This is a genomic window from Streptomyces sp. NPDC054765 (assembly GCF_053612065.1).
Map to the genome: position 1 here is coordinate 1 of NZ_JBSHBP010000031.1, position 95,484 is coordinate 95,484.

Here is a 95,484-nt window from a genome sequence, read left to right on the forward strand (position 1 = left end):
GGTCACGGCGGACCCGCCGGGACCCGCACGACACGCGCCCGGTGCCTCGCTACGGCGTGGACTGCGGCTCGGCGGGAAGGACGTGCTTGGCGGCGATGGCCTTCGCGGTCTCCGAGTCGGGGCCGGGCTGCGGCACGAAGACCGCCTCGCGGTAGTAGCGCAGTTCCGCGATGGATTCGCGGATGTCGGCCAGCGCCCGGTGGTTGCCGTTCTTGTCCGGACTGTTGAAGTAGGCCCGCGGGTACCAGCGCCGGGCCAGCTCCTTCACGGACGAGACATCGACGATCCGGTAGTGGAGAAAGTTCTCCAGCGTCGGCATGTCCCGCAGCAGGAAGCCGCGGTCGGTGCCGACGGAATTGCCGCACAGTGGTGCCTTCCGCGGCTCCGGCACATGCTGCTTGATGTAGGCAAGCACCTGTGCCTCGGCCGCCTCCAGCGTCGTCCCGCCGTCCAGCTCCTCCAGCAGTCCGGAGGTGGTGTGCATCCGGCGCACCACCTCCGGCATGGTGCCGAGCGCCTCGGCCGGGGGACGGATCACCACATCCACCCCGTCGCCCAGTACATTCAGCTCCGAGTCGGTGACCAGAGCGGCCACCTCGATGAGCGCGTCATTCGCCAGCGAGAGTCCGGTCATCTCGCAGTCGATCCACACCATGCGATCGTTCATACATCTCACCCTACGGGTCGCTCGCGCTGTCCGGGCAGCACGGGGCGGGCCGCTCCCCTCCCCACCGGGGTTTCGGGCAGCCGGGAGGCGTAGGCGTCCGACTGCGGTTTGCCCGCTTCGCCCACTTCGGCGGAGGCCAGGCCATGGCCGGCCAGCGCGGCGGCGGAGAACCGCTCCGCGCCCGCCCCCAGTGCCGCCCGCTCCCGCTCCGGCCGCTCGGCACGCTCGGCCCGCTCCGGTCTGAGGCCGGGTTCGGGCGCCCCGTTCTGCGGACGGCGTGCGCGGTAGGCCGCGCGGTAGGCGGCCGGTGAGGCGCCCAGCTGCCTGCGGAAGTGGCCGCGCAGGGCGACCGGCGAGCGGAATCCGCAGCGCCCGGCGACCTCGTCCACCGAATAGTCGGAGGTCTCCAGCAGCCGCTGGGCCTGCAGTACCCGCTGGGTGATCAGCCACTGCAGCGGAGCGCTTCCCGTCAGGGAGCGGAAACGCCGGTCGAAGGTGCGCCGGCTCATGTAGGCGCGTGCGGCCAGCGTCTCCACGTCGAACTGCTCGTGGAGGTGCTCCAGCGCCCAGGCGACGACCTCGGCGAGCGGGTCGGCGCCGATCTCTTCAGGTAATGATCTGTCGAGGTAGCGCTGGTGTCCCATGTCGGAGGCGGTGCGCCGGGGCGGCACGACGAGCCGGCGGGCCAGCGCGTTCGCGGCGTCCGCGCCGTGGTCGGTGCGCACGATGTGCAGACACAGGTCGATGCCGGCCGCCGTCCCCGCGGACGTGAGCACATCGCCGTCGTCGACGAAGAGCTCGCGGGGATCCACATGGACGGACGGATAACGCTTGGCGAGCGTCGGTGCGTACATCCAATGGGTCGTGGCCGGACGGCCGTCGAGCAGTCCGGCCGCGGCGAGGACGAACGCCCCCGTACACAACCCGACGATTCTGGCCCCTTCTTCATGCGCGCGGCGCAGCGCATCGAGCGCCGCGGGCGGCGGGGCCTGGGTGATGGAACGCCAGGCCGGTACGACGACCGTCCCGGCACGGGAGATCGCCTCCAGCCCGTAGGGGGCGGATAGTTCGAGCCCCCCGGTCGTGCGCAAAGGCGCATCTTCGCCCGCGCACACAAGCAGCCGGTACCGCGGAACGCCTGCGTCCTGTCGGTCGATGCCGAAGACCGAGAGCGGAATGGAGCTCTCGAAAATGGGGCCGCCGCTGAAGAGGAGCACCGCGACTATTTCGCGGCGTCGTCGGGCGGCGAGCTTGCGTGCGGCATCTGGTACGGCAGCGGAGTCCTGGCTCATGGCACTTAAGCCCCCCTCGGTCGTCTCGCCCTCTCGGTCCTGCACAGTTCCCCCGCCGTTACTACCAAGATCGAATCTACTGTGTTCCGTGAGGATGGAGTGCCAAGTTCACCACCCGCTGGTATGTCGATATGGCAACTTGGCGCGAAGCATTCGATCACGAAGCGTTCCACTCGTCGGGCCTACATGGGAAGTACGCGTCTCGGCTCTGCCCGTTCGCAGTAGGGCACAACCATGCCCAGCGGTCCTTTCCTCCCTGCTCACACCAGGGTTGAGGGGGGCTCAGGGGAAGGTATGGACCTCGGCCGGAAGTTGGCTGAAAACGGTCGCGCGCAGACTTGCAAGCGCCTCAGTCGACCGGCGTACGCCCTTCGGAGTGCCGGCCACCCCCGTGCGCCGTCGACCCCATATATGCGCTTATGTCCCGGTGCCTTCCGGTCTCCCGCACACGGATCCGCGCCGCGGTCCGTTCGGATTGCCGCAGCAGTGCGCGGCAGACACAGGTCACCGCGGCCAGACCGGCGGCGGTGGCGGCCGCACCGGCCCAGGAGGCGCCGCTGATGATCAGCACGAACGGCACCAGGGCGCAGCTGAAGAGGCCCCAGCGCATGACATCGCTCACTGGGTCGGGTGATCTGTCGGACGGCAACGGCACCGTGTGCTCCCCTCGGACGGGCTGCTACTACAACGCCGCCGACGATCATGGGTCACCGCGAGGGGGTACGTACGGGGGCAGGCCGGGGCATTGCCATCCGCGCCATGCTCCGGCATGCTCCGGGGAACGTTCGAGGCCCCACCCGCCTCGCACGGGCGCTTCGCGTCCGTAGCGGGCTCTGGGCAGCGGGGGAGTGGCGCCGTACTCTTGGGGTATCGGATTGGGAAGATGATTCCCAGTCTTATTGTTCCTCATTGAACTATGGCTCCCGCACCTCGATCGAGCCAGCTCAGTCAACTCCCGGATCAAGTCAATCGCCGTTCCCCGTTCGCCCCTCCGCAAGAGGATGTCCTCGCCGAGACACCATGGCCGGTCACGAAATCCCCGAACCCGCGGACCGCAAGCAGGTCGCCGATCCGATGGCGGACCTCGAAGCGGCGGAAAAGACACGCCACTCGTGCGACCCCGTGTTCCGGCACGGCGTCGTGGTCGGCTTCGACGGCTCCATGTCGAGCGAGCGAGCGTTGGCGTATGCAATCGGTATGGCCCGGCGCCTCGGCTCCGGGTTGATCATCGTCCATGTGGCCAACCGGCTGCCGACGACCGTCTGGGCAGGCTGTGAGCCCCCGGTCTTCGTGGACGTACCGGATCACCGCACCGAAGTGCTCGGCCTGGAGCTGGCCTGCGCCGACCATCTCACCGAGGTCCCCTGGATCCTCGTCGAGCGCGGCGGCGACATCTGCCACGAGCTGGAGGAGGTCGGCCGGGAGTACGAGGCCGACGCCATCGTGGTCGGCTCCACACACGGCATCGTCGGCCGGATCTTCGGCTCGGTGGCCGGCCGGCTGGCCCGCCGGGCGCAGCGCCCGGTGATCGTGATTCCCTGACGCCTCCTGGGGCCGGACCGGCCTCAACTCCCCGCGCCGAACGCCCCCTTCGGTTCCCGTGCGGGCCCCTGTCCGTGGACTGCGCACTGGTGAGGGTGCGTCATGAGGAGGGTGGGCAGCCGCATTCTCCCGGCCCGCAGAGGTGGATTGTGTGCCGGTGAAGGGTAGAAAACGGTCATGTGGGCGCGGCGCTCCACGGGCCCGGCGGCCGCGCGCACGGCAACTGCGTGCTGCCGGCCGGGAGGTGACGGTTCCCGGGCCGGCGGCATCCTGCCGGCGTATGGGCGACGCCGGCAAAAAGGGGAGGCGGCGGCTTCGCGCGATGGTGGCACGCGCGGAGCCGCCGCCCCCCTTTGCGCCTGAGCCGGCGCCGCTTTCGCGGAGGTGGCTGAGCGCCGTGGGGGTTGCTCAATTGTCGCTTCGGTGGGGGGTGTGGTGTGGGTGGGATTGCTCCACCGTGACCCACGGGGCTGCCGCGTGCCCCGGGGGTGCCACCCCACCGCAACCCCTGGGCGGGCTACTCCACCGTGACGGACTTGGCGAGGTTGCGGGGCTTGTCGATGTCCCGGCCGAGGGCCAATGCCGTGTGGTAGGCGAGCAGTTGCAGCGGGATGCCCATGAGGATCGGGTCCAGCTCGGGCTCGTTCTTCGGGACGACGATGGTGTGGTCGGCCTTCTCCTGCTCCTGGTGCGCGACGGCCAGGATGCGGCCGCTGCGGGCCTTGATCTCCTCCAGCGCGGCGCGGTTCTTTTCCAGCAGGTCGTCGTCGGGGACGATCGCGACGGTCGGCATCGCGGGCTCGATCAGGGCCAGCGGGCCGTGCTTGAGCTCGGAGGCCGGGTAGGCCTCGGCGTGGATGTAGGAGACCTCCTTGAGCTTCAGGGAGGCCTCGCGCGCCACCGGGTAGCCGCGCACCCGGCCGATGAACATCATCGACTTGGCGTCCGCGTACAGCTCGGCCATCTTCTTGATGTCCGCCTCGGTTTCGAGGATCTCGTCGATCTGCGCGGGCAGCTTGCGCAGGCCCTCGATGATCCGCTTGCCGTCCGCGACCGAGAGGTCACGGATCCGGCCCAGGTGCAGGGCGAGCAGCGCGAAGGAGACCACCATGTTGGTGAAGCACTTGGTGGAGACGACGCAGACCTCGGGACCGGCGTGCACATAGATGCCGCCGTCGGTCTCCCGGGCGATCGCCGAGCCGACCACGTTCACCAGGCCCAGCACCCGTGCGCCCTTGCGCTTGAGCTCCTGGACGGCCGCCAGCACGTCGTAGGTCTCACCGGACTGGGAGACCGCCACGTACAGCGTGTCGGGGTCCACGACCGGGTTGCGGTAGCGGAACTCGGACGCCGGCTCGGCGTCCGAGGGGATCCGGGCCAGCTCCTCGATCATCTGCGCGCCGATCTGGCCCGCGTGGTACGAGGTGCCGCAGCCCAGGATCTTCACCCGGCGCACCCCGCGCGCCTCGCGGGCGTCGAGGTTCAGGCCGCCGAGGTGCACGGTGGAGAAGCGGTCGTCGATCCGCCCGCGCAGCGCGCGGTCCACCGCCTCCGCCTGCTCGGAGATCTCCTTGTGCATGTAGGTGTCGTGGCCGCCCAGGTCGTACGACTCGGCTGCGTACTCGACGGTCTCCGGAGCGGACGTGGTCCGCGAGCCCTCGGTGGTGTACGTACGGTAGTCGTCGGCCTTGAGGGTGGCCATCTCGCCGTCGTCGAGGGTGACGACCTGGCGGGTGTGCGAGACCAGCGCGGCGACGTCCGAGGAGACGAACATCTCGTGCTCGCCGATGCCGAGCACGACCGGGGAGCCGTTGCGGGCGACCACGATCCGGTCGGGGAAGTCGGCGTGCAGCACGGCGATGCCGTACGTGCCCTCGATGTGCCGCAGCGCCTCGCGGACCCGCTCCTCCAGCTTCTCGGCCGTCGAGCGGCCGATCAGGTGGGCCAGCACCTCGGTGTCGGTCTCGGAGACGAAGGTGATGCCGTCGGCGGTCAGCCGGGTGCGCAGGTCGGCGGCGTTGTCGATGATGCCGTTGTGGACGACCGCGACCTTGCCCTCGGTGTCGAGGTGCGGGTGGGCGTTCTCGTCGGTGGGCGCGCCATGGGTGGCCCAGCGGGTGTGCGCGATGCCCGTGGAGCCCGCGAAGCGCTTCGGCAGCCGGGACTCCAGCTCGCGGACCCGGCCCTTGGCCTTGGCCGTCTTCAGGCCGCCCGCGGCCTTGCCGGTGGCCTTGGCGTGGATGGCGATGCCCGCCGAGTCGTAGCCGCGGTACTCCAGGCGCTGCAGGCCCTCCAGGAGCAGCGGAGCGACATCACGCTTGCCGATGTAGCCGACGATCCCGCACATACAGTGACCCTCCGAGAAAAGTTGTGGCAACAGTGGTGCCCGGCGCCCGTGGCGGGGGCGTCAGCCGTAGACGAGGCGGCGCAGCTGGCGGGCCGAGAGATCCGGCGGGGCCACGGCGCGGTGCGGCATCTCGTGGCGGATCCGTTCGAAGATCTCCTCGTTGCGCAGTCCCTGGGACTGCAGCTCCCGATGGCGGCGGCGGACGAACTCCTCCGTCGTCTCGTCGAAGTACGCCAGCACATCGAGCACCACCCGGGCGGCCTCACCGCGCTGCAGCGGTGTGCTGCGCACCAGGTGGTCCACCAGGTCATCGTGCGGCGCGTCAGCGCTGCGGTTACGGCGTTCGAGCACCCGTCGATACTGAGGGGCGGCGCGGAGATACGCAAGAAATCTGCCCGGTATCGGGCACGTCCCCGATTTGGCGGCCGGAAAGTGGTCGGAACCTTGACCGGAATCGAGGCTCGCGGTACGCATGGTCACCGTTCGGTCGCTCCATGCCATGCACGACGTCATGCACGAGGTTCGCCGAAGGGACCGTCGATGAGACGACGCAGACTGCTGTTCTCGCTGCTGCTGGTCGCGGCGGCGGGGCTGGGAACCGCCGCCCTACCGCCGCCGGGCGCCGCCGGCGCGGCCGCCCCGCCCGCCACTCCGCTGGACGGCGTGATCCCCGCGCCGGCGTCCGTGCACAGCGGCAAGGACGCGTACACCCTCGGCGAGGGAACCCGGATCCGCGTGCCGGGCGGGTCCGGGGAGGCCAAGAGGATCGCCGGCTATCTGGCGGGGCTGCTGCGGCCCGCCACCGGCTTCGGCCTCCCGGTGACCACCAGGGACGGCCGGGACGGCATCGTCCTCCGGCTCGGCGGCAGCGGCACCGGGGGGCTGGGCGACGAGGGCTACCGGCTCACCTCCGGCGGCCGTGGGGTCACCCTCAGCGCCGCGCGCCCGGCCGGCCTCTTCCACGGCGTCCAGACCCTGCGCCAGCTGCTGCCCGTCGACGGACAGCAGGGCACCCGGCGCGGGCCCCGGCGGATCGCCGGCGGCACCATCGTCGATTCCCCGCGCTACGCCTACCGCGGCGCGATGCTCGACGTCTCCCGGCACTTCTTCACCGTCGCGCAGGTCAAGCGGTACATCGACCAGCTCGCCATGTACAAGATCAACAAGCTGCATCTGCACCTCTCGGACGACCAGGGCTGGCGGATCGCCCTCACGTCGTGGCCGCGGCTGGCGACCTACGGCGGCTCCACCCAGGTCGGCGGCGGCCGCGGCGGCTACTACACCAAGGACGACTACCGCGAGATCGTCCGCTATGCCGCCGCCCGCTATCTGACCGTCGTGCCCGAGATCGACCTGCCGGGCCACACCAACGCCGCGCTCGCCTCCTACGCCGAGCTCAACTGCAACGGCCAGGCCCCGCCGCTCTACACCGGCACCAACGTCGGCTTCAGCTCGCTGTGCGTGCCGAAGAAGGTGACGTACGACTTCGTGGACGACGTGATCCGGGAGCTGGCGGCCCTGACCCCCGGCCGCTACCTCCACATCGGCGGCGACGAGGCGCACTCCACCAGCCATGCGGACTACGTGACCTTCATGGACAAGGTGCAGCCGGTGGTTGCCAAGTACGGCAAGACCGCGATCGGCTGGCACCAGCTGACCGGCGCGCACCCGGCCAAGGGCGCCCTCGCCCAGTACTGGGGCTACGACAAGACGGGCGCGGCCGAGCGCCGACAGGTCGCCGACGCGGCCAGGAACGGCACCCGGCTGATCCTCTCGCCCGCCGACCGCACCTACCTCGACATGAAGTACGACAAGAACACGCCGCTGGGCCTGTCCTGGGCCGGCTATGTGGACGTCGAGCGGTCCTACGACTGGGACCCGGGCAGCTATCTCGACGGGGCGCCCGCGGGCTCCGTCCTCGGGGTCGAGGCGCCCCTGTGGTCCGAGACCCTCGCCACCTCCGCGCACATCGAGTACATGGCCTTCCCTCGGCTGCCCGGCATCGCCGAGCTGGGCTGGTCGCCGGCGGACACCCACGACTGGGACGGCTACAAGGTGCGGCTGGCCGCCCAGGGGCCGCGCTGGGACGCCCTGGGCATCAACTACTACCGCTCACCGGAAGTGCCCTGGCCCGCGAGGTGAACCGGCCGGCCGGGCGGTGAGATCCGCCCGGCCGGCGCCGGCGGTCAGAACCCCAGCTCCCGGGCGATCAGCATCCGCTGGACCTCACTGGTGCCCTCACCGATCTCCAGGATCTTGGCGTCCCGCCACATCCGGGCGACCGGGTACTCGTTCATGAAGCCGTAGCCGCCGTGGATCTGGGTGGCCTCCCGGGCGTTGTCCACCGCGCTCTGCGAGGAGTAGAGCTTGGCGAGCGCGGCCTCCTTCTTGAAGGGCTCGCCGTGCACCAGCCGGGAGGCGGCATGGCGCCAGGCCAGCCGGGAGGTGTGGGCGCGCATCTCCATGTCGGCCAGCTTGAACTGGATCGCCTGGTTGCTGCCGATCGTCTTGCCGAAGGCCCGCCGCTCCTTGGCGTAGCGCACCGACTCGTCCACACAGCCCTGTGCGAGCCCGGTGGCCAGCGCCGCGATGGCGATCCGGCCCTCGTCGAGGATGCGCAGGAACTGGGCGTAGCCCCGGCCCTCCTGGCCCAGCAGGTTGGCGGCCGGGACCCGGACGTCCGAGAACGACAGCTCACGGGTGTCCGAGGCGCTCCAGCCGACCTTGGAGTACGGGGCGCCGACCGTGAAGCCCGGGGTGCCGGACGGGACGATGATCGAGGAGATCAGCGCGGAGCCGCCAGAAGAGTCGGATGCAGCCTTGCGGCCGGTGACGGCGGTGACCGTGACCAGACCGGTGATGTCCGTACCGGAGTTGGTGATGAAGCACTTGCTGCCGTTGATCACCCAGTCCCCGCCGTCGCGCACCGCGGTCGTCCGCGTCGCCCCGGCGTCCGAGCCGCCGTCCGGCTCGGTGAGGCCGAACGCGCCCAGCACCTCACCGCTGCACAGCTTGGGCAGCCACTCGCGCTTCTGCTCCTCCGTGCCGAATTGGTAGACCGGCATGGCGCCCAGGGAGACGCCGGCCTCCAGGGTGATGGCCACCGAGGAGTCGACCCGGGCCAGCTCCTCCAGGGCGATGCCCAGCGCGAGGTAGTCGCCGCCCATGCCGCCGTACTCCTCCGGGAACGGCAGGCCGAACAGGCCCATCCGGCCCATCTCCCGCACGATCTCGTACGGGAACGCATGCTGCTCGTAGTACTCGCCGATCTTCGGGGCGACGACGTCGTGCGCGAAGGCCTCGACCGTACGCCGGAGTTCTTCCAGTTCGGCGGGGAGACGGTGGTCCAGGGACATGAGGGTCACTCCTTGTGGGAGAGAGCGCGAAGGGTGCGGGAGGGGCTCGGCCGGCCCAGGACGTCCGCCATCCACACGCTGGTGGCGGCCAGCCGGTCCAGGTCGACCCCGGTCTCGATGCCGAGGCCGTGCAGCATCCACACAAGGTCTTCGGTGGCGAGGTTGCCGGTGGCGCTCTTGGCGTACGGGCAGCCGCCGAGGCCGCCCGCCGAGGCGTCGATGGTGGTGATGCCGTGCTGCAGCGCGGCGAAGGTGTTGGCGAGGGCCTGCCCGTAGGTGTCGTGGAAGTGCACCCCGATACGGGAGGTGGGCACGCCGGCTTCGTTGAGGGAGGCGAGCAGGGTCTGCACATGGCCGGGGGTGGCCACGCCGATGGTGTCGCCCAGGCTCAGTTCGTCGCAGCCCAGGTCGAGCAGCGCCCGGCAGACCCGGACGGTCTGCGCGATCGGCACCGGGCCCTCCCACGGGTCGCCGAAGCACATCGACAGATAGCCGCGGACCTGCACCTTGGTGTCCTTGGCCCGCTCGACGACCGGCGCGAACATCGCCAGCGCCTCGTCGACCGTGCGGTTGAGATTGGCCCTGGCGAACGACTCGGTGGCGCTGGCGAACACCGCGATCCGGCGGGCGCCCAGGGCGAGCGCACGGTCCAGACCGCGTTCATTGGGCACGAGGACGGGGAGCCGGTGCGGATCGATGCCGTCCAGCAGCGGGAACAGCTGCTCCGCGTCGGCGAGCTGGGGCACCCACGTGGGGTGGACGAAGCTGGTGGCCTCGACGGTCGGCAGGCCCGCATCGGCGAGCCGGCGGATGAACTCGGCCTTGATCTCGGTGGGTACGACCGTCTGCTCGTTCTGCAGGCCGTCGCGCGCGCCGACCTCATGGATCCGTACGCGGGTGGGCAGCCCCTCGGCGGAGACCTCCATCGGCAGTCCGGCTGCGGTCATGATGCGCTCCCCTGCTCGTCGTCGGGTGCCGTCGCGGACGAGGCGGCCTCGTCGGGGTTCTCGTGCGGGGCGATCACGGCCAGGATCTGGTCCATGGCGACGGTGGTGCCCGCGGTGACGTCGAGTTCGGTGACGGTCCCGGCGTGCGGTGCGGAGATGACGTGTTCCATCTTCATCGCCTCGACCACCAACAGGCCCTGGCCCGCGGCCACCTCGTCGCCGACGGCCACCTTGACGACCGTGACGGTGCCCGGCATCGGGGCGGCCAGGGTGTCCGCGCCGTGCGCCCCGGCGGCCCCGCGCAGCGCCGCGGCCACCGGGTCGTGCGTGGTCACCTGCCAGGAGTCGCCGTCCCGGCCGAGCCAGTCGCCGCTGTGGTGGAAGGTGTGCAGCACCCCGTCGACGGTGACCCGTACGCGGCCGGGTTCGAGCTGCGCGGCCAGCTCCCCGGGGCGGACGTCATGAGCGACCGGGTCATGGCCCGGGACGCGCAGCCAGTGGCGGACGGGGGCGGGCTCGCCGCCGAGGCGGAAGCCGCTGGGCGCGGCGAACGGGTCACGCCAGCCGCCGCCGGCCACCGGCGGCTCCAGGGCGGCCTGCCGTACCGCGGCTGCCGCCGCATACACCTCGTCCGGCACCCCGCCGTCGACCAGTCCGGCCGCCTCGCGCTCCACCAGTCCGGTGTCCAGCTCGCCGGAGACCACGTCCGGGTGGGCCAGCAGCCGCCGCAGGAAACCGGCGTTGGTGGTCACCCCGAGGGTGACCGTCTCCGCCAGCGCGGCCCGCAGCCGGCGCAGCGCACTCGCCCGGTCCGGGCCATGGGCGATGACCTTGGACAGCATCGGGTCGTAGCGGCTGCCGACCTCCACGCCCTGGGACAGGCCGGAGTCCGTGCGCAGCCCGTCGCCCTGCACCTCGTGCAGCGCCAGCACCGTGCCGCCGGTCGGCAGGAAGTCGCGGGCCGGGTCCTCGGCGCAGATCCGGGCCTCGACGGCGTGCCCGGTGAAGGTGATGTCCTCCTGGGCGTGGTGCAGACGCTCGCCGGCCGCGACCCGCAGCTGCCACTCCACCAGGTCGAGGCCGGTGACCAGCTCGGTGACCGGGTGCTCGACCTGGAGGCGGGTGTTCATCTCCATGAAGTAGTAGGAGGACGGGTCCTTGCCCGGGACGATGAACTCGACGGTGCCGGCGCCGCGGTAGCCGCAGGAGCGGGCCGCCTGCACGGCCGCCTCACCCATCGCGGCGCGGGTGGCCTCGTCCAGCAGCACCGAGGGGGCCTCCTCGATGACCTTCTGGTGGCGGCGCTGGAGGGAGCACTCGCGCTCGCCGAGATGGATGACATTGCCGTGGCCGTCGGCCAGGACCTGGATCTCGATGTGCCGGGGCCGGTCGATCCAGCGCTCGACGAGCAGGGTGTCGTCGCCGAAGGAGGAGCGGGCCTCGCGGCGGGCGGCGGCGATCTCGTCGGCCAGCAGCGCCTCGTCGCGGACCAGCCGCATGCCCTTGCCGCCGCCGCCCGCGGACGGCTTGAGCAGCACCGGCATGCCGATCTCCCGTGCCGCGGCGGCCAGTTGGGAGTCATCGAGACCGCTGCCCGAGGAGCCGGGGACGACCGGGACACCGGCCTCGCGCACCGTCTCCTTGGCCCGGATCTTGTCGCCCATCAGCTCGATGGCCTCGGCGGACGGGCCGATGAAGACCAGCCCGGCGTCCGCGCAGGCGCGGGCGAAGGCGGCGTTCTCGGCGAGGAAGCCATAGCCGGGGTGGACCGCCTGAGCACCGGTCCGGGCGGCGGCGTCCAGCAGCCGCTCCACGGACAGATAGCTCTCGGCGGCCGGGGCCGGACCGATCCGTACGGCCGTGTCGGCCTCACGGACATGCCGGGCATCGGCGTCCGCGTCGCTGTGGACGGCGACCGAGCGGATCCCGAGGGCGCGCAGCGTACGGATGACACGGACCGCGATCTCGCCGCGATTGGCGATGAGTACGGTGTCGAAATTGGTGGCCATTGCCGGGGACATCCCTCTCACATCCGGAAGACGCCGTAGCCGGGCGCTGTGCTGTCCTTCTGGGGAAGCGGCGCATTGGCACAGGCGGTCAGCGCCAGCCCCAGCACCTGCCGGGTCTCCAGCGGGTCGATGACGCCGTCGTCCCACAGCCGCGCGGTGGCGTAGTAGGCGTTGCCCTGGGTCTCGTACTGCTCCCGGACCGGCGCCTTGAAGGCGTTCTCCTCCTCGGCGCTCCACTCCTCGCCGCGTGCCTCCAGCTGGTCGCGTTTGACGGTGGCGAGGACGGAGGCGGCCTGTTCGCCGCCCATCACCGAGATCTTGGCGTTCGGCCACATCCACAGGAAGCGGGGGGAGTAGGCCCGCCCGCACATGGAGTAGTTGCCCGCCCCGTAGGAGCCGCCGATGACGACCGTCAGCTTGGGCACGCGGGTGCAGGCCACCGCCGTGACCATCTTCGCGCCGTGCTTGGCGATGCCGCCGGCCTCGTAGGAGCGGCCGACCATGAAGCCGGAGATGTTCTGGAGGAACAGCAGCGGGATGCCGCGCTGGTCGCACAGCTCGATGAAGTGGGCGCCCTTCTGGGCGGATTCGGAAAACAGGATGCCGTTGTTGGCGACGATGCCGACGGGGTGGCCGTGGAGGTGGGCGAAGCCGGTGACCAGGGTCGTGCCGTACTCCGCCTTGAACTCCGCGAAGCGCGAGCCGTCCACGAGGCGTGCGATCACCTCGCGGACGTCATAGGGCGTACGGGAGTCCGCGGGCACCACGCCGTACAGCCCGGCCGGGTCGGCCTTGGGCTCCTCCACGGGCCGTACGGTCCACGGGAGCGGCTCGCGCTCGCCGAGGGTGGAGACGATGGTGCGCACCAGGCGCAGCGCATGGGCGTCGTCCTCGGCGAGATGGTCGGTGACACCGGAGGTCCTGGAATGCACCTCGCCGCCGCCCAGCTCCTCGGCGGTGACCACCTCACCGGTGGCGGCCTTCACCAGCGGCGGTCCGCCCAGGAAGATCGTGCCCTGGTTGCGGACGATCACGGCCTCGTCGCTCATGGCGGGTACGTAGGCACCGCCCGCCGTGCAGGAACCGAGGACGGCGGCGATCTGCGGGATACCGGCGCCGGACATCCGGGCCTGGTTGTAGAAGATCCGCCCGAAGTGCTCCCGGTCGGGGAAGACCTCGTCCTGCATCGGCAGGAAGGCGCCGCCGGAGTCCACCAGATACAGACAGGGGAGACGGTTCTCCAGGGCGATCTCCTGCGCCCGCAGATGCTTCTTGACCGTCATCGGGTAGTAGGTGCCGCCCTTGACCGTGGCGTCATTGGCGACGATCACCGTCTCGCGGCCGGAGACCCGGCCGATACCGGCGATCACCCCGGCGGCCGGCGCGGCCCCGCCGTACATCCCCTCCGCGGCCAGCGGCGCCAGCTCCAGGAACGGCGAGCCGGGGTCCAGCAGGGCGTCCACCCGGTCGCGGGGCAGTAGTTTGCCGCGGGCGGTGTGCCGCGCCCTGGCCTTCTCGCCGCCCCCCAGCCGCGCCGACGCGAGCTTCTCGCGCAGCTCGGCGGCCAGCTCGCGGTGCGCGGCCTCATTGGCCCGCCAGGAGTCGGACGCCGGCTCGGCGGTGCTCCCCAGCACCGGTGCCTGCTCCATTCTTACGAGCCCCCTTGCTCGGTCTGCCGTCCCGGTGCCGCGGTCCGCGGCCGCCGGGCCATCCGTGTTAATGGGCGTTAACCACATCTCCTTCAGGTTAACGAGCACTAACCCGGCTGTCTACAATCGACGGCATGAGTAATGCGCAGCCCTCCGCCCCGACCAGCCGCCGCGAGCAGATCCTCAAGGAGGCGGCCCGGCTCTTCGCGGAGCGCGGCTTCCACGGCGTCGGCGTGGACGAGATAGGGGCGGCCGTGGGCATCTCCGGCCCCGGCCTCTACCGGCACTTCGCCGGCAAGGACGCGATGCTTGCCGAGCTGCTGGTCGGGATCAGTGAGCGGCTGCTCGACGGCGGCCGGATGCGGATCGCGGAGGGTGGCGAGAGCCCCGAGGCGGTGCTGCGCGCACTGATCGACGGCCATATCGACTTCGCGCTGGACGACCGGCCGCTGATCACCCTGCACGACCGTGAGCTGGACCGGCTGCGGGAGGCCGACCGCAAGCGGGTCCGCCGGCTCCAGCGGCAGTATGTGGAGCTGTGGGTGGAGGTCGTCCGCCGGGTGCACCCGCTCCCCTCCGAGTCCCAGGCCCGTGCCGCGGTGCACGCCGTCTTCGGCCTGCTCAACTCCACCCCGCACCTCGGCCGTCCGGGCGCCCTCCCGGGCCGTACGGAGATGGCGGAACTGCTGCACCGCCTGGCGCTGGGCGCGTTCGGCGCGGTGGCCGGGGACCCGGCGGCGGAGGGGTCGGTCGCGGCGGGTGCGCCGGGCGCTTAGTCCGTACCGGGCTGCGTACCGGGCTGCACGCCGGGTTGCGCGGCGGGCTGCACGCCGGGTTGCGCGCCGGGCCGGGCACCCGCCTTTGTATCGGGTTTTGTTCACCTCTGGACAGCTTTGGTGACTGGCCGGTAGCTTTCGCTCCGGAGAGAAGCTGAGCAAGCGCTTAGCCAGACGCGGCGGTCTAAGGAGGCCATGGCATGCGCCGTACGGTGTTCAACGAGGATCACGAGGCGTTCCGGGAGACCCTGCGGGCCTTCATCGAGGCCGAGGTCGTACCGGTGTACGACGAATGGTTCGCCGCGGGCCAGACGCCGCGTGACTTCTACTACAAGCTCGCCGAGCTGGGCATATTCGGCATCCGCGTCGACGAGGAGTACGGCGGCGCGGGCATCGACTCGTACAAGTTCGAGGCCGTGATGTACGAGGAGACCGCGCGTGCGGGTGTCTCCTTCGGCGGCTCCGGCGTGCATGTGCTGCTCGGTCTGCCGTACCTCAAGATGCTCGCCACCGACGAGCAGAAGAAGCGCTTCCTGCCGAAGTTCGTCTCCGGTGAGGAGATGTGGGCCCTCGCGATGACCGAGCCGGGCACCGGCTCCGACCTCGCGGGCATGAAGACCACCGCGAAGCTCTCCGAGGACGGCACGCATTACGTGCTCAACGGCGCCAAGACCTTCATCACCGGCGGCGTGCACGCCGACCGCGTGATCGTCTGCGCCCGTACCGCCGCGCCGAAGGAGGACGACCGCCGCTTCGGCATCTCCCTGTTCGCCGTCGACACCACGTCCGGGGGCTACTCCGTCGGCCGCAAGCTGGACAAGCTCGGCCTGAAGGTCTCCGACACCGCCGAGCTGGCGTTCGTCGACGTGCAGGTGCCGGCCGAGGACCTGCTCGGCGAGGAGAACAAGGGCTTCTCCTACCTGGGCGGGAACCTGCCCTCCGAGCGCTGGGGCATCGCCTTCGGCGCGTACGCGCAGGCCGCGGCGGCCGTCCGCTTCGCCAAGGAGTACGTGCAGGAGCGCACCGTCTTCGGCAAGCCGGTCGCCTCCTTCCAGAACACCAAGTTCGAGCTGGCCGCCTGCCAGGCCGAGGTGGACGCCGCGCAGGCCGTCGCCGACCGGACCCTGGAGGCCCTCGACGCGGGCGAGCTGTCCCCGGCCGAGGCCGCGAGCGCCAAGCTGTTCTGCACCGAGGTCGCGCACCGCGTCATCGACAAGTGCCTCCAGCTGCACGGCGGCTACGGCTACATGAACGAGTACCCGATCGCCCGCCTCTACGCCGACAACCGCGTCAACCGCATCTACGGTGGCACCAGCGAGGTCATGAAGTCGATCATCGCCAAGTCCATGGGCCTCTGAGCCCGTAAGGGCCGCACGCACGTGAACGACGCACTGCAGTCGCTGCTCGGTCTGCTCGCGCTGGAGCGGATCGAGCAGGACATCTTCCGCGGCGAGAGCCGCCCCTCGGCCGCGCCCCGGGTCTTCGGCGGCCAGGTCGCCGCCCAGGCGCTGGTCGCGGCCGGCCGTACGGTCCCCGCCAACCGTGCCGACCGTTCCCCAAGCTCTCGGCTCGGCTCGGGCAGGGGAGACCCCATTCCGCACTCCCTGCACGCGTACTTCCTGCGCCCCGGCGACCCCGGCGCCTCCATCGTCTACACCGTCGACCGGATCCGCGACGGCCGGTCCTTCACCACCCGCCGGGTCGTCGCCGTCCAGCACGGCCGGCCGATCTTCCACCTCTCGGCCTCCTTCCAGGTCCACGAGGAGGGGCTGGAGCACCAGGAGCCGATGCCGCCGGCGCCGGATCCGCTGGAACTGCCCACCGCCGCCGAGATGCTGCCCCGGCACGCCGGACGGTTCCTCCCGCCGGGCGTCGCCGAACGGCTGCTGGAGGCGCGGGCCGCGATCGACCTGCGGTACGTCGACGAGCCGCCCTACGTCACCGTCGGCGAGGTGCGCGAACCCCGGTCCCAGGTCTGGTTCCGCACCCAGGGCAAGCTCGACGACGACGGCGAGATCCCCCGCCCGCTGCTGGACATCTGCCTGGTCACCTACGTCTCCGACATGACCCTGCTGGATTCGGTCCTGCTCGCGCACGGCCGGGGCGGCTGGGCGGTCGGCGACGTGGTCGGCGCCAGCCTGGACCACGCGATGTGGTTCCACCGGCCACCGCGCGCCGACGAGTGGCTCCTCTACGACCAGGAGTCCCCCACCGCCGTGGGCGGCCGGGGCCTGGGCAAGGGCCGGATCTTCACGGCGGACGGACAGCTGGCGGTGTCGGTGATCCAGGAGGGGGTCATCCGGGTGCCGCGGGGGTAGCAGCGGCGGCAAGAACGCGGTCACCGTCACCAGCCGCAAACGGCGGACTTCACGTACGGCGTCGTGCGGCGGGGGCGCGTTCGGCTCGCGTACGGCGTCGCGCGGCGGGGGCGCGTTCGGCGGCGTGTCGGGCGACGGCGCCGCCGCCGGCTCGGCCGGCGCATCCGGCAGTGCCGGGTCTCGATCGCGGCGCCCGTACATACGGCAGGAGAGCTGTTAATGGCACAGCCGCCTGGATTTCACTTGCGCAATGAGGAGGCGTTGCCTCGCTGCGGTGATCTCTACGGCATGCCCGATGAATCCGATGACGACATCCTGCGGCACCTGGACACCAACGTGGCGGAGCTGAACGCGAAGGCGCAGCGGGCCGCCGAGGCTGTGGCTGGATGCTCCGTCACACAGGCGGCCCCCGACCGGTCGGTGACGGTGACCGTGGGCCCGAGCGGCAACCTTCTCGACATCGCGTTCGGCAGGAACGTCGGGACCATCCCCCCTCAGCGGCTGGCCACGCTGGTGATGAAACTCGTCAACGAGGCAAGCCTGCGCGCGAGTGGTGACGTTCGTGCCGCCTTCGCCGACCTGGTCGACGGGAACCCGGCGGCGATGGACGTGCTGGCGCCGTTCATGGGAACCACCGACGACGCGCCGTCCACCGGGTTGAAGCCGAGAACGGCGGCATCTGGTGGTCCGCACGGGCGTCCCCGTCGTCCGTGACACCGGGCACACCAAGAGGCGAGGGCAGAGGGGCGCACAACGACATGACCGGCATCATCAGCGTCGACACCGATGGCTTGAAACGGTTCGCCGACTACCTCAAGAACGACACCGTCAGCGAGATCAGCAGGGCGTCCGACGGAGTTCACTCCCTCAACGGCGGGGACGTCGACGCCTTCGGTGTGCTCCTGGCACAGGCCCTCGGCGTGCCCGCCCGCATCGCGATGGCAGTGGCTGCCGATCACCTCGACGACCTGGCACACACCATGGCCGACGTGGCCAAATCGGTACAGGACACCGCGTCCGTCTACGAAGACATCGAACAGGCCAGCGTGCAGCGCATCCGTAACGAGCTCCAGTGGTGATCCTGTGTCGCAATTAGATCTCACCTCGGCCAACTGGTCCTCGGGCGCCGGCATCGTCGACAGCTTCCACGGGTTGATCCAGGGTGTGCGCAGCGCTCACGACGGCGATGTGGCGGCCGCGGCGGCGGAAATCGGTATCGGCGTGGTGTCCTCGGTACTCGACGTGGTGGCGGTCGGTCTCGATCCGCTGAGCAAATTGACCGCGGTGGGGCTGGGCTGGCTCATCGAGCACGTGGCCTTCCTGCGCAAGCCGCTCGACCTGCTCGCGGGCTACCCGCAGGCCGTAGCAGGAATGGCGGAGTCCCTGCACACGTACGCGCAGGACCTCCGCAACGCCGCTGAGGGGATGCTCTCGTCAGCGCGTACGCACACCGCCGACTGGCAGGGCCTGGACGCCGACGGCTTCCGTGACAGCATCACCGATCACGCGCAGCGGATGCACGCCGTCGGCCAGGCCGTGGACACCACCGGATACGTGGTCGAGACCACGATGGGGGTGATCACTGCGGTTCGCGCCCTGATCCGTGACATGATCACCTCCGTTCTCGGCGACATCGTCGCGACCATGCTCGTTGCGCTGGCCGCCGCTGCCTGGACCTTCGGCGCCTCGCTCATCGTCGGTGTGAGCCGCTGCGTCGCCCTCGCGATCACCCAGGTGACGCGCATGATGACGAAGATCAGCCAACTGGCCGGCCTGTCGGCTCGCTCCGGCCAGCGCCTTGACTCCCTGGTCGACACCCTCGGCAGACTGGCGGCCGACGCCCGAGCCGGCGGTGGAGTTCGCCGCGCTGCCGCGCCGCGGCCCAACGGGAGCACCGCCGGATATGAACTGGACGTTGTCCGCGCGCCGGCGCCCGGACATCACTCCGTCACTTCAGGTAGCGCCTGGCATGACGACGGGCAAGGCTTCGACGTTTTCCGGGACTGGCTCCACTTCGACCGGCAGCTGAACCCGCCCCCCGCACGGGAAACCGCCTCCGCGGGGCGGCCCGGCGCCGCACGTGAACCTGCGGAGAACCCCGTCCGCGAACCCACCGGAGGCCCCGTCCGCGAACTGCCCGTGTCCTCGGCGCGTGAGAGCGCCGATAGCGGGCTGCCGACTGCTTCCCCGGCTCCGGCGGTCCGGGCAGCCAAGGATTCACTTCTGAAGAAGTTCGACGTCGCCGCGCTGAAGAAGCACGAGAAGTGGCTGAGGAGTCCAAGGTTCAACGGCGCCTTCAACCGGGTGAAATTTGTTGACAACTGGATGAAGTCTCACTTCCCCGCCGCCTATCCCTACATCAAAACGCTCAGCGATGCGAAGAGTTCGAAGAACTACGTGGGTCTGGCCGACAAGTTCGCCCTGACGCTGGGAAAGTCCCTCACCGACATCCAGCAGCAAGCCGAGCGGGCATGGGCCGAGTCCGACCGGCAAAGCCAACAGCCCCAGGCCAGGCCGTGACCCGGAATCCACCGGCGCCGGCGGAACACGCGATCCACTGGGCGAGCGGCGGAGCGTCCGCCTCCACCGCGCCCCGGAGCCGGCGGCAATGCATGAAAAGCCGGCCGGCTCTCCCCTGTGCCAGCAGGTCGCTCACTCCGGCGTGAACTCGTATTGGAGTTCATGGAGATGGCCCGCCTTGGCCATGATGGTGACCTCGATGGGCCGTTCGTCGTCCGTGTAGACCACTCGCAGGGTCGGGAGGACGGGCAGGCTGCTGGGAAGGCGGAGGGCCTCGTACTGCTCCTGAGTGGGTACGCGGGCGGAGACCCGGTCGACGCTGCGGCGGGGCGGGTGACCCAGCTCGGCCAGGAGAGTGGGCGTACCGCCCTTGATCCTGCGGCGTTCCGTCATCGCGGTACCGCGGGCGATGTCCAACGGGTAGTAGGACGTGACCAGTTCGGCCGGTTCGTCGTCGACCAGGAGAATCTGGCGTCGGAGCAGTGCCGTTCCGCCGTCCGGGAGACCCAGGGCCTCCGCGGCATCGCTGCGCGCTCGGCCTCCGCGCTTCGCCGCCTCGGTGAGCCAGCGGTACTGCTCGCCGGGGCCGACAGGTGTCATGAAGGAAGCGGGCTGCATGGTCTGCTGCCGGTGTTCGCGCACCGTCACCGCCGCTCCGGCGCGACCCACGACGAGGCGTTCGTCCTTGAGCAGTTGGAGCGCCTTCTGCACGGTCGCGCCGGAAGCATCGAACCGTGCCTTGAGGTGCGTCGTGGACGGCAGTTTCGCGCCCGGTTCCAGGTCACCGCTCATGATCTCGTCGCGTAGGTCGGCGGCGATCCGTTCGTGCAGGGAACGGCGGTCGTACGCGTCGTCTTCGGTTCTCGGCACAGTCATCCGATCTTGATCTCGTAGCGCAGCCGCTGAAGGCGTCCGGGCATCGCCATCCTGTCGACCTGGATCGGCTGGTCGTGCGCGTCGAGCGTGACCCGTGTCAGCTGGAGCACCGGTTCGTCGTCACCGGTCCGCAGCGCCTCGCGTTCCTCGCGACTGGGCATCCGGGCGACGACGTCCTCCTGGACCCGGACGCCGACGTACCCGAGGCCGGCGAGGAGCGAGATCGCGCCGCCGGGAATCCTGGCGGTCCCGGCCAGCCGGGTCCCTTGTGCGATGTGGACGGGGTAGTAGGTGTCGGTCAGTTCGCAGGGCGCGTCGTCGACATACATCACGCGACGGCGTACGACGACGTTCTCACCCTCCGCGATTCCCAGAAGTTCCGCGATCTCGGGCAGTGCCGCGATCTCCCCTGCGTGCACGATGCGTTGGCTGCCGCGGCGGCCACGGGCGGCGGTCTCCGCGCCCCAGGCATCGGACTGCCCTTTCTCGCGGGGCGTCAGATACGGCATCGAGGTGCTGACCCACTCGCTGGTACCCACGCGTCCTCCTGGCGACAGGTGATCTCAACCCTTTGCCTACACGGTAAGCGACTCCCGCGGGCGGCCAGCTGGGGCACTTGCTGCTTTTCGCTTGTTGGTGCATCCAAGGAGCAAGGCGGTGGTTCCCCGTGTCCGTATGCCTTTCGCGGCAACGTCGATGTCCTCGTGTTCGCGTCCTGGGGGTGGAGGTGGCGGCGCGATGAGCGAGTCACAGACCACGCGCCTGCTGCCGTGGGTGAGTCCCGACGGAAAGACCTGCTTCCTCGTGAGCGACGGCGGAGGAGACGGCGGGGACGGATACCCTGGCCGGCCCTGGACGCCGCCTCCGCCGTCGTCCCCGGACGGTGGCATGCCGCCCGGCGACGGGACGCACCACGCGTGAGGCTCAACTCTGCGCAGGGGTACCGCGCCAGTGACTGGCCGGCGCGGTACCTCTTCGAAGCGGGAACACTGACGCCCGATTGGGCGGAGACGTTCAGAGCTGTTCCACGATCGTTGTTCCTGCCGGATCTCGTCTGGGCGCACGACGTGGCGACCGGCCGGAACGTGCCCGACTCCCGGAGCGACGACCCCGAACGTGGTCGCCGACGCCACCCCCGAGCGCCCGCCCTACTCCGGGCAGGGCCGCCCATGGGTGGAGGTGAGGTGGGCGAGTGAGGTGATGATGCGTTCGGCGATGTCCGCGGGCCACGGGAAGGAGGGGCTGACGGCGCGCTGGTGGGCGAGTCCGTGCAGGCCCACCCAGAGCGCCGTCGCGTCAGCGGGCAGGTCTGTGCTGGTGGCGATGCCCGCGGCGGCGCAGGCGCCGAGGGCATCGACGAGTATCCGCATGGAGGACGCGCCGAGCGTGGCGAGGTCCTCCTCGGTCAGGGAACTGTCGCCCAGCGTCGGCGTCCACAGGCCGCCGAACATGGTGCGGTAGCGCTCGGGATGGCTCTGGGCGGAGTGGAGATAGGTGTCGCAGACGGCGAACAGCCGACGGCGGGGGTCGTCGCCGGCCTGTTCCACCGCGGCGCTCAGGCAGCGCTCCAGCTCGGCGAACTCCCGCTGTACGACCGCCAGCATGATGGCCGGCGGGTCCGGAAAGTGCGAGTAGATCGAGGGGGCGGCGATCCCGACCCGCCGGGCGACCGACCGCAGAGTGACGGCGTGCTGGTCGCCGGTCTCGTCGAGCAACTCCGCCGCCGCAGTGATGATCTCCTCGCGCAGACGCCCACCCTCACCCCTTCGGTTACGTGCGCGGACCCGCTTCGGGGTGGTCGGCTCCTCTGCTGATCCAGTGTCCTTCACCCCGTCACCTTACAGCGAGAAGTTTATTGGCGGATCCGCTTGCCAGTACTGGCCTAACGTTTGTAGCCTTACATCCGTAAGCAAACGAGTGAACCTCGGTGACGGGGCGTAGCGGTGGGAGAGGGTTGCTGAAGGATCCGGCTGCCGCCGGCCAGGCCTGAGCGGGCTACGTTTCTCATCCGCCGATTTTGCGAAGATGTCGGGTCCGTTGGGCCTTGTTGGTTGTTTTTCGCGGCGATGAATAGTTCCCAACCGGTGCAAAGCGAAGAGTGTCGAGTTTTCCAGGAATTCTCGGAAATCTTGACAGTTCTGGATGTGCTGCAAGTCGCAAAGTAAGAGGCTGGGGGTTTGGGCGGGCGTGTGCGAGGGCGCCCACCCGGGTGTTCATTGGAGAAAGGCTCGCCGGAGTAACGCCGAACATGGTCGGCTCGCCTCGCAATGCCTGATCAATCGCGGCGTTTTACTGCTGCCGTTGACTGAAACCCGTCCAGCTATAGCCCCTTTCAAGCATTTCAGCTATTGGAGTTGCATATGTCCAGTTCAGTTGCGTCACGGAATGCCCGCCGTCGCTGGTGGTGGTCTCAGTGGAGTCTTCTGACCGTGTTGGCGCTCGGCATCACGGCTTACTTTGTGCCGCCATATCTGATGGGGAGTTCGACGATACCCATCGACCGGCATATCGTAGGATATTACGCAAGTCTGGTGGTGCACGCACTGCCCGCCGGGCTGGCGTTGAGCATCGGGCCGTGGCAGTTCGTGCCTCGGTTGCGTACCCGGTTTCCTCGATTGCATCGCATAGCGGGCCGGGTGTATCTCATTTCCGTTGTTCTTGCTGCGCTGGCGGCCGCGTATGCTGCTGCAGTCACCCCGAGTGGATTTCCACTACAGGTCGCGTTCTATATGCTCATCGCGGCGTGGTTGTTCACGGCGGCTCAGGCTTACCGGACCATCCGGCGAGGTGAGGTGCAGCTGCATCGGATCTGGATGATCCGCAACTATGCGTTCACGTTCGCCGCCGTGACGCTGCGGCTTTACCAGTTGGCCGGTCTGCTGCTGATGCCCTCGGTGGAGTACCGGGACATTTATACCGCGAGCGCTTGGGCGGCCTTGCTGGGAAATGTCCTCGTCGCGGAGTACTTCATCATTCAGCGCAAGCGTGCACCGCAAGTCCGCGGGTAGTGCCCTGGCGCGACGGCGATCGCCACGCCAGATCGGCCCTCAGAGCAGCGCTGTCAGGTGTCGCCCACCGGCCGGGAGGCTGTCAGCCCAGCCCCGCCGCGTCCAGCAGATAGGCCGTCAGCGGGTCGTAGTGGCGCGGGCTCAGGACGTGGTCGTCGAGCGGGATGGTCACCTGGACCGTGCCCTCGGCCTCGGCCAGGAAGAGGGCCGGGTCGTTGGAGTCGGCGAAGCCCACCGCGTCGATGCCGCGCTGGCCCGCGCAGCCCGCCCAGCCGTGGTCGGCCATCACCAGGTCCGGCAGCGGCCGGCCGTCGCGCTCCAGCCCGTCCAGGATCGCGGTCATCGGCTCGGGGGAGTGGGTGTGCCACAGCGTCGCGCCGCGCTCCAGCATCGCCACGTCGCCGAACTGGAAGACCATGCCGTCGTCCGCCCGCAGCCCGTCCGGGATGACGACGATTTCGCAGCCCGCCGCCCGCAGTGCCTCGGCCGTCGCGCGGTGCACATCGAGCAGCCCGCCCGGGTGGCCGGTCGCGAACAGCACCCGCTGCCCGTCGGCGGCCGCCTTGCGCAGCACCGCGGCCGTCCGGTCCAGCGCATCCACCGTCAGCTCGGGGTCGATGGTGTCCTGCCCCTGCCGGTGGTGCGGATCGTCGACGACCCCGCAGCGCTCCGCCATCACGGCCAGCACATCCTGCTCGTCCGTCCAGCGGTCGCCGAACTCCAGGCCGAACCAGTAGTGGCGCTCGCCGTTGGCGAGTCTGCGGTAGTGGGAGAGGTTGTTCTCGCGGGGGGTGGCGACGTCACCGGCGATCCGGGTCCGTACGAGATGATCGACGAGGGCGGCGCGCGAGGGGGCGGGGGCTGCGGAGGCTATCGGCATAGCGCCCATTGTGCCCGTACACCTGTTCCGGGGCCGGAGAGTTCCGCAGCCCGGACACCGGGGTGCGGATGCCGGAGCGGCGGCACCGCGGTGCGGATGCCGGAGCGGCGGCACCGCGGTGCGGATGCCGGGGCCCCTGGCCACGGCCGGTTCTGAGGAAAGCCCTGGCTACGGCCCGTCCGGCGGGAGCCCCTGGCCACCGCCCGTTCCGGGGCGCCCTGGCCAAAACGTCCAATGCCTCCGGCCCCGTCTCCGCAAATGTCCATGGGCCGGGCGCCCGGCCCTCCCTACTCTCACCCTCATGACCACCGCAGCCAGCCCATCCAACGGGCCCGTGGGCCCCGTCGACTCCTCCCGCGTCCCGCGTTACGCCGGGCCCGCCACCTTCGCCCGACTGCCCCGGCTCGACGAGGTCGGCGGCCGGGCCGATGTGGCCGTCGTCGGTGTCCCCTTCGACACCGGCGTCTCCTACCGCCCCGGAGCCCGCTTCGGCGGCAACGCCATCCGCGAGGCGTCCCGTCTCCTGCGCCCCTACAACCCGGCCCAGGACGCGTCCCCGTTCGCGCTGGCGCAGGTCGCCGACGCCGGTGACATCGCGGCCAACCCCTTCAATATCAACGAGGCCGTGGAGACGGTCGAGGCCGCGGCCGACGACCTGCTCGCCTCCGGCGCCCGCATGATGACCCTCGGCGGCGACCACACCATCGCCCTCCCGCTGCTCCGTTCGGTCGCCAAGAAGCACGGCCCGGTCGCGCTGCTGCACTTCGACGCCCATCTGGACACCTGGGACACCTACTTCGGGGCCGAGTACACCCACGGCACCCCGTTCCGCCGGGCCGTCGAGGAAGGCATCCTCGACACCTCCGCGCTCTCCCACGTCGGCACCCGCGGCCCGCTCTACGGCAAGAAGGACCTCGACGACGACGAGAAGATGGGCTTCGGCATCGTCACCTCCGCGGACGTCATGCGCCGCGGGGTGGACGAGGTCGCCGACCAGCTGCGCCAGCGCATCGGTGACCGTCCGCTGTACATCTCCATCGACATCGACGTCCTGGACCCGGCGCACGCGCCCGGCACCGGCACCCCCGAGGCCGGCGGTCTCACCTCCCGCGAACTGCTGGAGATCGTGCGCGGGCTGTCGTCGTGCAACCTGGTCTCGGCGGACGTCGTGGAGGTGGCCCCGGCGTACGACCATGCGGAGATCACCTGCGTGGCCGCCTCCCACACGGCGTACGAGCTGACGACGATCATGTCGCGGCAGATCGCGGCGGCACGGCACGGCGGCGCGTAGGCGCCGGCCTCAGGGGGGCGGTCGCGGCGCCGGCCTCAGGGGGCCGGTCACGGCGCCCGGTCTCACGGTGCCCGGTCTCACGGCACCGGCCGATGACGCCCGGCCCGCCACGGTTTTCGTGGCGGGCCGGGCGTCGTTCTTTTCCCGGGTGGGGTGCGTTCTCTCCCCGGGGCCGGAGGCGTTCTCTCCCCGGGGCGGGATGCGCCGCGGTCGGCGTCAGGCGGGCGGGGTGCCCCGGTCGAGTGAACGGAGGGCGAACCACAGCTCCATGCGGACGTCGGGGTCGTCCAGATCGGTGTCGAGGAGGCCGGCGATACGGGTGATGCGCTGGCGGACGGTGTTGCGGTGGATGCTGAGGGCATTCGCGGTGCGGTCCCAACTGCCGTGCAAGGAGAGCCAGTTGTGGAGGGTGGCGAGGAGGGGTGGGGAGCCGGCCAGCGGGGCGAGCAGGGCGTGGGCGTGCTGCTGGGCGTCCGTGGGGGCGACGAGCGAGGTGATGCTGTGGGGGCCGGGGGTGCGGTGGCGTACCAAAGGGGCGCGGCCGGCGAGGGCGCGGCGCAGGGCGGACGCGGCATGCCGGTCGGCGGCCGGCAGCTCCGCCACCGGGACGGGTGCGCTGACGCCGAGGGTCCAGCCCGGCTGCGCGGTGATCTCACGGTCGGCGGGGACCAGGGCGCGCAGGGTGGGGGCGGCGCCGGGGGCGGCTGCCGCCTCGGTGCCGGTGCCGGGGTGCGTCTCAGGGGCCGTGGCCGGCCCGGTTCCGGTGTCCGGGGCGACGAGCGAGGTGCCGAGAGCGGTGGCCAGCGAGGCCGCCGACTCCGTTGTGTCACGGCGGCGTTCGGCGTGGACAACGGTCCAGTGGGACGGCCCGAGGAGCGGGGCGACCTCGGCCGGGCGGGCGCCGAGGAGCAGCCGGACCAGGGCAGCGCCGTGCCCGGCAGCGGCCGGGCCGTGGTCGGTGGCCGGGCTGGTGATCAGCGAGAGGAGCACCGCGGCGACGCCCGCGATGGTGTGCGCAGGCGGATCGTGCGGATCCGCGGCGACCACCAGGGCGAGTGCCCGGTCGCCACGCGCGCGTCCCGTCAGGGCGTAGGCGGACAGTGAGCTGCCGGGGAGGGTGTCGGTGGCCGAGGACGGGCCGCCCGCGCCGACGACCTGGGCGAGACGGCCGGCCGCGGCCCGGACGGAGGGGGCCGGGCGGGGGCCGGCGGAGCCGTGTTCCGCGCCGTCCGGGGCGAGCAGCGCGGTCCAGCCGTGCACATGGCGGGCCAGTGCGCGCAGCACGGCGGCTGCCGGGCCGGGGCGGGCGGCGGCCGCGGCCAGCGCGCGCTGTGCCTCGCTGAGCCGGGTCAGCTCGTGGTGCCGGGCCTTGGTCACCGCCTGCCATACGGCGCTCTCGACGGCCGTGAACGGGGTGCCCGCCGGGACCTCGACCAGCGGCAGGCCGTGCCGGTCGCAGGCCGCCACCAGGGCGCGGGGGACGGTGTCGTGCACCGGCGCGATCCCGAAGCCGAGGGCGGCGGCGCCGGCCGCGACGGTACGGGCGGCATAGCCGTCTAGGTACTCATCGAGGGCGGCGCCGTCGCCCCTCATCACCTCCGCCAGATGCACCCCCGCCGTCAGCAGCAGCTCGCCGCCCAGGAGGTACGGCACCGGGTCGGCCATCTCGGAGGTGTGCACCCAGTGGATCGCGACGCCCTCGCGGGGGCCGGCGATCTGGCGCAGACCCAGATCCGTACGGGCGAGGAGGGCTGCCAGCGGGACCGGCGGGGTGGACGGCGGGGGCAGGGGCTGCGGCATGTGCGAACCCTCCACATCAAGGGGTGGTGAATGGAGGAAACGTACGCTTCAGCGTTGCCTTTCGGCCTCCTAGGGTCAACCCCCGAGACGAGGCGCGCGGCGGGACCCCCGCCCGCCGCGCGCCCGTCGTCCCCCACCTCACGCCACACCCCTCACACCCCCTCTCCCCTCGGCGCAGTTGGAAGGGATGGCCCATGGCTGTCGACTATGCGGTGATCGTGCTCTACATGGCCGGAATGCTCGCCATGGGCTGGTGGGGAATGCGGCGCGCCACATCCAAGAGCGACTTCCTGGTTGCCGGCCGCCGCCTCGGCCCCGCGATGTACTCGGGAACCATGGCGGCGATCGTGCTCGGCGGCGCCTCCACCATCGGCGGCGTGGGCCTCGGCTACCGGTACGGCCTGTCCGGCGCCTGGATGGTGGTCACCATCGGCCTCGGGCTGCTCGCGCTGAGCGTCTTCTTCTCGGCCCGGATCGCCCGGCTGAAGGTCTACACGGTCTCCGAGATGCTCGATCTGCGCTACGGAGGCTCCGCCGGGATCATCTCCGGTGTCGTCATGTGGGCGTACACGCTCATGCTGGCGGTGACCTCGACCCTCGCCTACGCGACCATCTTCGATGTGCTCTTCGGCATGGACCGCACGCTCTCGATCGTCCTCGGCGGGGCGATCGTCGTCGCGTACTCGACGCTCGGCGGCATGTGGTCGATCACCCTCACCGACATGGTCCAGTTCGTCGTCAAGACGATCGGTGTGCTGCTGCTCCTGCTGCCCATCGCCGTCATCAAGGCGGGCGGCTTCGCCGCGATGAAGGCACAGCTGCCGGACGACTACTTCGCACCGCTCGGCATCGGCGGCCAGACCGTCTTCACCTACGTACTGATCTATTCCTTCGGCATGCTGATCGGGCAGGACATCTGGCAGCGGGTGTTCACCGCGCGCAGCGACAAGGTGGCGCGCCTCGGCGGCACCGCGGCCGGCACGTACTGTCTCGCCTACGCGCTGGCCGGTGCGGTCATCGGCACCGCCGCCAAGGTGCTCTACCCGCATCTGGGCAGCCCGGACGACGCATTCGCGACGATCGTCAAGGCGGCACTGCCGGTGGGTGTGCGGGGACTGGTGCTGGCGGCGGCGCTGTCCGCGGTGATGTCGACGTCGTCGGGTGCGCTGATCGCCTGTGCCACGGTCGCCAACCACGACATCTGGTCCCGGGCGAAGGGCCGCGCCGCAATACGGCGGCGCCCGGCCGCGGAAGGGGCAGGCGGCCAGGCGTCCGGGGCGCAGCAGGCCGGGGATGGGGTTGGGGACGGGGAGGGGAGGGAGGGCGACGGGGCGCACGACGAGGTGCGCGGCAACCGGGTGTTCATCCTTCTCATGGGCCTCGTGGTCATCGTCATCGCGATCGCGCTGAACAATGTCGTCGAGGCGCTCACCCTCGCCTACAACGTCCTCGTCGGTGGTCTGCTGGTGCCCATCCTCGGCGGGCTGCTGTGGAAGCGGGGCAACGCCGCCGGCGCGCTCGCCTCGGTCGCGGTCGGCGGGCTGACCGTCATCGGCCTGATGGTCTCGCTCGGCGTCCTCGCCAACGAGCCGGTCTACTACGGGCTGATCGCCTCGCTCGTGGCGTATGTGGCGGTCAGCCTGGCCACCAGGCCCACGGACGCGGCGGTGCTGGCGGCCTGGCGGGCGCGGCTGGCCGGCCGGACGGGCGGCGACGGCTTGGACGGCGGTTCGGGCGGCGACCCGGAGGGCGATACGGCCGGGGCGGTGGCACTGGCGCTGAAGCCCCCGGCCGCTCCCGGACGGGCCTGACCGGGCCTGACCTGACCGGACATCAGCCCCTGGCCCCCTGGCGCAGCCTCAAGGCCGGGGCACAGGCACCCCTGTCCGCCCTACGTCCGCTCCACCGCCCCCCACACGTCCGTCCCCCCCCACACGTCCGCTTCACCACACGTCCGCCCCGCACGGAAGGCAGTTCGCACCCATGAGCACCACCACCCCCACGCCCCCGCAGCACCGGCGCAACGGCGGTGACCTGGTCGTCGAGTCGCTGGCCGCGCTCGGCGCCGACACCGTTTTCGGGCTGCCGGGGCAGCATGCGCTCGGGATGTTCGACGCGCTGCGCCGCTCCGCGCTGCGCTACGTGGGGCTGCGGGTGGAGAACAACGCGGGCTTCGCCGCCGATGCGTACGCCAGGACCACGCACGGGGTCGCGCCGCTGCTGGTCTCCACCGGCCCCGGCGCGCTGATGACGCTGGCCGCCCTGCAGGAGGCGGCGGCCGGTTCGGCCGCCGTACTGGCCATCGGCAGCCAGGTGCCGCTGGCCGGGATCGGCGGCGGGCGCCACGGCTACCTCCATGAACTCACCGACCAGAGCGCCTCGTTCCGGGGCGTGGTCAAGTCCGTCCACACGGCGCGTACCGCCTCGCAGATCCCCTCGGCGGTGGCCGCCGCCTGGGAGTCGGCGCTGAGCGCCCCGCACGGACCGGTGTGGCTGGAGATCCCGCAGGATGTGCTGCTGGCGGCGGCCGACGTTCCTCCGGTGGTCGAACTGGACGCCAGGCCACGGGAGTTGCTGCCGCGGCCCGAGCTGATCACGGCGGCGGCGGACCGGCTGACCCGGGCCCGGCGGCCGGTGATCCTGGCCGGCGGCGGAGTCGTACGGGCCGGGGCCGAGGCGGAGCTGCTGGCACTGGCCGAGCAGCTGCGGGCTCCGGTGGCCACCACCTTCGGCGGCAAGGGCGCCTTCCCGTGGGAGCATCCGCTCTCGCTGCAGTCCTGGCTGGAGGACCGCTACACCACGACCTTCCTGGAGGACGCGGACACCCTCCTGGTCGTCGGCTCGGGGCTGGGTGAACTCTCCTCGAACTACCACACGTTCCGGCCGCTGGGGCACGTCGTACAGATCGAGGCGGACCTCGGCAAGCTGGAGTCCAACCATGCCGCGCTGGGCATCCACGCGGATGCGCGGGCGGCGCTGGCCGCGCTGGTCAAGGAGGTGGGGGAACGCGAGCCCCGGGACGCCGGCCCCACCGAGGCCGCCGGGGCACCCAACCCCGAGGCCGGCGGGCCGTCCGCCCCCGAGGGCGCCGGGCCGTCCGCCCCCGAGGGCGCCGGGCCGCCCAACCCCGAGGCCGCCGTCGCCGACCTCCTGGCGCGGGTCCGCGACCGGATCGCCGGACAGCATCTCGGCCTGGAGCAGCAGATCCTGGCCTCGGTGCGGGACGCGCTGCCCGACGGCGCGGTCAGCTGCTGGGACATGACGATCCTCGCCTACTGGGCCTGGTCCGCCTTCGACCCGCGGCGCACCAACGCGCTGCATTCGGCGCAGGGCGCGGGGGGACTGGGGTACGGCTTCCCGGCGGCCCTGGGCGTGGCCGTCGCCGATCCGGCGCGGCCGGTGCTCGCGGTCTCCGGCGACGGCGGCGCGATGTACTCGATCGCCGAACTCGCCACCGCCCGGCAGTACGACCTGCCGGTGACCTGGCTCATCGTGGACGACGGCGGCTACGGCATCCTGCGCGAGTACATGACCGACGCCTTCGGTGCGGCCACCGCCACCGAACTGGCCCGGCCGGACTTCGTGGCGCTGGCCGAGTCGTTCGGCGTCCCCGCCGTCCGGACGACCCCGGAACAGCTCCGCACGGACCTGGCGGCGGCGCTGTCGGCCCCCGGCCCCTCGGTCGTCGTACTCCCGGCCCGGCTGCGGATGTTCGCGCCCACACATCCGGGTTCTGGATGACGCCGTGACCCGAACGCCCGCGGCGCCGTGCGGCCGCACCGGCCCGGAGGCCGTTTGCGGTTCCTGGGACGCCCGAGGTGCCGGGGGCACCCGAAGCGCCGGGTCCTGCCTCAACCGGTCGGCAAGCAACGGCGGTTGGGCCCCGCCGGGCTCACCCGCCCCCGCTCACCCGCCCCTGCACCAGCCGCGACAGGGCCGCGTGCACCTCCTCGACCGAGCGGTCCGGCTGGAAGGACTGCCAGTCGAGGGCGGCGACCAGGACCATGCCGAGGAGCGCGGAGGCGGTGAGGGGGATGTCGAGTTCGCCGGAGAGTTCGCCGGTGTGCACGGCGTCCCGCAGGACGGACTCGACGACGGCCTGGGCGCGGCCGCGTACGGAGGTGAGGGTGGCGCGCCAGGTGCGGTTGGTGCGCCACAGTTCGGCGACGTAGAGCTGGATGAGGGCGGGGGAGCAGGCGATGAAGTCCAGTCCCGCGCGGATCATGGCGTCCAGGGCGTCGATCCGGGTGCCGCCGCGGGCCGCCGTGGCGTCGGCGGCCCGCTGGAGTGAGCCGGCGAGCAGGTCGATGCCGTCCCGCAGCAGCTCCTCGTAGAGGACGTTCTTGCTGGCGAAGTTGTAGTAGACGGTGCCCTTGGCGACACCGGCGCGGTCGGCGATCTCCTCGACGGTGGTGGCGGAGAAGCCCTGTTCCGCGATGAGGGTCACGGCCGCGTCGAACAGCCGGCGGCGCGTCGAGGCGCGGCGGGTGACGGGGGAGGCCCCCGGGGCGGTGACGGGCGAGGCCTCAGGGGCGGTGACGGGGGAGGCCCCCCGGGAGGTGCACGCAACCGCACAGCCCCCGGTCCCCCGGGGAACCCGCACAGGGGAACTTGCCGGGGCCTGTCAGTCCTACGCACCCCCTGCCCGGAGCGCGCCGTCAGGGCGGTCAGGGCCAGGGCGCCGACGGCGAAGGCCACCAGGACGCCACAGCCCTGCCAGACGATGGCGAGGTCACCGCCGGTGATCAGCCGGCGCAGGCCGTCGACCACGTAACTCATCGGCAGGAACGGGTGGATGGCACCGAAGAAACCGGGGCTGGTCTGCACCGGGTAGGTGCCGCCCGCCGAGGTCAGCTGGAGCATCAGGACGACCAGGGTCAGCACCCGGCCGGCCGGTCCGAAGAATGCGCCCAGCAGCTGGATGATCGCGGTGAACGTGGCCGTGGCCAGCAGCAGGAAGCCGATGGTGGCGGCCGGGCGGGCCATCTCCAGTCCCAGCCCCCAGTGCAGGACGGCCATCAGGGCCAGCACCTGTACGGCACCGACGGCGTAGGCGGGAAGCCAGGAGCCGAGGGTGATCCGCCAGCCCGGTGCGCCCGCGGCCAGGGCCCGCTTGCCCAGCGCCGGGAGCAGCATGAACGCGACCATCGCGCCGACCCAGAGGGAGAGCGGGATGAAGTACGGCGCCAGGCCGGTGCCGTAGTTGGGCGCCTTGTGCATCGACTTGGCGGCCAGCGCGACCGGGTCGGCCATCACCTCGGTGCGGGCGTCGCGGTCCTTCTTGTTGTAGTCCGGGATCTTGTCGACACCGCTGTGCAGGCCGTCGGCCAGCTGGTTGGTGCCGTCCTTGAGCTTGAAGAGCCCCCCGGTGAGCTTGACGGCGCCGTCCTTGGCGTCGCCGACGCCGCTGTGGACCTTGCCGGCGCCGTCGGCGAGCTTGCCCGCGCCGTCGGCGAGCGAACCGATGCCGTCGGCGAACAGGCCCGCGCCCTGGGAGACCTTGTGGGCACCGGCGTTGAGCTCGTTGATCTGACGGATCGCGGTGTCCGCGCGCTGCCCGATGCCCGGTGCCTGCTCGGCGACCATCACCGCGCCCTGGTGCACCTCGTGCAGCTTGCTGCGCAGCGGCCCGAAGTCCGCCCCGGCGACGGCGTCGTTGACCTTCTCCGCCGCGTCCGCGGCGACCTTGCTGCCGTCCGCGAGCGCCTTCAGCTTGGTGCAGTCGGGGTCGGTGTCCAGCAGCCCGCCGCAGCGGTCCTGGTAGATCTCCGCGGCGTTGTCGGCGTTCTTGCGGGCCTGGGTGGCGGCCTTGGCGGAGTCGCCCGGCAGGGTGTCGAGGACGTCGTCGATGGTCTCGGTGGCGTGGGCGACGAACTGCGCGCCCTGACCGATCTCCTTGCCGTGCTCCCGCAGGAAGGGCAGGTCCTTCTTGGCGAGGCCGTGGACCTTCTCGGCGAGCTGCTGGGTGCCGTCGGCGACCCGGCCAGCGCCCTGGCTGAGCTGATGGGCCTTGGCGACGGCGGTCGAGGCGCCCTTGCTCAGGTCGCCGGCGCCCTGACTGACCTTGCCGGCGCCCTCGTTGAGCTTGCCGAGGCCGTCCGCGAGGTCACCGGAGCCCTTCTTGGCGCTGCCGACCCCCTTGTCGACCTTCCCGGCCCCGTCCGCCGCCTTGGCGGTCTGGTCGTGCAGGTCGGAGAACGAGACGAATATCTTGTCGAGCATGGCGCGCGATGAGCTCGCCGAGGTCTTGGCCCGGATCTCGGAGAAGACCGACTTGGAGATCGAGCCGACGACGTAGTTGTTGGCGTCGTTGGTACGGACCTTGAGCGCGCCGGTCTGCGGGTTGTCACCGGAGCTGGAGGCGATCCGCTTGCTGAAGTCCTGCGGGACGGTCAGCGAGAGGTAGTACGTGCCGTTCTCGACGCCCTTGGCGGCGTCCGCGGCGCTGACCTGCTCCCAGTGGAAGGTCTTGCTGTCCTTGACCTTGTCGGCCAGGTCGTCGCCCGCGGTGATCTTCTTGCCGTCGGCGGTGGCGCCACGGTCGTCGTTGACGAGGGCGACCGGGATCTTGTCCAGGCGGCTGTAGGGGTCCCAGAAGGAGCACAGGTACAGCGCTCCGTACAGCAGGGGAATCAGCGTCAGGGCCACCAGGCCCAGCCGGGGCAGCTTCCCCCTGCCGAAACGCCTGAGCTCAAGCGCGGCCAGTTTCGGCGAACGCATCCGCTGCTTCCTCCTCGTCGGTGTGGGGGCGGGTGTCCGCCGCGGTGGATCCGGCGGCGGGCGGTGCGGCGTCCGAGGTGGCCGGTGCGTCAGGCATGGCCGACGCGTCAGGCGTGGTCGACGTGTCAGGTGTGTCAGACGTGTCAGACGTGTCAGACGTGGCCGAGGCGGCCGGTGCGGGCGTGGTGCGCACGATCAGGGCGTCCGCCGGGGCATCGCTGCCGGTGGCCACGACCGTGGTGCCGGTGTGCGTCAGGTCCCGCAGCAGCTGCCAGGCCGCGGTGCGTTCGTCCGCCGACAGCTTGAGGTCGACATCGTCGACGGCCAGCAACTGCGGGCCGTGCATGATCCCGAGGGCGAGCGAGAGCCGCAGCGCCTCAAGGCGCTCCAGGTCGCGGACGTGCGTCCGGAGGCCCTTGACGAGGGTGCCGGGGTCGAGCCCGACGGCCGCGAGGGCGGCGTCGACCCGGGCCCGGGTGGCTTCCTTCTGGCGCCTGCCCCAGGGGAGCGAGGCGCCGAGGCCCTGGAAACGGTGGCCCAGCAGGGCCTGTTCCTTGAGGTGTTCGCCGACCGTGAGGGCCGGTTCGAGTTCGGTGACGCCCGGTACATGGGTGATGGCGGTACGGCTGCGCACCGTACCCATGCGCTGGGGAAGCGGGAAGCCGGCGACCGTCGCCTCGCCCGCGGTGATCCGCATCCGGCCGGTGAGGGCCAGCAGCAGGCAGGTACGGCCGGAACCGGAGGAGCCCTGGACGGCGATCAGCGCACCCGGTTCCGCGCTGATGCCGATCCCCTGGAAGGCCCAGCCACGTGGACCCTTCACTCCTATGCCCCTGGCGTCGACCGCCGCCCCCTGGCGGGTGGTGTTCACGAACACCCCTCCCCTTTGATCTGACTGGTCAGTCTAAAAGTGTGCCGCATCAAGGGCCTTGTTGACCAATCGGGCACCTCGGCGGCAGCAGCTCGGCACCGTTTGCGGCAGACCCCGTGACCCGGACGGCGGAGTCGTCCTAGGGTGCGGGGCAGGCGGGGGCCTGATGATGTTCACGGTGAGGTCCGTGCTGCGTGCAACCACGCGGCACGGACGCGCCCGTACAACGGAGAGCCATGGAACATTCGGCACTGCACCCCGTCCACCGGCCACCGCGGGACGAGGCGGAGCGGCAGCCCCGGCCCGCCCGCCGCTCGCGGGGGCTGGTCGCCCCGCTGCTCGCGGGAGCCCTGGTCGCGGTCCTCGCGCCCGTATCGGCCTCGGCCTCGGCGCCCGTCCGGATGCCCGCGGGCGGACCGGCCGGCGGCGCACAGGGACCCTGTCTGCGCGGCGACGGCGGCGACGGCTGGACCGCGACCTCCACCCGGATCGACCCCAAGGACGACTACCACGCCTACGTCGGCAACGGCTACCTCGGGCAACGGGTCCCGCCCAACGGCACCGGCTACGCCGCACCCGGCGGCACGACCGGCTGGCCGCTGAAGACGCCCGGGTACGACGGCTCGTTCGTCTCCGGGCTCTACGCCAAGGGCCCCGAGAACGTCGCGGGCCGGCAGGCCATCGCCGCCCTCCCCACCTGGACCACCCTCGATGTCGCCACCGGCGGCGCACGCCCCGACACCTTCTCCTCCGCCACCGCACCCGGCCGGATCTCGCACTACCGCCAGACCCTGTCCCTGCGCTGCGGCTTCGTCCGTACCTCACTGACCTGGACGGCCGCCGACGGGCGCGCCACCGATCTGGTCTACGACGTGCTCGCCGACCGCAACGACGCGCACACCGGCGCGGTCCGGCTGCGGATGACGCCCCACTGGAGCGGCGCGGCCACCGTCACCGACGGTCTCGACGGCCGGGGCGCCCGCCGGATGACGCCTGCCGCCGGCCGGAGCACCGGCGGCACCATGGACGTCGGGTTCCGCACGGACGGCACGAAGACCGAGGGCGCGGTGGCCTCCACCCTGCGCACCGGACCCGGCGTCCGGGCGCAGCAGCTCCGGCGGGAGCCGCAGAAGGACAAGCTGAGCAACCGCCGGCGGGTGTCCTTCCCGGTCCGCAGCGGCCGCTCCTACGAGCTGACCAAGTACGTCGGCGTGGACACCGCGCTCACCTCCCGCTCCCCGCGGGCCGCCGCCGACGCCGCCTCGCGCCGGGCCGCCGGCCTCGGCTGGGACGCCCTCTTCGCCCGGCACACCGCCGCCTGGCAGCGGCTGTGGCGCAGCGACATCGAGGTCAAGGGACAGCGCCGGCTGCAGTCCTGGGTGCGCTCGGCGCAGTACGGACTGCTGTCCGCCACCCGCGCCGGCAGCGACAACAGCATCGGCCCCACCGGCCTGACCAGCGACAACTACGCCGGTGAGATCTTCTGGGACGCCGAGACCTGGATGTACCCGAGCCTGCTCGCAAGCCACCCCGAACTCGCCCGTTCGATCGTCGACTACCGCTACAAGACCCGGGCCGGGGCCCGCGCCAACGCCAGGAAGCTGGGCTACGACGGGCTGTTCTACGCCTGGACCAGCGGCAGCAAGGGCGATCTGTGGAACGAGTGCCACAGCTGGGACCCGCCGCACTGCAGGACCCAGAACCACCTCATGGGCGATATCTCCCTCGCCACCTGGCAGTACTACCTCGCCACCAAGGACACCGCCTGGCTGAAGTCCCGCGGCTGGCCGGTCCTCAAGGGCATCGCCGAATTCTGGGCCTCCCGGGCCACCCGTAACGCCGACGGCAGCTACTCGGTCAAGAACGTCGCCGGACCGGACGAGTACAGCAACGGCGTCAACGACGGGGTGTTCACCAACGCCGGTGCCGCCACCGCGCTGCGGCACGCCACCCGGGTCGCCGCGATCCTCGGCGAAAAGGCACCGGCCGCCTGGAAGACCGTCGCCGACAAGCTGCGGATCCCCTACGACAGCAAGAAGAAGATCTTCGAGCAGTACGCCGGGTACCAGGGCACGACCATCAAGCAGGCCGACACCGTGCTGCTGATGTACCCGCTGGAATGGCCGATGTCGCAGACCCAGGCGGCCCGCACGCTGGACTTCTACGCCGGGCACACCGACCCGGACGGCCCGGCCATGACGGACTCGGTGCACGCCATCGACGCGGCCGGGATCGGCGAGGCCGGCTGCTCGACGTACACCTATCTGATGCGGGCCATTCAGCCGTTCGTCCGCGGCCCGTTCCACGAGTTCTCCGAGGCGCGCGGCAACAAGGCCGGCGCCGACGACCCGCACGCCGGCAAGCCCGCACAGGACTTCCTCACCGGCAAGGGAGGCTTTCTGCAGACCTTCACCCACGGGCTGACGGGGCTGCGGCTGCGCGAGGACCGGGTGCACCTCGACCCGATGCTGCCGCCGCAGCTGTCCGAGGGCGTCACCCTGCGCGGGCTGCGCTGGCAGGGCCGGACCTATGACGTCGCGATCGGCGCGCACCAGACCACCGTGCGGCTGACCGCCGGAGCGCCGATGCGGATCGAGTCGCCGGAGGGCGAGAAGATCGTCAGCCGGGGGCTGCCGGCCGTCTTGAAGACCCGCCGCCCGGACCTGACGGCGACCTCGAACGCGGCCCGCTGCACGTCCGCCACGGCGACCTCCGAGGAGCCCGGTCTGTACGCGGCCGCGGCGGTGGACGGCAACGCCACCACCGCCTGGGTGCCGGACTCCGCCAACGGCACCCTCACCGTCGACCTCGGACGCATCACCCGCATCGGGCAGATCACCCCGCACTGGAACGCGACCCGGCCCACGTCCTTCAACGTCCAGGTCTCCCGGGACGGAAAGCACTGGTCAGGGACCGGATACGCGGGCCGGACCATGGCCCGGTACGTACGGGTCGAGGTGCACGGTGACCCGTCCCCGGCGGCCGGCGGGAAGCCCAAGCCGCATCCGGGGATCTCGGAGCTGACGGTGCAGCGGGTGCAGTAGCCCGCCCGGCCCCCGCTGCGGACGGCCGCGCCGCCGACGGCCCCGTCCCGGACCACCCGGGACGGGGCCGTCACCTCGTGTGCGCCCCGCGGGCCCCGTCCGGAGAACTGGTGCGGCGGGATGAAATCCGCCCTCCGCGGTGTTGGTGCCATGCGACGGGCGGCGAAGCATGGGAGGCACCGGGTGGCGGGGACGGACAGGGAACGAGTGGGCTGGGCACGGCGGCTGGTCCGCGACTGCTGGCAGTACCGAAAAGACGTGCTGCTCGCTCTCGGCTCCTCGCTCGTCGGGATGGCCGTGCTGGCCCTGGTCCCGCTCGTACCGAAGCTGATCATCGACGATGTCATCGTCAAGCACGAGCGCCCCATCGGCCCCTGGGCCGGTGTGCTGGTCGCCGCCGCGGTCGTGGTCTACGTCCTCACCTACATCCGCCGCTTCTACGGCGGCCGGCTCGCCCTGGACGCCCAGCACGATCTGCGGACCCGGATGTTCGGCGCGATCTCCCGGCTCGACGGCCGGCGGCAGGACGAGCTGAGCACCGGCCAGGTCGTCGGCCGCGCCACCAGCGACCTCCAGCTGATCCAGGGCCTGCTGTTCATGCTCCCGATGATGATCGGGAACGTCCTGCTGTTCGTGATCTCGCTGGTCGTGATGGCGATGCTGTCGCCGCTGCTGACCGTCGTCGCGCTGGCCGTCGCCCCCGCCCTGTGGTTCATCGCCCAGCGCAGCCGCGCCCGCCTCTTCCCCGCCACCTGGTACGCCCAGGGCCAGGCGGCCGCCGTGGCCGGTGTCGTGGACGGCGCGGTCTCCGGCGTACGGGTCGTCAAGGGCTTCGGGCAGGAGGAGCAGGAGACCGGCAAGCTGCGCGAGGTCAGCCGCCGGCTGTTCGCCGGACGGCTGCGCACGGTCCGGCTCAACGCCCGCTACACCCCCGCGCTGCAGGCCGTACCGGCGCTCGGCCAGGTCGCGATGCTGGCCCTCGGCGGCTGGATGGCCGCACAGGGACAGGTCACCCTCGGCACCTTCGTCGCCTTCTCCACCTACCTCGCACAGCTGGTCGGACCGGTCCGGATGCTGGCGGTGATGCTGACCGTCGGCCAGCAGGCGCGGGCCGGTGTGGAGCGGGTCTACGAGCTGATCGACACCGAGCCGTCGATCACGGAGCGGGCGGACGCGCGCGAGCTGCCGGCCGACGCCCCGGTCACGGTCGTCTTCGACCGGGTGACCTTCGGCTACGCCCCGCAGCACGACGGCGATGTCCCCGCCCGGCCCGTCCGCCCGGTGCTCAACGAGTTCTCGCTGCGCATCGAGGCCGGTGAGACGGTCGCCGTGGTCGGCACGTCCGGCAGCGGCAAATCCACCGTCTCGCTGCTGCTGCCCCGCTTCTACGACGTATCCGCGGGCCGGGTCCTGGTCGGCGGCCACGACATCCGCGATCTGAGCCTGGACTCGCTGCGGGCCGCCATCGGCCTGGTCCCCGAGACCAGCTTCCTGTTCTCCGACTCCCTACGCGACAACATCGCCTACGGCCATCCCGGCGCCACCGACGAGCAGGTGCGCACCGCGGCCCGCGCCGCCCAGGCCGACGGCTTCATCTCCGGGCTTCCCGACGGCTACGACACCAAGGTCGGCGAGCAGGGGCTGACCCTGTCCGGCGGCCAGCGGCAGCGCGTCGCCCTGGCCCGCGCCCTCCTCACCGACCCCCGGCTGCTGGTCCTGGACGATGCGACCTCGGCGGTCGACGCCCGGGTCGAGCACGAGATCCACGAGGCGCTGCGCGGCGTCATGGCGGGCCGGACGACCCTGCTCATCGCCCACCGCGCCTCCACCCTGGCGCTCGCCGACCGGGTAGCCGTCCTCGACGACGGACGGCTGGTCGACATCGGCACCCAGGAGGAACTGGAGGTCCGCTGTCCGCTCTACCGCAAGCTGCTGACCGATCCGGAGGAGCTGGGCGGCGTCGAGCGGGACCCGGCGGGCGAGGCGGCCGGGGTCTTCGACGGTGAGTTCGCCGCCGACGGCCGGCCGGCACCGGACCGCGCGCCGGCCGTGGACGGCGCCGAGCCGGCGGGTGAGGCCGGCGGTGCGTCGGGCCGGCCCGGGACGGGCGGCACCATCACCCCCGAGCTGTGGGTCCGCCGTGAGCAGGAGGCCGAGGCGGGCGGCGCCGGGATGGCGGCCCGCGCGGCCGTCGCCGCCGGGCCCGGCATCGGCGCCGCGATGGCCGGCCTGCCGGCCACCCCCGAGCTGCTCGCCCAGGTGGCCGCGCTGCCGCCCGCGACGGACACCCCGGACGTCGACGAGGACCGGGCCGTGCGCGCCGAGCGCTCGTACGGCCTGCGCCGGCTGCTGCACGGTTTCGGCGGGCCGCTGGCCGTCGCGCTGGCGCTGGTCGCCGCGGACGCGCTGGCCGGGCTGCTGCTGCCGGTGCTGATCCGGCAGGGCATCGACGAGGGCGTCCGCCTGGGTGCGCTGGCCGGTGTCTGGACGGCCGCCGGGCTCGCCCTGGCCGTGGTCCTGGCACAGTGGGCCGCGCAGATCGGCGGCAACCGCATGACCGGACGCATCGGCGAGCGGGTCCTCTACTCCCTCCGTCTCAAGATCTTCGCGCAGCTCCAGCGCCTCGGCCTCGCATACTACGAGCGCGAGCTGACCGGCAAGATCATGACGAGGATGACCACCGACGTGGACGCCCTGTCGACATTCCTGCAGACCGGCCTGGTCACCGCCCTGGTCTCGATGCTGACGTTCTTCGGCATACTCGTCGCGCTGCTGGCCATCGACATCCAGCTGGCCCTGGTCGTCTTCGCCACCCTCCCGCCGCTGATCATCGCCACGTACTTCTTCCGCAAGCAGAGCGTGAAGGCGTACGAGCTGGCCCGCGAGCGGATCAGCGTCGTCAACGGCGACCTCCAGGAGAACGTGGCCGGACTGCGCATCGTCCAGGCCTTCCGGCGTGAGCGGCGCGGCGCGGAGCGGTTCGCCGCCCGCAGTGACGCCTACCGCCGGGCCCGGGTCCGCGGCCAGTTCCTGATATCCCTCTACTTCCCGTTCGTCCAGCTGCTGTCGTCCGTGGCGGCGGCGCTGGTGCTGGTCGTCGGCGCCGACCGGGTCGGCTCCCACACCCTCACCGCCGGCGCGCTGGTCGCCTACCTCCTCTACATCGACCTGTTCTTCGCCCCCGTCCAGCAGCTCTCCCAGGTCTTCGACGGCTACCAGCAGGCGTCCGTCTCGCTCGGCCGGATCCAGGAGCTGCTGCGCGAGCCGGCCTTCCCCGAGGTCTCCACTTCGTTCGAGCAGGGGAGGCCCCGGTCCCCGGCCGCCGAGCGGCCCCGCGAGGTGCCCGCGCTGCGGGGCGACATCACCTTCGACGGGGTGCACTTCCACTACGGCGAGGACGGCGAGGCGGCGCTGGCCGGCATCGATCTGACCATCCCGGCCGGCCAGACCGTGGCCTTCGTCGGCGAGACCGGCGCCGGCAAGTCCACCCTGGTCAAGCTGGTCGCGCGGTTCTACGACCCGTCAGCGGGCGCCGTCCGCATCGACGGCACCGATGTGCGCGAGCTGGATCTGACCGGCTACCGCCGCCGCCTCGGCGTGGTCCCCCAGGAGTCCTACCTCTTCGCCGGCACGGTCCGCGACGCCATCGCCTACGGCCGCCCGGATGCCACCGATGCCGAGGTGGAGGCCGCCGCGCGGGCCGTCGGCGCCCATGCGATGATCGCCACCCTCGACGGCGGCTATCTCCACGAGATCGCCGAGCGCGGACGCAACCTCTCGGCCGGCCAGCGCCAGCTGCTGGCCCTGGCCCGCGCCGAACTCGTCGACCCGGACGTGCTGTTGCTCGACGAGGCCACCGCAGCCCTGGACCTGGCCACCGAAGCGGTCGTCAACCAGGCCACCGACCGCCTCGTCGGGCGCCGTACCACCCTCGTCGTCGCCCACCGTCTGACCACCGCGGCCCGTGCCGACCGGGTGGTGGTGCTCGACCGCGGCCGGATAGCCGAGGACGGCAGCCACGCCCAGCTCCTGGCCCACGACGGCCGCTATGCCGAGCTGTGGCGCACCTTCACGGGCGAGGAGGAGGAACTCGTCGCCTGAGGCGGGGCCCGGACCCCTGGGCATCGGACGTCGCCTGAGGCGGGGCCCGGACCCCTGGGCGCCGGGAGGTGGGTTCCCGGGGCCGGCCCGCCGGTCACTGCGGCGGGGCAGCCGGCGTGGCGTTCGGCTGATCCACCGAACGGCGCCGGGGGCTGGTGGCACCCCCGCCACGCCGATAGGTTCAGCCCGACCTTTGCTATCCCAAGGGGAGGGTGCATGCGCAAGGCCACCAGATGGCTGCTGTCGCTCGCGGTGCTCATAGGCACGGCGGGAGCCGGCAGCGCGCCGGCCGGGGCGGCCACCGCCGCCGGGCCGAAGAACGAGGACATCAAGGACCGGATCCTGGCGATCCCGGGCATGAGCCTGATCGAAGAAAAGCCGGTCGACGGCTACCGCTACTTCGTCCTGAACTACACCCAGCCGATCGACCACCGGCACCCCTCGCAGGGGACCTTCCAGCAGCGGCTGACCGTGCTGCACAAGTCGGTGGACCGTCCGACGGTGTTCTTCACCTCCGGCTACAACGTCAACACCACGCCGTCCCGCAGCGAGCCCACCAAGATCATCGACGGCAACCAGGTCTCCCTGGAGTACCGCTACTTCACCCCGTCGCGGCCCACGCCCACCGACTGGAAGAAGCTGGACATCCGGCAGGCCGCCACCGACCAGCACCGCATCTTCCAGGCGCTGCACCGGATCTACGGCAAGAACTGGATCGACACCGGCGGCAGCAAGGGCGGCATGACGGCCACGTACTACCGCCGCTTCTTCCCGCACGACATGAACGGCACCGTCGCCTACGTCGCGCCCAACGACGTACGCAACGACGAGGACTCGGCGTACGACCGGTTCTTCAAGACCGTCGGGACCGCGCAGTGCCGCACCGACCTCGCCGCCATCGAGCGCGAGGCCCTGGTGCGCCGCAAGGAGATGGTCGCCCGCTTCCAGACCTGGGCCGACAAGGAGAAGCAGACCTTCAAGACCGTCGGCAACGCCGACCGGGCCTATGAAGTCATGGTCACGGACCTGGTGTTCGGCTTCTGGCAGTACCAGCCGGCCGAGACCGCCTGCGCCGAGGTGCCCAAGCCGAGCGTCTCCACGGACGACCTGTGGAAGTGGATGGACACGGTCGGCGGCTTCGGCAGCTACACCGACCAGGGCATGGAGCCGTACACGCCGTACTACTACCAGGCGGGCACCCAGCTCGGTGAGCCCGGCTACGGCTACCCGAACCTGGCCGGCCTGCTGAAGTACCCCGGGATCAACAACTCCCGGTCGTTCGTGCCGAAGGACATCCCGATGCACTTCGACAAGCGCGCGATGCCCGATATCGATCACTGGGTGCGTCACCACGCGAACCGGATGATGTTCGTCAACGGCCAGTACGACCCGTGGAGTTCGGAACACTTCGAGGTCGGCAGGGGCGCCCGGGACTCGTACGTCTTCACCGTGCCCGGCGGCAACCACGGCTCGAACATCGCGAAGCTGAAGGAAGCCGACCGCACCAAGGCCACCGCCGAGCTGCTCGACTGGGCCGGTGTCCGGGCCCCGGACGGCAAGGCCACCCCGCTGGCGCCGCACGACAAGCAGCTGGACAAGCAGGAGGTCCGGCGGATGCCGATGCCGATGCCGTGAGGTCGTGAGGCCGATGACAGGCCATGACGGGCCGTGGCGGGCGCCGGATGGGGCGCGTTCCCCGAGGGGATGGGGAGCGCGCCGCATCCCTGCTCGTGCCCGTATCCGTGCGCCTGTCCCGGCCCGTCCCGGCCTGTCCCGGCCCGTCCCGGCCCGTCCCGTACGGGCCTACGGCTCAGTACGTCAGACCGTGTCCGATCCGGTAGAGCGCCCGCGTCGGGGCGTCGGCGCGCATTATCGCGACGGGCAGTCTGCCTGCCGGGTTCCGTCGGCCGGCGATCACCCGGGCCGCCGCCCGCAGCTCCACATCCGTCCATGAGTAGCTCGCCAGGGCCGCCTTGACGCCGTCCAGCTGGGCGATGTCGTAGGGGTTGCGGACCGCCAGCTGCACCACCGGCCGGCCCGTGGCGAGGAGCGCGGCGACCAGCGTGCGCTGGCGCGAGTCGGTGGCCACGTTGTACGTCGCCACCACCGCCGCGTCCCGCTCGCGGAGCGCCGCCACCGCCTCGTCGATCTGCTGCGGGGTGGGCATCATGCCCGTGGAGAGCGCGGTGGCCGTGAAGCCCAGCTCGGTGAGGGCCTTCGCCAGGACCGTGGTGGGCGGGCCGCCGGTCCCGGACGGCGCGGCCGCATCGACCCCCGCCACCAGCACCCGGCGCTCCCGTCGCCGGGACAGCGGCAGGATCCGGGCCTCATTGCGCAGCAGCGTGGTGGTGCGGTCCGCGATGCCGTCCGCGGCGGCGAGATGACTGCGGATGCCGACCACCCCGTCCACCGCCCGGTGGGTGGTGTACGGGTCCTTGAACAGTCCGCGCCGCTCCTTGAGCAGCAGGATGCGCATCAGCTTGGCGTCGATGTCCCGCTCGGCCAGCTCGCCCCCCTTGATCGCTTCGAGGACGGCGGCATGCGCGACGGAGAGGTCCGGAGGGTTCAGCAGCTGGTCGACGCCGGCCTTGAGGGCGAGCACCGGCACCCGGGCGTCGCCGTACTTCTTCCGTACGCCTTCCATGCCGAGGGAGTCCGTCACCACCACGCCGTCGTAGCCGAGGCGTTCGCGCAGGATGCCGGTGAGGATCGGGCGGGAGAGGGTGGCCGGGTCCTCGCTCGGGTCGAAGGCGGGCACGACGATATGCGCCGTCATGATCGAATCGATGCCGGCGGCGATCGCGGCTTTGAAGGGCGGCGCGTCCAGCCGCTCCCACTCCGCGGCGGTGTGGTGGATGTACGGCAGCCCGAGATGGCTGTCGGTGTCGGTGTCCCCGTGCCCGGGGAAGTGCTTGGCGCAGGAGGCGATCCCGGCGCCCTGGTAGCCCTTCACCTCGGCGGCGACCATACGGGCCACGGCCTGCGGGTCCGCGCCGAAGGAACGGACGCCGATGACCGGGTTGGCGGGGTTGACGTTGACATCGGCGTCCGGCGCGTAGTCCTGCCGGATGCCCATGGCGTACAGCTCCGCCCCGGCGATCCTGGCGGCCGTGAGCGCATCGGCGCGGGAGCCGCCCGCGCCGAGCGCCATCGCCCCGGGAAAGAGCGTGGCGGGCGCGCCGACGCGGGCCACTATGCCGTGTTCCTGGTCCGTGGAGATCAGCAGCGGGACGGGGACGCGCTGGGCGGCGGCGGCCCTCTGGATGCCGTTGGAGAGGTCGGCGATCTGGTGCGGCTCACGGGTGTTGTGCGCCCAGCCGAAGTAGATGATGCCGCCGACGTGGTACTTGGCGATCAGCTCGGCGGCGTTGGCGACCCCGATCTCCTTCTGGTTCGCGGCCACATCGGCCGGGTCGGGGGCGGTGGCGGAGTGCCCGTAGACCCGCATGACGAAGAGCTGGCCGGTCTTCTCCTCCGGTGACATACGGGAGATGAGGCGGCGCAGCCGGGCCCGGGTGGCGGCGGAGGGGGCGGTGGCGGAAGCGGGGGAGGGCTGGTGTCCGGTGGCGGGCGCGGGGGCGGCGCCCGCGGCAGCGGCGGTGGCTGCGGCGGCTGCGGCTGCGGCCGCGGTGGCAAGGACGGTACGTCGGGAGTGCATGTGCGCTCCTTCCGGAGGGCTTCCTCGGCTCATTGAAGGAAACTTCCAAGGAGACACGGATAGCCGGAAAACAATTGCCGGTCAATGACGCGATTCGTGGTGGCGCCCAGGTCTTGCGGGGCGGGCGGGGATATGTGATGGGGCGTCGGACGGCGAGGCCCGGGTCAGGGGCCGGCGGGCCCGCCCAGGAGCTGCTGGAGGTGCTCACGGCCCGGGGCCAGCAGGGCGGGGAGGTCGGCCGCTTCCGGGAACCAGCGCTTCTCGTACTCCCAGCACAGCCAGCCGCCCGCGCCCTGGTCGTAGGTGCCCTCGGGAGCCGGCACCGGACCGCGGGCGCCCGCGGGGTCCCGGCCGAGGGTGCCCAGGGCGGCCGCCAGCGGCAGGGTGCCGGCACCGAGCGGGAGGGGGGTGCGCTCCTCGGCCGAGGCGACGTCCTTGACCTGCACATAGCCCAGATGCGGGGCGAGCGCGGCATGGCTGTCGATGGGCTCCTCGCCGCCGAGCCAGCTGTGCAGCACGTCCCACAGCGCCCCGATCCGGCGGTGGCCCACGAGGCCCAGCACGCGGGCGGCGGCCGCGCCCGTACGGTGCGAGTCATGGGTCTCCAACAGGACCCGGACGCCCCTTTCGGCCGCCAGCGGCGCCACCGCGGCGAGCCGGCGGGCGGCATCCGCGTCCGCCTCGGCGGCCGGGCGGTCCCCGCCGCCGGGGAAGACCCGGACATACGGCGCCCCCAGATCGGCGGCGAGGATCACCAGCTCGGCCAGCTCGTGGGCCAGCTCCTCCTCGCCCGTCGCGTCCCGGGCGGCGGCGACCCGGGCGTAGCCGGCAACGGCCAGGATCTCCACTCCGGCGTCCGTGAACCGTCCCCGCACCGCGGCCCGTTCCCGGCTCCCGATCAGCGGATGCACCGGTTCCTCCGGATGGGCCCGCAGCTCGACCCCCTGATACCCGGTGTCGACGGCCAGCCGCAGCACCTCGGCCACCGGCATCCCCGGCACACCGAGGGTCGAGAACGCATAACGCATCGCGGGGCTGCTGCCGTCCGCTCGCATCGCGGGGCTGCTGCCGTCCGCGCGGTCCGTGGTGGCCATGCCGGCGCTCCTTCTGTCGCTCACGTCATCGCTGACTTCCTGACCTTCCCGTCCTTCCCGTCTTTCCCGTCTTTCCCGGCATCCCTGCCTTCACCGCCCCCCTCGCCTTCACCGCCCCCCTCGCCTTCACCGCCCCCCTCGCCCGCACCGTCACCCGCGGCCGCTACAGCGCCAGCCGCCAGTCCTGCCCGACCAGGTCCTGCCCGAAGCTGTGGTGCGCCGACTCGGCGACCAGCTCGAATCCGGCCCGCTGATAGATGCCGCGGGCCGCGTCGAGCACGGAATTGGTCCACAGCACCAGCTCCCCGTATCCCGCGTCCCGCGCGAACTCCACACAGGAATCGACGAGTTGACGGCCCACTCCGTGGCCGCGCGTGGCCGGCTCCACGAGCAGCAGCCGCAGCCGGGCGACACCGGGCCTGCCGTCCCGTACGCACATCACCGCGCCCACCCGCTCCCCGCCCAGCTCCGCTATCCAGGTGCGGTCCCGGCGCGGGTCGAAGTCCTCGGCGTACTGGGCGACGATCCGGGCCACCAGCGCCTCATAGCTCAGATCGAAGCCGTACTCGGCGGCGTAGAGCGTGGCGTTGCGCTCCACCATCCAGCCGAGGTCCCCGGGGCCGGACGTGCGCAGCGCGACCTCGGGGGCGCGGTCCCCGGGCGGCCGCTCCGCGCCCTCGCCGAGCAGGGCGCGGATGGTGCGCATCGAGTCCACCAGCCGGGCCCGGTCCGCCGCCGGCAACTGCTCCAGCAGCGACCCCGCGGCGTCCTGGGAGCGCTCCTCCAGCAGGCCGGCCGCCTCCCGGCCGCCGTCGGTCAGTGTGATGCGCTGCCGCCGGGGATCCTGCTCGGATCTGCCGCGGGTGATCAGCTCGCGGTCCTCGAACCTGCCGAGCAGCCGGCTGAGATAGCCCGCGTCCAGCGACAGTGCGGCGCGCAGATCCGCGGCGTCCACCCGCGGGTGGTTGGCGACCTCGTAGAGCACCCGGGCCTCGGTCAGGGTGAACGGGGTGTACAGATGCCGCCCGTAGTCGAGGGCGCCGATCAGGTTCGTATAGAAGCGGTTGAACCTTCGCAGCTCACGGACGTCGGCCGCGGGGCCGGGCGCCTCGCCCGACGCGGGGCCGGGCGCCTCGCCGGCTGTCGGTCCGGATGCCTCGCCGGCTGTCGGTCCGGATGCCGTCCCGGCTGTCGGTCCGGATGCCGTCCCGGTGATCATCGTCGACCCCCTCAGCCTTGACTGAGTCAAGGATACGCGCCGGCCGGCCTCCGCCGCCATGCCCGGTGGAAAATCCCTTTCCCGGTTTCAGCCGCTCGCCCGGCTCACACATTCTGACCAGAGACCGCGACTCCCGTCCCGAGAGGGGCCGACGTGACCCGCACGACCGCGACCCGCACGACCGCGACCCGTACGACCGCGACCCGCACGACCGCGACCCGTACGACCGTACGCATCGCCATGAACGGCGTGACCGGACGCATGGGACAGCGCCAGCATCTGGTCCGCTCCCTCCTCGCCCTGCGGGAACAGGGCGGCCTCCACCTGCCCGACGGCACGGTGATCTGGCCCGAACCCGTGCTCGTCGGCCGCAGCCCGCACAAACTGCGGGCCCTCGCCGAACGGCACGGCCTGGAGCACTGGAGCTGCGACCTCGACACCGTCCTGGGCGACGACGGCATCGACATCTACTTCGACGCCCAGGTCACCGCCGCCCGCGAGGAGGCCGTGAAGAAGGCGATTGCCGCCGGAAAGCATCTCTACGTCGAAAAACCCACCGCGAGCAGCCTCACGGGCGCGCGGGAGCTGGCCCGGCTGGCCCAGGAGGCGGGCGTCAAGAACGGCGTCGTCCAGGACAAGCTCTTCCTGCCCGGCCTGCGCAAGCTCCGCCGCCTCGTCGAGGGCGGCTTCTTCGGCCGCATCCTGTCCGTACGGGGCGAGTTCGGCTACTGGGTCTTCGAAGGCGACTGGCAGCAGGCGCAACGCCCCTCCTGGAACTACCGTGCCGAGGACGGCGGCGGCATCGCGGCCGATATGTTCCCGCACTGGGAGTACGTCCTGCACGAGCTGTTCGGGCCGGTCAGAACCGTCCAGGCGCATCTGGCCACGCACCTCCCGCGCCGCTGGGACGAGACCGGCACCCCGTACGAGGCCACCGCCGACGACGCCGCATACGGCATCTTCGGGCTGCCCGGCGGCATCGTCGCGCAGATCAACTCCTCCTGGGCGGTGCGGGTGCACCGCGACGAACTGCTGGAGCTCCAGGTCGACGGCACCGAGGGATCGGCCGTCGCCGGGCTGCGCCACTGCCGTGTCCAGCACCGTGCCCACACCCCCAAGCCGGTGTGGAACCCCGACCTTCCGGCGTCCGAACCGTTCCGCGCGCAGTGGCAGGAGGTCCCCGACAACGACGACTTCGACAACGCGTTCAAGGCGCAGTGGGAGCTGTTCCTGCGGCACGTCGTCCGCGACGAGCCCTGGCGCTGGGACCTGGCGGCGGGCGCCCGCGGCGTCCAGCTCGCCGAACTGGGACGGCGGTCCTCGGCCGAGGGCCGCCGCCTGGACGTACCGGAGCTGACCCGGTGAACGCGCCGGCCGGGCCCTCCCCGTCCGTGGCCGGCTCCACGGCCCGCCCGGATTCCGCGCGGCCCCCGCTGCGCTCCCGTACGGTCTTCGCCGCCGCCCATGTGGTCGCCGACCCGCACGCCGACACCAGCCCCGACGGCCCGGCCGCCGTCGACTGGGACGCCACCCTCGCCTACCGGCACCACCTGTGGTCGCAGGGCCTGGGCGTGGCCGAGGCGATGGACACCGCACAGCGCGGCGCGGGCCTGGACTGGAGCGCCGCCGCCGAGCTGATCCGGCGCTCCGCTGCCGAGGCCAGGGCGGCCGGCGGCCTGCTCGCCTGCGGCGCCGGCACCGACCAACTCCCCCCGCACGGAGCCTGTCTGGCCGAAGTCCGCGGCGCCTACGAGGAACAGCTCGGGCTCGTCGAGGACGCCGGCGCCCGGCCGGTGCTGATGGCGTCCCGCCAACTGGCCGCGGCCGCCACCGGCCCGGACGACTACCGGGAGCTCTACGGCCACCTGCTGCGCCAGGCCGCCCGGCCGGTGATCCTGCACTGGCTCGGCCCGGCGTTCGACCCGGCGCTGGCGGGCTACTGGGGCAGCGCGGAACCCGGCACCGCAACGGAGACGCTCCTCGCGCTCATCACCGACCACCCCGGCGCGGTGGACGGCGTCAAGGTCTCCCTGCTGGACGCCGGGCGGGAAGTGGCGCTGCGCCGCCGGCTGCCCAGGACGGTCCGCTGCTACACCGGCGACGACTTCCACTACCCGGAGCTGATCGCGGGCGACGACCACGGCTTCAGCCATGCGCTGCTGGGCGTCTTCGACCCGCTCGCCGTCCCCGCCGCCGCAGCCGTACGCCTCCTGGACAGCGGCGACACCGCGGGTTTCCGGGCCGTCCTGGACCCGACCGTCGCGCTCGCCCGGCACCTCTTCCAGGCGCCCACCCGCCACTACAAGACCGGCATCGTCCTGCTGGCCTGGCTGGCCGGCCACCAGTCGCACTTCACCATGGTCGGCGGTCACCAGTCGGCTCGCTCCCTGCCGCATCTGCGGCGCGCACACGAACTCGCCGACGGGCTCGGCCTGTTCCCCGACCCGGAACTCGCCGCCCACCGGATGCGCCAACTGCTCGCGGTATACGGGGCGGAGGACGCATGAGCGACCGCGCCCCAGCCCTTCTCGACCGCCTCAGCCTGAATCAGGAGACCCTCCGTCAGTGGTCGCTGCCCGAACTTGCCGACGGTTGTGCGCGGGCGGGCGTACGGGGCGTGGGTCTGTGGCGCGCCCCGGTGCAGGAGTACGGGGTGGCCGCGGCCGCCCGGCTCGTACGGGATGCCGGGCTGCGGGTCACCAGCCTGTGCCGCGGCGGATTCCTCACCGCACCGGACCCGGCCGGGCGGGCGGCAGCCCTGGACGACAACCGGGCGGCCGTCGACGAGGCGGCCGCCCTCGGGACGGACACCCTGGTCCTGGTCTCCGGCGGGCTGCCGGCCGGCAGCCGGGATCTGCCCGGCGCCCGGGAGCGGGTCGCGGACGCACTGGGCGAGCTGGGCCCGTACGCCGCACAGCGGGGCGTACGGCTGGCGGTCGAACCCCTGCACCCGATGTACGCGGCGGACCGCTGTGTGGTCTCCACGCTCGCCCAGGCGCTGGACCTCGCCGAGCGGTTCCCCGCCGAGCAGGTGGGGGTGGTCGTGGACACCTACCACCTGTGGTGGGACGACACGGTCGGCGCGCAGATCGCCCGCGCGGGCGGCACCGGCCAGGAGGCCGGTTCGCGGATCGCCGCCTTCCAGCTCGCCGACTGGGTCACCCCGCTGCCCGAGGGGGCCCTGCTGGGGCGCGGTCAGCTCGGGGACGGCGCGGTGGATCTGCGGTGGTTCCGGGAGCGGGTCGAGACGGCCGGCTACCGCGGGCCGGTCGAGGTGGAGATCTTCAACCCGGCACTGTGGGCGCGGGACGGCACCGAGGTGCTGGCCGAGATCATGGACCGCTTCCGCACACACGTCGGATGACATCGGAGGACATCGAAGGGCACCAAACGGCACCAAACGGCACCGGACGGCACCGGACGGCACCGGACGACGGCGGACGACGGCGGACGCCGAGGGGGGAAGGCGCAGAGCCGACGAGGGGAAGGTGCCCGGCCGACGCGCGGAAAGCACAGCTGACGAGGGGAAAGGCACCACGGGCGCCGGCGAAATAACTCAGCGGGTGCGCGCAACCGTTGGCCGTCCGTAAAGGTCATAGCTGACGCCGGCCCCGCAAGGGGAGGGGCCCGGGGGGGATCCGGGGCCGGCGTGGAGGGGGAATCGAGGGGCCCGGCCATCGGACGGGCCCCTCGATGGAGCTCTCGGTGGCCCGCCTCCCTGCGCGGTGTCAGACCCCGGCGGTACGGTCGGTCCATGGTCAACGCAGCCGTGGTGGAAGGGGTCCTGGAGCGGATCACCTATGCCAATGAGGAAAGCGGCTATACGGTCGCGCGGGTCGACACGGGGCGCGGCGCGGGCGATCTGCTGACCGTCGTCGGCGCACTGCTCGGCGCGCAGCCGGGCGAATCGCTGCGCATGGAGGGCCGCTGGGGCTCCCACCCCCAGTACGGCAAGCAGTTCACCGTCGACAACTACACCACCCTCCTGCCCGCCACCATCCAGGGCATCCGCCGCTATCTGGGCTCCGGCCTGATCAAAGGCATCGGCCCGCGCATCGCCGACCGCATCGTCGAACACTTCGGCACGGACACCCTCGACGTCATCGAGCACGAGCCCGAACGCCTGGTGGAAGTGCCCGGCCTGGGCCCCAAGCGGACGAAGATGATCGGCGTGGCATGGGAGGAGCAGAAGGCCATCAAGGAGGTCATGGTCTTCCTCCAGGGTGTCGGCGTGTCCACCTCCATCGCGGTGCGGATCTACAAGAAGTACGGCGACGCCTCCATCTCCGTCGTCCGCAACGAGCCCTACCGCCTGGCCGCCGACGTCTGGGGCATCGGCTTCCTGACCGCCGACCGCATCGCCCAGTCGGTGGGCATTCCGCACGACAGCCCGGACCGGGTCAAGGCGGGCCTGCAGTATGCGCTGTCGCAGTCCACGGACCAGGGCCACTGCTTCCTGCCCGAGGAACAACTGATCGCCGACGCCGTGAAGTTGCTCCAGGTGGACACGGGCCTGGTCATCGACTGCCTGGGTGAGCTGGCCGCGGACCCGGAAGGGGTGGTCCGCGAGCAGGTGCCCGGCGGTGCGGAGGGCGCGCCGCCGGTCACCGCCGTCTATCTGGTGCCCTTCCACCGCGCCGAGATCTCCCTGGCCGGCCGGCTGTCCCGGCTGCTGCGCACCGACGAGGACCGGATGCCGGCGTTCCGGGACGTCGACTGGGACAAGGCGCTGGCCTGGCTGGCGCGGCGCACGGGCGCCGAGCTGGCCGCCGAGCAGCAGCAGGCGGTCCGGCTGGCGCTGACGCAGAAGGCCGCGGTGCTCACCGGCGGGCCGGGCTGCGGCAAGTCCTTCACCGTCCGCTCCGTCGTCGAGCTGGCCCGCGCCAAGAAGGCCAAGGTGGTGCTGGCGGCGCCCACGGGCCGGGCGGCGAAGCGGCTCTCCGAGCTGACCGGCGCGGAGGCCTCCACGGTCCACCGCCTCCTGGAGCTCAAGCCCGGCGGGGACGCCGCCTATGACGCGGACCGCCCGCTGGACGCCGATCTGGTGGTCGTCGACGAGGCCTCGATGCTGGATCTGCTGCTCGCCAACAAGCTGGTCAAGGCCGTGCCGCCGGGCGCCCATCTGCTGTTGGTCGGGGACGTGGACCAGCTGCCGTCGGTGGGCGCGGGCGAGGTGCTGCGCGATCTGCTGGCGGAGTCCGGCCCGGTGCCTGCCGTCCGGCTGACCCGGATCTTCCGGCAGGCCCAGGAGTCCGGGGTGGTCACCAACGCCCACCGCATCAACTCCGGCATCCCGCCCCTGACCACCGGAATGACGGATTTCTTCCTGTTCGCCGAGGAGGACGCCGAGGAGGCCGCCCGGCTGACGGTGGATGTCGCGGCCCGCCGGATCCCGGCGAAGTTCGGCCTCGACCCGCGCCGGGACGTCCAGGTCCTCGCCCCGATGCACCGCGGCCCGGCCGGTGCGGGCGCCCTGAACGGCCTGCTCCAGCAGGCCGTCACCCCCGCCCGCCCCGATCTGCCCGAGCGCCGCTTCGGCGGCCGGGTCTTCCGCGTCGGCGACAAGGTCACCCAGATCAGGAACAACTACGAAAAAGGCCGCAACGGCGTCTTCAACGGCACGGTCGGCGTGGTCACCGCCCTCGACTCCGACGAGCAGCGGCTGACCGTGCGCACCGACGAGGACGAGGAGGTTCCCTACGACTTCGACGAACTGGACGAACTCGCCCACGCCTATGCCGTGACGATCCATCGTTCGCAGGGTAGTGAGTATCCAGCGGTGGTGATTCCGGTCACCACCAGTGCCTGGATGATGCTGCAGCGCAATCTGCTGTATACCGCTGTGACCCGGGCAAAGCGCTTGGTGGTGCTGGTCGGCTCCCGCAGGGCCCTGGGGCAGGCCGTCCGCACGGTTTCCGCCGGTCGGCGGTGTACGGCGCTCGATCACCGGCTCGCCGGTGCGAGGTGAGGTCCCCCCTCTTTCCTATTCGGGGCGAAGGGGGGCAGGATGGGCACTCAAGCGGCACTGAGTGCCGCTGTGAGGCCCTATGGCCGACCCCGAGTGCACAACCAAGGCCCAAATGGGGGAAGGTATAGGCAGTCAGGGCACCTCGAAGAAGAGGCACAACGTCGGTGAGGGATGACGTGAGCGACAACTCTGTAGTACTGCGTTACGGGGACGGCGAATACAGCTACCCGGTCGTCGACAGCACCGTTGGCGACAAGGGCTTCGATATCTCGAAGCTGCGCGCACAGACCGGTCTGGTGACCCTGGATTCCGGTTACGGCAACACCGCGGCGTATAAATCCGCGATCACCTATCTCGACGGTGAGAACGGGATTCTGCGTTATCGCGGCTACCCGATCGAGCAGCTCGCAGAGCGCAGCACGTTCGTCGAGACCGCGTACCTCCTCATCAACGGTGAGCTGCCCACCGTCGATGAGCTGGCGAACTTCAAGCAGGACATCACGTACCACACCCTGCTCCACGAGGACGTCAAGCGCTTCTACGACGGTTTCCCCCGGGACGCCCACCCGATGGCGATGCTGTCCTCGGTCGTCAGCGCGCTGTCGACCTTCTACCAGGACAGCCACAACCCGTTCGACGAGCAGCAGCGCCACATCTCCACGATCCGGCTGCTGGCCAAGCTCCCGACGATCGCGGCCTACGCATACAAGAAGTCGGTCGGCCACCCGGTCGTCTACCCGAGCAACGACCTCGGTTACGTGGAGAACTTCCTCCGCATGACCTTCTCGGTGCCCGCCGCCGACTACGACCTCGACCCGGTGGTGGTCAGCGCCCTCGACAAGCTGCTGATCCTGCACGCCGACCACGAGCAGAACTGCTCCACCTCCACGGTCCGCCTGGTCGGCTCCTCGCAGGCGAACCTCTTCGCCTCGATCTCCGCCGGCATCAACGCCCTGTGGGGCCCCCTGCACGGCGGTGCCAACCAGTCGGTGCTGGAGATGCTGGAGGGCATCCAGGCCGGCGGCGGCGACGTCGACACCTTCATCCGCAAGGTGAAGAACAAGGAAGACGGCGTGAAGCTCATGGGCTTCGGGCACCGCGTCTACAAGAACTTCGACCCCCGGGCGAAGATCATCAAGGCGGCGGCGCACGATGTCCTCTCGGCGCTCGGCAAGTCCGACGAGCTGCTGGACATCGCCCTGAAGCTGGAGGAGCACGCGCTCTCCGACGACTACTTCGTCGAGCGCAAGCTCTACCCGAACGTCGACTTCTACACCGGCCTGATCTACCGGGCCATGGGCTTCCCGACCGAGATGTTCACCGTGCTCTTCGCGCTCGGCCGGCTCCCCGGCTGGATCGCCCAGTGGCACGAGATGATCAAGGAGCCCGGCTCCCGCATCGGCCGCCCGCGGCAGATCTACACCGGTGTCGTCGAGCGCGACTTCGTGCCGGTCGAGCAGCGCTGACGGCGGCCCTTCGAGGGCAGCCCCACCGCACGCAGAAAAGAAAGCGCCCCGCCTCCGGATCCCCCCACGGGTCCAGAGCGCGGGGCGCTTCCCCTGTCCCGGTTGGATTCCCCCCACGGGATCCCTCCGGGCGTTTCGGGGTGCACCGCGATCTGCCGGGACGCGCACATTCGGGAGGGCCGCTCAAAGCTCCCCGGGCGCGTCGCCCCGGCCACGCGTAGCCGGGCACGATCCCCCAAGATCAGCACGGCTGTTGCAGTGCAAGCCCCGCCGGGGTGCCTGCACTGCCCGGTTAGACTCACGACCCCCCTCAATGGTTACGTTCCGATGAGTGTGATCTGGGTCTCTTGCCATATTGGGGCGAATACGGTCAAGGGTCGCGATCTGGAGATCGGGACCCTTGAGTATGGGTGTTGTGTCAGTTGTAAGGGCCGTGTGAAACTTCGTCGGCCCGACCTGCGCCCCCGCGGTGGAAGCAGGCTCCGGGCTCAGGTCGCCTGCCCCACGAGTTCGTAGCCGGCCTCGTCGACGGCCGCGCGCACGGCGTCGTCGTCGAGCGGCGCCTTGGAGGTGACGGTCACCAGGCCGGTGGCCGCGACCGCCTGCACCGAGCTGACCCCGGCGAGCTCGCCGATCTCGGACGACACCGCACCCTCGCAGTGGCCGCAGGTCATACCGGTGACCTGGTAGGTGGTGGTCACCTCGCCGGACTGGACGTTGGTGCCGCCGGAGTGGCAGGAGTCTTCGGGGGTGCAGCAGGAGCTGTTCTCGGCCATGGGGGATTCTCCTTGTGGTGCCGATGTGTTCCGTGTGGTGCCAAGTGTCGGGGTGTCGCAGTGCACCGCGTGTCGGGGTGTCGCAGCGCGTCGTGTGTCGTGTGTCGTGTGTCGGGGTGTGGCAATGCGCTGCGAGGGGTCCCGGCGACCGGCGGTATCTCCCAACCCTAGGCACTGTATACCCCCAGGGGGTATCAATCCAGCGGTACTGCGGCACGTCCATGGGTACGTTCGTCGGGACGTCCGTCGGCACATCCGTCGGCACGTCCGTCGGTACGTCCATCGCGTTGCCGTGTGCCCCACCACGCGTCAGCCTGGGGATACGAGCTCGGGGCGGATCCGAGGAGGCGGCCGTATGGACGTACTCGCCCTCTACGGCCTACTGGTGCTCACCACGCTGCCACCATTGGTCCCCAACTCCGCCCTGCTCGTCTCCGTCGGCGTACTCGCCTCCCGTGGCGAGGTGTTCCTCCCCCTGATCCTGCTGATCGTCGGAGGCAGTGCACTGCTGGGGGACGTGCTGATGTACCTGGCCGCACGCCGGTTCGGCGAGCCCGTACGCGCCTGGATGCGTCGCAATCCCCGGCGCCGGGCGCTGCTGGAATGGACCTCGCACCGGATCCAGCGCTACGGCCTGCCGTTCGTGATCGCCGTACGGTTCCTGCCCAGCGGGCGGATCGCCGGCGCCCTGGCGTCCGGGGTGCTGCGCTACCCGCTGCGGAAATACGTCCTCGGCGCCGGTATCGCCGAAGCGACCTGGGCGACGTACTCGGTCGGCCTCGGCTATCTCGGCAGCGCCACCACCGGCCGCCCGCTCTACGCCGCCGGCATCGGCTTCGGCGTCTCCTGCGTGGTCGCCGCGGTCGGCGCCGCGATCCAGTGGGCCGCCCGCCGGCGCACCCTGCGTGGACCGTCGGAGGAGAGCGGCGAGGGCGAGGGCGGCGGAACTCCCAAGGGGGAGGGGGACGGCCGGGATTCATCGGCGACGGTGACGTGACGGCGTAATGGCGTAACGGCGGCGTGACGGCGTGACGGCGTGACGGCGTGACGGCGTGACGGCGTGACGGCGTGACGGCGTGACGAACGCGATCGACCGGGCCCAGGGACGCTTACGCGCCCGGAGTCGCACCACCGGCGGTGGCCCGGACATCCGCGACAGCAACGGGCTCACCGGTACGTCGCGAACGCTCGCACGCCTCGGCGATATAGAGGGCCTCCAGCGCCTCCGCGGGCGAGCACGGGCTCGGTGCACGGCCCGCTGCGACCTCGGCGAAGACGCCCAGTTCGGTGACGTATGCGTCGTGGAAGCGCTCCATGAACGTGGCATACGGGTCGGCCGCCCGCTGCCACGACAGCTTCGCCTCGGCCGACGGCAGCGGAGCCCGGTCATCGAGGCCGACGAAGCGGGCTCCCTCGGAGCCGCAGACCTCCAACCGGACGTCGTGGCCCGCGCCGTTGTAACGGGTCGCCGTCACGGTGGCCAGGGTGTCGTCGTCGAAGCGCAGCAGCGCCGCGCAGGTGTCCACATCGTCGCCGTCGGCGAAGAACGAGGCGCCCCGGTTGGCTCCTTGGGCGTAGACCGAGACCACCTCGCGGCCGGTGAGCCAGCGCAGGATGTCGAAGTCATGGATGCTGCAGTCCCGGAACAGCCCACCGGACGTGGGGATATAGCCGGCCGGCGGTGGCGTCCGGTCGCTGGTGCAGGCGCGCAGCGTGTGCAGCCAGCCCAGTTCGCCGGAGCGCAGCGCCTCGCGGGCGGTGCGATACCCCGCGTCGAAGCGGCGCTGAAAGCCGATCTGCGCGGGTACGGTGCCGGCCCGCGCCCGGTCCACCACACCGACGGTGCCGGGCACGTCCAGTGCCACCGGCTTCTCGCAGAAGACCGGCACCCCGGCGTCCAGGGCCTGGTGGATCAGGGAGGCGTGGGCGCTGGTCGCCGCGGTGATCACCACGCCGTCCAGGCCGTCCGCGTACATCTCCTCGATGCCCGCGGCGGCCCGTACGCCAAGGGCCTCGGCCAGTGACGCGGCGCGGGCGGTGTCCGCATCCGCGACCACGATGCCGGTGACGCCCGGAACGCTCCGCAGGGTGTGGGCGTGGAACGCACCGATGCGCCCGGTGCCGATCAGACCGATCTTCATGCCTCGGGTCCTTTCCGGGGGGAATTACGGAGGGCGAAGAGGGAGGGGAGGGGAGGGCGAAGAGGGAGAGGGAGGGGGAGGGGGAGGGGGAGGGAGATGAAGGGAGTGCGGATGAGTAACGGGAGGGGAGGGGGAGAGGGGACGGGCGAGGGGGAGGAGGGGGCGTTACGGCTGGGGCGGGGGAGCTGCCGGGCGGTGAGGCTGGGAAGCGCAGGCCCACCCCGCCCACTCGTTTGGAACGGTCCAATCATCGCGTCACCGGCACCCTGCATGTCCTGATGTCCGCATGTCAACCGTTCTGCAGGGGCGTGCGGTGGTGCATTGACGCCGGCCTGCCCCGATGGAAGGATTTCTACCTATGGAACGGTCCAACCAACGCCCCGGCGGACGGAACCGAGCCGACGGACGCCCCGGGGGCCGCTCCGAAGAAGGATCCGAAGAGGGGGCCGAAGGACGGCCGGGGGAGCGGTCGGCGGGACGGTCGGGCGCGCGGCCCGTAGGGGGCCGGCCTCCGACCATTCGCGGTGTCGCCGAGCGCGCGGGCGTCTCCAAGTCCCTGGTTTCGCTCGTGCTGCAGGGCTCATCGCGGGTCAGCGATGCCAAGCGGCAGGCCGTGCTGGCGGCCATCGACGAGCTGGGCTACCGGCCGAACGCAGCGGCCCGCAGCCTTGTCGCACGCCGTACGCACACCGTCGGCGTGCTGCTGAACGATATGCGCAACCCCTGGTTCGTCGAGGTGCTCGACGGCCTGAACTCCCTGCTGCAGGCGCAGGGTCTGCGGATGTTGATGGCCGACGGACGGCTGGACAGGCGGGCCGGCCAGGACTTCGCCCGCACCTTCCAGGAAATGCGGGTCGACGGCATCGTCGTCGTCGGCACGCTCCCGGACACCGACGGCCTCGCCGAGGTCGCCGAACGGCTGCCGACCGTCATCGCGGGCAACCATGAACCCCGGCTGCCGCGCGTCGACCTCGTCGCCAACGACGACGAGCGCGGCGCCCGGCTCGCCACCGAGCACCTCATCGGTCTCGGCCACCGGCGGATCGCGCATATCGCCGGGCAGGGACTGGTCGGTGAGCTGCGCCGACGCGGCTTCGAGGCCGCCGTACGTGCCCACGGCCTGGAGGCGAGCGCCGTCGTGGAGAACGGCGACGGAACCGAGGAGGGAGGCTACCGCGCGGCCGTCCGGCTGCTCCACCCGTCACGCGACACCGGACGCCTCCACGCCCAAGGCCCCACCGCCGAACGCCCCACCGGCCAACGCCGCACCACTGAACGCCGCACCCCCGAACGCCCCACCACTGAACGCCCCACCGCCGTCTTCGCGTTCAATGACATCTCCGGCGTCGGCGCGCTGTCCGCCGCCCAGGAACTGGGCCTGGACGTGCCCGCCGACCTCTCCCTCGTCGGTTACGACAACACCTACCTCGCCCGCATCCGCCACCTCTGGCTCACCTCGGTGAACAACGCCAGCCACGAGGTCGGCCGGCGCGCGGCGCGCTGCCTCCTCGACCGCATGGAACGCCCGGACACCCCGGCCGGGCAGCAGCTCGTGGCCCCGGCAATGGAGATCAGGGGGTCGACGGCACCGCCCCGCCCCGCCTGACCCCGCGCCTTCTCCACCGTTTCTCGACTGCTTCTCTACTACTTCCCGCTCCGCAGTTCGCGGTCCACCGCCCGCAGCAGAGTGAGCAGCATCTTGTTCAACGGGGTGGCGATGCCGTGCCGTTCACCGGCCCCGACGACCGCGCCGGTGAGGAACTCATGCTCCAGCGGGCGGCCCGCGAGGCGATCGTAGAGCATCGAGGAGCCGCCTTCCGGAGGCGCGGTGGCATACAGCTCAAGCGTCCGGGCGATGTCCTCCTCGCCGATGTCCGCGCCCTCGGCGCGCGCGACGACAGCCGCCTCGCGCAGCAGATCGCGGGTGAGCGCGGCCATCTCGGGGTCGGCGAAGACCCCTATCCGCTGCTGGAGAAGGGCGGTGATCGGGTTGGCCACGAGGTTGGTGAACAGCTTGCGCCAGGAGGCCGTGGTGAAGTCGGCGACCCTATGCACCCGCAGCTCGCTGCCGTCCAGCAGAGCGGCGAACCGGTCCGCCAACGGGCCCGCCGGCACATGCAGTTCACTGGCGACGTGATGCAGGACCCGCCCCGGCGCGGTGCGCTCCGCCGAGATGTAGACGACGGTGGGGAGGATGCCGGTGCCCCGGGGCACGAGCGGAGTGACGCGCTCCACCTGGCCGATGCCGTTCTGCAGCACCGCGACCGCGGTGCCCCGGCCGCACAGCCGCCGCAGCCAGCCCTCGGCGCTCGCGGTGTCCTGTGCCTTGGTGGTCAGCAGCACCCAGTCGACCGGCGCCACCTGCGCCGGGTCGGTGACGATACGCACCGCCGCGGGCCGTACCGTACCGCCGCTCTCGATGCTGAGCCCCTCCAGCGGGCTGCGGACGCACAGCGTGACGTCAAGACCGGCCCACCGGGCAAGGGCGGCGGTGTAGCCGCCGATCGCGCCGCCGCCGATCACGGCGATCCGGGCGGGCGTGGCTGCTCCGGGGGTCTGGGGCATACCTCGATCGTAGAGGCCGGGAAGGCCTGGGGGAGGGTGCCGACCGGGCCCCGGCGTCGCCCGGGGCGCCGGGGCCCGGCCCGGTCGGATCCGGTGGCTCAGCGGCGGCCGCGGTGGCCAGGTCGCTGCGCCACCCACGCTCTGACCGTGTCGGCGAACCAGTACGGTTTTCCGCTCTCCACCAGATCCGGTTCGGGCAGCAGCCCGTGCTTGCGATAGGAGCGCACGGTGTCCGGCTGCACCTGGATGTGCGCGGCGATCTCCTTGTACGACCAGAGCTTGCGGTCGGTCATCTCTGCCACCTCCTGAGCGCCGTACGCAGGGTCGGCCCGGGGGAGCCGGCAGGGGGCTGCGTACGGCCTGGTGATCACTCACCCTGTGCCTGGACAACGACACCGAGTAACCATCGGGGAGGGGCTGTTGATCGGCTGTGACGGAAGCCCCGCGTAACGGTGACAGCCGTGACGCGGGGCGGATGGCTGTGACGGGGGCGGGACGATCCCGGACCGGAGCGGAAAGCAGCGGAGAGTAGGGGAGAAGAGGGGGGAGAAGAGGCGGGGTCGTGCGGGGCGGGGAGGGGCGGCCCAAGACTGGAACGGGCAGTCCAAGACCGGAGCGGGTCCCGGCCCAAGACTGGAGCGGGACAGTCCCCGACGCGGGAGGGGCGGTCCACAACTGGGGGCGGGGCGTCACAGTACGCGGAGTACGACGCAATGGCCGTGTGGCGGGCCGGTTCTCGTGCTGAGAGAACCGGCCCGCCACACGTATGCCGTAGACCTCGCTGCAGGTGTGCAGGTGTGCAGGTGTGCAGGTGTGCAGGTGTGCAGGTGTGCCGGACGGGCTGCGATGCGGATCAGACGCAGAGCGCGCGCCAGGTCTTCTTGTCCACCTTGCCGTCGGCGGACGCCGGACCGGTCAGCAGTCCCGCGGTCGCGGCCAGGACGGCCGTGCGCGGTTCCGGCGATCCCCCCACTATTTCCCGCCCGCCGGATTCGGTGCCCGTTCGCCAGATCCCGTACGCCGCCGTCAGATCCCGTACGCCGCCGTCAGATCCCCGTACGCCGCCGTCAGATCCCCGTACGCCGCCGTCAGTTCCGCGTCCCTGCCGTCACGCCTCGTCCGTCGCCGCCCTGCGCAGTTCGTGTTCCAGGTCCTCCAGGGCCAGCCCCTTCGTCTCCGGTGCGTACCGCTTGCAGAACACCAGGGACAGGACGCACATCACGCCGAAGAACCAGAACGTGGTGCCGGCGCCGACCGCGTCGAGCAGCAGCGGGAAGGCCAGCGCCACCGCGAAGTTGACCAGCCACATCACGAACACCGCGGCCCCCATGGCCAGCCCGCGCACCTTGAGCGGGAACATCTCGGCGAGCAGCAGCCAGACACCGGTGTTGAGGGTGGCCTGCATGAAGGCCATGTAGAGGACCATCAGGCCGAGGACGAGGGCGCTGACGGCGGGGGAGTGCGGCAGGTGGAAGGAGGCGCCGAGCAGGGCGAGCGAGACGGCCATACCGGTCAGGCCGGCGAGCAGCATCGGCCGTCGGCCGACCCGGTCGATCAGCGACATCCCGATCGCGGTGGCCAGGACGGAGATCACGCCGACCGCGATGGTGGCGGTGATCGAGGCGCCGGTGCCCAGTCCGGTCGACGCCAGGATCTTGGGCGCGAAGTAGACGACGGCATTGACGCCGGTGATCTGCTGAACGGCCGCCAGACCGATGCCGACCAGCAGCAGCCGCCGTATCCACGGTGTGCGCAGCTGCTGCCAGGCGCCGCGCCGGGCGTCGGCCTCCAGGGCGCGGGCGTGGTCGATACGGGCCAGCTCGGCGGGGACGTCCCCGGCGGGCAGCGTACGGTGCAGCACCCGGGCCGCCTCGTCCGTCCGGCCCTTGCTGATGTACCAGCGTGGGGTGTCGGGAAGGAAGAAGAGCCCGACGAACAGTGCCACGGCGGGCAGCGCGGCAAGGCCCAGCATCCAGCGCCAGGCCGCCCAGTGCGCCAGGACGGCATTGATGAGGTAGGCGAGCAGCTGACCGCTCACGATCATCAGTGAGTTGAAGGAGACCAGCCGGCCACGGATGTGCGGGGGCGCGATCTCGGAGAGATAGAGCGGGGTGATGACGGAGGCGCTGCCGACGGCGAGCCCGAGGACGAAGCGCGCCACGGTCATGACGGGGATGCCCGGGGAGAGCGCGACGGCCAGCGCGCCGCCGATGAACACGGAGCCCGCCCACAGCAGCGAGTTGCGCCGGCCCAGCGCATCGGACATCCGGCCGCCGATCAGCGAGCCGAAGGCCGCGCCGATCAGCAGCGCGCTGGTGATGATGCCTTCGCCCAGGGAAGTGAGGCCGAAGTGGGTCTCCATGAAGGGGAGGGCGCCGGAGATCACCCCGGTGTCGTAGCCGAACAGGGCACCGCCGAGGGCGGCAATGGCAGCGATGCCGATGATGAAGCGCTTGGCGCCGCGGGCTTGCGCGTTCTCACGCGGGCCGGCGGATGCCATCCGGCTCGTCGGAGCGGCCATCGTCAGCTCCGGTACGCCGTGCCGGCCGGGCCGGCGGCCGATCGGATGGCCGCCGGCCCGGCGGGCTGAGCGGGGGATGGGGCCGGGGAGGGGGATGGGGAGGGGGATGGGGCTGGGCGCGGCGGTATGGGGGTGCCGGGATGGAGTGGGGCGGCGTGGTGGATGACGTGCATGGTGCGGGGCCTTTCGGTGGAACGGGGCCTTTCGGTGGATCAGGGTGGGCCGGCGACGGGGCGCTGTCCGTCACGGGCCGCTGACACGGGCTGCTGTGCTGTAACGGGGCGCTGTATCGGGGCGCGCTTCAGCGACGGGGTAACGGGGCGCGCTTCAGCGACGGGCGCGTGACCGTATCGGGTGTGTCTCGGTAAGGGGGTGTGTCTCGGCGAGGGGGCGTGTCTCGGTGACGCGCGTGCCTCGGCGACGGTGACGCGGGCGCCCAGCGCCGGGGCGCGCCTCACCGATACAGCGCGGGCCGCGCGCTTCACCGATACAGCGCGGGCCGCTCGATCAGATTGACGGTCACCCGCTCGCCGGTGGCCTGGGCGCGCACCCCCGCCTCGCACACGGCGGCCGCGGCATAGCCGTCCCAGCAGCTGGGGCCCTCGACCTCACCGCGCCGGGTGGCGTTCACCCAGCGCTGCACCTGCCGGTCGTAGGCCTCCTCGAAGCGCTCCACGAAGCCGGGCGGGACGGCGCCGCCCCAGCGGCCCGCGGTGTTGCTGAACACGCCGTGGTCGTCCCCGATCCTGGCGGTGCCGCCCTCGCAGACCGCCTCGCAGCTGACCTGGTAGCCGAAGCCGCAGTTGACGAAGAGTTCGGTGTCGACGACCTGGCCGCCCGCGGTCTCGAAGAGGATCAGCTGCGGGTCGCTGAGGCCCTCGGGGGCGTTGCCGGTGGGGGACGGGCGCAGCACACGGACCGCGGTGATCTCCTCCTCCAGCAGCCAGCGGGTCACATCGATCTCGTGCACCACCGAGTCATTGATCATCATCGCGTTGGTGAAGCCGGGCGGGGTGTCGGCGTTGCGGTGCTTGTTGTGCAGCATCAGCGGGCGGCCGTAAGTGCCCTGGTCCAGAAGGGACTTGAGGGTGCGGTAGTCCGCGTCGTAACGGCGCATGAAGCCGACCTGTACACGGCGGTGGCCCAGTGCCTGCTCCGCCTCCAGGACGCGCAGCGCGGAGGTGGCGTCCGGCGTCAGCGGCTTCTCGCACAGTACGGGCAGGTCGCGCGCGAAGGCATCGAGCAGCGCCGCCTCGTGCGCGGGGCCCGGCGAGGCGATCAGCAGGGCGTCCACCCTGGCGTCGTCCATGGCGGCAGCCGGGTCGGTGTACGGGGTGCAGCCCTCGATGCCGTCGGCTAGATCCTTGATGCGGGCCGCGTCGATGTCGACCACCGCAGCCACCCGGGCACCGCTGATCACCTTGTTGATCCGGCGCACATGGTCGGCGCCCATCCGGCCGGTGCCGATCACTGCCACACCGAGCGTTTCGTGCGAAGTCATGTCGTCCACAAGTCCTTACGTGCTACGGAGTGTGATATACCCTGGGAACTGATTACTCTACGTAATCGTTGCCGGAGTGTGAGGAGGCGTCGTGAGGCATACGCATGCGAGCCATACACGCACGAGGCGCACGCATCAAGGCCATACGCATCGCGGCAAGGCGTACGCGTCGCATCAAGCCCTGCGCGTCGCATGTATCAAGCCCTGCGCGTCGCATCAAGGCGCGCACACTGCGGCGCGGCGCGTGGGGCGTGGGGCGTATGGCGGCGCGTGGGGCGTATAGGGCTCCTGCCGGTCCTGCCGCTCCTACCGCTCCTGCGGCTCAGGCGCCGCAGGAGCGGAGGAAGCGGCGGGTGCGCTCGGCGATCGGGAACGGCTGGTCGGGTGGGCAGGGGTACATGTCCTGCTCGACGATGGCGAAGAGGTCGACGTCCAGCTCCTGGGCGGCCTGCAGGACGGGCGGGAGCGCGGGCACGCCGAGCGGTGGTTCGCACATCACGCCCTGTTTGACGGCCGGGCCGAACGGGGTGCCCTTGGCGACGACCTCGCCGAGGATGTCCGGGTCGACCTGCTTGAGGTGGAGGTAGCCGATCCGCTCCCCGTAGGTGCGGATGAGCTTGACGCTGTCGCCGCCGCAGTAGGCGTAGTGGCCGGTGTCCAGGCAGAGGTTGACCAGGTCGGAGTCGGTCACGTGCAGGAGCCGTTCGACATGCTCCTCGGTGTCGATATGGGTGTCGGCGTGCGGGTGCACGACGATGTCCAGCCCGAATTCGTCCCGGACCCGCTTGCCCAGCCGCTCCATGCCGGTGGTCAGGTGCTTCCACTGCTCCGTGGTCAGCTCGCGCGGCTCGATCTCCTCGGCGGTCTTGTCGTCCCGCCAGAAGGACGGGATGACGACGAGGTGCCCCGCGCCCATCGCCTGGGTGAGGGTGGCGACCTCGGAGACGTGTGCCCAGGTCTTGTCCCAGACGGACGGGCCGTGGTGCAGCGAGGTGAAGATCGTGCCGGCCGAGACCTTCAGGCTGCGGCGGGCGATCTCGTCGTGCAGAACGGCGGGGTCGGTGGGCAGGTAGCCGTACGGGCCGAGCTCGATCCACTCGTAGCCGGCCTCGGTGACCTCGTCCAGGAAGCGCTGCCAAGGGACTTGCCGGTCGTCGTCGGGGAACCAGACCCCCCACGAGTCGGGTGCGGAACCGATGCGGAGGCGGTCCAGGACGGGCGGGGCGGCATGGGGTACGGACATGCTGCGGCTCTCCTCTCGCCGGTCGGCGGTGACCGGGAGGCGCTGGGGCGGGTCGTGGGGCACAGCCTCTCTGTCGCCCTGGGGAGTGTCAAGACTTCGTCCTGACATAAGGACTTAAGGACTTTGTGGCTCGGGGATGCGTCCAGGGTGCGCCCCAGGGAGTCTCCCGGGGTGCGCCCAGAGAGTGACCCGGGGCGCGCCCAGGGGCGCGTCCGGATCCCACCCAGGGCTCTGTCCGGGTCGTACCCAGGGCTGTGTCCGGGGCGCGCCCGGGGGTGCGCCTGGCTTGCGCTCGGGGGTACGCCCGGGGCGTGCTCAGGGGGCGTGTGCTCACGGGTGCGCCACGGGCGCCCAGGGGTACGCCTGGAGGGTGGATTTCACGGTTGGGCCCGCCCCCGGGTGGGCCGTGCTCCGACCCGCCCGGGGGAGGGGCGGCCCCGGCCCGCCCGTCTCCCGTACCCCGTCTCCCGCATCCCTCCCACTCCCCTCGTCAACGTCAGTATGTAAGGACAAAGTGTTGACAGGGTCTGACTCTCCCCGTTAGACCTTTCCTCAGAGCCGAACCCGCCGAACCCGCCGTGCCGGCCGACTCGAAGGGGCGCACATGACCGAGCCGTTCGACCTGATCACCATGGGCCGCATCGGAGTCGACCTCTACCCGCTGCAGACCGGGGTGCCGCTGGCGCAGGTGGAGACGTTCGGGAAGTTCCTCGGTGGTTCGGCCACCAACGTGGCGGTCGCGGCGGCACGGCTCGGGCGGCGGAGCGCGGTCATCAGCCGCACCGGCAGCGACCCGTTCGGCGACTATCTCCACCAGGCGCTGCGGGACTTCGGCGTGGACGACCGCTGGGTGACGCCCGTCGAGGCGTATCCCACGCCGGTCACGTTCTGCGAGATCTTTCCGCCGGACGACTTCCCGCTCTACTTCTACCGGCGTCCCACGGCCCCCGACCTGGTCATCCGCCCCGAAGAGCTGGACCGGGACGCCATCGCGGCCGCCCGGATCTTCTGGATCACCGGTACGGGGCTGTGCGAGGAGCCCAGCCGCGGGGCCACCCTCGCCGCGCTGGAGGCCCGCGCCAGGAGGGGCACGACCGTCTTCGACCTCGACTGGCGGCCGATGTTCTGGGGCAGTACGGGCGGTACGGGCGGTACGGGTGGTACGGGCGGTGCGGGCGGTGCCTCCGGAGGCAGCGGGGTGAGCGGCGCCGCGGCGATGGCCGCCGCCCGCCCGTATTACGAGGCCGCCCTCCGGTACGCCACCGTGGCGGTCGGCAATGTCGACGAGGCCGAGGTCGCCACCGGGCTGCGCGACCCCAAGGCCTGTGCCCAGGCGCTGCTGGAGCGGGGCGTCGAACTCGCCGTCATCAAACAGGGCCCCAAGGGCGTGCTCGCCGTGCACCGCGACGGCCGTACGGCGGAGGTTCCGCCCACCCCCGTCGAGGTCGTCAACGGCCTGGGTGCCGGGGACTCCTTCGGCGGCTCGCTCTGTCACGGCCTGCTGGCCGGCTGGGACCTGGAGCCGATGATGCGCTACGCCAATGCGGCCGGCGCGATCGTCGCCTCCCGCCTCGCCTGCTCCTCCGCGATGCCCACGGCCGACGAGGTCGACGCGTTCCTCGAGGGGCGGTGACCCCATGGCCGACGCCCGCCCGACGGCGCCACCGCCCGACGGCGCCGCCGCCCGACGGCCGCCCCGCGCCGCACCCGCCCCACCTGTGCACTCAAGAAGGTGAGTTGAGCCTTGAACCCTAGGATCAGTGACCTCGCGACGCTGCGGGCCCGCCACCCCGAAGCCGTCGCGGAGGCCGCCGCCCGCCGCACCCGCCGACCGCTCATCGGCGACAGCGGCCGGCTGATGATCGTCGCGGCCGACCACCCGGCCCGCGGCGCGCTCGCCGTCGGAGACCGGCAGCTCGCCATGGCCAACCGCCTCGATCTGCTCGAACGCCTGGTCCTTGCGCTGTCCCGGCCCGGCGTGGACGGGGTGCTCGCCACCGCCGACATCCTGGAGGACCTGCTGCTGATCGGTGCTCTCGAAGGCAAGGTCGTCATGGGCTCCATGAACCGCGGCGGCATCGCCGGTGCCTCCTTCGAGATGGACGACCGGTTCACCGGCCACCGCCCCCAGGACCTCGCCCGGCTCCGTTTCGACGCCGGCAAACTGCTGCTGCGCATCGACTACAGCGACCCCGGTTCGCTCACCACCCTGGAGACCACCGCCCGCGCCATCGACGCGATGGCCGAGCGGCGACTGCCCACCTTCGTCGAGCCGTTCCTCTCCTCCCGGATAGAGGGCGCGGTCCGCAACGACCTCGGCGCCGAGGCCGTCACCCGCTCGGTGGCCATCGCCTCCGGCCTCGGCGGCACCTCCGCCTACACCTGGCTGAAACTGCCGGTCACCGACGACCCCGACGCCATGGCCCGGGTCTGCGAGACCACCACCCTGCCGACCGTGCTGCTCGGCGGCGACATCGGCAGCACCGTCCGGGACCAGGAAGCCGCCTACGAGAAGTGGCGCAAGGCGCTGCGGCTGCCGACGGTCCACGGCCTGGTCGTCGGGCGCTCGCTGCTCTATCCGGCCGACGGGGATGTCGCGGCCGCCGTGGACACGGCCGTAGGCCTGCTGTGAACACCGCGATTTCCGCAGGAGACTCAGGAGACGCGATTCCGCAGGAGACTCAAGAGACGCGATTTCCGCAGGAGACTCGAAAGATGAGCACTGAATTCCACCTGACGGCCGGCGAAGCGGCTCACGGCCCGTACGTGCTGGACATCGACCCGGAGCGGGCGGGCTGGGGCTACTCTTCGCTGCGCGTCCTCGACCTGCCGCCCGGCGGCCGTCACTCCTTCGCCACCGGCGACAGCGAATGGCTCGTGCTGCCGCTGTCCGGCGGCTGCACGGTGCTGACCGACGGCGGTGCGGCCTTCGAACTGACCGGCCGGGAGAGCGTGTTCAGCGGTGTCACGGACTTCGCGTACGTACCGCGCGACGCCCATGTCCAGCTCGCCACCGGCGCCGGCGGCCGCTTCGCGCTCACCGGCGCCCGCTGCGACCGCCGCCTCCCCGCCCGCTACGGCGCCGCCTGCGACGTGCCCGTGGAGCTGCGTGGCACCGGCAACTGCTCCCGCCAGGTCAACAACTTCGGCGCCGCGGGCACCTTCGAGTGCGACCGGCTGATCGCGGTGGAGGTGCTCACCCCCGGCGGCAACTGGTCCTCCTATCCGCCGCACAAGCACGACGAGTGCCGCCCCGGCGAGGAGTCCGAGCTGGAGGAGATCTACTACTTCGAGGTCGAACCGGCGCACGGCACGGAAGGCGTCGGCTACCAGCGCGTCAGCCCCTCGGGGCACGGCCGCGGCACCGATGTGCTGGCCGAGGTCCGCAGCGGCGACGCGGTCCTGATCCCCGACGGCTGGCACGGCCCGTCCATCGCCACGCCCGGTCACACCCTCTACTACCTCAATGTGATGGCCGGACCCGGCGAGACCCGGGAGTGGCTGATCTGCGACCACCCCGACCACGGCTGGATCCGCGGCACCTGGCCCGGTCAGCCCGTCGACCCCCGCCTCCCCCTCTACGCAGCGCCGGCAGGAGACGCCCGATGAACGCCCCGACGACACGCCGCCTGACGGTCGCGCAGGCCCTGGTCGAGTTCCTCGCCCACCAGTACACCGAGCGCGACGGCCGCCGGCACCGCCTGATCCACGCCTGCTGGGGCATCTTCGGCCACGGCAATGTCGCCGGCATCGGCCAGGCCCTGCTGGAGTCCGGCCAGGCGCTGCCGTATCTCCAGGGCCGTAACGAACAGGCCATGGTGCATGCCGCCGTCGGCTACGCCCGGCAGTGCGACCGGCTGTCCGCGCAGGCCGTCACCACCTCCATCGGCCCCGGCGCCACCAACCTCGTCACCGGCGCCGCGCTCGCCACCGTCAACCGCCTCCCGGTCCTGCTGCTGCCCGGCGACATCTTCGCCACCCGGCCCGCCGATCCCGTCCTCCAGCAGCTCGAAGTGCCCTTCGCCGGCGACCTCTCCGTCAATGACACGCTGCGCCCGGTCTCCCGCTACTTCGACCGGGTCACCCGGCCCGAGGCGCTGATCCCCGCCGCCCTCCAGGCCATGCGGGTGCTCGCCGACCCCGTCGACACCGGCGCCGTCACCCTGGCGCTGCCGCAGGACGTCCAGGCCGAGGCGTACGACTGGCCCGAGGAGTTCTTCGCGGACCGGGTCTGGCGCGTCCCCCGGCCCGGCCCCGACGCCGACGCGCTCGCCGAGGCCGTGAGTGCCCTGCGCGATGCCCGCCGGCCCCTGGTCATCGCGGGCGGCGGGGTCCACCACAGCGAGGCCGAGGACGCGCTGTGCGCGTTCGCCGACGCGACCGGTATCCCCGTCGCCGCCACCCAGGCCGGCAAGGGCTCGCTGCGCCACGACCACCCCGCGGACGTCGGCGGCATCGGCCACACCGGCACCGCCACCGCCGACGCCCTCGCCCGCGAGGCCGACCTGGTCCTGGGCGTCGGCACCCGCTACACCGACTTCACCACCGCCTCGTCGACCCTCTTCGCCGCGCCCGGTGTCCGCTTCGTCAACCTGAACATCGCGTCCTTCGACGCCCACAAGCTCGGCGCCCGCTCCCTGGTCGCCGACGCCCGCGCCGGCCTCGAAGCGCTCACCGAGGCGCTGTCCGGCCACCGCGTCGACGCGGAGTACGAGGCGGCCTACGGGGCGGCCAAGGCCGACTGGGAGCGGCGGGTGGATGCCGCGTACGGCGCCGGGGACCCGTCCGTACGGCCTTCTCAGACGCAGGTGCTCGGCGCCCTGGACGCCGTCGTCGACGACACCGACGTGATCATCAACGCGGCCGGTTCCCTCCCCGGTGACCTGCACAAACTCTGGCGCACCCGGTCCCGCAGGCAGTACCACCTCGAATACGGCTACTCCTGCATGGGCTATGAGATCCCCGCCGCGATCGGTGTCCGGCTCGCCGCCCCCGGCCGGCCGGTGTGGGCGCTGGTCGGCGACGGTACGTATCTGATGAACCCCACCGAACTGGTCACCGCGGTCCAGGAGGGCATCAACATCAACATCGTCCTCGTCCAGAACCACGGCTACGCCTCCATCGGCGGTCTGTCCCAGGCGACCGGCGGTGAGCGCTTCGGCACCGACTACCGCTTCCGCGCCGCGGACGGCACGTACACCGGGGCGCCGCTGCCGGTCGATCTCGCGGCCAACGCCGCCTCGCTCGGCATGCAGGTGCTCCGGGCGGCCACCGTCGGCGAGCTGCGCGCCGCGCTCACCGAGGCACGTGGCGCGAACCGGCCCACATGTGTCTATGTCGAGACCGAAACGGCCGACACTGTGCCGGGCGCGCCGCAGGCCCAGGCCTGGTGGGATGTTCCTGTTGCCGAGACCGCGACACGTCCGGCGGCGGTGGCCGCACGCGAGGCGTACGACCGGCACGCCGCCGGGCGCCGCCGCCACCTCTGACCCGCTCGAAGCCGTCACCCAGAAAGGCCCCTCGCATGAAGACCCTCAGCCACTGGATCGGCGGCAAGCCCGTCGAGGGCGTTTCCGGCAACTTCGGCCCGGTCTACAACCCGGCTACCGGCGCCCAGGAGAAGCAGGTCGCCTTCGCCTCGGCCGACGAGGTCGACGCGGCCGTCGGCGCGGCCAGGGAAGCCTTCCGGACCTGGGGCACCAGCTCCCTGGCCAAGCGCACCTCGGTGCTGTTCAAGTACCGCGAGCTGCTCGATGCGCACCGCGAGGAGATCGCACGGCTGATCACCGCCGAGCACGGCAAGGTGCACTCCGACGCGCTCGGCGAGGTGGCCCGCGGTCTGGAGATCGTCGAGCTGGCCTGCGGCATCCCCGAGAAGCTCAAGGGCGAGCTGTCCACCCAGGTCTCCACCCGGGTCGATGTGGCGGCGATCCGCCAGTCGCTCGGTGTGGTCGCCGGCATCACGCCGTTCAACTTCCCGGCGATGGTGCCGATGTGGATGTTCCCGCTGGCCATCGCCTGCGGCAACACCTTCGTCCTCAAGCCCAGCGAGAAGGTGCCCAGCGCCGCGTTCAAGCTCGCCGAGCTGGCCGCCGAGGCGGGGCTGCCCGACGGTGTGCTGAACGTCGTCAACGGCGACAAGGTGGCCGTCGACGCCATCCTGGAGCACCCGGACATCGCCGCGGTCTCCTTCGTCGGCTCCACGCCCATCGCCCGCTACATCCACACCACCGGTACCGCCAACGGCAAGCGCGTCCAGGCGCTGGGCGGCGCCAAGAACCACATGCTGGTCCTCCCGGACGCCGACCTCGATCTGGCCGCTGACTCCGCGATCAACGCCGCGTACGGCTCGGCGGGCGAGCGCTGCATGGCGATCTCCGTCGTGGTGGCCGTAGGGGAGACCGCCGACCCGCTGATCGGCAAGATCAAGGAGCGCGCCGACCAGCTGTGCATCGGCCCCGGTGACGACCCGGCCTCCGAGATGGGCCCGCTGATCACCAAGGTGCACCGTGACAAGGTCGCCTCCTATGTCTCCGGCGCCGCGGCCCAGGGCGCGGATGTCGTCATCGACGGCACCGGCTACACCGTCGAGGGCTACGAGGACGGCCACTGGATCGGTGTCTCCCTGCTGGACAACGTCACGCCGGAGATGGACGCCTACCGCGACGAGATCTTCGGCCCGGTGCTGTCCGTGGTCCGCGTCGGGACCTACGACGAGGCCATCGCGCTGATGAACAACTCGCCGTGGGGCAACGGCACCGCGATCTTCACCCGGGACGGCGGTGCGGCCCGCCGCTTCCAGATGGAGGTCGAGGCCGGCATGGTCGGTGTGAACGTGCCGATCCCGGTGCCGGTCGGCTACCACTCCTTCGGTGGCTGGAAGGACTCGCTCTTCGGCGACCACCACATCTACGGCAACGACGGGGTGCACTTCTACACCCGCGGCAAGGTCGTCACCACCCGCTGGCCCGACCCGTCCGACGGCGGCATCAACCTGGGCTTCCCCAGCAACCACTGACCCTCCCGCGACAGACCCCCGGCCGGCCTCGCCGGGCGGGGGTCTGTCCGCGGTACGGGCCGGCGAACCCTGCTCCCCGGGCCGGCGGCGGGCTGTGCGCCGCCGGTCCCGGCCAGGCTGCCGCGTGGTGACGCCGTGGGTCCGGCCCCGGCCGCTGTCAGGCCGTCGGCCCCTGCATCCGCGCGCTGACCCAGCGCATCGTGCCCTCGCCCAGGCCCTGCACATACGTCGCCGCGCTGTGCGTGCCGCCCGGCACGATCTGCAGCCGGGTGTGTACCGGGCCGTGCCCGTACTGGGCCATGAACTTCCGTACCTTCGGCAGCACCGTGTACTCCTGGGAGCCGTCCTGGAAGGCGACGTAGACGGGCGGTCCGCCGCGCGCGATCAGCCGGCGGGCCAGCACCTCCGGGTTGTTCTCCCGCTCCTCCTTGGCGTGGCCGTTCCACAGCGGTGAGTCGGGCACGATGTCCGGCCCGTTGGGGATCGCCATCTTGAAGGTGTCCGGGTGCTGGAGCACGTTCTTCAGGGCCGCGAAACCACCCGAGGAGGAGCCCATGACCGCCCAGGCGTCGCGGGTCTTGAGGGTGCGGAAGTTCTGCCGTACGAGGTCGGGCACGTCCTGGCTGAGCCAGGTGCCGATCTTCGGCTGGCCCGGTATGTCGCTGCCGTCGTAGTACTGCTTGTCATTGGGGTTGAGCACCGGCATGACGACGATGAACGGCAGGCTGCTGCCGTTCTGGGACCACTGGGCGAGGCTCTCCTCCAGTTTGAGGTCGGAGCCGATCCAGTAGTTGACGGGGAAGCCGTACGAGCCGGGCAGCGCCTCCATCACCGGGAAGCCCTTGTTCGCGTTCCGCTTCTCGTAGTACTCCGGCGGTGCCCACACCCACACCTTCCCGGTGAAGCCCGACTTCGGGCCGTGCAGCGTGGTGACGCCGATCGGGGTGTTCTGGCCGGCCCCGCCGACCCGGCTCTCCTCGTTGAAGCTGATCGGACGCGTGGGCCACTGCACCAGCGACCGCTTCCCCGGGGGTGTGGCATGCAGCGCGGCGCTCGTCCCGCCGAACCGTACGGGGGAGGCCTGGGTGGCGCCGGTGCCGCAGCCGGCCGTGGCGGCGAGAACGGTCAGGGTGATCAACGCGATCACCGGACGGAACAGGGCTTTGCGCACGAGGCCTTCTCCTTGCCGAACACCCGGGAGCTTTCCCGGCTGCCCCACAAGAGGGGGCCGGTGCGGGCCCGGGTTTCCCTTCCGGGGTGTCGGCTTGGTCGCACCGCCACCCGGAATCCGGGCATCCCCTTCGTGACCTGGGACGTTTTACGCGTGCCGGGTGGGTGTTTTACCGGGATTTTCCCGGTGGTGGGGTGGCGGGACGCGAAAATTGCACCCACCCCGGCCAGTCCGGAACGTCCGTCTTCGGACCGTATCCTCTCGCTATGACGTGGTCGCGTGCGCTCAAGGAGGCCGCCCGCTCGGGGCTGACCATCGAGCGGACCAAGCTCACCCCGCTGATCGCCATCCGCGGTACGGCCGGTGTCGCCCTCGTCATCGGCCTGTGCCTGTGGCGTGGCGATCCGACCCTCGCGGTGTCCTCCGCCTTCGGCGCGTTCTCCTCCGGGATCGTCACTTTCCAGCGTAGTATGCGGCCCCGCCCGGTGCTCGCGCTCGCCGTCGCCGCTGCGCTGGCCCTCTCCACCTTCCTCGGCTATCTGGCCGCCGTCCATCTCGCCGTCTTCCTGGTGCTTCTGGCCGGCTGGACCTTTCTGGCCGGGCTGGCCTGGGCGATCGGCCCGGTCGCCGGACTGATCGGCACCCAGACCGTGGCGATCATGCTGGTCACCGTCACCCTGCCGACGTCCGTCCTCGGTGCTCTGCAGCACGCCGCCCTGATCTTCTTCGGCGGTCTCGTCCAGGCCGCCCTGATCGTGCTCTTCCCGGTCCGCCCCTGGGGCGTCCAGCGCGATGCGCTCGCCGACGCGCTGGCCGCCGAGGCGGACTACGCCCGGCGGCTGCGGCACGACCCGGTCGCCCCCTTCGACCCGTCCCCCCTGATGGACGCCCGGCTCGCCTCCGCCGTGACCGCGCGTCAGGCCAGGCGCCGCCCCGTACAGCTGCACGGCCCGCGCGGTCTGGCCGAACGCGTCCGGCCGGTCCTCGCCTCCCTCGCCGACCCGGTCGTCGGCACCCCGCTGGAAGGACCCGAACGCGACCGTGCCCGCGATCTGCTGAGTGCCGCGGCCACCATCCTGGACGCCGTCGCCCACGCGGTACGGCACGCCAGACCGGTCCGGCTGCCCCCGGAGGCGATGGCCACCCTCGAAGTCCCCGCCAGCGGCCCGATGCTGCACGGGGCCGCCCGCCGCTCCGCGTACCGGCTGATCTCGCTGCTCGCCGACGCCGTGGAACTCACCGACGAGCCGGTCCAGGCCACCCGCCCCACCACCGAGGCCGAACGCGGCCATCTGCTGCGCCCCAGCGTCCCCAGGCTGGTGCCGGGCGCGCTGCGCTCCCTGCACCGCGAGGCCCGCTGGTCCTCGCACATCTTCCGGCACGCCCTGCGGGTCTGTGCGGTCGCCGGCGCCGGCTATCTGCTGGGCACCGCGCTCCCGCTCGGCCACGGCTACTGGGCGCCGATCGCCTCCGTCATGGTCATGCGCCCGGACTTCGCCCAGACCTACTCCCGCGGCATCGCCCGCTTCATCGGCACCCTCGTCGGGGTCACCGTCGCGGGCGCGCTGATGGCCCTGGCGCACCCGGGCACCTATGTCAGTGCCGGGCTCGCCGTGGTCTGCGTCTGGCTGATGTATCTGCTGATGCGCACCGGCTTCTCGGTGACCTCGGCGTGCGTGGCCGCCTATGTCGTCTTCCTGCTCGGCATCGCCGGTGCGGGCTGGGAGCAGACCGTCCAGGAACGCCTCGTGCTCACCCTCCTCGGCGGGCTGCTCGCGATGCTGTCGTACGCGCTGTTCCCCGCCTGGGAGACGCCCAGGCTCCGCGACCGCCTCGCCGAGTGGCTGGAGGCCAATGGGCGCTACGCGCTGGCCGTGTTCGACCTCTACGCACAGCCCGCCGAGCGCCGCCCCCGGCAGGTCCGCGACGCCCTGCTGGACTCCCGCGCCGCCCGTGCGGCCTGGGAGGAGAGCGAGGCCCGTGCCGAGAAGGAACCCGTACGCCACCGCGGCCTCTCCCTCGCCTCGGCGAACGCGGCCAGCGCCGCGCTCGCCACGATGGGCCGGGTCACGATGATCCTGGAGGTGCATCTGCCCGAGCGGGATGCCGCGTCCTCGCCCGGTGCCACCGCGTTCGCCTTCGAACTGCGCACCTCCCTGGAGGAGGCCACGCGCGCCGTGCGGGAGCGTGGCCCCTTGAACTGGCGTGACCTGCGGGCCGTATGGGAGAGATGGGACGCGGAGGACGAGAGCCGCGGTGTCGCCCTGCGCGTCGCGGACCTGCAGCTCGACGCCCTCGACGAGCTGGCGGAGGCGCTGTCCCGGGAGCCGGACGAACTCCGGGGGGCCGAGGGGAGCGGCAGCGGCTGAGGGCGGCGGACGGGAGGGGCGGCAGGCCGGGCGGAGGGAACCATTCCGGCCCCCCGGTAGTCTTGTTCATTGACCGCAATGAACGCCATTGCTCGCCCATGGGGTTGTCTGCGGCGCAATGCCCCCAGGATCCCCGTCCGTCGCGAGAGAGCACACGAACCCCCCATGGCGTCCAGCACTTCGTCCGGTACGTACGACATAGGCATCGACCTCGGCACGGCCAACACCCTGGTGTACGTCCGTGGCAAGGGCGTGGTGCTGAACGAACCGTCCGTCGTCGCGGTCAACACCGCCGGCGAGGTGATCGCCGTGGGTGCGGACGCCAAGCGGACCATCGGCCGTACCCCGTCCGGGATCACCGCGATGCGCCCCCTGCGGGACGGCGTCATCGCCGACTTCGACGCCGCCGAGCGGATGCTGCGCGCCCTGATGAAGAAGGCCCTGCCCAGCCGCCGCTTCTCCCGGCCGCGGGTGGTCATCTGCGTCCCCTCCGGCATCACGGGCGTCGAGCGGCGCGCGGTCATCGACTCCGCCCGGGGCGCCGGGGCCCGCGAAGTGCACCTCATCGAGGAGCCGATGGCCGCCGCGATCGGCGCCGGCCTCCCCGTGGACGAGCCGGTCGGCTGCATGGTGGTGGACATCGGCGGCGGCACCACCGAGGTCGCGGTCATCTCCATGGGCGGCCTGGTCACCGCCCAGTCCGTACGGGTCGCCGGCGACGCCATGGACACCACCGTCGCCGCCTACATCAAGAAGCAGCACTCCCTGGCGGTCGGCGAGCGCACCGCCGAGGACATCAAGATCGCGATCGGCTCGGCGGTCTGGACCCCGCTGGACACCGACGAGGACGGCACTCCGGAGCGCCCCACCTCCTACACCGTCCGCGGCCGCGACCACATCACCGGTCTGCCCCGGATCCAGGAGATCACCGAGGAGGAGATCCGCGACGCCCTGGCCGAACCCGTCGACGCGATCGTCCGTGCCGTCCACCGCACCCTCGACGAATGCCCGCCGGAACTGTCCGGCGACATCGTCGAGCGCGGGATCGCCCTCACCGGCGGCGGTGCCCTGCTCCGCGGCCTGGACCGGCGGCTGCGCCAGGAGATGGGCGTCCCCGTGGTGGTCGCCGACCAGCCCCTGGACTGCGTGGTCAACGGCACCGCCAAATGCGTCGACGAATTCGCCACCCTGCACGGCCTGTTGACGGGTGCGAAGGAACAGCCGAGGCGGACGGTCCGGCTGTAGGGGCGGCTGTCCCGGCGCAGGGGCGGGGCCTTCGTCCCGGCCGCGTTTGCCGACCCGGCAAGAATCCTCGCGCGCGCCGTGCGGCGCCGCCATGATCGTGGGGAGCGGTCACGGGGACCGCGGCCGGGCCGACCGGCTGCCCGAGCGTCCGAGGCCCGCCGCCGCCCGCAGGCCACGCCACCACGGCACGGCCCCACTCCCCACTCCCCGAGGAGGATGCATGCCGCAGTCCCCCGAGACGCCGTCCACACCCTCCACTTCCCCGGCCGGCCCGGCACCGGCGCCGCACCCGCCCGCCGGCCTGCCGCCCGAGGCGGCCCACCGCTCGGTGGAGGTCCCCGGCGGCCGAATCCACCTCGTCGAGCAGGGCAGCGGCCCCCTGGTGCTCATGGTCCACGGCTTCCCGGAGTCCTGGTACTCCTGGCGCCATCAGCTCCCCGCGCTCGCCGCGGCGGGCTACCGGGCGGTCGCCCTCGACGTACGGGGCTACGGACGGTCCTCCACACCCCGTGACGTGGCGACCTACCGGATGCTGGCCCATGTCGCCGACAACGTCGCCGTGCTGCGCGCCCTCGGCGAGGAGAGCGCGGTCATCGTGGGCCACGACTGGGGCTCACCGATCGCCGCCAACACGGCGCTGCTGCGGCCCGACCTCTTCACGGGCGTGGCCATGCTGAGCGTCCCGTACGCGCCCCGTGGCGGAACGCGGCCCACCGAAGCCTTCGCGGGGCTCGGCGACGCCGGGGAGTTCTACGTCAGCTACTTCCAGGAACCGGGCCGGGCGGAATCGGAGATCGAACCCGATGTGCGCGGCTGGCTCGCGGGCTTCTACGCCGCAGGCTCGGGCGATGCCGGGCCCCCGGCCGGCGGGGACCACATCGCGCAGTTCTCGGTCCCCCCGGGCGGAAAGCTGTCCGACCGCTTCCCGGCCCGCAGCCCCCTGTCGCTTCCCTGGCTCACCGACGCCGATCTCGACTTCTACGCGGGCGAGTTCGAGCGCTCCGGCCTGACCGGTCCGCTCAACCGCTACCGCAACGTCGACCGGGACTGGGAGGACCTCGCCGCCTGGGACGGGGCCTCGCTCACCCAGCCGTCACTCTTCATCGGCGGGGAACACGACGCCTCCACCAACTGGATGGCCGGCGCCATCGAGGCGTTCCCCCACACGCTCCCCGGCCTGTCCTCCTCGCACATCCTCGAAGGCTGCGGACACTGGGTCCAGCAGGAACGCCCCGAGGAGGTCAACCGCCTGCTCGTCGACTGGCTGCGGTCGCTGCCCGCGGCCTTGGCCCGCCCGACGCGCCAGGGCACCGGCCCTAGCTGATGCCCCGGCCCCGGCCCCTGCTCATATAGGCCTCCAGGCCGTCCAGGATCCGTTCCAGGCCGAACTCCCATGCCTGGTTGCGGGAGGTGCGGTCGGCCCCGGTGGCGGCCACGGCCGCGGCGACCGCGGGAAAGCGGTCGGCGCGGCCGGCCAGCAGTTCGTTCCACGGGCCGTATCGCGCTCCTCGGTGACGCCGCCTACGGTGCCACGGTCGGTGGCATGGGCACCGGCTCGGCCGTCATCGGTGCCTATGTCCTCGCCGGCGAGCTGGCCCTCGCCGGCGGCGATCACCCAACGGCCTTCACCCGCTATGAACGGATACTGCGCCCCTATGTGACCCGCTGCCAGGAAGGCGGCCGCGGCGCCGGCGAATTCCTGGCACCGGCCACCCGGGAGGCCATGGACGCCCGCAACGCGGCCCTGAACACCCCCGCCACCGTCACCGCCATGCTGCAGCAGGGCCACGACATCTCCGCGGCGCTCACGCTGGAGGACTACCCCTCACTGGTCGCCGCCGCGGCCCCCGTGGAGGGCCCGATACGGACCGTGTGAAGGGCGGGCGCGGGAGGGTGCCGGAGGGGTGGTGAAACCGCCGGTCCGCGCGCTGAGCCGAATGGGTGTTCCGGCGTCAACGTGATTGTCCGGTGTCACCTCTTCTGGGTTACTGGTGATGCCTGGTCGGTGGGCCGTCCATCCCCCTCGGGCTTCCGCAGTCGGCCCACCCTCCAGCCCTCTTCGCTGTGGGCCTGAAGGGCGGCCAGCGGCACGACGGCCTCTTCACCGCCCAGGTGTGAGCCGGCCACTGTGCGCCGTCTGTGCCACCCCGCCTGTGCGGCCGGCTGCTGCCAGTGCTCGGGTCCCGGCCGGTGAGCCGCATCCGTCACCAGCGGACCGAGCAACGAGCTCACACAGCAGGAGGACCTTCATGTCCACACCCACCATTCAACCGGCCGTGCCGGCCATCCCGTTGCCGCTCGGGCCCGTGCTGCTCGGCGCGCTGCCGAACTCCGGCCCGACCACGGGCGGCAACACCGTGCAGCTCATCGGGCTCGGCCTGGGCGGCGCCACCAGTGTCCTCTTCGGGACGACGTCGGCGACCATCGTCGGACAGGACACGCTGGGGCTGACCGTCACGGTCCTGGCTCCGGCGCATGCCGCGGGCGCCGTGCAGGTCACCGTCACCACCAGCGCCGGTACCAGCAACCCGGCGACGTATGTGTACGTGGCGCCGGTGCCGCCGACGGCCGCGGCCATCACCCCCTCGCTGGGTCCGGTCACGGGGGCCACCCCGTTCGTCATCACCGGTGCGAACCTGCAGAACGCCACCGTCACCATCGGCCGCATTCCGGCGGCCGTCCTGGGCACGGACCCCACCGGCAGCGTCCTGTCCGGTATCGCTCCTGCGGGACCCCCCGCGGGAGGCAACGTCCCGGTCGTCGTGACGACCCCGCTCGGCACCGCGACCGTCCCCGGCGGATACACCTACGTCCCGGCGCCTCCGACGGTCACCGGAACGGTCACCCCGGCCTCGGCGGCGGCGGGCGCGGCGTTCACCATCGTCGGGACCAACCTCTCCGGGGCGACCGTGCTCTTCGGGGCCGCGCCGGCCACCGGCGTGGTGGTCAACGTGGGCGGCACCTCGCTCACCGGGATCGTCCCGCCGGGCACGGTCGGGTCGACCGTGCAGGTGACCGTCCAGACGGCGGGCGGTGCCGCCAACGCCGGTTCGTTCACCTACCTGTGACGGCCCGTCCGGCGGCCCGTCCGGCGGCTGACGGCCCGGGTTCCGGCTGCGGCCCGCCGGCCGCGCCCGGTCCGCCCGGCCCCGTCCGGGCACCCCGTCGCCGTCACCCCGCCGGGGGACGCCGGAAAGCGTTTCGGCCCCCGCCCGTCGTACGGGCGGGGGCCGAACTCGCCGGTGGCTCCCCATGGCTCTCCGCGGACCGCAGAGGCCCGTCAGGGGGCAGGTACCGCCGGGCGTCCTGCGCAGGACGCCCGGCGGCGCCGCACAGCAAGGGCAGCGGAAGTCCCGCGTCCGCCATCCATGTCAGGCCGGTGTGGCGCAGGTCCTGGCGCCGGAGGTACTCATGACCCAGTTCGGCCACCACATCGTCCCAGCGGGTCGTGTCCCGCAGCTCCGCCGCGGTGAACCGGCTTTGGCGCGGGCCGGTGAACAGCCGGGCCCCAGGCGTGTGACGCGCCGCCTCCAGCCGTCCGGCCGCCAGTTCCCGCGCCGCGGGGCGCAGCGGCACCACCCGGTGGTGTCTGCCCCGGCAGGGACGGTCGTCCAGGCCCTCCGGCTCGGACACGGTGAAGCGCTGGACCTGCCAGGTCCAGGTGCTCATATCGATGTCCTGGGCCTGCAGGGCGGACACTTCGCTGAAGCGGGTACCGGTCCAGGCGGCGAACCGGACGATGTCGCCCCACCCTTCATAGCCGTCCGGGGACCGCTGGACGAGGGCGGCCGCCAGCCGCTCCAGCGTCCGCACGTCCGGCAGGGCCAGCGCCCTGGGAGTGGTGCGCTCGCTCTGTGCCCGCTGATACTCCTGCTGCCAGCCGGCCACCCGGGCCGGGTTGGCGTCCAGCACCCCGTCCCGCACCGCCTGTTCCAGGACGCGGACGAGGACGGCAAGGCTGTTCTTCACCGTCGACAGCCCGCATTCGTCGGCGATCCAGCAGTGCAGCGCACGGTTGACGACGCGGCGGGTGACCTTCCGGATGAGGACGTGCCCGATGCTGGGAATGACACGCAGCCGCCACCCGGCCTGGTAGGGGGACATGGTCAGGGTTTCCAGGCCGTGCATCGCTGCCGTCCACCTCCGTTCCCCGTAGTCGGCGAGTGACATCGTGTGGGTGTCGGCCGCACGCGGAAACCGGCACCCGGCGTCATTGTTCATTATCGAATCACCTCTGTCTGCTCAGGAGTTATTCCGCCGCCAGGTACGGATGGCGTGATTCGCTCTTGAGCGTGAAACCGGTGTCGCGGAATCGTGATGACTTCATACCTGGGTGGGACGGTGAACTGCGCGCCCCGGGGAGAGCTTTTTGACGTGCCGTCCACTACGGAGGAGAACAACAGCCGGCCAAGGTCAGCAAAAGGACCGTGTGCCCCGGCACGGACGGCCCGTGCCGGCCCCCGGCGTGGTTCCGTCACCTGTACGGGAGAATTTTGAGCGCATCTTCAACTGGGTCATGAGCGCATCTTCAACTGGGTTATGAAGGAAGGAAGTTGTGCATGCGGCGGGCGTTGCCGATGCCGCGGCGACTTCCGGTGCCCGGCCGTCCCCGGCCGGTGCAGCCGTCTATTGACAGCACGTCGGTTGCCGCTGCGTTCCACGCACAAGAATGACAAGCGGCGAGCTTGCTGCTGCGCACGGTTCTACTGCGCGACCGAGCAGGAGCAGTGAGCAATCAAACGCTTCATCAGTCATGAGTCGAATAAAGGCATCTCCTCAGGCCATTGCGCAAGTTGGTACGAGTTTCCTCTTTTCGCGCTGCTCCGAACGGGTGGCCTTATCGGTTGACTGTTGTAGCCCGCCGAGCCGCATGGATAACTAGTCGCATCCAACCGGTGGGCCGCCCATCCTCTCCGGGGAGCGGCACCTGGCCTACCCGTTGGCCCGGCCCAGAGCCTGGTTGCGGTCAGACCAAGATGCCGTATGGGCGTCCCCGGTAGAGGGTTTTGGATCCGTCAGCCGGTGCCGATACGTCGGCACCGGCCGATCGGCCCCCACATTCGGTCAGGGGGCTTCATGCGAACCATTTCCATTATTCGCTGGGTCAGCGGTCTACGCGCCTTGACCCCGGGCCTCACCGTGACAGCACCGGCATCCGCCCGGTCCGGCGGTGACACGACCCTCACGGCCCCGGTTCCCGGTGCGGAAACGGCGCCCGCCGGCATGGCACACGCAGCCGGCAACGGCACGCGGACGCCGGCACCGTTCCGCACCTCCCGCCTCCCTGCTCCGTACGACGACGGAAGCACGGATTCCGCAGGACTCCCGCACCGCACCACGGCGGTCTTCCCGGCCGAGCCGCATGCCGCCACCGCCCCTCCCGGCCGTGTGATGTTCCCCCACTCCACGGCGCTGAAGGGGAATCGCCGCCCCGGCGGCCAAGGTCCGTCCACCGGCGACGGCAGCATCCCGGTGGCCGACGGTGCCGGCACCGGCCGCGCCGCCGGTCCCGTCGGCCGCAGCTCCCGTCCCGCCGCCCGCCCGGACGCGGTGGTCCGGGACGGCACCCCGCGCACGGCCCCCCGCCCGGCGGGTGCCCCCCTGCCCGTCCTCGTCCACGGTGGCCGGCCGGCCCTCTGAGCGGCCGGCCGGCCATCGTTCCACCGCGTTCCGGGGCGGGCCGGCCCCACTTCCCGCAGCCGGCCGGGCCCGCCCGGCAGCCGCACCGCAGTGACCTGCGCCCGGGTTCCCCCGACCGCACATCTGAAGCCTGCCCCCAGAAAACCCACTGCGACAGAACACCGGAGGACAGCATGGCGCAAAGAAGAATGGTGATCCTCGTCGACGGGCCGGAAGGAAATGCCCTGCCACGGTCTGCGCGTGACAACGAGGGCGATCCGATAAGGATCCTGCGGGGCAACGGCTACGAGCGCTTCGAATTCTACGGCGAATACGCGGACTTGGGCGGAGAGCCGGTCCCCGTGTATCGCTGGTGTTACCGCACAAGAATCGCCGAGTAGGTGCTGTGCGTCCCGAAGAAGAAAGCGATGTGCAGAGGAGAACGACCATGTTGAACCTCATGAGGAACGGAGTCCTGTCGTGAACCGAGAATCTGGTGAAGGTGAAAACCGAAGCGACGGCCGGAGTGTTGTGGTGACCGGTGTCGGATTCTGCCTGCCCGGTCGTACGGAGCCGGTCTTCACGGCCGACGACATGTGGGACGTCGTCTCCAACGGCCAATCCTGCCTCAAGCGTGACGAGGTCTACTACGGCTCGGTCGAGCTCACCCAGGAGATGTTCGACGAACGCCTCCCGGACGTTCCGCCGTTCTTCTCCCGGCATTACACCTCGGCCCACCGTTTCGGTCTCGTATCGATGGCCGAAGCGACCACCGATGCCGGGCTGACTTTCTGCGGCGGCGCACTGAGCGAAGCCGCGATTCTGGTCGGGCGCGGGGGTGTGGACTCCAATATCGAAAGCTATCTTTCGGTGCTGGGTGCCGATCCCGGAAAGACTTCCGCACCGGACGCCATGGAGTTGTTCGTCGCGGCCCAGCAGGCCGTGACGCCCTCCGATGTCGCACTGGTTCAGGCGGCGCTGACCCAGTCCAACGGCCCCTGCTACACCGTCTCGTGCGGCTGCGCTTCCTCCGCCGTGCAGATCGGCAATGCCCGGCGGATGATCGCCCAGGGCGAGGTCGATGTCGCGGTCGTGACCGGGGCGGATGTCTTCGACGTCCACCTCATCCAGAACATCCAACGGCTGCTGAGCGGCGCCCAGCAGACCTACGACTCCCTCCGCACGACCGGGATGCCGGAACTGCTGCCGTCCTTCAGCTCCCTCATGCGGCCCTACGACCGGCGGGCGGACTGCATCAACCACGGCGAGGGCGCGGCCACCGTGATCATGGAGAGCCGGGAACACGCCGCCCGGCGCGGTGCACACGTCTACGGCCAGGTGCTGTCCACCGCCATGACCCGTGACGGGCTGGCCAACCCCCTGGCCTGCGACGAGACCGGCGCGGAACTCGTCACCGCGGTCCGCCGCTGCCTCGGCGACCGGTGGCGGATCGACGATGTGCCGTACGTCCACGGCGGCAGCGACGGCAATGTCGTCGTCACCGCCTTCGAGGCGAACGCCGTCAAGGAGCTGTACGGGCCCGACAACGACCTGCTGATGACCTCGCAGGAAGGCTGCTTCGGCCACAACGGCGCACCGGCCGGCTGCCTGGGCGTCGCCATGACGCTGATGATGATGGAGCGAGGGCAGGTCTGCCCCACCGCCAACTGCGAGCAGCCGGCCGACGGGCTGCCCTTCGACCCGGTCCCCGGCGTGCGGCCCCGGCCGCTCGACTTCGACTACGCGCTGAGCTTCAACTACCAGGTCGGCGGTGTGAAGAACGCCATTCTCCTCGGCAGTCCGGAAGCCGTGTGACCACGGGCAGATCACCTCCCACGTACGGAGCCCCGATGAGCTATGACACGCACGGCTCGACAGCCGAGATGCGACCCACCCACGAGACAGAGCAGATCGCCGTGATCGGCATGGGATGCCGGCTCCCCGGCGACATCGATTCCCCCGCGGCCCTGTGGCACCTGCTGGTCGAGGAGCGCGACGCGGTGGGCGAACTGCCCGCGGAGCGCCGGCGCCTCGTCCCGGAGGACTCCCCGGGGCCGGGCAGCAGGGCACCGACGCCCCGCCAGGGCGGCTTCCTGCGCGACGTCACGGGCTTCGACGCCGCCTTCTTCGGCGTCTCGGGCCGCGAGGCCGACGTCCTGGACCCCCAGCACCGCCTGCTGCTGGAAGTCACCTGGGAGGCCCTCGAACACGCCGGCCTCCCCCCGGACCGGATGAACGGCACCCCGACGGCCGTCTTCGCCGGGATCAGCTACAGCGACTACATGGACCGCCTGGCCGGGCAGCCACAGGAGCTGGAGGGGTCGATCCTGACCAACGGCCACTGTGTGGCCGCCGGCCGGATCTCCTATCTGCTCGGTCTGCAGGGACCGTGTGTGTCGCTGGACACCGCCTGTTCCTCCTCGCTGGTGGCCGTGCACATGGCACGCCAGTCGCTGAGCGCCGGCGAGTGCGACCTCGCGCTCGCCGGCGGCGTCACCCTCAGCTTCCAGCCGCGCATCACCCGGTCGTTCGCCAGGATGGGCATGCTGTCGGCCGGCGGCCGCTGCCGCACCTTCGACGCCGGCGCCGACGGCTTCGTACGGGGTGAGGGCTGCGGCGTCGTGGTGCTCAAACGCCTCCGCGACGCCGTACGCGACGGTGACCGGGTGCTGGCGGTGCTGCGCGGCTCGGCCACCAACCAGGACGGCTCGTCCGAGGGGCTGGCCGCTCCGTCGGTGACCGCCCAGACCGCCCTGTACCGGGAGGCCCTCAGGCAGTCCGGCGTCGACCCACGGGACGTGGGCATGGTCGAGGCGCACGGCACCGGCACCCCGGTGGGGGACCCGATCGAGTTCGCCAGCCTCGCCGAGGTCTACGGCAACGGGCCGGGCCGGTGCGCCCTGACGTCGGTGAAGACCAACGTGGGGCATCTGGAACCGGCCGCCGGAGTCACCGGACTGATCAAGAGCGTGCTGTGCCTGCAGCGCGGCACCATCCCGGCGAACCTGCACTTCCGGGACTGGAACCCGGCCATCTCCGCGGTGGGCACCCGCTTCTTCGTTCCCACCGAGCTGTCCGCCTGGCCGCTGCGGACGCTCACCCGGCTGGCCGCCGTCTCCTCCTTCGGCTTCTCGGGCACCAACGCCCACGTCCTGCTGGAACAGGCTCCGGAACGCCCGGCCGCCCGGCACCAGGGCGCCGGCCGGCCCGCCCAAGGGGCGTCCGAGGTCTTCCTCGTGCCGGCCGGCTCGCCCGATGTCCTGCCCGCCGCGGCCACCCGGCTCGCGGACTGGATGGAGGGCGACGGCGCGAACGTGCCGCTGCGCGACCTCGCGCACACCCTGGCGCTCCGGCGCTGCGCGGGCCACGGACGGCTGGGCGTGGTCACCTCCACCCGCCGCGAACTCATCGGCTCCCTGCGGTCCTTCGCGTCCGGACAGCGGCACCCGGCGGTCGTGACCGGCGCCGTGGGCGCCGCGGTGGAGCGGCAGCCGGTGTGGGTGTTCTCCGGCCAGGGCTCCCAGTGGCCCGGTATGGGACGCCGGCTGCTGAAGAGCGAACCGGCGTTCCTCGACGCGCTGACCGAGGCCGACGCGCTCATCAGGGCGCAGAGCGAGGTCCGGGTGCTCGATGTGGTGCGGCACGGCCGGCCCGTCCACGGGTGCGGCACGGTGCAGCCGGTCCTGTTCGCCCTCCAGATCGCCCTCGCCGCCACCTGGCGCTCGTACGGCGTCGAACCCGCCGCGGTGATCGGCCACTCCATGGGCGAGGTCGCGGCGGCGGTCGTGGCCGGCGCGCTGACCCTGGCCGACGGGGTCCGGGTGATCTGCCGGCGCTCCGGGCTGCTGAGCGATATCGCCGGCTCCGGCGGCATGGTGAGCGTCGGACTGGACGCCGCCACGGTGCGGCAGGAACTCGCGGACAGCGCGGCCGACACCGTGTCGATCGCCGTCCTGTCCGCGCCCGACTCCACCGTCGTGGCCGGCCGCACCACGGAGGTGAGCCGGCTGGCCGCCGCCTGGGAGGCCCGGAAGATCCCGGTGTTCCCGATCGCCGTGGACGTCGCCTCGCACTGCCCCCTGGTGGACCCGGTGCTGCCGGCCCTGCGGGCGGCCCTGGCCGGCCTGGATCCCCGGTCGCCCGAGGTGCCGTTCTACTCGACGGTCGTCGACACCGGTGAGACACCGGCCTTCGACGCCGGCTACTGGTGCGACAACCTGCGCCGCCCGGTGCGGTTCGCCGAGGCGGTGGCGGCCGCGGCCGCCGACCGGCACGTGGTCTACACCGAGATCTCGCCGCACCCCGTGGTCACCCACTCCATCGAGCGGAGCCTGGCCGGTCTCGTCGCCGAACCCGTCGTACTGCCCACGCTGCGCCGTGAGGAGGACGAGCAGGCCACGTTCCGCACCCAGCTCGCCGCACTGCACTGCGCCGCGGTGCCGGTCGACTGGCGGCAGCTGTACGGCGACGGCAGCCTCGTGGACGCGCCCACCGTCACCTTCGACCGCCGCCACCACTGGGCCGACGCACCCCCGCCCGCGGACGCCGCCGACACCGCCGATGTCCCCGGGGCCCCGCTGCCCGGCCGGCACACCGAATTCCCCGGCGACCCCGTACGGCACTGCTGGCGGGCCGGCGCCGGCACCGAGGCACTGCCCTGGCTCGACGACCACCGGGTGCACGGCAACGCGGTCTTCCCCGGCGCCGCGCACGTCGGCCTGGCGCTCTCGGCCGCCTGCGAGGCATTCGGCGCACCACCGCACGAAGTGGAGGTCACCGACGTCCACTTCCAGCAGTTGCTGCAGCTGGGCCCGGACACCGAGGTCTCCACCGCCGTCACCATGAGCGCACCGGACCGGGCCCACTGCGAGATCCTCGCCCGGAACGAGAACGGCGACTGGGAGGTGCAGGCCGACGCGGTGCTGCACCGGCTGCGCGTACGGCCCGAGCTGCGGCCGAGATCCGTCGAGGCGATGGCCCTGCGCCACCCGCTGTCCCTGGAGCCGGCCGCGCTCTACGACAGTCTGCGACGGCGCGGCCTGGAGCACGGCCCGGCGTTCACCGGTGTCCTCGAACTGCGCACCGGCCGCCACAACGACAGCTTCTGGGCCAAGGTCGGGCTACCGCCCCGGGCGTGCACCCCGCCGTCCGGGCTGCCGGTCCACCCCGTCCTCCTCGACGTCTGCGCCCAGCTGGCCGTGGCGCCCCTGATCAACGAGGACGACCAGGCGCTGGTGCTGCCGGTGAGCATGCAGGCGGTGCGCATCACCGGCGACCCCGCGAGCGCCGTGTACTGCCACGCCCACGTCAGCGAGATCACCCCGCAGGCCATCGTGGCCAATGTGCGCCTCCTGGACGACAGCGGCGCCGTGGTCCTCGTCGTCAACGGTCTGCGTTTCGCACGGCGGGCGGTGCGCGACACCCCGGCGGTCGACGACTGGCTCCTCGAAATCGGCTGGCAGCCGGCGCCCCGGGCGACCCCGGACGCCGGCCTCGCACCGGGGAGCTGGCTCCTCGTGGGCGAAGCGGACGGCGCGGCCCAGGCGCTGGCCGCCGCGCTGCGCTCGCGCTGTGCCCGCACGGTGGTCTGGGACCGTTCCCTCGACGACACCTCGCTCGGCTCGTTCCGCGACGCCCTCACCGGGCGGCTGGCCGCCACCCTCGAAACCCCGCGCGGAGTGGTGCTGGTGTGCGGACCCGCCAAGGGCGGGGAGCCGACGGTGCAGTCCTTGTGGCGCACCCGCCGGCTGCTCGGCGCCGTCCAGGCGATCACCGCCACCTCCTCGTCGCCGCGTCTGTACGTCGTCACGCGCGGCGCCCGCAGTGTGCTGCCGGGCGACGAGGTCGACCTCGGCCAGAGTGCGCTGCGCGGACTGCTGCGGGTCGGCGCGCTCGAACACCCCGAGATCCGGCCGGTGCTGGTGGACGCCGACCCGCAGGACGCCGATCCCGGGGAAGTGGCCCTGGAACTGCTGGCGGACGCGGACGACGACGAGGTCGCCCTGCGTGCGGGCAGCCGGCATGTCGCCCGGCTGGAACATGCCGCGCCGAGCGGCGGGCAGGACCGGGCCGCCACCCCGTGCACGGTGCGGTACGGCGTGGACGGCTTCCGGCTGCGCGCGGGCCTGCTGGGCGATCTGTCGAGCCTGGAGTACGCCGCCACCGGCCGGCGTGCGCCGGCTCCCGGCGAGGTCGAGGTGCGGGTGACCGCCGCCGGCCTGAACTTCCGCGATGTGCTCACGGCCATGGGCCTGCTCCCCGGCGACCTGGACGTCCGCTACCGGATCGGATTCGAATGCTCCGGAGTGGTGAGCGCGGTCGGCGCCGGGGTGGAACGTCCCCAGGCCGGGGATGAGGTGATCGCCGTCGATCTGCGGGGCGGAGCCTTCGGTTCCTTCCTCACCCTCCCGGCCGACGCGGTCGCCCCCATCCCGTTCGGCATCGAACCGGTGGCCGCGGCCGGGCTGCCGATCGCCTTCCTGACCGCCTGGTACGCGCTGCGCTCGGTCGCCCGGCTCGCCGCCGGGGAACGGGTGCTGATCCACTCGGCCACCGGCGGCACCGGACTGGCGGCGATAGCGGTGGCCCGGCTGCTGGGCGCCGAAGTGCTGGCCACGGCCGGCAGCGAGGACAAGCGCCGCTTTCTGCGGGGCATGGGCATCCGCCATGTGATGGATTCCCGCACGCTCGAATTCGGCGAACGCACCCGCGAGGCGACGAACGGGGAGGGCGTCGATGTCGTCCTCAACTCGCTGTCCGGAGCGGCCATCCGCACGGGCCTGGAGACGCTGCGCCCCTTCGGCCGGTTCGTGGAGCTGGGGGTGCGCGACATCATGGCGGACGCACCTCTGGGCATGCTGCCCCTGCGGCACAACGTCACCCTGAGCACCGTCGACCTGATCGAACTGCAGCGCAACCGCCCCGACACCTTCGCCGCGGTGTGGCAGGAGGTGCTCGGCGCGTTCGAGGAGGGCCGGCTCAAGCCCCTGCACTGTACGGAGTATCCGCTGCGGGAGGCCACCACGGCGTTCCGCACCATGGCGGCCGCCGACCACATCGGCAAGCTGGTGCTGACCGTGCCCGGTGAGGGCGACGCCCCCGCGGTGCTGCCCGAGAGGGATCTGCCCGTGGAGGAGGGCGGCGCCTATGTCGTCACGGGCGGACTGAGCGGCCTGGGCCTGGCCACGGCGAAATGGCTCGCGGCACACGGCGCCGGTCACGTCGTGCTCAACGGCCGCAGCGCCCCGGCCCCCGAGGTCGCACGGACCCTTGCCACGGTGATCGGCCGGACCGCGAAGGTGTCGGTGGTCCTGGGCGACATCGCCGATCCGGACGTCGCCCGGCGGCTGGTGTCCACCGCGGTGACCGAGGGGTTCCGGCTGCGCGGGGTGGTGCACTGCGCCATGGTGCTGGACGACGCCGTGATCGCCAACGTGGCCGATGACCAGCTGGAGCGGGTCTGGATGCCGAAGGTCGTCGGTGCCTGGCATCTCCACCACGCCACGGAGGGCCACTCGTTGGACTGGTTCGCGGCGTTCTCCTCGATGGCCTCGCTGCTGGGCAATCCCGGCCAGGGCGCCTATGCGGCGGCGAACTCCTGGCTCGACGGGTTCGCGGCCTGGCGCTCCGAACAGGGGCTGCCCACGGTGGCGGTCAACTGGGGGCCGTGGGGCGAGATCGGTGTCGCCACCGACTTCAGCCGCCGCGGATACCGCACCATCCCCACGGACCACGGCCTGGCGGCCCTGCGGACGCTGCTGGCCCACCGGCGGGTGCAGACCGGGGTGATTCCCGGCCCGCCGGACACCTGGGTTCCGCCGGCGGGCCGTCATCTCCCGTTCTTCAGCGGGGTGTTCGACCAGGCACCGCCGCCGGCCGCGGCGGCACCGGCCCGCGAAGACACCGAGGACATGCGGGCCCGGCTCACCGCACTGCCTCCCGGCCTGGCCAGGAGGGCCGCACTGGAAGAGCATCTGGCGGGCCACGTCCGCGATGTGCTGCGGCTGGGGGAGAGTTCGCTCGACCCGCAGACGCCGCTGAAATCCCTGGGCTTCGACTCCCTGCTGGCGATGGAGCTGCGCGTACGCATCGACCGCTCCTTCGCCCTCTCCCTGCCGAGAAACTTCGTCTGGGAACATCCGACGCTCGCCGCTCTCGCCGCCGGTATCGCCGAGCATCTGGGCCTGGAACTGACGGCGAACTAGCCCCGTGAGCGCTTGGGGACCGCACCCGCCCGGCGGGCTGTTCACCGGCCCGCCGGGCGTCGGCACGCCCGCTTCTGCGCCTTCTGCCTCTCCGCCCTCCGCCTCTCCCTGCTCCGCCTCTCCCTGCTCCGCCTCTCCCTGCTCCGCCTCTCCGCCCTCCGCCTCACCCGTATCAGGCCCCCGCGAGAACACCGGGGAAAGCGCATCCCCCGCCGTCCCCTTCCGCACCTCTCCCGCCGTACCACGCAAACGGATTCGGCAATTCCGGACCGCCGCCATTTCTGGTACATTCTTGCCACCTTATCTTCTTGCGCCTCTCTGTATACTCCTTGCACTCTCCGCATACTCCTTGCGCATTTCCGTCAATAGAATTGACGGAAATGCGCAACCGTTTTTTTATGGTCATAGTATTTCGCGTCGCAATATCACCGCCCGCTCCCGTCGCTGCACTGTGCGCCTTCCCGGGCGGGCTCGGGACTGCTTGAATTATGACGGGAAAGCGAGTCGGAAAGCGGCCCGGTACGCACCGGAGGCGCGGCGCACTGCGAAGGCCGCTGCCAGGGCAGATCGAGCGATGGCGCTGGCCGTGCTTCATGAGGCGAAAGCGGCATCGGGGTCCATGAGGCACGTACGAAAGGGGTATTCATGTTACCCACCTCAATGCATTCGGCCGAAGTCATGGTGACCGTCCGACATATCGCGAGCTGGCCGCAGGAAAGGAGCGCCCTGATTCCCGCCGACTGCTGGCGCTCCGCACAGCGCGTGGTATTTCGCCTGCCGGCGCTGAAGCGGGCGGTGCCGGTCTGCCGGAACCTGGCCCGCGCCTGGCTCGACGGACAAGGCATCCATGACGAGGACACCCGCTATCCGGTGTTGCTCGTCCTGTCGGAACTCTTCACCAATGCCGTCCAGTATTCCGCCGGAAGATGCGTCACCTGCCGGATATGGAAGTCGGCCGGCCTGCTGCACATCGAGGTCCACGACCGCGGCGGCACCGCGTCGGTTCCCCTGCTGCGCCGCCCCGGCCAGGCGCAGGAACACGGCCGCGGCCTGGAACTGGTCGCCAAGTCCTCCTGGCGCTGGGGCCGCAGGGTCGAGGACGACAACAGCTGCACCGTGTGGGCGGCAATACCGCTGACAGCCGGCCTGCACCACAGCATGGTGCCGTAACGCACATCTCGGGGTCGGCCTCCCTGGCCGGACCGCGCTCCCCGGGACCGGGCTCCGCGGCCGTAACGCACAGTCTGGACCGCGCAGTCAGGGCCGGCCTTCCGCGGCCGTAACGCACACCCCGGGACCGGCTCCCACGGCCGGACCGCTCGGAGCGCCACCCGGCGACGCCTCCTTCCGGACGGCCGGAAGCCCGCGCGCCGCGCATCCCGCCTCACCCAAGCGGCCGGACGGATCGTCACCGGCGACCGGTACCCGTCCGCCGCTGCACCGCACCCCGTTGGGGTGCCTCCCTCCGCCGACGGTCAGCCGGGCACCGTCCCCGCACCTCCCCGCGGGACGGAACGAGCCGGCCGGCCGTCGGTACCCGCACGACAGGCGTCCCGCCCACCGCTCGGCCCTCACCGAACTGCCCTCCACCGACCCGCCCTCCACGGGCCCAGCCTCCACCGACCCACCCTCCGCCGGCCTGCCCTCCGGTCTCACGTCACCGGGGCACCCGCACCCCGCTCTCCTGGACCAGGGCGTCGAACTCGCGCACCGGCTGGGCGTCCGCGTAGGGCCGCAGCTCATCCCTGAAGTTCTGCAGATACCGCTCGCCGAGCGCCGACTTCAGCCGGCCGAGCAATGCCACCGCCTGCACCGCCACCCGGCACGCCTCCTCGACATCACCGGCCTGCACCAACGCCGAGGCGAGCAGCAGCAGATCGATGGCGCGGCGGCGCACCCGGGTCCGCGGATGCCGGGCCAGCGCTTCCTCGGCCCGTCGGGCGGCCGGACGCGGCTGCTGCAGATCCCGGAAGCAGTGGGCCAATTCGTCCGCCAGATAGGCCCGGTCGAAATGCGCGATCCATTCGGGGCTGTCCCCCGGCACCACATGCGCCATGGCGTCCATGGCCTTGTCCGCCAGTATTTTGCACATGCGCGCGTCCCCGAGCAGGGCGTACCCGCGGGCCTCCGTCGCGTAGAACATGGCCTGGGCGGCCAGCGGCGCCCGCCCCCGGGTGCCTTCCTGGGCGGCCCGAGCGAGCTGCACCGCTTCCCTGGAACAGCCGGCGCCGACGGCGAGATGGCTCAGCCCGGCCAGCACATACCCCCCGTAACACCGGTCGTCGGCGGCCTGCGCGAGCCGCAGCGCCTGGATGTAATACCGCTGCGCCAGGCCCGGCTGCCCGGTGTCCAGAGCCGTGTATCCCGCGAACTCCGTCAGCCGGGCCGCCGCCGCGAACAGCTGCCGTCCCGTGGTCTCGCCGTAGCTCCCGTCCATCAGTCCGGACAACACGCTGTTGAGGCAGGAGACCACGACCGGCCGGACGTATCCGCTGCCCACCCGGTGGTCGAGCTCGGCCAGCGCCTGGGTGGTCGCCCGGACCAGCTCCACATCGGTCATCCCCACCCGCGGCCCCAGCCGCCAGTCCCGCGCCACCTGCACATCGGGCGAGCTGATCAGCCAGTCCCTGCTGGGCTCGACCAACGCCGAGGCGGTCATGGCGGACCGGGACAAAAGCCCCCGGGACTCGGCGTCCATGTGCCATAGTTCACGGACCTGCTCCAGTGCGTCCTCCACCGTGGCCGCGAAGTGGAGCCCGACCCCACAGGTCACGCTGTTGCCGTTGGCCATACCGATCTCTTCCGTCGAGACCGTGCGGCCCAGCCTGCTGCTCAGCGCCTCGGCGATGATGGCGGGAACCCGGCCGCGAGGCCGCTGACCGCTCAGCCACCGGCTCACGGACGTCTTGTCGTACCGCAGATCCAGGCCCTGTGCCTCTCCCAGAACGTTCACCTGGCGAGCCAGAGCCGAGTTGGACAGCGAGGCTTCCTGGATGAGGGACCGCAGTCGCTGGTTGGTCTGACGCGCGACGAGTGGTCGGGCGGCCATGGTTCGCCTCCAAGCACATGCCGCCAACGCTTCACGTTGGCATATCCAGAGAGAACGGGATAGAACAGTCATTACCCAACAAGCGGGACTGAATCGCGATGACCAAAGTCAAGTAGCCACCCCGGCGTTGCGCGCAGTAGCGAAGATGCACCAGGGGGCTCCGAACGTCCCCCACTCGCGCCCGGCTGCCAGTAGCGCCCCTGCCCGCTCTCCGGCGCCCACCACTCTCCACGGCGCACAACCAGCGCCCCCGAGCGCCTGACGGCCGGGGCTGCGGGTGACGAGACCGGCCCCGCGATCCGGGCAGCCGCCCCACCGCCGCCGTGCCACTCTCGCCGTCGGCCCGCACTGCCTCCGACAAGCTCCTGCCGCGGGGCATGACGTCACGCAGCCGCGCCTGAACACCCCCACGGACAACTGCCGCTCGGACGACGGCAGACGGCACCCGACAGGCGGCAGACGGCACCCGACAGGCGGCGGCCGGCACCCGGTACGGGACACCCGGCACCGCTGGATTCCAGGCCGGCGTGTGAACCCTGCCGGGCATCGTCCGTGTGGGTTCGTGAATCCGTGTGGGTCCGTGGATCCGTGTGGGTCCGTGGAGCGGAAAGTCCGCTGCCCCCGGTGCGGCACACCGGGGGCC

Annotated in this window: 68 protein-coding genes; 37 read left to right on the forward strand and 31 right to left on the reverse strand. The window is 71.5% G+C overall.

All coding sequences use genetic code 11. From position 1 onward, the window contains the following. Window positions 1–49 precede the first annotated feature (49 nt). The 3 genes from orn to ACWGJY_RS20410 all read right to left on the reverse strand — a co-directional run bounded on the left by orn (window position 50) and on the right by ACWGJY_RS20410 (window position 2,581). The gene (gene orn, locus ACWGJY_RS20400) at window positions 50–667 is read right to left on the reverse strand and encodes an oligoribonuclease (protein ID WP_453262218.1); all 618 of its coding nucleotides are present in this window, start codon (window positions 665–667) and stop codon (window positions 50–52) included. 5 nt (window positions 668–672) lie between these two features. Continuing rightward, complete coding sequence (locus tag ACWGJY_RS20405) at window positions 673–1,959, reverse strand: GlxA family transcriptional regulator (RefSeq protein ID WP_453262219.1); 1,287 nt, start codon at window positions 1,957–1,959, stop codon at window positions 673–675. Between the two features lie 349 nt (window positions 1,960–2,308). Continuing rightward, the gene (locus ACWGJY_RS20410; protein WP_453262220.1) at window positions 2,309–2,581 is read right to left on the reverse strand and encodes a hypothetical protein; all 273 of its coding nucleotides are present in this window, start codon (window positions 2,579–2,581) and stop codon (window positions 2,309–2,311) included. A gap of 398 nt (window positions 2,582–2,979) precedes the next feature. Between ACWGJY_RS20410 and ACWGJY_RS20415 the strand changes: the two genes are divergently transcribed. Beyond that, window positions 2,980–3,501: a universal stress protein gene (locus ACWGJY_RS20415; protein ID WP_327156795.1), complete on the forward strand. Its 522-nt coding sequence runs from the start codon at window positions 2,980–2,982 to the stop codon at window positions 3,499–3,501. A 517-nt stretch (window positions 3,502–4,018) separates the two neighbouring features. Here the strand turns inward: ACWGJY_RS20415 and glmS are convergent. Both glmS and ACWGJY_RS20425 read right to left on the reverse strand, forming a co-directional pair. Beyond that, entirely contained in the window at window positions 4,019–5,848 is a 1,830-nt protein-coding gene (gene glmS, locus ACWGJY_RS20420) for a glutamine--fructose-6-phosphate transaminase (isomerizing) (RefSeq protein WP_453262221.1), read from the reverse strand. Window positions 5,849–5,908: 60 nt separating this feature from the next. Beyond that, window positions 5,909–6,199 carry a hypothetical protein gene (locus ACWGJY_RS20425; RefSeq protein WP_453262222.1) on the reverse strand — a complete coding sequence of 97 codons (291 nt, stop codon included), beginning with the start codon at window positions 6,197–6,199 and terminating at the stop codon, window positions 5,909–5,911. 189 nt (window positions 6,200–6,388) lie between these two features. On the opposite strand from ACWGJY_RS20425, the gene ACWGJY_RS20430 reads away from it, so the two are divergent. Beyond that, the gene (locus tag ACWGJY_RS20430; RefSeq protein WP_453262223.1) at window positions 6,389–7,990 is read left to right on the forward strand and encodes a beta-N-acetylhexosaminidase; all 1,602 of its coding nucleotides are present in this window, start codon (window positions 6,389–6,391) and stop codon (window positions 7,988–7,990) included. A 44-nt stretch (window positions 7,991–8,034) separates the two neighbouring features. On the opposite strand, the gene ACWGJY_RS20435 is transcribed toward ACWGJY_RS20430, so the two are convergent. The 4 genes from ACWGJY_RS20435 to ACWGJY_RS20450 are packed head-to-tail and all read right to left on the reverse strand — an operon-like array spanning window position 8,035 to window position 13,809. Further along, window positions 8,035–9,204: an acyl-CoA dehydrogenase family protein gene (locus tag ACWGJY_RS20435; protein ID WP_453262224.1), complete on the reverse strand. Its 1,170-nt coding sequence runs from the start codon at window positions 9,202–9,204 to the stop codon at window positions 8,035–8,037. 5 nt (window positions 9,205–9,209) lie between these two features. Then, entirely contained in the window at window positions 9,210–10,151 is a 942-nt protein-coding gene (locus tag ACWGJY_RS20440) for a hydroxymethylglutaryl-CoA lyase (RefSeq protein WP_453262225.1), read from the reverse strand. After that, complete coding sequence (locus ACWGJY_RS20445) at window positions 10,148–12,160, reverse strand: acetyl-CoA carboxylase biotin carboxylase subunit (RefSeq protein WP_453262226.1); 2,013 nt, start codon at window positions 12,158–12,160, stop codon at window positions 10,148–10,150. Before ACWGJY_RS20445 ends, ACWGJY_RS20440 begins: the two co-directional genes overlap by 4 nt. A 17-nt stretch (window positions 12,161–12,177) precedes the next feature. After that, the gene (locus ACWGJY_RS20450) at window positions 12,178–13,809 is read right to left on the reverse strand and encodes a carboxyl transferase domain-containing protein (protein ID WP_453262227.1); all 1,632 of its coding nucleotides are present in this window, start codon (window positions 13,807–13,809) and stop codon (window positions 12,178–12,180) included. Between the two features lie 134 nt (window positions 13,810–13,943). Here ACWGJY_RS20450 and ACWGJY_RS20455 point away from each other — a divergent pair, with 134 nt between their 5' ends. From ACWGJY_RS20455 to ACWGJY_RS20480, 6 genes are all read left to right on the forward strand, one after another. Continuing rightward, window positions 13,944–14,585 carry an SACE_7040 family transcriptional regulator gene (locus ACWGJY_RS20455; protein ID WP_453262228.1) on the forward strand — a complete coding sequence of 214 codons (642 nt, stop codon included), beginning with the start codon at window positions 13,944–13,946 and terminating at the stop codon, window positions 14,583–14,585. Window positions 14,586–14,785: 200 nt separating this feature from the next. Next, window positions 14,786–15,943 (forward strand): acyl-CoA dehydrogenase family protein, encoded by a 1,158-nt coding sequence (locus ACWGJY_RS20460; RefSeq protein ID WP_453262229.1) that lies wholly within the window; start codon window positions 14,786–14,788, stop codon window positions 15,941–15,943. A 21-nt stretch (window positions 15,944–15,964) separates the two neighbouring features. After that, entirely contained in the window at window positions 15,965–16,903 is a 939-nt protein-coding gene (locus ACWGJY_RS20465; protein WP_453262230.1) for an acyl-CoA thioesterase, read from the forward strand. Window positions 16,904–17,122: 219 nt separating this feature from the next. After that, complete coding sequence (locus ACWGJY_RS20470) at window positions 17,123–17,617, forward strand: YbaB/EbfC family nucleoid-associated protein (RefSeq protein WP_453262231.1); 495 nt, start codon at window positions 17,123–17,125, stop codon at window positions 17,615–17,617. A 44-nt stretch (window positions 17,618–17,661) separates the two neighbouring features. Continuing rightward, entirely contained in the window at window positions 17,662–17,982 is a 321-nt protein-coding gene (locus tag ACWGJY_RS20475) for a type VII secretion target (RefSeq protein ID WP_453262232.1), read from the forward strand. A gap of 4 nt (window positions 17,983–17,986) precedes the next feature. Then, the gene (locus ACWGJY_RS20480; protein ID WP_453262233.1) at window positions 17,987–19,423 is read left to right on the forward strand and encodes a WXG100 family type VII secretion target; all 1,437 of its coding nucleotides are present in this window, start codon (window positions 17,987–17,989) and stop codon (window positions 19,421–19,423) included. Window positions 19,424–19,555: 132 nt separating this feature from the next. On the opposite strand, the gene ACWGJY_RS20485 is transcribed toward ACWGJY_RS20480, so the two are convergent. The 3 genes from ACWGJY_RS20485 to ACWGJY_RS20495 form a co-directional block, all read right to left on the reverse strand. After that, a complete protein-coding gene (locus tag ACWGJY_RS20485; protein WP_453262234.1) occupies window positions 19,556–20,299 on the reverse strand; it encodes a GntR family transcriptional regulator in 744 nt (247 codons plus the stop codon). Further along, window positions 20,296–20,838 carry a UTRA domain-containing protein gene (locus tag ACWGJY_RS20490; RefSeq protein ID WP_453262235.1) on the reverse strand — a complete coding sequence of 181 codons (543 nt, stop codon included), beginning with the start codon at window positions 20,836–20,838 and terminating at the stop codon, window positions 20,296–20,298. Before ACWGJY_RS20490 ends, ACWGJY_RS20485 begins: the two co-directional genes overlap by 4 nt. 609 nt (window positions 20,839–21,447) lie before the next feature. Beyond that, window positions 21,448–22,128 carry a TetR/AcrR family transcriptional regulator gene (locus tag ACWGJY_RS20495; RefSeq protein WP_453262236.1) on the reverse strand — a complete coding sequence of 227 codons (681 nt, stop codon included), beginning with the start codon at window positions 22,126–22,128 and terminating at the stop codon, window positions 21,448–21,450. 600 nt (window positions 22,129–22,728) lie between these two features. Here ACWGJY_RS20495 and ACWGJY_RS20500 point away from each other — a divergent pair. Then, window positions 22,729–23,307, forward strand: coding sequence for a DUF2306 domain-containing protein (locus ACWGJY_RS20500; protein WP_453262237.1), 579 nt, complete (start codon window positions 22,729–22,731; stop codon window positions 23,305–23,307). Between the two features lie 82 nt (window positions 23,308–23,389). Here ACWGJY_RS20500 and ACWGJY_RS20505 read toward each other — a convergent pair whose 3' ends face one another. Continuing rightward, window positions 23,390–24,187, reverse strand: coding sequence for a phosphatase (locus ACWGJY_RS20505; RefSeq protein ID WP_453262238.1), 798 nt, complete (start codon window positions 24,185–24,187; stop codon window positions 23,390–23,392). Window positions 24,188–24,488: 301 nt separating this feature from the next. On the opposite strand from ACWGJY_RS20505, the gene speB reads away from it, so the two are divergent. Further along, complete coding sequence (speB, locus tag ACWGJY_RS20510; RefSeq protein WP_453262239.1) at window positions 24,489–25,478, forward strand: agmatinase; 990 nt, start codon at window positions 24,489–24,491, stop codon at window positions 25,476–25,478. Window positions 25,479–25,694: 216 nt separating this feature from the next. Here the strand turns inward: speB and ACWGJY_RS20515 are convergent, their stop codons facing one another. After that, complete coding sequence (locus ACWGJY_RS20515; RefSeq protein WP_453262240.1) at window positions 25,695–27,278, reverse strand: helix-turn-helix domain-containing protein; 1,584 nt, start codon at window positions 27,276–27,278, stop codon at window positions 25,695–25,697. Window positions 27,279–27,472: 194 nt separating this feature from the next. Between ACWGJY_RS20515 and ACWGJY_RS20520 the strand changes: the two genes are divergently transcribed. Beyond that, window positions 27,473–29,089, forward strand: coding sequence for a sodium:solute symporter (locus ACWGJY_RS20520; protein WP_453262241.1), 1,617 nt, complete (start codon window positions 27,473–27,475; stop codon window positions 29,087–29,089). A gap of 172 nt (window positions 29,090–29,261) precedes the next feature. Continuing rightward, the gene (locus ACWGJY_RS20525) at window positions 29,262–31,019 is read left to right on the forward strand and encodes a thiamine pyrophosphate-binding protein (RefSeq protein ID WP_453262242.1); all 1,758 of its coding nucleotides are present in this window, start codon (window positions 29,262–29,264) and stop codon (window positions 31,017–31,019) included. A gap of 151 nt (window positions 31,020–31,170) precedes the next feature. On the opposite strand, the gene ACWGJY_RS20530 is transcribed toward ACWGJY_RS20525, so the two are convergent. Genes ACWGJY_RS20530 through ACWGJY_RS20540 form a run of 3 tightly spaced genes read right to left on the reverse strand, consistent with a single transcriptional unit; the run spans window position 31,171 to window position 34,869 of the window. Then, complete coding sequence (locus ACWGJY_RS20530; protein WP_453262280.1) at window positions 31,171–31,740, reverse strand: TetR/AcrR family transcriptional regulator; 570 nt, start codon at window positions 31,738–31,740, stop codon at window positions 31,171–31,173. Then, window positions 31,722–33,998, reverse strand: a complete 2,277-nt coding sequence (locus ACWGJY_RS20535; protein WP_453262243.1) for a YhgE/Pip family protein — start codon at window positions 33,996–33,998, stop codon at window positions 31,722–31,724. Before ACWGJY_RS20535 ends, ACWGJY_RS20530 begins: the two co-directional genes overlap by 19 nt. Then, window positions 33,970–34,869 (reverse strand): ATP-binding cassette domain-containing protein, encoded by a 900-nt coding sequence (locus tag ACWGJY_RS20540; RefSeq protein WP_453262244.1) that lies wholly within the window; start codon window positions 34,867–34,869, stop codon window positions 33,970–33,972. The genes ACWGJY_RS20535 and ACWGJY_RS20540 overlap by 29 nt, the downstream gene beginning before the upstream one ends. 236 nt (window positions 34,870–35,105) lie before the next feature. Between ACWGJY_RS20540 and ACWGJY_RS20545 the strand changes: the two genes are divergently transcribed. From ACWGJY_RS20545 to ACWGJY_RS20555, 3 genes are all read left to right on the forward strand, one after another. Continuing rightward, window positions 35,106–37,913: a discoidin domain-containing protein gene (locus ACWGJY_RS20545; RefSeq protein ID WP_453262245.1), complete on the forward strand. Its 2,808-nt coding sequence runs from the start codon at window positions 35,106–35,108 to the stop codon at window positions 37,911–37,913. A gap of 150 nt (window positions 37,914–38,063) precedes the next feature. Then, window positions 38,064–42,014, forward strand: coding sequence for an ABC transporter ATP-binding protein (locus ACWGJY_RS20550; protein WP_453262246.1), 3,951 nt, complete (start codon window positions 38,064–38,066; stop codon window positions 42,012–42,014). 216 nt (window positions 42,015–42,230) lie between these two features. Next, window positions 42,231–43,649 carry a S28 family serine protease gene (locus ACWGJY_RS20555; protein WP_453262247.1) on the forward strand — a complete coding sequence of 473 codons (1,419 nt, stop codon included), beginning with the start codon at window positions 42,231–42,233 and terminating at the stop codon, window positions 43,647–43,649. 175 nt (window positions 43,650–43,824) lie between these two features. Here ACWGJY_RS20555 and ACWGJY_RS20560 read toward each other — a convergent pair whose 3' ends face one another. The 3 genes from ACWGJY_RS20560 to ACWGJY_RS20570 form a co-directional block, all read right to left on the reverse strand. Then, window positions 43,825–45,672, reverse strand: coding sequence for a glycoside hydrolase family 3 protein (locus ACWGJY_RS20560; RefSeq protein WP_453262248.1), 1,848 nt, complete (start codon window positions 45,670–45,672; stop codon window positions 43,825–43,827). A gap of 164 nt (window positions 45,673–45,836) precedes the next feature. Next, window positions 45,837–46,700, reverse strand: coding sequence for a sugar phosphate isomerase/epimerase family protein (locus ACWGJY_RS20565; protein ID WP_453262281.1), 864 nt, complete (start codon window positions 46,698–46,700; stop codon window positions 45,837–45,839). A gap of 229 nt (window positions 46,701–46,929) precedes the next feature. After that, on the reverse strand, window positions 46,930–47,985 hold the full coding sequence (locus ACWGJY_RS20570; RefSeq protein ID WP_453262249.1) for a bifunctional helix-turn-helix transcriptional regulator/GNAT family N-acetyltransferase: 1,056 nt from the start codon (window positions 47,983–47,985) through the stop codon (window positions 46,930–46,932). A gap of 240 nt (window positions 47,986–48,225) precedes the next feature. Between ACWGJY_RS20570 and ACWGJY_RS20575 the strand changes: the two genes are divergently transcribed. The 5 genes from ACWGJY_RS20575 (at window position 48,226) to ACWGJY_RS20595 (ending at window position 55,419) form a co-directional block, all read left to right on the forward strand. Continuing rightward, window positions 48,226–49,350, forward strand: a complete 1,125-nt coding sequence (locus ACWGJY_RS20575; protein ID WP_453262282.1) for a Gfo/Idh/MocA family protein — start codon at window positions 48,226–48,228, stop codon at window positions 49,348–49,350. A 26-nt stretch (window positions 49,351–49,376) separates the two neighbouring features. Then, a complete protein-coding gene (locus ACWGJY_RS20580) occupies window positions 49,377–50,492 on the forward strand; it encodes a dihydrodipicolinate synthase family protein (RefSeq protein WP_453262283.1) in 1,116 nt (371 codons plus the stop codon). After that, on the forward strand, window positions 50,489–51,349 hold the full coding sequence (locus ACWGJY_RS20585) for a sugar phosphate isomerase/epimerase family protein (RefSeq protein ID WP_453262250.1): 861 nt from the start codon (window positions 50,489–50,491) through the stop codon (window positions 51,347–51,349). The genes ACWGJY_RS20580 and ACWGJY_RS20585 overlap by 4 nt, the downstream gene beginning before the upstream one ends. Before the next feature lie 390 nt (window positions 51,350–51,739). Next, a complete protein-coding gene (gene recD2, locus ACWGJY_RS20590; RefSeq protein ID WP_453262251.1) occupies window positions 51,740–53,953 on the forward strand; it encodes an SF1B family DNA helicase RecD2 in 2,214 nt (737 codons plus the stop codon). A gap of 176 nt (window positions 53,954–54,129) precedes the next feature. Beyond that, a complete protein-coding gene (locus tag ACWGJY_RS20595; RefSeq protein ID WP_453262252.1) occupies window positions 54,130–55,419 on the forward strand; it encodes a citrate synthase in 1,290 nt (429 codons plus the stop codon). 488 nt (window positions 55,420–55,907) lie between these two features. Here the strand turns inward: ACWGJY_RS20595 and ACWGJY_RS20600 are convergent, their stop codons facing one another. Further along, window positions 55,908–56,195: a heavy-metal-associated domain-containing protein gene (locus ACWGJY_RS20600; protein WP_453262253.1), complete on the reverse strand. Its 288-nt coding sequence runs from the start codon at window positions 56,193–56,195 to the stop codon at window positions 55,908–55,910. A 355-nt stretch (window positions 56,196–56,550) separates the two neighbouring features. Between ACWGJY_RS20600 and ACWGJY_RS20605 the strand changes: the two genes are divergently transcribed. Beyond that, a complete protein-coding gene (locus tag ACWGJY_RS20605) occupies window positions 56,551–57,192 on the forward strand; it encodes a DedA family protein (RefSeq protein WP_453262254.1) in 642 nt (213 codons plus the stop codon). Between the two features lie 112 nt (window positions 57,193–57,304). Here the strand turns inward: ACWGJY_RS20605 and ACWGJY_RS20610 are convergent, their stop codons facing one another. Then, window positions 57,305–58,336 (reverse strand): Gfo/Idh/MocA family protein, encoded by a 1,032-nt coding sequence (locus tag ACWGJY_RS20610; protein WP_453262255.1) that lies wholly within the window; start codon window positions 58,334–58,336, stop codon window positions 57,305–57,307. Window positions 58,337–58,694: 358 nt separating this feature from the next. Here ACWGJY_RS20610 and ACWGJY_RS20615 point away from each other — a divergent pair, with 358 nt between their 5' ends. After that, window positions 58,695–59,942 (forward strand): LacI family DNA-binding transcriptional regulator, encoded by a 1,248-nt coding sequence (locus tag ACWGJY_RS20615; protein WP_453262256.1) that lies wholly within the window; start codon window positions 58,695–58,697, stop codon window positions 59,940–59,942. A 38-nt stretch (window positions 59,943–59,980) separates the two neighbouring features. On the opposite strand, the gene ACWGJY_RS20620 is transcribed toward ACWGJY_RS20615, so the two are convergent. From ACWGJY_RS20620 to ACWGJY_RS20640, 5 genes are all read right to left on the reverse strand, one after another. Next, entirely contained in the window at window positions 59,981–60,901 is a 921-nt protein-coding gene (locus tag ACWGJY_RS20620; protein ID WP_453262257.1) for a 2-dehydropantoate 2-reductase, read from the reverse strand. Window positions 60,902–60,999: 98 nt separating this feature from the next. Next, complete coding sequence (locus ACWGJY_RS20625) at window positions 61,000–61,194, reverse strand: helix-turn-helix transcriptional regulator (RefSeq protein ID WP_453262258.1); 195 nt, start codon at window positions 61,192–61,194, stop codon at window positions 61,000–61,002. An 815-nt stretch (window positions 61,195–62,009) separates the two neighbouring features. Next, window positions 62,010–63,422 (reverse strand): sugar porter family MFS transporter, encoded by a 1,413-nt coding sequence (locus ACWGJY_RS20630; protein ID WP_453262259.1) that lies wholly within the window; start codon window positions 63,420–63,422, stop codon window positions 62,010–62,012. Window positions 63,423–63,903: 481 nt separating this feature from the next. After that, the gene (locus ACWGJY_RS20635) at window positions 63,904–64,923 is read right to left on the reverse strand and encodes a Gfo/Idh/MocA family protein (protein ID WP_453262260.1); all 1,020 of its coding nucleotides are present in this window, start codon (window positions 64,921–64,923) and stop codon (window positions 63,904–63,906) included. Between the two features lie 322 nt (window positions 64,924–65,245). Beyond that, on the reverse strand, window positions 65,246–66,166 hold the full coding sequence (locus ACWGJY_RS20640) for a sugar phosphate isomerase/epimerase family protein (protein ID WP_453262261.1): 921 nt from the start codon (window positions 66,164–66,166) through the stop codon (window positions 65,246–65,248). A 604-nt stretch (window positions 66,167–66,770) separates the two neighbouring features. Between ACWGJY_RS20640 and iolC the strand changes: the two genes are divergently transcribed. The 5 genes from iolC (at window position 66,771) to ACWGJY_RS20665 (ending at window position 73,184) form a co-directional block, all read left to right on the forward strand. Then, window positions 66,771–67,799 carry a 5-dehydro-2-deoxygluconokinase gene (iolC, locus tag ACWGJY_RS20645; protein WP_453262262.1) on the forward strand — a complete coding sequence of 343 codons (1,029 nt, stop codon included), beginning with the start codon at window positions 66,771–66,773 and terminating at the stop codon, window positions 67,797–67,799. A gap of 111 nt (window positions 67,800–67,910) precedes the next feature. Next, a complete protein-coding gene (locus tag ACWGJY_RS20650; protein ID WP_453262263.1) occupies window positions 67,911–68,798 on the forward strand; it encodes a Cgl0159 family (beta/alpha)8-fold protein in 888 nt (295 codons plus the stop codon). 83 nt (window positions 68,799–68,881) lie between these two features. Next, window positions 68,882–69,775 carry a 5-deoxy-glucuronate isomerase gene (gene iolB, locus ACWGJY_RS20655; protein WP_453262264.1) on the forward strand — a complete coding sequence of 298 codons (894 nt, stop codon included), beginning with the start codon at window positions 68,882–68,884 and terminating at the stop codon, window positions 69,773–69,775. After that, window positions 69,772–71,655, forward strand: a complete 1,884-nt coding sequence (gene iolD / locus ACWGJY_RS20660) for a 3D-(3,5/4)-trihydroxycyclohexane-1,2-dione acylhydrolase (decyclizing) (RefSeq protein WP_453262265.1) — start codon at window positions 69,772–69,774, stop codon at window positions 71,653–71,655. Before iolB ends, iolD begins: the two co-directional genes overlap by 4 nt. 35 nt (window positions 71,656–71,690) lie before the next feature. After that, a complete protein-coding gene (locus ACWGJY_RS20665; protein WP_453262266.1) occupies window positions 71,691–73,184 on the forward strand; it encodes a CoA-acylating methylmalonate-semialdehyde dehydrogenase in 1,494 nt (497 codons plus the stop codon). Between the two features lie 157 nt (window positions 73,185–73,341). Here the strand turns inward: ACWGJY_RS20665 and ACWGJY_RS20670 are convergent, their stop codons facing one another. Beyond that, window positions 73,342–74,355 (reverse strand): alpha/beta hydrolase, encoded by a 1,014-nt coding sequence (locus ACWGJY_RS20670; RefSeq protein WP_453262267.1) that lies wholly within the window; start codon window positions 74,353–74,355, stop codon window positions 73,342–73,344. Between the two features lie 266 nt (window positions 74,356–74,621). Between ACWGJY_RS20670 and ACWGJY_RS20675 the strand changes: the two genes are divergently transcribed. The 3 genes from ACWGJY_RS20675 (at window position 74,622) to ACWGJY_RS20685 (ending at window position 79,293) form a co-directional block, all read left to right on the forward strand. Continuing rightward, window positions 74,622–76,724 carry an FUSC family protein gene (locus ACWGJY_RS20675; protein ID WP_453262268.1) on the forward strand — a complete coding sequence of 701 codons (2,103 nt, stop codon included), beginning with the start codon at window positions 74,622–74,624 and terminating at the stop codon, window positions 76,722–76,724. Between the two features lie 165 nt (window positions 76,725–76,889). Continuing rightward, window positions 76,890–77,969, forward strand: a complete 1,080-nt coding sequence (gene mreB / locus ACWGJY_RS20680) for a rod shape-determining protein MreB (protein ID WP_453262269.1) — start codon at window positions 76,890–76,892, stop codon at window positions 77,967–77,969. A gap of 220 nt (window positions 77,970–78,189) precedes the next feature. Then, window positions 78,190–79,293, forward strand: coding sequence for an alpha/beta fold hydrolase (locus ACWGJY_RS20685; RefSeq protein WP_453262270.1), 1,104 nt, complete (start codon window positions 78,190–78,192; stop codon window positions 79,291–79,293). Here the strand turns inward: ACWGJY_RS20685 and ACWGJY_RS20690 are convergent. After that, a complete protein-coding gene (locus ACWGJY_RS20690) occupies window positions 79,286–79,450 on the reverse strand; it encodes a TetR/AcrR family transcriptional regulator C-terminal domain-containing protein (protein WP_453262284.1) in 165 nt (54 codons plus the stop codon). The two genes, ACWGJY_RS20685 and ACWGJY_RS20690, sit on opposite strands and share 8 nt — an antisense overlap. A gap of 62 nt (window positions 79,451–79,512) precedes the next feature. Here ACWGJY_RS20690 and ACWGJY_RS20695 point away from each other — a divergent pair, with 62 nt between their 5' ends. Continuing rightward, the gene (locus tag ACWGJY_RS20695; RefSeq protein ID WP_453262271.1) at window positions 79,513–79,845 is read left to right on the forward strand and encodes a hypothetical protein; all 333 of its coding nucleotides are present in this window, start codon (window positions 79,513–79,515) and stop codon (window positions 79,843–79,845) included. Window positions 79,846–80,218: 373 nt separating this feature from the next. After that, the gene (locus ACWGJY_RS20700; RefSeq protein ID WP_453262272.1) at window positions 80,219–81,037 is read left to right on the forward strand and encodes an IPT/TIG domain-containing protein; all 819 of its coding nucleotides are present in this window, start codon (window positions 80,219–80,221) and stop codon (window positions 81,035–81,037) included. A 103-nt stretch (window positions 81,038–81,140) separates the two neighbouring features. Here ACWGJY_RS20700 and ACWGJY_RS20705 read toward each other — a convergent pair whose 3' ends face one another. Then, window positions 81,141–82,190 carry a tyrosine-type recombinase/integrase gene (locus tag ACWGJY_RS20705; protein WP_453262273.1) on the reverse strand — a complete coding sequence of 350 codons (1,050 nt, stop codon included), beginning with the start codon at window positions 82,188–82,190 and terminating at the stop codon, window positions 81,141–81,143. Between the two features lie 1,002 nt (window positions 82,191–83,192). On the opposite strand from ACWGJY_RS20705, the gene ACWGJY_RS20710 reads away from it, so the two are divergent. From ACWGJY_RS20710 to ACWGJY_RS20730, 5 genes are all read left to right on the forward strand, one after another. Further along, the gene (locus ACWGJY_RS20710) at window positions 83,193–83,609 is read left to right on the forward strand and encodes a hypothetical protein (protein WP_453262274.1); all 417 of its coding nucleotides are present in this window, start codon (window positions 83,193–83,195) and stop codon (window positions 83,607–83,609) included. Between the two features lie 173 nt (window positions 83,610–83,782). Continuing rightward, the gene (locus ACWGJY_RS20715; protein WP_453262275.1) at window positions 83,783–83,989 is read left to right on the forward strand and encodes a DUF5988 family protein; all 207 of its coding nucleotides are present in this window, start codon (window positions 83,783–83,785) and stop codon (window positions 83,987–83,989) included. A gap of 130 nt (window positions 83,990–84,119) precedes the next feature. Then, on the forward strand, window positions 84,120–85,403 hold the full coding sequence (locus tag ACWGJY_RS20720; protein ID WP_453262276.1) for a beta-ketoacyl synthase N-terminal-like domain-containing protein: 1,284 nt from the start codon (window positions 84,120–84,122) through the stop codon (window positions 85,401–85,403). 35 nt (window positions 85,404–85,438) lie between these two features. Further along, a complete protein-coding gene (locus ACWGJY_RS20725) occupies window positions 85,439–91,792 on the forward strand; it encodes an SDR family NAD(P)-dependent oxidoreductase (RefSeq protein ID WP_453262277.1) in 6,354 nt (2,117 codons plus the stop codon). A gap of 645 nt (window positions 91,793–92,437) precedes the next feature. Continuing rightward, window positions 92,438–92,962 (forward strand): ATP-binding protein, encoded by a 525-nt coding sequence (locus ACWGJY_RS20730; protein ID WP_453262278.1) that lies wholly within the window; start codon window positions 92,438–92,440, stop codon window positions 92,960–92,962. Between the two features lie 487 nt (window positions 92,963–93,449). On the opposite strand, the gene ACWGJY_RS20735 is transcribed toward ACWGJY_RS20730, so the two are convergent. Continuing rightward, window positions 93,450–94,841, reverse strand: a complete 1,392-nt coding sequence (locus tag ACWGJY_RS20735) for a transcriptional regulator (protein WP_453262279.1) — start codon at window positions 94,839–94,841, stop codon at window positions 93,450–93,452. Window positions 94,842–95,484: the final 643 nt, after the last annotated feature.

Excerpts from the sequence above, each read along its gene's own strand:
- orn (WP_453262218.1), bottom strand. The coding sequence starts at position 667 with ATGAACGATCGCATGGTGTGGATCGACTGCGAGATGACCGGACTCTCG.
- ACWGJY_RS20405 (WP_453262219.1), bottom strand. The coding sequence starts at position 1,959 with ATGAGCCAGGACTCCGCTGCCGTACCAGATGCCGCACGCAAGCTCGCC.
- ACWGJY_RS20415 (WP_327156795.1), top strand. The coding sequence starts at position 2,980 with ATGGCCGGTCACGAAATCCCCGAACCCGCGGACCGCAAGCAGGTCGCC.
- glmS (WP_453262221.1), bottom strand. The coding sequence starts at position 5,848 with ATGTGCGGGATCGTCGGCTACATCGGCAAGCGTGATGTCGCTCCGCTG.
- ACWGJY_RS20430 (WP_453262223.1), top strand. The coding sequence starts at position 6,389 with ATGAGACGACGCAGACTGCTGTTCTCGCTGCTGCTGGTCGCGGCGGCG.
- ACWGJY_RS20435 (WP_453262224.1), bottom strand. The coding sequence starts at position 9,204 with ATGTCCCTGGACCACCGTCTCCCCGCCGAACTGGAAGAACTCCGGCGT.
- ACWGJY_RS20440 (WP_453262225.1), bottom strand. The coding sequence starts at position 10,151 with ATGACCGCAGCCGGACTGCCGATGGAGGTCTCCGCCGAGGGGCTGCCC.
- ACWGJY_RS20445 (WP_453262226.1), bottom strand. The coding sequence starts at position 12,160 with ATGGCCACCAATTTCGACACCGTACTCATCGCCAATCGCGGCGAGATC.
- ACWGJY_RS20450 (WP_453262227.1), bottom strand. The coding sequence starts at position 13,809 with ATGGAGCAGGCACCGGTGCTGGGGAGCACCGCCGAGCCGGCGTCCGAC.
- ACWGJY_RS20455 (WP_453262228.1), top strand. The coding sequence starts at position 13,944 with ATGAGTAATGCGCAGCCCTCCGCCCCGACCAGCCGCCGCGAGCAGATC.
- ACWGJY_RS20460 (WP_453262229.1), top strand. The coding sequence starts at position 14,786 with ATGCGCCGTACGGTGTTCAACGAGGATCACGAGGCGTTCCGGGAGACC.
- ACWGJY_RS20470 (WP_453262231.1), top strand. The coding sequence starts at position 17,123 with ATGGCACAGCCGCCTGGATTTCACTTGCGCAATGAGGAGGCGTTGCCT.
- ACWGJY_RS20475 (WP_453262232.1), top strand. The coding sequence starts at position 17,662 with ATGACCGGCATCATCAGCGTCGACACCGATGGCTTGAAACGGTTCGCC.
- ACWGJY_RS20485 (WP_453262234.1), bottom strand. The coding sequence starts at position 20,299 with ATGACTGTGCCGAGAACCGAAGACGACGCGTACGACCGCCGTTCCCTG.
- ACWGJY_RS20505 (WP_453262238.1), bottom strand. The coding sequence starts at position 24,187 with ATGCCGATAGCCTCCGCAGCCCCCGCCCCCTCGCGCGCCGCCCTCGTC.
- speB (WP_453262239.1), top strand. The coding sequence starts at position 24,489 with ATGACCACCGCAGCCAGCCCATCCAACGGGCCCGTGGGCCCCGTCGAC.
- ACWGJY_RS20515 (WP_453262240.1), bottom strand. The coding sequence starts at position 27,278 with ATGCCGCAGCCCCTGCCCCCGCCGTCCACCCCGCCGGTCCCGCTGGCA.
- ACWGJY_RS20520 (WP_453262241.1), top strand. The coding sequence starts at position 27,473 with ATGGCTGTCGACTATGCGGTGATCGTGCTCTACATGGCCGGAATGCTC.
- ACWGJY_RS20525 (WP_453262242.1), top strand. The coding sequence starts at position 29,262 with ATGAGCACCACCACCCCCACGCCCCCGCAGCACCGGCGCAACGGCGGT.
- ACWGJY_RS20535 (WP_453262243.1), bottom strand. The coding sequence starts at position 33,998 with ATGCGTTCGCCGAAACTGGCCGCGCTTGAGCTCAGGCGTTTCGGCAGG.
- ACWGJY_RS20545 (WP_453262245.1), top strand. The coding sequence starts at position 35,106 with ATGGAACATTCGGCACTGCACCCCGTCCACCGGCCACCGCGGGACGAG.
- ACWGJY_RS20550 (WP_453262246.1), top strand. The coding sequence starts at position 38,064 with ATGCGACGGGCGGCGAAGCATGGGAGGCACCGGGTGGCGGGGACGGAC.
- ACWGJY_RS20555 (WP_453262247.1), top strand. The coding sequence starts at position 42,231 with ATGCGCAAGGCCACCAGATGGCTGCTGTCGCTCGCGGTGCTCATAGGC.
- ACWGJY_RS20560 (WP_453262248.1), bottom strand. The coding sequence starts at position 45,672 with ATGCACTCCCGACGTACCGTCCTTGCCACCGCGGCCGCAGCCGCAGCC.
- ACWGJY_RS20565 (WP_453262281.1), bottom strand. The coding sequence starts at position 46,700 with ATGCGTTATGCGTTCTCGACCCTCGGTGTGCCGGGGATGCCGGTGGCC.
- ACWGJY_RS20570 (WP_453262249.1), bottom strand. The coding sequence starts at position 47,985 with ATGATCACCGGGACGGCATCCGGACCGACAGCCGGGACGGCATCCGGA.
- ACWGJY_RS20575 (WP_453262282.1), top strand. The coding sequence starts at position 48,226 with ATGAACGGCGTGACCGGACGCATGGGACAGCGCCAGCATCTGGTCCGC.
- ACWGJY_RS20585 (WP_453262250.1), top strand. The coding sequence starts at position 50,489 with ATGAGCGACCGCGCCCCAGCCCTTCTCGACCGCCTCAGCCTGAATCAG.
- recD2 (WP_453262251.1), top strand. The coding sequence starts at position 51,740 with ATGGTCAACGCAGCCGTGGTGGAAGGGGTCCTGGAGCGGATCACCTAT.
- ACWGJY_RS20600 (WP_453262253.1), bottom strand. The coding sequence starts at position 56,195 with ATGGCCGAGAACAGCTCCTGCTGCACCCCCGAAGACTCCTGCCACTCC.
- ACWGJY_RS20605 (WP_453262254.1), top strand. The coding sequence starts at position 56,551 with ATGGACGTACTCGCCCTCTACGGCCTACTGGTGCTCACCACGCTGCCA.
- ACWGJY_RS20610 (WP_453262255.1), bottom strand. The coding sequence starts at position 58,336 with ATGAAGATCGGTCTGATCGGCACCGGGCGCATCGGTGCGTTCCACGCC.
- ACWGJY_RS20615 (WP_453262256.1), top strand. The coding sequence starts at position 58,695 with ATGGAACGGTCCAACCAACGCCCCGGCGGACGGAACCGAGCCGACGGA.
- ACWGJY_RS20620 (WP_453262257.1), bottom strand. The coding sequence starts at position 60,901 with ATGCCCCAGACCCCCGGAGCAGCCACGCCCGCCCGGATCGCCGTGATC.
- ACWGJY_RS20625 (WP_453262258.1), bottom strand. The coding sequence starts at position 61,194 with ATGACCGACCGCAAGCTCTGGTCGTACAAGGAGATCGCCGCGCACATC.
- ACWGJY_RS20630 (WP_453262259.1), bottom strand. The coding sequence starts at position 63,422 with ATGGCCGCTCCGACGAGCCGGATGGCATCCGCCGGCCCGCGTGAGAAC.
- ACWGJY_RS20635 (WP_453262260.1), bottom strand. The coding sequence starts at position 64,923 with ATGACTTCGCACGAAACGCTCGGTGTGGCAGTGATCGGCACCGGCCGG.
- ACWGJY_RS20640 (WP_453262261.1), bottom strand. The coding sequence starts at position 66,166 with ATGTCCGTACCCCATGCCGCCCCGCCCGTCCTGGACCGCCTCCGCATC.
- iolC (WP_453262262.1), top strand. The coding sequence starts at position 66,771 with ATGACCGAGCCGTTCGACCTGATCACCATGGGCCGCATCGGAGTCGAC.
- iolB (WP_453262264.1), top strand. The coding sequence starts at position 68,882 with ATGAGCACTGAATTCCACCTGACGGCCGGCGAAGCGGCTCACGGCCCG.
- iolD (WP_453262265.1), top strand. The coding sequence starts at position 69,772 with ATGAACGCCCCGACGACACGCCGCCTGACGGTCGCGCAGGCCCTGGTC.
- ACWGJY_RS20665 (WP_453262266.1), top strand. The coding sequence starts at position 71,691 with ATGAAGACCCTCAGCCACTGGATCGGCGGCAAGCCCGTCGAGGGCGTT.
- ACWGJY_RS20675 (WP_453262268.1), top strand. The coding sequence starts at position 74,622 with ATGACGTGGTCGCGTGCGCTCAAGGAGGCCGCCCGCTCGGGGCTGACC.
- mreB (WP_453262269.1), top strand. The coding sequence starts at position 76,890 with ATGGCGTCCAGCACTTCGTCCGGTACGTACGACATAGGCATCGACCTC.
- ACWGJY_RS20685 (WP_453262270.1), top strand. The coding sequence starts at position 78,190 with ATGCCGCAGTCCCCCGAGACGCCGTCCACACCCTCCACTTCCCCGGCC.
- ACWGJY_RS20695 (WP_453262271.1), top strand. The coding sequence starts at position 79,513 with ATGGGCACCGGCTCGGCCGTCATCGGTGCCTATGTCCTCGCCGGCGAG.
- ACWGJY_RS20700 (WP_453262272.1), top strand. The coding sequence starts at position 80,219 with ATGTCCACACCCACCATTCAACCGGCCGTGCCGGCCATCCCGTTGCCG.
- ACWGJY_RS20705 (WP_453262273.1), bottom strand. The coding sequence starts at position 82,190 with ATGAACAATGACGCCGGGTGCCGGTTTCCGCGTGCGGCCGACACCCAC.
- ACWGJY_RS20710 (WP_453262274.1), top strand. The coding sequence starts at position 83,193 with ATGGCACACGCAGCCGGCAACGGCACGCGGACGCCGGCACCGTTCCGC.
- ACWGJY_RS20715 (WP_453262275.1), top strand. The coding sequence starts at position 83,783 with ATGGCGCAAAGAAGAATGGTGATCCTCGTCGACGGGCCGGAAGGAAAT.
- ACWGJY_RS20725 (WP_453262277.1), top strand. The coding sequence starts at position 85,439 with ATGAGCTATGACACGCACGGCTCGACAGCCGAGATGCGACCCACCCAC.
- ACWGJY_RS20730 (WP_453262278.1), top strand. The coding sequence starts at position 92,438 with ATGTTACCCACCTCAATGCATTCGGCCGAAGTCATGGTGACCGTCCGA.
- ACWGJY_RS20735 (WP_453262279.1), bottom strand. The coding sequence starts at position 94,841 with ATGGCCGCCCGACCACTCGTCGCGCGTCAGACCAACCAGCGACTGCGG.